We start from the raw sequence: 93609 nt of genomic DNA, 5'->3' as shown, positions 1-93609 counted from the left end.
GTCGCGCGGTTCCCCGCGCCCCTGGGTACCTAGGGGCGCGGGGAACCGCGCGCTCAGCCACGGATCAGCCGCAGTCAAAGGCCGGGCCTAGCCGCGCGCCGCCTTCTTCTCCTGCGCGTCCTCGATGACCGCCTCCGCCACCTGCTGCATCGACAGACGGCGGTCCATCGACGTCTTCTGGATCCAGCGGAACGCGGCCGGCTCGGTCAGCCCGTACTGGGTCTGGAGGATCGACTTCGCGCGGTCGACCAGCTTGCGGGTCTCCAGGCGCTGGGAGAGGTCCGCGACCTCCTGCTCCAGCGCCTTCAGCTCGGTGAACCGGGACACCGCCATCTCGATCGCGGGCACCACGTCGCTCTTGGAGAACGGCTTCACCAGGTACGCCATCGCCCCGGCGTCCCGGGCCCGCTCCACCAGGTCGCGCTGCGAGAACGCGGTGAGCATCAGGACGGGCGCGATGGAGTCCTTGGCGATCTGCTCGGCGGCCGAGATACCGTCCAGGACCGGCATCTTCACATCGAGGATGACCAGGTCGGGCCGGTGCTCCCGGGCCAGCTCGACGGCCTTCTGCCCGTCTCCCGCCTCGCCGACGACCGCGTAGCCCTCTTCTTCGAGCATCTCTTTGAGGTCGAGGCGGATGAGGGCCTCGTCCTCGGCGATGACGACACGGGTCGTCAGCGGCGGGACGTGCGACTGGTCGTCGTCGGCGACGGGCTGGGGCGACTCGGGGGCGGTCACGGGGGCTCCTAGGTGCGGGGCAAGTACTGCTTCCCAAGAGCGTACCCAGCTGCGGTAAGGTGTGGTCACGGCGGGTAGCCGCCTACCTTTGGTTCCAAGGATGCCCCGGTAGCCCAGCGGTAGAGGCAATGGTCTCAAACACCATCCAGCGTCGGTTCGAATCCGACCCGGGGTACTTTTCGTGCGAATCCATGGTCACGCACCGTTGAGGTTCCGGCCCCCGTCGCACGCTCTTCCCCCTTCCTTCCGGTACGACCGGGCCCCCGCCCGTACGACAGGGGCCCGGGGCCTCAGTGCGGGGTGCCGAGGTAGGGGAACTCCGGGAGCAGGTCCGTGTGCGGGCCGATGTGGTCCGTGGGGATCTTCCCGCCGGAGATCATGGCCAGCCGGGCCGAGGTGACGTCGTCCGTGAGGGTGCGCCCGTTGGGGTACGCGACGGGCTTGCTCCGGTCGAGGCGCAAGATGTCGGGCAGCACCGTGCGCAGCGCCTCTTCGGCGAGCTCCTCCGAGTAGCCGCCGGTGTGCCGCAGGACCGCCGTCCAGGGGGCGCGGTAGGTGTCCCAGTCGTCGGCCGGTTCGCCCGCGTTGTACGCGTCCTTGACCTCCTCCGCGTTGAAGTACGCCGTGAGGGAGGGGTGCGCGCCCCGGTCCACCGACGTCAGGGCGCCCTGCTGGTGGACGCTGACGCGGGCCCAGACGCCGATCACCGGGTCGGCGCCGAGTTCGGCGTCGGGCACTTCCAGGACGATGCCGAAGACGTTCTTGTCGGCGCCCCAGTCGACGCCGGTCCACTGGAAGTCCTTGACGATGCCGTCGAGGTCGGCGAAGAAGGGGTCGCTGCGCAGCCCGGCCGAGACCAGGTACTGGCCCGCCTCGGTGACCAGCGGCCGGGGGCCGAAGCTGACGGGCGCGTCGGTGAACAGCGGGGTCCCGGCGGCCTCGTGGGCGCGGGCCTCGGCGCCGGTGGCGCGGTGGACGGTGAGGGTCTGCTCCCCGTCGTCGGCCGGGTCGGAGAAGGTGAAGCTGTAGGCGATGTCGGCCCGGTGGTCGCCGTCGGTGTCGATGTTGAGGCGGTAGACGGCGTCCGGGTGGAAGGCCCGGCCGCCGGTGGGGGCGATCGGGTTGACGTTCATGACGAGGACGGTCCGGCCGCCCGGGACCGTGAACGCGAACACGTCGGTGAGGTCGAGGCGCGCGTCGTCCATGGGTGAGCGCAGATGCGGCCCGCTGAGGTGATGTGACATGGCGTCAGCGTGGCGGCGGGGCCCGGCACGGGGCCCCGAGGCCGGGCCGTCAGGTCATCCCTTCGGCCCGGCCGGGTCCCCGGTGCGGGCGATTCAGCCGGTGGGGCTGTCGTCCTCGCCGATGTGGTGGACGCGGACCAGGTTGGTCGAGCCGGGGACGCCGGGCGGGGAGCCGGCCGTGATGACCACGGTGTCGCCGCGGCGGCAGCGGCCGATCTTCAGAAGTTGTTCGTCGACCTGGGCCACCATCGCGTCCGTGGACTCCACGTGCGGCCCGAGGAAGGTCTCCACGCCCCAGGTGAGGTTGAGCTGGGAGCGGGTGGCCGGGTCGGGGGTGAAGGCGAGCAGCGGGATCGGCGAGCGGTAGCGGGAGAGCCGCTTGACGGTGTCGCCGGACTGGGTGAAGGCCACCAGGTACTTGGCGTTCAGGAAGTCGCCCATCTCGGCCGCCGCGCGGGCCACCGCGCCGCCCTGGGTGCGGGGCTTGCTGCGTTCGGTGAGCGGCGGCAGGCCCTTGGCCAGCACGTCCTCCTCGGCCGCCTCGACGATGCGGCTCATCGTACGGACGGTCTCCACGGGGTACTTGCCCACGCTGGTCTCGCCGGAGAGCATCACCGCGTCCGTGCCGTCGATGACCGCGTTGGCCACGTCGCTCGCCTCGGCCCTGGTGGGGCGGGAGTTGTCGATCATCGAGTCCAGCATCTGGGTGGCGACGATGACCGGCTTGGCGTTCCGCTTGGCGAGCTTGATGGCCCGCTTCTGGACGATCGGGACCTGTTCGAGGGGCATTTCGACGCCCAGGTCGCCGCGCGCCACCATGATTCCGTCGAAGGCCGCGACGATGTCGTCGATCCGGTCGACGGCCTGCGGCTTCTCGATCTTTGCGATCACCGGGACGCGGCGGCCCTCCTCGTCCATGACGCGGTGGACGTCCTCGATGTCCCGGCCGCTGCGGACGAAGGAGAGCGCGACGATGTCGGCGCCGATGCGCAGGGCCCAGCGCAGGTCCTCGACGTCCTTCTCGGAGAGCGCGGGCACGGAGACGGCGACGCCGGGGAGGTTGAGCCCCTTGTGGTCGGAGACCATGCCGCCCTCGACGACGCGGGTGCGCACCCGCGGGCCCTCCACGCCGACGACTTCCAGCGCCACCTTGCCGTCGTCGACGAGGATGCGCTCACCGGTGGTGACGTCGTCGGCGAGGCCGGAGTAGGTGGTGCCGCACAGGTGCCGGTCGCCCTCGACGTTCTCGACCGTGATGGTGAACTCGTCGCCGCGTTCAAGCAGTACGGGTCCCTCGCGGAAACGCCCGAGACGGATCTTCGGGCCTTGAAGGTCCGCGAGCACTCCGACGCTGCGACCCGTCTCGTCGGACGCCTTGCGCACGCGCTGATAGCGCTCCTCGTGGTCGGCGTACGTGCCGTGGCTGAGGTTGAAGCGGGCGACGTCCATTCCGGCCTCGACCAGTGCCTTGATCTGGTCGTACGTGTCGGTGGCGGGCCCCAGGGTACAGACGATCTTTGCTCGACGCATGCTTCGAGCCTAGGCCTTACCGGCCGGTAGAGAATTGGTCCGGCGTGACTACTCAACAACCTTTGCATGAAGGGTTATTGACAACTGTTGAATTGTGCGCCGGGGTGCTCCGATGAGCGGGAAGCGCCCTGTCCGGGACCCGGCGCAAAGCCTTGACATGTTCAGGCAGCGACGCTGGAATATGTTCGTTTTCGTTCGAGCTCGTTGAATTCTGCGCCCCTACCTCGACGGAGCCGCACATGTCATCGCTGCCGAAGTCCAGAACGACGTTAAGAAAACGGGCCGGCGCCGCACTCGCCGCACTCCCCCTGCTCGCCGGCGGCCTGGTCGCGCTGGCCGCCACGGCCGCGCCCCCGGCCGCCGCCGTCGACAACGGCCTGGCCCGGACCCCGCAGATGGGGTTCAACAACTGGAACTCCACGCACTGCCGGGCCGAGTTCAACGAGACGATGGTCAAGGGGATCGCCGACACCTTCGTCTCCCAGGGCCTCAAGGACGCCGGGTACACCTACGTCAACCTCGACGACTGCTGGGCGATGCCGAACCGGGACGCGAGCGGCAACCTCGTCCCCGACCCGGTCCGCTTCCCGCACGGCATCAAGGCCGTGGCCGACTATGTGCACTCCAAGGGGCTGAAGTTCGGCCTCTACTCCAGCGCGGGCACCAAGACCTGCGACGTCCAGGGCTTCCCCGGCGGCCTCGGCCACGAGCAGCAGGACGCCGACCTCTGGGCCTCCTGGGGCGTCGACTACCTCAAGTACGACAACTGCAACAACAACGGCGTCGACGCCAAGCAGCGCTACAAGGCCATGGGCGACGCGCTGGCGGCCGCCACCCGCTCCACCGGCCGGCCGATCCTCTACAGCATCTGCGAGTGGGGCTCCAACCAGCCCTGGACCTGGGCCCCGGCGGTCGGCAACTCCTGGCGGACCACCGGTGACATCAGCGACTCCTGGTCGAGCATGATCTCCATCGCGCACCAGAACCAGTCGCTGGCGCCGTACGCCGGTCCTGGCGCCTGGAACGACCCCGACATGCTGGAGGTCGGCAACGGCGGGATGACCGACACCGAGTACCGCACCCACTTCAGCCTCTGGTCGCAGATGGCCGCGCCGCTGCTGATCGGCAGCGATCTGCGCACCGCGAGCGCCGCCACGCTCGCCATCCTCAAGAACACCGACGTGATCGCGGTGGACCAGGACCCGCTCGGCAAGCAGGGCACGGTCGTCTCCAGCTCCGGCGGTCTTGTCGTGATGTCCAAGCCGCTGGCCGACGGCGGCCGTTCGGTCACCCTGACCAACGAGACCACCTCGACGAGGACGGTGTCCACGACCGTACGGGACATCGGCATCGACGGGGCGTCCTCGTACGCCCTCAAGGACCTGTGGTCCAAGGCCACCAGCACCACCACCAGCGCCATCAGCGCCTCGGTGCCCGCGCACGGCACGGTCATGTTCCGGGTGACCCCGGGCAGTCCGGTGCCGCCGCCGACCGGGGTGAACCAGCTGAGCGATCTGCCGTGGACGTCGGCGGTCGGCGGCTGGGGCCCGGTGGAGCGCGACCGCAGCAACGGCGAGCAGGCGGCGGGTGACGGGCGCGCGCTCACCATCGGCGGTGTGGTGTACGCCAAGGGGCTCGGCACGCACGCCCCCAGCGAGATCGCGTACTACCTGGGCGGCGCCTGCTCCTCGCTCGGGGTCGACGTGGGCGTCGACGACGAGGCGGCGACCACCGGATCCGTACGGTTCCAGATCTGGCGCGACTCCACGCTGGTCGCGGACAGCGGGGTGCGCACGGCCGCCGACCCGGCCAAGCATCTCAGCGCCGACCTCAGGGGCGGCGCCAAGCTGCGGCTGGTCGTCACCGACGGCGGGGACGGCATCCGCTACGACCACGCCGACTGGGCCGACGCGAAGCTGGCCTGCGGCGCGGGCCCCTCGGCCGGTACGCACGAGGTGAGCGATCTGGCCTGGTCGGCCGCCACGAACGGGTGGGGGCCGGTCGAGAAGGACCGGAGCAATGGGGAGCAGGCCGTCGGTGACGGGCGTGCGCTCACCATCGCCGGTGTGGTGTACGCGAAGGGGCTCGGCACGCATGCGGCGAGTTCTGTCACGTACTACCTGGGGGGCAGCTGTTCCTCGCTGAGCACCGCGGTGGGTGTGGATGACGAGGTGACGACCAAGGGGTCCGTCGTCTTTCAGGTGTGGCGGGACGGGGCGCTCGTGGCCGACAGCGGGAAGCTCACGACCGCCGATGCGGCGGAGCGGTTGTCCGTCGATCTGACGGGTGCGCTTGAGGTGCGGCTTGTCGTCACCGACGCGGGGGATGGCGTCGACTATGACCATGCGGACTGGGGTGGGGCGCGGATTGTCTGTGGCTAGTTCTCGTCTGCGGGCCGTGGGGGGCTGGTCGCGCAGTTCCCCGCGCCCCTAAAAGCAAGGGGGTACTGCTGGCCCCGGGTGGCAAGGTCGCTCGGGGCCGTCGGTTTTTCGTGGTCATCCGATCGAAACCTGGCAGGGGTGTTGCGTGGGGGCTGTTCTGCGCCAAAATCCTCTGGACCTTCTACGCGCGTCGAGGACGTCTACGCGCGTAACACACCGTCAGGGAGTACATCACATGCCGCTGAACCGTAGGACGTTCCTGGGCACCACGGCCGCCGCCGGAGCCGGTGCGGCCATAGCCGGGGGTGCCGCCGTCCCCGCCGAGGCCCACGAGCACGGCCGCGGGCGTGCGCCGAAGCGGTACTCGTTCAGCGTCATGGGCACCACCGACCTGCACGGCAACGTCTTCAACTGGGACTACTTCACGGACAAGGAGTTCGACGACAAGGCCCACAACGACGTCGGCCTCGCCAAGATCTCCACGCTCGTCGAGCAGGTCCGCAAGGAGAAGGGCCGCCACAACACCCTGATGATCGACGCGGGTGACACCATCCAGGGCACCCAGCTGTCGTACTACTACGCCAAGGTCGACCCGATCACGGCCAAGCACGGCCCGGTGCACCCGATGGCGCAGGCCATGAACGCCATCGGCTACCACGCCGCCGCCCTCGGCAACCACGAGTTCAACTACGGCATCCCGGTGCTGCGCAAGTTCGAGGAGCAGTGCCGCTTCCCGCTGCTCGGCGCCAACGCGCTGGACGCCAAGACGCTGAAGCCGGCCTTCCAGCCGTACGTCATCAAGCGGCTGTGCACCCCGCACGGGCGGGACGTGCGCGTCGCCGTACTCGGCCTCACCAACCCCGGCATCGCCATCTGGGACAAGGCCAACGTCAGCGGCAAGATGGTCTTCCCGGGCCTTGAGGAGCAGGCCGCGAAGTGGGTGCCCAAGCTGCGCTCGATGGGTGCGGACGTGGTGGTCGTGGCCGCCCACTCGGGTTCCTCCGGCACCTCCTCGTACGGCGACCAGCTGCCCTACATCGAGAACGCGGCCGCGCTGGTGGCCCAGCAGGTGCCGGGGATCGACGCGATCCTGGTCGGGCACGCGCACACGGAGATCCCCGAGTACCGCGTCGCCAACAAGCAGACCGGCAAGGAGGTCGTCCTCTCCGAGCCGCTGAAGTGGGGGCAGCGGCTGACCGTCTTCGACTTCGACCTGGTGTGGGAGAAGGGCCGCTGGACGGTCGAGAAGGCGGGCGCCAAGGTCCTCAACTCCAACACCGCCCCCGAGGACCCCAAGATCGTCCGGCTGCTCTCCGACGAGCACAAGAAGGTCGTGGCGTACGTCAACCAGGTCATCGGCACCTCGAAGGCGGCGATGTCCACCGCCGAGGCGGCCTGGAAGGACGAGCCGATCATCGACCTGATCAACGCGGTCCAGGTGGACACGGTGAAGGCGGCGCTCGCGGGCGGCGCGTACGCGGCCCTGCCGGTGCTGTCGCAAGCGTCCTGCTTCTCGCGCACGGCCGTGATCCCCTCCGGGCAGGTCACCATCAAGGACGCGGCGGGGCTGTACCCGTTCGAGAACACGCTCGAGGCGCGGGTGCTCACGGGTGCGCAGCTCAAGGACTATCTGGAGTTCTCGGCGCGGTACTACGTGCAGACGCCGGCCGGGGCGCCGGTCGACCCGGCGAAGCTGACGAACGCGGACAACACGCCCGACTACAACTACGACGCGGTGTCGGGCCTGGTGTACGACATCGACATCGCGAAGCCGGCCGGCTCCCGGATCGTGAACCTCACCTTCCAGGGCAAGCCGCTGGACCCCGCCGCGCAGTTCGTGCTCGCGGTGAACAACTACCGCGCCAACGGTGGCGGCAACTTCCCGCATGTCGCCAAGGCGAAGCAGGTGTGGGCGAACTCCGAGGAGATCCGCAACACGATCATCGCGTGGGTGAAGGCGAAGGGTGTGGTGGACCCCGCCGCGTTCGCCTCCGTGGACTGGAAGCTGGTCCGGGACGGGGTTCCCGTCTTCTGATCAGCCCTCGAGGGGGATCAGCCCGCCCGGCGCCTTGGGTGCCGGGCGGGTCTGTTCCTGCTGGGCGAGGCCGAACGTCGTGAACGCCGTCCGGGCGGGCAGGGGGTAGGGCTCCTTGCCCGTCAGGGTGTTCAGGATCGTCGCGCTGCGCCAGGCCGCCAGGCCCAGGTCGGGGGCGCCCACGCCGTGGGTGTGCTTCTCGGCGTTCTGGACGTAGACGGCGCCCGTGACCGAGCTGTCCAGGACCAGCCGGAAGTCCTCGTCGACGCGCGGGCGTTCGGAGGAGTCCAGCCGCATATAGGGGTCGAGCCCGGACAGCATGCGGGCCAGCGGGCGCTCCCGGTAGCCGGTGGCGAGGACCACCGCGTCGGTGGTCAGCCGGGAGCGCACGCCCTGCTGGGCGTGTTCCAGGTGCAGCTCGACCTTGGTGGTGGCGACCCGGCCCGCCGTACGGACGCCGACCCCGGGCGTCAGGGTCGCGTCCGGCCAGCCGCCGTGCTGGGTGCGGCGGTAGAGCTCGTCGTGGATGGCGGCCATGGTGTCCGCGTCGATGCCCTTGTGGAGCTGCCACTGGCGGGGCACCAGCTCGTCGCGTACGGGCTCGGCCAGCGCGTGGAAGTAGCGGGTGTAGTCCGGGGTGAAGTGCTCCAGGCCGAGCTTGGAGTACTCCATCGGCGCGAAGGTCTCGGTGCGGGCCAGCCAGGTGATCCGCTCGCGGCCCGGCGGGCGGTTGCGCAGCAGGTCGAGGAAGACCTCGGCGCCGGACTGGCCGGAGCCGACGACGGTGATGTGGTCGGCGGCGAGGAAGCGGTCGCGGTGGTCGAGGTAGTCGGCCGAGTGGATCACCGGCACCGCGGGCGCGTCCGCGAGCGGCCTGAGCGGCTCGGGCACATAGGGTTCGGTGCCCACGCCCAGGACCAGGTTGCGGGCGAAGGCGCGGCCCAGCGCCTCGGCCTGGCCGTGCGCGTCGAGCTGGGTGAAGTCGACCTCGAACACCTCCCGTTCGGGGTTCCAGCGCACCGCGTCCACCTGGTGTCCGAAGTGCATCCCGGGCAGGTTCTCGCTGACCCAGCGGCAGTACGCGTCGTACTCGGTGCGCTGGATGTGGAAGCGCTCGGCGAAGTAGAACGGGTACAGCCGCTCGCGGTGGCGCAGGTAGTTGAGGAACGACCAGGGGCTGGCGGGGTCGGCGAGGGTCACCAGGTCGGCCAGGAACGGCACCTGGAGGGTGGCGCCCTCGATGAGCAGGCCGGGGTGCCAGTGGAAGGCGCGGCGCTGTTCGTAGAAGGCGGTCGAGAGGCCGCCGGGCACACCGTGGGCGAGGGCGGCGAGCGAGAGGTTGAACGGGCCCACTCCGATGCCCACCAGGTCGTGCGGGCGGTCGATGTCTTGGACGGGTGCCGGTGCGGTCATCGCGGGGTGCTGCCTTCCACGGTCTTGAGGAGCTGTGCCAGGTCGCCGGTGGTGGTGTGGGGGTTGAGCAGGGTGGCCTTGAGCCACAGGCGCCCGTCGGCGCGGGCCCTGCCGAGGACGGCCCGGCCCTCGGTGAGCAGGGCGCGGCGGATCCCGGCGACCTCGTCGTCGGTGGCGCCCGTCGGGCGGAACAGGACGGTGGAGAGGGCGGGCTGCTCGTACAGGTCGAGCGCGGGGTGGTCCGCCACGAGGGCGGCGAAGGACCGCGCGAGGGCGAGGGTGCGGTCGACCAGGTCCGCGAGGCCGGTGCGGCCGAGGGCGCGGAGGGTGACGGCGATCTTCAGTACGTCCGGCCTGCGGGTGGTGCGCAGGGAGCGGCCGAGGAGGTCGGGCAGGCCCGCTTCGGTGTCGTCGTCGGCGTTGAGGTAGTCGGCGGTGTGCGCGAGCGGGGCGAGGCGGGCCGGGTCGCGGACCGCGAGCAGCCCGGCGGCGACCGGCTGCCAGCCGAGTTTGTGCAGGTCGAGTGTGACGGAGTGGGCGTGTTCGAGACCGCGCAGCCTGTCGCGGTGGGTGTCGCTGAAGATCAGGGGCCCGCCGTAGGCCGCGTCCACGTGCAGTTCGGCGCCGTGCCGGGCGCACAGCGCGGCGATCTCGGGGAGCGGGTCGACGGCGCCGGTGTCGGTGGTGCCGGCGGTGGCGACGACCAGGCTGGGGCGGTGCAGAGCGGTGAGGGCCTCGTCCAGGGACGCCGGGTCCAGGGTGCCCGCGGGCGCCGGGACGGTGACCGGCTCGGGCAGGCCGAGGAGCCAGGCGGCGCGGGAGAGCGAGTGGTGGGCGTTGGCGCCCTGGACCAGTTGGACGGCGCCGTGGCGTTCGCGGGCCAGCAGCAGGGCGAGCTGGTTGGACTCGGTGCCGCCGCTGGTGACCAGCGCGTCGCCGCCCGGCCAGAACTCGGCGGCCAGCGCCCGGGTGACCAGGGCTTCGAGCTCGGCGGCCGCGGGGGCCTGGTCCCAGGAGTCGAGGGACGGGTTGAGGGCGCAGGCGGCGAGGTCGGCGGCCGCGGCGAGGGCCAGCGGCGGGGTGTGCAGATGGGCGGCGCAGCGCGGGTCGGCGGGGTCGGCGGCGCCCTCCGCCAGCGTCCGGACCAGGGTGCTCAGCGCCTCCTCGGCACCGGTGCCCCGGGACGGGAACACCTCGCCGACCGCGGCCGCGACCCGTACGGCCACCGCCTCGGGTCCGCCGTGCGGCAGCGGGCCGCCCCGGCCCACGGCGCCCTCGCGCAGCGCCGCCAGGACGACGTCGAGGAGGGGGTGCAGGGCACAGGGGCCGGTGGGGCCGCCGGCGAGGGGCGGGGTGTGCATGGGCGGGGGTCCTTCGGGTGCGCGAACGACGGCCCCACCAGCGTGGAGCGTCCCGGCGCGGTGGAGCCGCCCTGCTGGGCGATCTCAACCCGAAAGTGGTACGAACCCCCGGAGGCGGGGCGCCCGGGGATGGCGCGCTGGTATGGACGCGCCACCCCCGGGGCCCGGCGGCCCGGGTCAGGCGTCCCGTACCGCCAGGGCCCGGCGCAGGTCGTCGACCTGGTCGGTCAGCTTGCGGCGCAGGGCCGGCAGGAGGTCGTCGCGGGACAGGCACGCCTCGCCGAGCGCCACCGCCTCCGCGTCGACCGCGAAGTGCGGGAAGGCGTGGCGCCCGGCCGCTTCCGCGATGGCGGGGCCGCGCCGGTCGGCGAGCGGGACCGCGTCCACATAGAAGGCCGCCACGTACTCCCGTACGAGATCGGCCTGTTCGGGCTGCCAGAAGCCCTGGGCGGTGGCCGTGAAGAGGTAGTTGGAGAGCGTGTCGCCCTCGAACATCGCGGTCCACGCGGCGGCCTTCGCGGACGGATCCGGCAGCGCGGCGCGGCAGCGGGCCGCGCCCTCCTCGCCGGTGGCGCTGGGGTCGCGGGCCAGCTCGGCGGCGATCTCCGCCTCGGTGGTCGCGCCCAGCACGGCGAGGCGGTTGAGGATGCGCCAGCGCAGCTCCGGGTCGAGCTCGGGGCCGCCGGGAACGCTGCCGTCGGCCAGCCACTCCTGGATGGTGTGGGGCTGGGCGGCGCAGTCGACGAAGTGGCGCACGGCGGTGAGCCGCAGGCCTGGGTTGTCGCCGTCCTCGGTGCGCCGGATGAGGTCGCGGGTGAGCTCGCCGAGCAGCGCGAGGGCGGCGGGGCGGGCGCCATCGGCGAGGTAGCGGTCGGCGACGTGGGCGGAGGCGAAGCCGAGGACGCCCTGGACGACGGCGAGGTCCGACTCGTACGGGAGGTGGGCGCGGGCCGCCTCCAGATAGGCGGCGGGCGGCAGCTGGCCGTCGCGGACCATGTCGCGGGCCGCGTTCCACACGACGGCGCGGGCGAGCGGGTCGGGCAGTCCTGACAGGGTCCGCAGCGCGGTCTGCCACGACTCGGCGTCCAGGCGCACCTTGGCGTAGGAGAGGTCGCCATCGTTGAGGAGCACGAGCGCGGGGCGGGCGCCGGGGCGGGTCAGGGGCGCGCCCGGCACGTCGATCTCGAAGCGCTCGCGCAGCACCAGCCGGCCGGGGCTGGCCGGCTCGATGTCGTACGCGCCCACCGCGATCCGGTGCGGGCGGTCGCCGTCCTGCTCCACGGCGAGCGTCCAGCCGCCCTCGGCCTCGCCGACCACCGGGGTCAGGGTGTCCACGCCGGTGGTGCGCAGCCACTTGTCGGCCCAGGCGTGCACATCGCGGTCGGTGGCGGAGGCCAGGTTGTCGATGAAGTCGGCGAGGGTGGCGTTGCCGAACTTGTGCCGCTTGAAGTGGGTGTTGATGCCCGCGAGGAAGTCCTTCTCGCCCATCCAGGCCACCAGCTGGCGCAGCGCGGAGGCGCCCTTGGCGTAGGAGATGCCGTCGAAGTTGAGCATCGCGGAGGCGGTGTCGGGCACGGCGTCCGGGTCGGGGGCGACGGGGTGGGTGGAGGGGCGCTGGTCGGCGTCGTAGCCCCAGGCCTTGCGGGCGATGCCGAAGTCCACCCAGGTGTCGGTGAAGCGGGTGGCCTCGGTGAGGGTCTGGTAGCCCATGTACTCGGCGAACGACTCGTTCAGCCAGATGTCGTCCCACCAGCGCAGCGTGACCAGGTCACCGAACCACATGTGCGCCATCTCGTGCGCGACGACCATGGCGCGGGTCTGGCGCTCGGTGTCGGTGACGGCGGAGCGGTAGACGAACTCGTCGCGGAACGTGACCAGGCCCGGGTTCTCCATGGCGCCCGCGTTGAACTCGGGCACGAAGGCCTGGTCGTAGGAGTCGAAGGGGTAGGGCTCGTCGAACTTCTCGTGGTAGCGGTCGAAGCACTGCCGGGTGATCTCGAAGAGCTCGTCGGCGTCGGCGTCCAGGTAGGGGGCGAGCGAGCGGCGGCAGTGCAGGCCGAAGGGCAGGCCGGCGTGCTCGGTGGTGACCGAGTGCCAGGGGCCGGCGGCGAGCGCCACGAAGTAGGTGGAGAGCAGCGGGGTGGTGGCGGCCTTCCAGCGGCCGCCGCCCTGGTGCTCGGTGATGCCGTTGGCGAGCACGGTCCAGTTCTCGGGCGCGGTGACCGTGAGGTCGAAGACGGCCTTGAGGTCGGGCTGGTCGAAGGCGGCGAAGACGCGCTGCACGTCCTCCATGAAGAGCTGGGTGTAGAGGTAGGTCTCGCCGTCGGCGGGGTCGGTGAAGCGGTGCAGCCCCTCGCCGGTGTGCGAGTACGACATCTCCGCCTCGACGCGCAGCTCGTGCGCGCCCTCGCTCAGCCCGGTGAGGGCGAGGCGGTTGCCGGCGAGGGCGGCGGGGTCCAGCGGCTGCCCGTCGAGGCTGACCGAGCGCAGGGTGGCCGGCTTGACCTCGACGAACGTGTCCCCGGCCGCGTGTGCGGTGAAGTGAATGACGGTCTGGGAGTCGAAGGTCTCCTCGCCGGTGGTGAGATCGAGCTCGATCTCGTACCGCTGGACGTCGAGGAGCCGGGCACGGGTCTGCGCTTCGTCGCGCGTCAGTACGGACATGGGGGCCATGCTGCCCGATGCCACCCCGTCCGCACAGCGGGATGGGGTTGCGCTCTCAGCGCACGCGACGGCGGGGCGCGCGGCGGCTCACGAGGACTTGGCGATCGTCTCGTGGTGCCTGATCACCTCCGCGATGATGAAGTTCAGCAGCTTCTCGGCGAAGGCCGGGTCCAGCTTGGCGCTCTCGGCGAGCCGGCGCAGCCGGTCGATCTGCTGGGACTCGCGGGCCGGGTCGGCCGGCGGCAGCTTGTGCTCGGCCTTGAGGTGGCCGACCTGCTGGGTGCATTTGAAGCGCTCGGCGAGCATGTGGACGACGGCCGCGTCGATGTTGTCGATGCTGTCCCGCAGGCGCGCGAGCTCCGCCTGCACGGAGGGGTCGATCGTGGTCATGGTCGTCGAGCTTACGTGGCCGGGCCCGGGATCGTCGGAGGGTGTTCAGGATCCGGGATCCTGCTGCTCCAGCCGCCGGGGACGGCCCGGCCCTGCTGCTCGCGGAAGCGCACCGGGGCGGTGCCGACGCGCCGGGTGAACAGGCGGGAGAAGTAGGCGGGGTCGTCGTAGCCGACCCGGCGGGCCACGGCGGCGACCGGCAGCTCGGTGGCGGCGAGCAGCTCCTTGGCGCGGCCCAGCCGGATGCCGAGCAGATAGTCCTTGGGGCTGCACCCCGCGCCCCGGCGCACCGCCGTGCGCAGCTCGGCGGGGGTCATCCCGTGCCGGGCGGCGTGCTCGGCCACCGACAGCGGCTGGAAGGCGTCGCGGGCCAGCGCCTGGAGGACGGGGTCGCCGTCGGGGGCCAGGTCGGCGCGGGCGCGGCGCAGCGCGACGAGGAGCTCATGGACGGCGGCGCCCGTCTCGACCTCCAGGAGCGGGTTGCCCCGGCGGGCGGCCCGCGCGATGCGGCCGACGGCGGCGCGGGCGCCCGCCGTGTCGGCGAGCGGCACGACCGGCCGCTCGGGCTCGATGTAGCCGAGTTCGGTGTACGTGGCGGTGGCGGGCCCGGTGAAGTCGACGAAGGACTCGTCCCAGCCGGTGACCGGGTCGGGCCCGTAGTGGTGCGGCACGCCCGGGGTGAGCCAGAGCAGCGCGGGCGCGGTGACGGTGATCCGCTCCCCGTCCGCGCCCCGGAACCAGCCGCCGCCCGCGCCGATCACCACGGCGACGTGGTGGTCCAGGGTGCGCGGGCCGACGGTGGGCAGCGTGCCGTACTGCATCCCGACGCCCAGGCAGACCAGACCGAGCCGGTGGTGGAGCTGGCTCGGCGTGAAATAGCGCATCCAGGTGTGGTACATGCCGCTTCCGCCGCCTCCCGTCCCCCCCTTTGCGTCCAATCAGCGCCGATCTTTGTCCATGGACCGGCGCCCGCGCCAGGGGCGAGAGTGGCGGCGGTGGGAGAACGAGAGACGGGCGGGGCCGGTGGCTGACTTCACCGTGGGTGAGAAGGACTTTCTGCTGGACGGACGGCCGGTGCGGCTGCTGTCCGGGGCGCTGCACTACTTCCGGGTGCACGAGTCCCAGTGGGGCCACCGGCTCGCGATGCTGCGGGCGATGGGGCTGAACTGCGTCGAGACGTACGTTCCGTGGAACCTGCACGAGCCCGCGCCCGGGCGGCTCCGGGACGTGGCGGCGCTGGGCCGGTTCCTGGACGCGGCGCACGCGGCCGGGCTGTGGGCGATCGTGCGCCCCGGCCCGTACATCTGCGCCGAGTGGGAGAACGGCGGGCTGCCGCACTGGCTGACGGGGGCGCTCGGGACGCGGGTGCGCACCCGGGACGCGGAGTACCTGGGGCATGTGGAGCGCTGGTTCCGGGCGCTGCTGCCGCAGGTCGTGGAGCGCCAGGTCGACCGGGGCGGCCCGGTGCTCATGGTGCAGGTGGAGAACGAGTACGGCAGCTATGGCTCGGACCAGGTGTATCTGCGGGCGCTCGCGGACCTGCTCGGCGAACTGGGCGTGAGCGTACCCCTGTTCACCTCCGACGGACCCGAGGACCACATGCTCAGCGGCGGCTGTCTGCCGGGGGTGTTGGCCACCGTGAACTTCGGCTCGGGCGCCGCCGAGGGCTTCGAGGTGCTGCGCCGCCACCGGCCCTTTGGGCCGCTGATGTGCATGGAGTTCTGGTGCGGCTGGTTCGAGCACTGGGGCGCGGAGCCGGTGGTGCGGGACGCCGGGGAGGCGGCGGGGGTGCTGCGCGAGATCCTGGAGTGCGGCGCGTCCGTCAACCTCTATATGGCTCACGGCGGCACCAGCTTCGCCGGGTGGGCGGGCGCCAACCGGGACGGCGAGGAGCATCTGGGCACCCTGCGGCCGGACGTCACCTCCTACGACTACGACGCCCCCATCGACGAGTACGGCCGCCCGACGCCGAAGTTCTGGGCGTTCCGTGAGGTGCTCGGGGCGTACGCGCCGGGGCCGCTGCCCGAACTCCCGCCCCCGCCGCCCGTGCTGGGCGCCCCGGTCACCGTGCCGCTGACCCAGTGGGTGGCGGCCGAGGACGTGCTGGCGGCGCTGGGGTCGGCGGAGGAGGTGTACGCGGTGCCGCCGACGTTCGAGGAGCTGGACGTGGACCGGGGCGTGGTGCGCTACCGGTTCGAGGTGCCCGGGCCCCGGCAGCCGTATCCGCTGCGGGTGCGGGGGCTGCGCGACCGGGCGGTCGTATACGTGGACGGGGTGCGGGCCGGGGTGCTCACCGAGGACGACGCGGTGCTGCCGGAGCCGGTGGCGGGGCCCGCCGTGGTCGAGCTGTGGGTGGAGTCGCTGGGGCGCGTCAACTACGGGCCGAGGCTCGCCGAGCCCAAGGGAATCACCGGCGGGGTGCTGCACGAACGGCAGTTCCTGCACGGCGTACGCGCGCGTGGCCTGCGGCTCGACGCGTTCGACGAGGTGCTCGGCGACGCGGAGCGAATCCGGCGGCTGCCGTTCCGTTCAACTGCGGAGGCGGGCAGGGGACTGTTTCGCGGCACCTTCGAAGCCCCCGTTCCGGGTGATGCGCGCCTCGAACTCCACGGCCTGGTCCGAGGTTTCGTCTGGGTGAACGGCTTCAACCTCGGGCGTTATTGGAATACCGGTCCGCAGCGTTTTTTTCACGTCCCCGGAGCGGTACTGCGGGATCAAGCCAACGAAGTATGGGTGTGGGAGCTCGAAGTTGAGAGCGCAACGGGTGCGGAAGTGAGGTTCCACTAACCTCGAAGAGCGCCAAAGAAAGCGCGTTCCATCCTTTCCGACGCACCCTTTTGAGGTTGACATGAAGGATCTCATCACCCGATCCCGCATCGCCAAGTTGGCCGCCTCTGGAGCCGCCGTGGCAGCCACCCTGCTGCTCGCCACTCCCGCGTCCGCCGCGACCGCGATCTCGCTGACCCCGAACACGGGGCTCTCCGACGGGCAGACGGTCTCGGTCACGGCTTCCGGCTACACGCCCGGCGCCGCCGTGAACGTGGGCGAGTGTGCCTCCGCCACCGTCTGTTCCGGCGACGTCAAGTACCTGACCGCCGACGCCAACGGCGCGATAGCCGTGGACCTCCAGGTCAAGAAGGCCTTCACCGCCAAGGACTGGTCCACTGGCCAGGACGTCACCGTGGACTGCGCCGCGGTGCAGTGCAACGTCACGGCCTGGGAGCAGACCACCGGGAACACCGTCCAGACCATCTCCTTCACCTGATCCCACGGCCACCGGGCCCCGAGCCGGAGCCGCCCCGTCCCTTCCTCCGGGGCGGGGCGGCTCCCGTTCATATGGCAGCGCTTACTCCTGGGCCCGGCCTTTGTCTGCGGGTGAGTGGTCGGTTGCTCGCGCAGTTCCCCGCGCCCCTTTGGGGCCCGGTCTTTTGTCTGCGGGTCGTGGCCTCTTCTCGCGCAGTTCCCCGCGCCCCTGAAAATCTGTGGCTGAGCTGAGTTCTCCGGCTGCGGGCTCCTACCTAGGGGCGCGGGGAACTGCGCGACCAGCCCACCACCGGGCCGCAGACGAAGCCCGGGCCACCGCTACAGCGTCGACGCCGCCTTCGCGATGTCCGTCGCGAAGGTCGAGACCTCGCTGTACACGCCCGGATAACCGGGCTCCGCGCAGCCCTGGCCCCAGCTCACGATGCCGACCTGGATCCACGCGTTGTCGTTGTCCTTGCGGAACATGGGCCCACCGGAGTCGCCCTGGCAGGTGTCGACGCCGCCCTGCTCGACGTACCCCGCGCAGATCTCGTCGCTCGGGACGAGGTCACTGCCGTACGCCTGCTGGCACTGGGCGTCGGAGACGAACGGGACCGTCGCCTTGTACAGGTAGCGCTGCTGGCCGCCGCCCTCGCGCCGCGCGCCCCAGCCGGCGACGGTGAAGGTGCCGCTGTTGAACTGGGTGGTCGTGGCGATCTTGAGGGTCGGCTGGCTGACCGGCTGGGCGAGCTTGATCAGCGCCCAGTCCTTGCCCTTGCCGTTGTAGCCGGGCGCCTGGAGCACCTTGGTGGAGCGCACCTTGACGGCGCTGCTGCTCTGGAGGTCGACGACACCCGTGGTCGCGGTGATGGAGGTGTTGGCGCCGGAGCCGTCCACGCAGTGGGCGGCGGTGAGGACGATCTGCTGGGTGTAGAGGGCGCCGCCGCAGCCCATGGAGAGGCGGACCATGAACGGGAACTCGCCCTGGGCGGCGCGGGTTCCGCCGACCACGGGCGTGGGGGACGCCGTGGCGCCGGTGGCGGGCTGGAGGGTGAACGCGGCGACGGTGACCGCCGCGACGGCTATACATCTCTTGAGCGCACGCACGAATGTGTTCTTCAAGGGACTGCCCTTCGTGGGGGGTTGGACGTCCGCACGCCGACACGCCTGGGGATGACATGGGCGCGTCAATGCGCGTGCTGTGGATTATCGGAGCCCCCCGGGCCGCCGACAAGGATTGCATTCCGGCCATGCGCGGGGCGGCGGGGTGCCGTGGACGCCTCGTACAGTGGAGGCCGGTTCACCGTCGTACGGGGGTGACAGCGTGGCCCACGAGAGTGCGGACGGGTCCGGCGCCGGGTCTCGTCCCGGGTCCCGGCCCGGCCGTGTGTCCAGCCCGGTCGTCCATGGCTTTCCGCACCTCGACACCGTACGGGCGGCGATCACCGCGCTGTACCGACGGCTGTCGTACGACGGGATCCAGGGGTACGCGACGAGCGTCCTGCCCGCCGACGTCGCCTTCGCCGACCACGACGACCTCCACCTCGGCGCCCAGCGGGTGGCCCGGGCGCTGGTCCAGCATCTGCATCTGCCGGACGCGCGGATGATCGTCGGGTTCCGCGAGATGCGGCACGCGGCGGCGGTCGAACTCGCGGCGGGGCCGGAGTACTTCATCGAGCTCAACGACCGCTTCCGCGGCCACCGGCGGGACATCGGGGCGGCGCTGGCGCACGAGATCACCCATGTGCTGCTGCACCGGCTGGGCCTGGAGTTCCCCGGGACGCGGGACAACGAGATCCTCACGGACACGGTGACCACGTATCTGGGGGCGGGGTGGCTGCTGCTCGACGCGTTCCGGGAGGACGGGGTGTCGAGCCAGAAGCTCGGGTATCTGACGCCGGAGGAGTTCGGCTACGTCCTGGCGAAGCGCGCGGCCGTCTTCGGCGAGGACCCGTCGCCGTGGTTCACCAGCCCGCAGGCGTACCCCGCGTACCGGGCGGGCCAGGCCCTGGCCCGACGCGACGAGCAGCAGCCGCCGCTGGTGGGGGCGGGGTGGGCGGGGCGGGTCCGGTACGCGCGGGAGCGGCGGGCGGCGCGGGAGGGGGGCGGGGCAGGGGCCGGACTGGGGTCCTCCTCGGCTGGGCCGTACTCCTTCGAGGGGGTGGGGGACGGGTTGCGGGTGTGCTTCTCGTGTCCTACGTGCGGGCAGCGGAACCGGGTGGGGGTTCGGGGGAGGGTGCGGGTTCGGTGTGGGGTGTGTCGGGCGGTGCTGACCTGCGATACGTAGCCCCCACCCCGCCCGTTCCCTAAACCCGCCGGGGGTGGGGACGCCTTGGGCCCGGCCTTCGTCTGCGGGTGAGTGGTGGGTTGCTCGCGCCGTTCCCCGCGCCCCTTCTTGGCCCGGCCTTCGTCTGCGGGTGAGTGGGTGGTTGCTCGCGCAGTTCCCCGCGCCCCTGAAAACCCTCGGTCGTCTGCGGGCCTTGGCCTCTTCCCACGCCGTTCCCCGCGCCCCTTCTTGGCCCGGCCTTCGTCTGCGGGTGAGTGGGTGGTTGCTCGCGCCGTTCCCCGCGCCCCTGAAAACCCTCGGTCGTCTGCGGGTCGTGGTCGCTTCTCGCGCCGTTCCCCGCGCCCCTGGAAGCCTGGGGCTGAGCTGAGTTCTCCGGCTGCCGGGGACTACCTAGGGGCGCGGGGAACTGCGCGAGCAACCCACCACTCAGCCGCAGACAAAGACCGGGCACAAGACGCGCGGTGTCAGCAGGTGAAGTCGACCAGGTCGAAGGTCGCGTAGTGGTCCGAGGTGTAGTAGTCCTCGTGGGACTGGCGGCCGGTGACGATGCGGCGGGCGCCGCGCGTGGAGGAGCCCGGGGTCTTCACCGTGTACTCGTGGTAGTAGCCGCTCGACTGCGACGGCAGCACCTGCTCGCGGTTGGAGAAGACGGTGCCGTCCTGCGCGTACGGGAACGGGCCGCCCGTGTCGATCAGCCGCAGCGTGTCGTACGCCTGCGAGGGCAGCTCGGAACGGCAGATGCTGCCGGCGCTCCGGACGGAAGCGGTCGAGGCGGTCGCGGTCGGGCCGAGCAGCAGGGCGGCGGCGACCGTCGCGATCGCGCCGAGCGTGGTGAAACGTGGGGGGATTCTCATGCGGCCCATGATGACGCGCGTAGATCGGCCGCCGTCAACACCAACTCGATTGAATTTCCTATGAGTTAACCTGCGGCACCGCCCCGTAACCGAGCCGTTCGACGCTCTTTGCCCTCATGGACAGATTTTGGCCATTCTTTCGTTTTGGCGAACTAATGGCCTTGCTACTCTCCCCGCCATGGACCACAGCCTCGCTGCCGACCGCGCCAAGGCGGTCGAAGACCTTCTCCACGTGGCGCGCGAACACAGCGGCGTCACGGTGATGTTCCACACCGCGGTAGCCGAAAGGCAAGGCCTGGGAGCCTCCGAATCGAAGACGCTCGATCTGCTGGAACGGTTCGGTCCGCTCACCGCGGGGGACCTGGCCCAGCACACGGGCCTGGCCCCCGCCTCCGTGACCGGCCTCGTCGACCGCCTGGAGGCCAAGGGGTTCGTCCGGCGCGCCAAGCACCCCACCGACAAGCGGCGCGTCCTCATCGAGATCCGCTGGGAGAACATCGACGGCCTGAAGCGGTTCTTCGTCGACTGGTCCCACGAAGTGGCCGATTTCTGCGAGGAGTTCACCACGGAGGAGCTGAGGACCGTGGTCCGCTTCCTGGCCGGGAACAGCACCCTCCAGCGCGAGGCGGCGGCCCGGCTCGGCCGCTAGCCACCCCCACCCCGGGCGCACGCACCCGCCGCACGTCGTCCCCGCCCCTCACCCCGCCCCGTACACCGCTCCCGGCGCCTCGGCCTCCCCCAGCAGCCGTCGCGCCGCCTCCCCCGCCTCCGCCGGGGTCCACCGGGCCCCCTTGTCCGCCGTCGGGCCCGGGCGCCAGCCCTCCATCACCGTGATGCGGCCGCCCTCCGCCTCGAAGACCCGGCCCGTCACGCCCTCGCTCGCCGCCGACCCCAGCCACACCACCAGCGGCGACACGTCCTCGGGCGCGGCCGCGAGCGAGGTGAAGACCTGCTCGGTCATCCGGGTGCGCGCCGCCGGGGCGATCGCGTTGACCTGGACGCCGTAGCGGGCGAGCTCCGCCGAGGCCACCAGGGTGAGGCCGACGATCCCGGCCTTGGCCGCCGCGTAGTTCCCCTGGCCCACACTGCCGAGCAGACCCGCCCCCGAGGTCGTGTGGACGACCCGGGCGACCGGGCGGCGGCCCGCCTTGGTCTCGGCGCGCCAGTGCGCCGCCGCCTCCCGCAGCGGCAGGAAGTGGCCCTTGAGGTGGACCCGCAGCACCGCGTCCCAGTCGTCCTCGTCGAGGTTGACCAGCATCCGGTCGCGCAGGAAGCCCGCGTTGGCGACCAGTGTGTCGAGCCGGCCGAAGTGGTCGAGGGCGGTCTCCACCAGGGAGGCCGCGCCCTTCGCCGTGGCGATGTCGCCGCCGTGCGCGACCGCCTCGCCGCCCGCCGCGCGGATCTCGGCGACGACCTGCTCGGCCGGGCTGCCGGGGCCCGGCGCCCCGTCGAGGCCCACGCCGAGGTCGTTGACGACGACCTTCGCCCCCTCGGCCGCGAACGCCAGGGCGTGCGCGCGGCCGAGCCCGCGCCCGGCCCCGGTCACCACGACGACCCGCCCCGCACTCATGTCCGTCATCTCAACTCCCCTGCTGTTCCGGTGGTTTGTTGGCGGTGGCCGCGTCCAGGAACGCGGGGCGCTCGCCGCCCCCGTGCACCAGGAGGGACGCGCCGGTGATGTACGCGGCCCGGGCGGAGGCCAGGAAGACGGCCGCCTCCCCCACCTCGTCCGGCTCGGCGAGGCGGCCCAGCGGCACGGTCCTGGCGACGGCCGCGACGCCCTTCTCGTCCCCGTAGTGCAGCCGCGCGAGCTCAGTGCGGACCATGCCGAGGACGAGCGTGTTGACCCGCACTCCGGGCGCCCACTCCACCGCCATCGAGCGGGCCAGGTTCTCCAGACCCGCCTTGGCGGCGCCGTACGCGGCGGTCCCGGGCGAGGCGCGGGTCCCGCTGACACTGCCGATCATCACCACCGAGCCGCCGGACGCGCGCAGATGCGGGTACGCGGCGAGCGAGGCGGTGAGCGGCGCCGTGAGGTTGAGCTCCAGTACGCGCGCGTGGCGCTCGGCGGACGACTCCCCGAGGAGGCGGTAGGGAGTGCCGCCCGCGTTGTTGACGAGTACGTCCAGGCGCCCGTACTCCGCCGCGACCCCGTCGAAGAACTCCCGTACGGCCAGGGGTTCGCGCAGGTCGAGCGGGCGGAACCCGGCCCTGCGGCCCGCCGCCTCGACCGGCTCCGGCGGCGGTCTGCGGGCGCAGACCACCACCTCGGCGCCCGCCGCCAGGAACGCCCGCGCGATGCCCGCGCCGACGCCCCGGGTGCCGCCCGTGACGACCGCCGCCTTCCCGGCCAGCTCCATCCGCGCTACCTTCCTCACCTAACAAATGTTTGGTGGAAAGGTAGCTGATCCGCCCATGGGTGTCTCCACCACCGCCCCCGAGAAGGGGATCCGTCTCGTCACCGTCGACTTCCCGCCCGTCAACGCGCTGCCCGTGCACGGCTGGTACGAGCTGGCCGACGCCGTGCGCACGGCCGGGCGCGACCCCGGCGCCCGGTGCGTCGTCCTGGCCGCCGAGGGGCGCGGCTTCAACGCGGGGGTCGACATCAAGGAGTTGCGGCGCGACCCCGGCCACGACGCGCTCATCGGCGCCAACCGGGGCTGCTACGAGGCCTTCGCGGCGGTGTACGAGTGCGAGGTGCCGGTCGTCGCGGCGGTACAGGGGCACTGTCTGGGCGGCGGGATCGGCCTGGTGGGCAACGCCGATGTGCTGGTCGCCAGCGAGGACGCCGTCTTCGGGCTGCCGGAGCTGGACCGGGGCGCGCTCGGCGCCGCCACCCACTTGGCCCGGCTCGTCCCCCAGCATCTGATGCGCGCGCTCTACTACACCTCGCGTACGGCCACGGCCCGGGAGCTGCTGGCCCACGGCTCGGTGTGGCGGGTGGTGCACAGGAGCGAACTCCTGGACGCCGCGATGGAGTTGGCCCGCGAGATCGCCCGTAAGGACGGCACTCTCATCCGGCTCGCCAAGGCCGCCATCAACGGCATCGACCCCGTCGACGTCCGCCGCAGCTACCGCTTCGAGCAGGGCTTCACCTTCGAGGCGGGCCTGAGCGGAGTGGCCGCCCGGATCCGCGACAGCTTCGGCGAGGAGCCGGGGAAGGGCAGGGAGCGGTCATGACCGACAAGACCATGACGCCCGAGGACGTCGTCGCGCGGCTGCGCAGCGGGATGACCCTGGGCATCGGCGGCTGGGGCTCGCGCCGCAAACCGATGGCGCTGGTGCGGGCGCTGCTGAGATCGCCCGTGACGGATCTGACGGTCGTCTCGTACGGCGGCCCGGACGTCGGGCTGCTCGCCGCCGCCGGGCGCGTCCGCAGACTGGTCGCCCCCTTCGCCACCCTCGACTCCATCCCGCTGGAGCCGCACTTCCGCGCGGCGCGCGAGACGGGGGCGTTCGCCCTCACCGAGATCGACGAGGCGATGTTCATGTGGGGGCTGCACGCGGCCGCCAATCGGCTGCCCTTCCTTCCGGTACGGGCCGGGCTCGGCTCGGACGTGATGCGGGTCAACCCCCAGCTGCGGACGGTGACCTCGCCGTACGAGGACGGGGAGACGTTCGTGGCGGTGCCCGCGCTGCGCATGGACGCGGCCCTGGTCCACCTCAACCGCGCCGACCGGCTGGGCAACGCCCAGTACCTGGGCCCCGACCCGTACTTCGACGACCTGTTCTGCGAGGCCGCCGACAGCGCGTACGTCTCCTGCGAGCGGCTGGTGGAGCCCGGCGGCTTCGCGGACGCCGTCCCGCAGACGCTGCTCGTCCAACGCCACTCGGTCACGGGCGTCGTGGAGGCGCCGAACGGCGCGCACTTCACCTCGTGCGTGCCGGACTACGGGCGCGACGAGCCGTTCCAGAAGCTGTACGCGACGACGCCGTGGGAGGACTTCGCCGTGCGGTTCCTCTCGGGGCCCGACGAGAAGAGCTACCAGTCGGCCGTGCAGGCCTGGCACGAGGAGGTCCGATGAGCGGTCCGGCCGTCAGCCGCGCCGAGTACTGCGTGATCGCCTGCGCCGAGGCGTGGCGGGGCGACGGGGAGGTGCTGGCCAGCCCGATGGGGCTGATCCCGGCGCTGGGCGCGCGGCTGGCCCGGCGCACCTTCGCCCCGGACCTGCTGCTCACCGACGGCGAGGCGACACTGGTGGGCGCCGAGGGGGCGGCGGAGGGCTGGCTGCCGTACCGGCGCCATCTGACCCTGGTCACGGGGGGCCGGCGGCACGTGATGATGGGCGCGAGCCAGCTCGACCGCTTCGGCAACCAGAACATCTCCTGCATCGGCGACTGGGCCGCGCCCGTGCGCCAGCTGCTGGGGGTGCGCGGCGCCCCGGTCAACACCCTGAACAACCCGGTGAGTTACTGGGTTCCGCGCCACTCGCCCCGGGTGTTCGTGCCCGCCGTCGACATGGTGTGCGGCGTCGGCTACGACCGGGCGGCGGCGGCCGGGGCCCGCTACCACCGCATCCCCCGGGTGGTCAGCGACCTCGGCGTCCTGGACTTCGCCACCCCGGACCGCACGATGCGGCTGGCGTCGGTGCACCCCGGGGTGACGGTGGAGCGGGTGCGCGAGGCGACGGGCTTCACGCTGGCGGTGGAGGAGGACGAGGTCCCGTACACACGCGACCCCACACCCGAGGAACTGCGGCTGATCCGCGAGGTCCTGGATCCCGAGGGGCGGCGCGAGGCGGAGGTCCGGAGCTGATGGAGACGGCGCTGACCCGGCTGGTGGGGGTGCGGCACCCGATCGTGCAGACCGGCATGGGGTGGGTGGCCGGGCCCCGGCTGGTGTCGGCCACCGCCGAGGCCGGGGCGCTGGGCATCCTCGCCTCGGCGACGATGACGCCCGAGGTGCTGCGCGCGGCGGTACGGGAGGTCAAGTCCCGTACGGACGCGCCGTTCGGGGTGAATCTGCGGGCGGACGCGGGGGACGCGCGGGAGCGGGTGCGGATCATCGTGGAGGAGGGGGTGCGGGTGGCGTCCTTCGCGCTCGCGCCCTCGCGGGAGCTGATCGCTCAGCTCAAGGACGCGGGCGTGGTGGTCGTGCCGTCCGTCGGGGCGCGGCGGCACGCCGAGAAGGTGGCGGCGTGGGGCGCGGACGCGGTGATCGTGCAGGGCGGGGAGGGCGGCGGGCACACCGGGGAGGTGGCGACGACGGTCCTGCTGCCGCAGGTGGTGGACGCGGTGGACATCCCGGTGGTGGCGGCCGGGGGCTTCCACGACGGGCGCGGTCTGGTGGCGGCGCTGGCGTACGGGGCGGCCGGGGTCGCCATGGGCACCCGGTTCCTGCTCACCTCGGACTCTCCGGTGCCGGACGCGGTGAAGGCGCGGTATCTGGCGGCGGGGGTGTCGGATGTGACGGTGACGCGGGCGGTGGACGGGATGCCGCACCGGATGCTGCGCACGGAGCTGGTGGCGTCGCTGGAGCGCGCCGGGCGGGTACGGGCGCTGGGGCACGCCGTACGGCACGCGTCCGCCTTCCGCTCCCTGTCCGGCCTGTCCTGGCCCCGCCTCGTCCGCGACGGCCTCGCGCTGCGGCACGGCCGGGACGTGACATGGAGTCAGATACTGCTGGCCGCGAACACGCCGATGCTGCTGCGGGCGTCGATGGTGGAGGGGCGGGTGGAGGCGGGGGTGATGGCGTCCGGGCAGGTGGCGGGGGTGATCTCGGATCTGCCGAGTGTGGGGGAGCTGGTGGGGAGGGTGATGGGGGAGGCGGAGGCGACGCTGTCGTCACTGCGGGGTCTTGGCCCCACCCCGCCCCTCCCCGAAACCCTCCGGGGGTGAAGCGTCGCCTGCGGGGCGCCCCCTGAAGGGGCGCGGGGAACTGCGCGAGCAACCCAGCACGGCCCGCGGACAAAGACGGACCCCTTCAGGGGCGGGGGCGCAGCCCCGCCCGGCTGCCCGCCCAGGGCTTACGGGAAGGGGCGGGGTGGGGGATCAAACCTCGGCTACGCCGGGGCGCTGCGGCGGCCGCCCTGCTGGGGGCGGCCACGGCGGGCGCCACCACCCTGGGCGCGGGCACCCTGCGGCTGGGCGGCACCCCGGGCGCCACCCTGGCCGGAGCCCTGGCCCGTCCGGCCGGACCGGGCCGCGCCCGAGCGGGCGCCCCGGCTCCGAGTGCGCGCACCCGACGGCGGCGTAGGCGCCGGCACCTCGATCACCACCGGCACCCCCGACGGCTCCCGCGCCCCCGTGACTCGTACCAGCTCCTCGTCGCTGGACTTCACCGCCGCCGTCCGCGGCCGGATCCCCGCGAAGGTCATCAGGCGGGACATCTCACGCTTCTGCTCGGGCAGGACCAGCGTGACCACACTGCCGGACTCGCCCGCGCGGGCCGTACGGCCGCCCCGGTGGAGGTAGTCCTTGTGGTCCGTCGGCGGGTCGACGTTGACGACCAGGTCGAGGTCGTCGACGTGGATGCCGCGCGCCGCCACGTTCGTCGCGACGAGCGCCGTGACCTGGCCGTTCTTGAACTGCTCCAGGGTGCGGTTGCGCTGCGGCTGGGAGCGCCCGCCGTGCAGGCCCGCCGCCCGTACACCGCTCGCCAGCAGCCGCTTGACCAGCCGGTCCACCGAGCGCTTGGTGTCCAGGAACATGATCACCCGGCCGTCGCGCGCCGCGATCCGCGTGGTGACGGCCTTCTTGTCGGTCTCGTCCTGGAGGTAGAGCACATGGTGCTCCATCGTGGTGACCGCGCCCGCCGACGGGTCGACGGAGTGGACGACCGGGTCGGTGAGGAACATCCGGACCAGACGGTCGATGTTCTTGTCCAGGGTCGCGGAGAACAGCATGCGCTGACCGCCCGGCTCGACCTGCTTCAGCAGCGCCGTGACCTGCGGCATGAAGCCCATGTCGGCCATCTGGTCGGCCTCGTCGAGGACGGTGATCCCGACCTGGCCGAGTACGCAGTCCCCGCGCTCTATGAGGTCCTTGAGGCGGCCGGGCGTGGCCACGAGCACCTCGGCGCCGCGCCGCAGCGCGTTCGCCTGCTTGGTGAGCGAGAGCCCGCCCACGACCGTGGTGAGGCGCAGGTTGACGGCGGTGGCGTACGGCGTGAGCGCGTCCGTGACCTGCTGGGCCAGCTCGCGCGTCGGCACGAGCACCAGGGCCAGCGGCGCCTTCGGCTCGGCGCGCCGGCCGGCCGTACGGGCCAGCAGCGCGAGGCCGAAGGCGAGGGTCTTGCCCGAGCCGGTACGGCCCCGGCCGAGGATGTCGCGCCCCGCGAGGGAGTTCGGCAGCGTCGCGGCCTGGATCGGGAACGGCTCGGTCACCCCCTGCGCGGCCAGCGTCTTGAGCAGCGCCGCGGGCATGTCGAGGTCGGCGAACGCGGCCACCGAGGGCAGCGCGGGCGTGACCGTCTCCGGCAGCGTGAATTCGCCCTGCGGCTGTACGGTCCGGCCGCGCGCGGCCTTCGCGGCGGGCTTGGCGGAGCTTGAGCTGGAGCGCTTGCGGGGGGTCGTACGCGTCATACGGGATTGCCTTCCTGGGCCCGGGGGACGGACAGCACGCAAGCCGGGACCCGCACCTGCGCGGTGCGGGTCCCGGCTCGGGATTCGCCGACGAATCAGGCGGGGATGATGTTCTCCGCCTGCAGGCCCTTCTGGCCCTGGGTGACCTCGAAGGAGACCTTCTGGCCCTCGAGGAGCTCACGGAAGCCGGAGGAGGCGATGTTCGAGTAGTGGGCGAAGACGTCCGGGCCGCCGCCGTCCTGCTCGATGAAGCCGAAGCCCTTTTCCGAGTTGAACCACTTCACGGTGCCAGTAGCCATGTCATTCTCCTGAATAGGTAGGGGCCCCATCCGGAGAAAGCCGGAAAAACAATAATGCGCCTGAGGAACATTCCCGTCAGGCGCACATAAAGTCTATGGGTACCAAAACTGCAACGGGGAAACTGTACCACGTCACCCCCTGGGGGCGAGGGGCGGCGGTGTGCGGCGCGCCACTCCCCCGCCGCGCCCTCACAGCCGCTCGATCACCGTCACATTGGCCTGACCGCCGCCTTCGCACATCGTCTGGAGGCCGTAGCGGCCGCCCGTGCGCTCCAGCTCGTGCAGCAGCGTCGTCATCAGCCGTACACCGGTGGCCCCCAAAGGGTGGCCCAGCGCGATGGCCCCTCCGTTGACGTTGACCCGGTCCGGGTCCGCGCCGGTCTCCTTCAGCCAGGCGAGCACCACCGGCGCGAACGCCTCGTTGATCTCGACCAGGTCGATCGCGTCGATGGTGAGACCGGTCTTCTTCAGCGCGTACGCGGTCGCCGGGATCGGCGCCGAGAGCATCCGGACGGGGTCCTCGCCGCGGACCGAGAGGTGGTGGATCCGGGCGCGCGGGGTGAGCCCGTGCTCCCGTACGGCCCGCTCGCTCGCCAGCAGCATCGCGGCCGCGCCGTCGGAGACCTGCGAGGAGCAGGCGGCGGTGATCGTGCCGCCCTCGACGACCGGCTTCAGCGCGGCCATCTTCGCCGCGCTGGTGTCGCGGCGCGGCCCCTCGTCGACGCGCACCTCCCCGTACGGCACGGTCTCGCGTACGAAACGGCCCTCGTCGATCGCCCGGAGCGCGCGCCGGTGCGAGCGGAGCGCGAACTCCTCCTGGTCCTCGCGGCTGATCCGCCACTTGTCCGCGATGAGCTCGGCGCCGTGGAACTGGTTGACCGGCTGGTCCCCGTACCGCGCCCGCCAGCCGGCCGACCCGGCGAACGGGCCCTCGGTGAGGCCGAGCGGCTCGGCCGCCTGCCGGGAGGCGAAGGCGATCGGGATCATCGACATGTTCTGGGTGCCGCCCGCGACCACCAGGTCCTGGGTGCCGGAGAGCACGCCCTGCGCGGCGAAGTGCACGGCCTGCTGGGAGGAGCCGCACTGGCGGTCGACGGTGACGCCCGGCACCTCCTGCGGCAGCCCGGCCGCCAGCCACGCGGTGCGGGCGATGTCCCCGGCCTGCGGCCCGACCGCGTCGAGGCAGCCGAAGACGACGTCGTCGACGGCGGCCGCGTCGATGCCGGAGCGCTCGACGAGGGCGGTGAGCACATGGGCGCCCAGGTCCGCCGGATGGACGTCGGCGAGCCCGCCCCCGCGCCTGCCCACCGGTGTGCGCACCGCTTCGATCACATAGGCCTCGGCCATGTCCCCACTCCCTCACGCGTCAGTGGTTCACTCTCGTACGGCGATTCCGTCCAGGACCATCGACAGGTACTGGCGGGCGATCTCCTCCGGGCTGTGCTGTCCGCCGGGCCGGTACCAGGACGCGGCCACCCACACCGTGTCCCGGACGAACCGGTAGGTGAGCCGGACGTCGAGGTCCGCCCGGAACGCCTTGGCCGCCACCCCGCGCTCCAGCGTCCCCAGCCACGCCTGCTCGAACTTGCGCTGCGAGTCGGCGAGATAGCCGAACCGAGGCAGCTCGGCGAGGTGCCGGGACTCCTTCTGGTAGATCGCCACGGCGGCCCGGTGCCGGTCGATCTCCCGGAAGGACTCGGTGACCAGGGCCTCGATGGTCTCGCGCGGCCCGAGCCCGGCCGCGAGCACGGCGTCGTACCCCTGCCACAGCTCGGTCAGGAAGGTGGAGAGGATCTCGTCGAGCATCGACTCCTTGGAGTCGAAGTGGTAGTAGAGGCTGCCCGCGAGCATCCCGGCCTCGTCGGCGATCCTGCGGACGGTGGTGGCGTTGTAGCCCTGGGCGGCGAACACCTCGGCCGCGGTGGCGAGGAGTTCTCCGCGCCGCTCGGGCACGGCGGTCACCTGCTGCTTCTTGTTCTTCGGCACGGGTCCATTGTGGTCCCGTCAGGGGTGCTGGCTGCTGACGGCGACGACCTCGCCGGTCATGTACGAGGAGTAGTCGCTGGCCAGGAAGACGACGACGTTGGCCACCTCCCAGGGCTCGGCGTACCGCCCGAAGGCCTCGCGCGCGGCGAGCTCGTCGAGGAGGCCGGCGGAGGTGACCTTGGCGAGGTGGGGGTGCATGGCGAGGGACGGCGAGACCGCGTTGACCCGTACTCCGTAGGCGGCCGCCTCGATCGCCGCGCAGCGCGTGAGCGCCATGACGCCCGCCTTGGCGGCGGCGTAGTGGGCCTGTCCGGCCTGGGCGCGCCAGCCGACGACGGAGGCGTTGTTGACGATCACGCCGCCGCGCCCGGCCGTCCGGTAGGCGCGCAGGGCCGCCCTGGTGCAGCGGAAGGTGCCGTTCAGGGTGACGTCGAGGACGCGGTCCCACTGCTCGTCGCTCATGTCGGCGAGCTCGGCGGTGCCACCGAGGCCCGCGTTGTTGACGACGACGTCGAGGCGGCCGTGCAGCCGTACCGCCTCGGCGAACAGGGCGCGCACCTGTGCGTCGTCGGTGACGTCGCAGGGCAGCGCGGCCACCGCGTCGGCGCCGAACTCGGCGGCGAGGGCTTCCTCGGTCTCCTTGAGCCTGCGCGCGTGCGCGTCGCTGACCAGCACCCGCGCGCCCTCCTCCAGGAACCGGCGGGCACTCGCGCCGCCGATCCCGGCCCCGGCGGCGGCGGTGACGACGGCGGTGCGGCCGTCGAGCAGGCCGTGTCCGGGCACATACGGAACCTTGTTGTCGGTCACGCCCGCAGGCTAACCTACCAAACACTTGTTAGGGAACGATCGCGCGGGCGGTCGGTCGCGAAGGGGCGGGCCCCGCAATGGACTTGGCGCACACGGCCGACGAGGAGGCGTTGCGCGCCGAGGCGCGCGCGTGGCTCGCGGCGCACGTTCCGGCGGCCCCGCTGCCGTCCCTGGAGACGGCGGAGGGCTTCGCCGCGCACCGGGAGTGGGAGGCCGCTCTGTACGCCGGGCGGTGGTCGGCGGTGTCCTGGCCGGAGCGGTACGGGGGCCGGGGCGCGGACATCTTCGGGTGGCTGGCGTTCGAGGAGGAGTACTGGGCTGCGGGCGCGCCCGGCCGGGTCTCCCAGAACGGCATCAGCCTGCTCGCCCCGACGCTCTTCGACCACGGCAGCGAGGAGCAGCGGGCCCGGGTGCTGCCGGACATGGCGAGCGGCGCGGTGGTGTGGGCGCAGGCCTGGTCGGAGCCGGAGGCCGGCTCCGACCTCGCGTCGCTGCGGTCGCGGGCCGTGCGCACGGACGGGGGCTGGCTGCTGTCGGGCCAGAAGACCTGGTCCTCGCGGGCCGCGTTCGCCGACCGCGCCTTCGGCGTCTTCCGTACGGACCCGGCGGCTCCCCGGCCGCACCAGGGCCTCACGTATCTGATGTTCGACCTGCGGGCCCCCGGGGTGACCGTCCGCCCGATCGGGCGGCTCGACGGCAAGCCGGCGTTCGCGGAGCTGTTCCTGGACGAGGTGTTCGTGCCCGACGAGGACGTCATCGGGGAGCCGGGGCAGGGCTGGCGGATCGCGATGTCCACCACCGGCAACGAGCGCGGCCTCACCCTGCGCTCCCCCGGCCGCTTCCTGGCCGCCGCCGACCGGCTGGTGCGGCTGTGGCGCGAGCGCGGAGAGGACCGGGGGCTGCGCGACCGGGTGGCGGACGCGGTGATCGGGGCGCGGGCCTACCAGCTGTTCACGTACGCGGGCGCGTCCCGCTTCGCGGCGGGCGAGGCGATGGGCGCGGAGTCGAGCCTGAACAAGCTGTTCTGGTCGGAGTACGACATCGCGCTGCACGAGGCGGCGCTGGAAGTGCTGGGCGCGGAGGGCGAGTTGGCGGATCTCCCCGGCGGCTGGGCGGAGGGATACGTCTTCGCTCTCGCCGGCCCCATCTACGCCGGTACGAACGAGATCCAGCGCGACATCGTCGCCGAGCGGCTGCTCGGCCTCCCGAAGGGCCGTCCCCGATGAGGTTCCTGCCGACACCCGAGCAGCGCGACTTCGCCCGCTCCCTGGACGCGCTCCTGACCGCCTCGGACACTCCGTCGGCCATACGGTCCTGGGCGGCCGGGGACCACGGGCCCGGCCGGGCGCTGTGGGCGCGGCTCGCCGGGGCCGGGGTGCTCGCGCTGGCGGCGCCGGAGGCACAGGACGGGGCGGGCCGGCTGCCGGTGGAACTCGCCCTGGCCTACCGCGAGTTGGGCCGCCACGCGGTGCCGGGCCCCCTGGTGGAGACGGCGGCGGCCACGGCCCTGCTCTCCCACCTGGCGGACACCGGCGCCCCGGACCCGGCCAAGCGCCTGCTGCCGGCCCTGCTGGCGGGCGAGTCCGTGGTGACGCTGGCGGTGCCGGAGGGCGGGGGCTACGCGCTGGATCCGGATGCGGCGGACGCGGTGCTGGTGGTGACGGGCGAGGCCGCCGGAACCGAGCTCCGCCTGGCTCCGGCCCACGGCCCCCTCCACACCTCCCTGGACCCGGCCCGCCGACTGGCCGTCCCCGCCCCCGGCGGGGAACTCCTGGCAGCGGGACCCGCAGTGGCCGAGGCCGCCGGATGCGCGGTCCGCTGGGCCAGACTGGCAACGTCGGCGCAGTCGGTGGGCCTGGCGGAGGAGCTCCTCCGCAGAACGGTCGCGTACGTGAAACAACGCACCCAGTTCGGGGTCGAGATCGGCTCGTTCCAGGCGGTGAAGCACCGGCTCGCTGACACCCTGCTGGCGGTGGAGTTCGCGCGACCGCTGGTGTACGGGGCGGCCCTCACCCTCGCCCCCGGGGACCTGGCGGCGGCGAAGACGGCGGCGGGCGAGGCGGCGTACACGGCGGCCCGCACCGCCCTCCAACTGCACGGCGCGGTCGGCTACACGGAGGAACTCCCTCTCTCCCTGTGGCTACGCAAGGCCCGCCCCCTACGAGACACCTGGGGCACCCCTGCCCAATGCAGGGCGGAACTGCTGACGGCCTGTTCCTAGGCTTCTCCCCATGCGCCTGGGTCCCGCCGCCGCGCTGGATGGCTGGATCAATTCGTCGCCGCTACTTGCACGATCCCCCGCGCCCGCGCCGCCCGAAGCCAGTGCGGGAACTCGCCGAGGAGGCGGTCGTAGAGCTCCGCGTCCGTCACCCGGAGCGGATCCGCGCCCACGTGGAAGAAGCCCGCGTTGTCGACGGGGCGGAAGTCCGGGACGGCGAGCTCGTCCAGTTTGCGCAGGAAGTCGAACTGGCGGCTTTGGGGATCCCCGAAGCCGATGAACTGCCAGAACAGCGGCAGCCGCGCGGCCTTGCAGACATAGCGCTCGGCAGCGAGCTTGCTGCTGGGCCCGCCGTCGGTCTGGAAGACCACGAGCGCGGGGGCGGTGGCACCGCTCTCCAGATAGTGGTCGATCACCGCGTCCATCGCCCAGTGGTAGTTGGTCCTCCCCATGTGGCCCAGGTTGGCGACGATGCGCTCGATCCGCCCGTGGTGGTTCTCGATGGCTATCTCGGCCTGCGCGTCGATGTCCGTGGAGAAGAAGAAGACCGGGACGCGGCCGTCGTCGTCGAGGTGGGCGGAGAGGCCGAGGACCCGGTCGGCGAGTGCCTGGACGCTGCCGTCCTTGAAGTACCGGCGCATCGAGCCCGAGTAGTCGACGACGAGGTAGACGGCGGCCTCCTCGTCGGCCAGGCCGTGGTGTTCCAGCGAGACGGCAGCGGCTTTGTAGAGGGAGACCAGCCCGGGCGCGGTCCGCTCGACCTTGCGCAGGGAAATCGCTGCCATGCTGCTCGTCTCCGTTCACGGGGCCGGGCGTACGCGGAAGAAGCAGAGCGTACGCCAGGGCCCACGGGCCCCACGTCACCCAGCCCCCTGCTCCCGGAACGACGGCAATCCGTGCTCACACAAACCCCCCGGGGTGCCAGGACGGAGACGGCCGGTCCCGGGAGTGGGGCTGGTTTGACTTTTAGTCAATGGCGGCGTCGCGGGAGTCGCCGGACGACGTCCAGTGCGAGCGCAGCACCTCCTCCGCCGGCTTCCCGTGCGGCGTGTACGCCAGCCTCGCCGGGGTCTCCCCGCTGTCCGGCCAGTCGTCCCACATCCACCAGCACACCCCGGCCCACCAGTCCCGGCCCGTGAAGGCGTCCAGCAGCGCCCGGTACCCGGCGGCCTGTTCGTCGGTGTCCTCGCGCTTGCTCACCGTCCACGAGTACGGCGCCGTGGTCGAGCCGCGCTGGCTCGTGTACCCGGCCTCGGTGAACAGGACCTTGCGGTGCTGCCGGCCGGAGAAGGCCGCCAGCTCGTCGACCACCGGGCGCCAGGCCCGGGCCAGCCTCCCCGCGTCCGCCGTGGGCGCCGAGCCCAGCGGCCAGTACGCGTCGATGCCGATGACGTCGAGCTCCGGCCAGAAGGGGACCTCGGCGTACTCGTCGTAGTTGGCCGCGTACGTCAGCGGCGACCGGTAGCGGGCGCGGACCGCCGCGATCACCCGGCGCCACGGCTCCAGGTCCCCCGACACCCCCGCGAGTTCGGTCCCGACCACGAACCGCTCGGCCCCCGTCTCCTGGGCGAGCGAGGCGTAGTGCGTGATGAACTTCTCGTACGAGCCGAACCAGGCCGCCCGGTCGGCGGGGCGGATCCCCGCCCGGTCGCTGCCGTCCACCAGGTCCACATGCGGCTTCAGCATGACCTTGAGGCCGGCCTTGTGCGCCAGCGCGGTGATCCGCCGCAGACTCGCGTCGCTCGCGGTCTCCTCGGTGGGGTGCTGCTCGCTGTCCCTGGTGGTGCGCTGGTACCAGGTGGGCGTGAAGACGACCCAGCGCGCGCCGGTGTGCGCGATGTCGTGCAGATATGCCTCCGCACGCGGGCTGTCGTAGTCGTCCGCCGCCCACGACGGCAGGGTCATCCCGCGCACCCGCCCGTCGTCGGCCGAGCCGGACCGCGACCCGGACCCGCTCGGCCGCGGCCGGTCGCCCGCATCGCCCGAGCAGCCCGCGAGCACGAGCGCGGCGGCCGCGGCGAGAGCCGCGACCGCCTTCTTTCCGATGCTGCTCACAGGGCCGCGGGGCTGACGAAGGTGTAACCGAGGGCCTTGATGCCGTCGATCGTGTCCTTCAGCGGCTGGAGGGGATAGTAGGGGTGGTAGAAGAAGCTGGCGAAGCCGTCCCGGACCGCCAGGTTGGCCCTGGCCGAGGCGACGAGGTCGGCGGGGAACCGCGCGGGGTGGTTGTTCTGTGCCACGGGTTCATAGTTCCCGATGTTCTCGGGAAGCACCTTCGTTCCGTACACGTCGTTGACGACGTAAGGGAAGAACTGGCCGATGAACCGGTTCGGGTCCGCCGTACCACCGGCGAGCGTCCCGGCGAAGTACAGCGATCGTTCCAGCCGGGCCGAGTAGTTCTGGCCGAAGACGCGGTAGTCGGTGGCGGACCCGGCGTAGTGCGGGGTCGTCCACAGCTGCGGGCGCGGCAGACCGGCTGCGGCGAACGCGGCGAGGCCCGAGGTCACCCGGGACTGCGCCCAGACGGTCGAGTCCTCGGCCACCGGCCCGTCATAGACGACGTTGTTCGCCGCGTCCACGTGCGCCCGGTAGAACTCGAAGTCGTCGCCCGTCACCCCGGTGTACGGGTTGTCGACGTTGCTGTACTGGTGGGTGTAGCCGTGCTCCATCAGCACCGCGCCGCGCGCCAGCATGTACTTCAGCGCCGAGACGACCTGCGGCCGCTGCGCCAGGGTGACGGTCTGCGCGGTGCCGCCGTTGTAGACGCCCTTCGGGTCCGTGTAGACGGGGATGACGTTGATGCCGTACGGGATCTGCTGGCTGTAGAGGTAGTCCGCCATGGCCCGCAGCTCGGCCGGGTCGGAGTCGGGGCTGATGTCCTCCAGGCGGAACATCGCCCGGTGCCGCGCGGCGGTGCCGGGGGCCAGGGCGTCGAACAGCATGTCCTCGTAGGCGATCACCCGGTCGCTTTCGGAAACGTAGCTGAACGGGATCTCCCCGATGTACGTCAGGTTCGCGGACCGCACGGCCCACGGGAAGGTCGTCCCGCTCGCCGAGTCCAGCGCCTCGGCGACCCGGGTGACCGCCGGATACCCGGCTCCGGTGAGGATGTTCGGACGCAGTACGCCGCCGTCCTGGCCGGCCGGGATCTTCCGGGTGAGGGGCTGGCCGCCGTAGGTCACCTGGGTGACGTTGCCGACCGAACCGTTCGCGTCCGAGAAGTAGGACGTGGTCGGGTCCCAGCCGTACTTCTGGGTGAACTGCGCCGCCCCCACCGCGCTGCCCATGTTCCAGATGTTGTCGCCGACCCAGGTCACCGGCTTCGTGCCGGCCAGGACGTCCTGGTAGAAGGCGGGCGGCACCTCGTCGGGGATGCCGCCGCCGTAGTAGGTGGAGCCCAGATAGACGGTCGCCGTGTACTGGCCGAGCAGGCCCGAGGTGTACTGCTCGACGGGCTTGGCCACCACCGTGCCGAAGTGGCCGCTGAGGTTCGCGGCCGCCATGGCGTACAGCTCACCGAGGTAGCCGTAGGGCCCCGCGTCGTCGTAGAGCACCAGCGTGGCGGCCTGCTCGGGCGCCTCGGCCGCCAGCAGCCCGCGTACGGTGTCGGTCACCGCGCCCAGCAGCTTGGGCAGCAGCGGAGGCGGCGTCAGACGGCGCCTGGCGTCCGCGGCGAGCTGGCTCCTGGCCCAGTCGGCGAGGCCGACCCTGCTCAGGCTCGCGGCCGGGCCGAAGGCCTCGGAGCGCGGCGGCTTCTTGTCCGGTACGGCGGCGGAGGCCGCGACGGCGGTGCCCAGCAGGGCGGCGATCAGCAGCATGACCACCGGCAGCCGGCGGCGCCGCCCGGGCGTCTTTCTCACGGATTTCATGATCCGTTTCCCCCCTCTTCTCCCCAGAGGAACGGCCGCGCACCGGCCCGGAGCGTCCCGGGCCGATGAATCTTGGCCGAATTAGGCCCACGATTCTTCTGGCGGACCGCAAAGGCTGTCAATAGGCGCCAGAGATCCCGGAACGCGACCCTCCGGTTCGCTATTGATCCGGGTCCATGAACTTTTAACTTGCGCCCTCGCGACGATGACCGGATCTGCTACGTTCGCCATCTCACGCAGCGACCACGACCTGACTGCGTGAAAAAATGGGGGGGACCCATGTACGGAAAGCCAGCCTGGGGCACAGTGCTGCCCCTGGCCGGGATGGCCGCTGCGCCCGAGGCGATACCCGGCCTTCCTTTGGCCAAAGCTCTGCAGGCCACAGCGGGTGCCGGCTTCGCCCTCTACTGCCTCACCGCCCTCGTCCTCATATCGATCAGGATTCGAATGCGGTGGCGAATCCATTCGAATACAACCGGTGCAGAGCAGCCCCACGAGCACCTGGGACAGAAATGATCCTCGAACTGCTCCTCTGGTCCAGCATTTCCATCATCCTGATGGCGGGCTGCTACAACACCGGCCTCTTTCTGCTCTCCAGACGCCGCGCTCCCCGCAGGAAAGGGCCGCGCAAAGAACGGCTCTATGTATTCCTTCTCGCCTGTCTCAACGAAGAGCAGGTGCTGGCCGAAAGTCTTGCGCGCATCACCGGGCTGCCGGCCGGAAATTTCCTGGCGCTCGTCATCGACGACGCCTCCGACGACCGCACCTCCGCGATCGCCCGCGCGGCCGGCGACCGGGTCCTGCTGCACCGGCGCGAACTGCCGGACGCCCGGCGCGGCAAGGGCGCCGCGCTCAACGACGGCGTACGGTTCCTGACCGGGTCCGGTGTGCTCGACGGGCACGACCCGGCCGACGTCATCGTGTGCGTGGTCGACGCGGACGGGCGCCTCGACGGCCATGTCGTCCAGTCCGTCGACCCGTTCTTCGACGACCCCCGCACTGGAGCCACCCAGATCTGTGTGCGGATGTACAACCGGACCACCGGGCTGCTAGCCCGCCTCCAGGACATGGAGTTCGTGGTCTACGGCGATGTCTTCCAGAGCGCGCGCCGCTTCATCGGCAGCGTCGGGATGGGCGGCAACGGCCAGTTCATGCGGCTCTCCGCGCTCCACACCCTGGGGCCCGGCGGGCCCTGGAGCGACAGCCTCACCGAGGACCTGGACCTCGGCGTACGGCTGATCGCCAAGGGCTGGGTCACCCAGCACTGCACCACGGCCTCGGTCTCCCAGCAGGCCGTCCTGTCCCTGCGGCGCCTGGTACGGCAGCGATCCCGCTGGTTCCAGGGCCACCTCCAGTCGGCCAACCTCGTCCCGCTCATCCTGCGGGAGGTCCCGACCCGCCCGGCGCTCGACCTGCTCTACCACCTCTCCAGCCCGGTGCTGATCCTGCTCACCTCGCTGCTGCCGCTGTCCTTCCTGGTGGCCCTCGGCGGCACGGCGCTGGCCTCCGTCGAGGCGGGCCGGGCCCTGGTGTCACCGATGTGGCTGCTCGGCCCGTATCTGCTCTCCTTCACCGCCGCGTACGCGTACGGCTTCATCTACGCCAAGCGCGAGCGGGACCTCGGGCTCGTGCGGTCGGTCCTGGTCGCGCACGTCTTCGTGTTCTACGGCTACATCTGGTTCGCCGCCGGCTGGTGGGGGCTGTGGCGGATGGCGACCGGCAAGCAGACCTGGCTCAAGACCGCCCGCACCTGAGTCGGCGCCCGGCGTGCGGGGCCCGGCGGCGCCCGGCCCCGTACGCCCGCCTCTCCTCTCCGCCTCTTCTCTCCACCTCTCATCCCGTTCGTCCTTGTCACTGTCACTTGTCATAGGGGGGACCTATGTCCGCGTTCTCTTCCGGCGTGCCCGTGCGCGCCATGCTGGTGCTCGGCACCCGGCCCGAGGCCATCAAGCTGGCGCCGCTGGCCCGGGCGCTCGCCGACGGCACCCAGTTCGAGCCGGTCGTCGTGACCACCGGCCAGCACCGCGAGATGCTCCATCAGATGCTGGGGCTGCTGCGGGTCGACGTCCGCTACGCCCTCGACGTCATGCGCAACCGCCAGCAGCTCTCCGATCTGACCTCCCGCCTGGTGGAGGGGCTCGGCCAGCTGCTGCGCAAGGAGCGGCCCGACCTCGTCGTGGTGCAGGGCGACACGACGACGGCGCTGGCCGGGGCGCTGGCCGCGTTCTACGAGCACATCCCGGTGGCGCACGTCGAGGCGGGGCTGCGCACCGGGGTCCTGGACAACCCCTTCCCCGAGGAGCTCAACCGCTGCCTCATCGGGAGGATCGCGCGCTGGCACTTCGCGCCCACCGAGCGCGCCGCCCGGCATCTGCGCGGCGAGGGCATCCCCGAGGGCCAGATCTTCACCACCGGCAACACCGTCATCGACAACCTGCAGTGGGCGCTCGCCGAGGGGCTCGGGCAGAGCGCGTTCCGCACCGCGCGGCGGCGGATCCTGGTCACCCTGCACCGCCGGGAGAACCAGGGCCCCCGGATGCGCGCGATGGGCCGGGCGCTCGGCCGGCTCGCCGAGCGCGGCGACGTGGAGATCGTGATCCCGCTGCACAAGAGCCCGGCGGTGCGCGAGGCGCTGCTGCCGCTGACGGGGCGGGCCGGCATCAGCCTGGTCGAGCCGCTGGACTACCCGGACTTCACGGCCACGCTCGCGGGCTGCGACCTCGTCCTGACCGACTCCGGCGGCATCCAGGAGGAGGCGCCGAGCCTGGGCAAGCCGGCGCTGGTGCTGCGGACCACCACCGAGCGGCCGGAGGCGGTGGAGGCCGGTGCGGCCCGGCTCGTCGGCACGGATCCGGAGGCCATCGTGGGCGCGGCGGCCGCGCTGCTGGACGACCCGGCCGCGTACCGGCGGATGGCGACGGCGGGCAATCCGTACGGGGACGGCGGCGCCACCGCCCGGATCGTCACCCAGCTCGCCGAGGACTTCGCGGCCGAAGTCCCGTGCGCTCCCGCGCCCTTGCTTCCCGTGCCCCCCACGGGCGGCGGAGCGGGTCCATACTCGACGGCATGACGACAGCCCCGCGTCTGCGGCGCCCGGTCCCCCCGGCCGGGCGCGGAGGCCGCAGACGCGCCACCGCCCTGGTCCTGGCCGCCGCCCTGCTGGCGGCCGGGGCCTTCGGCCTGAGCAGGTGCGCGGGCGGCGGCGGCCCCGCGCCGCGCGCGCCCTGGGGCGACGGCACCGCGCACGGCCGCTGGCAGTCGGTCTTCAACGGCCACGGCGTCAACACGGGGGACGACGACGCCCTGGAGCTGACGCCCAGGGCGGCCACCGAACCCGGCACCACCCACGCCGGGCTCGTGGTGAGCCGGGCCGTGTACGGGGACGTCGAGTACCAGGCAAGGATGCGCACGGTCGAGCAGCTGCGCACCCCGGCGCCGAACACCTGGGAGGTGGCCTGGCTGGTGTGGGCGTACACCGACCCGGAGCACTTCTACTACGTCACCCTCAAGCCCAACGGCTGGGAGCTGGGCAAGCGCGATCCCGCCTACCCCGGCGGCCAGCGCTTCCTGGCGACCGGCGAGCGGGGCTTCCCGGTCGGCAGGTGGTACACGGTCGAGGTCCAGCAGCAGGGCGGCCGGCTGCGGGTGGCGGTGGACTCGGCGGGCCTCGCCGACTTCACGGACACCGAACGCCCCTATCTCCAGGGCGCCCTGGGGGCGTACACGGAGGACGCGAAGGTGGAGTTCCAGAAGCTGCGGGCGCGGAGCCGCCAGGACAGGCCCCAGGGGTGACGCGCCGCGGCGCCCGCCCAGTCGTCCGGTCGGGGACAGTGGGGCAGGCGCCGCGCTGCGGGGGTCCGGGGGCGTCCCCCGATCCGGCGCAGCCCGTACACCGTTGTACGGAACGATTCTGGGTGGAGCGGATCAGACCGCCAGGGCCCGGTCCGTCGGACGGATCGGGGCGGGCAGTGCGCTCCTCCCCGTAAGGTACCGGTCCACACCACGTGCTGCCGAACGGCCCTCCGCGATCGCCCAGACGATCAGGGACTGGCCGCGCCCGGCGTCACCGGCCACGTACACTCCGTCGACATTCGTCGCGAAGTCGGCGTCGCGGGCGATGTTGCCGCGCTCGTCGAGCTCCAGGCCGAACTGCGCCACCAGGCCGTTGGACTGGTCGGTGCCGGTGAAGCCCATGGCGAGGGTGACCAGCTGGGCCGGGATCTTCCGCTCGGTGCCCGGCTTCTGGGTCAGCTTGCCGTCCACGAACTCGACCTCGACCAGGTGCAGGAACTGGACGTTGCCGTCCTCGTCGCCCTCGAAGTGGGTGGTGGAGACGGAGTAGATCCGCTCGCCGCCCTCCTCGTGGGCCGAGGTGACCTTGTAGAGCATGGGGAAGGTCGGCCAGGGCTGGTGCCCGGGGCGGTCCTCGCTGGGCCGGGGCATGATCTCCAGCTGGGTGACCGAGGCCGCGCCCTGGCGGTGGGCGGTGCCCACGCAGTCCGCGCCGGTGTCGCCGCCGCCGATCACCACGACGTGCTTGCCCTCGGCGGTGAGCGGGGGCGCCACGAAGTCGCCCTCCTGCACCTTGTTGGCGAGCGGCAGGTACTCCATCGCGAAGTGGATGCCGTTCAGCTCGCGGCCGGGGACCGGCAGGTCGCGGGAGACCGTGGCGCCGGCCGCGATGACCACCGCGTCGTAGCGGCGGCGCAGCTTGGCCGCGTCGATGTCGACGCCGATCTCCACCTCGGTGCGGAACTTGGTGCCCTCCGCGCGCATCTGCTCGATGCGGCGGTTGATGTGCACCTTCTCCATCTTGAACTCGGGGATGCCGTAGCGCAGCAGCCCGCCGATGCGGTCGGCGCGCTCGTACACCGCGACCGTGTGGCCGGCCCGGGTCAGCTGCTGGGCGGCGGCCAGGCCCGCCGGGCCCGAGCCGATGACCGCGACGGTCTTGCCGGAGAGCCGCTCGGGCGGCTGCGGGGTGACGTCGCCGCTGTCCCACGCCTTGTCGATGATCGAGACTTCGACGTTCTTGATGGTGACGGCGGGCTGGTTGATGCCGAGCACGCACGCCGACTCGCAGGGAGCCGGGCACAGCCGCCCGGTGAACTCCGGGAAGTTGTTGGTGGCGTGCAGCCGCTCGGACGCCGCCGACCAGTCCTCGCGGTAGGCGTAGTCGTTCCACTCGGGGATCAGGTTCCCCAGCGGACAGCCGTTGTGGCAGAACGGGATGCCGCAGTCCATGCAGCGCCCGGCCTGCTTGCTGATGATCGGCAGCAGCGAGCCGGGAACGTAGACCTCGTTCCAGTCCTTGACGCGCTCGGCCACGGGGCGGGTCTTCGCGACCTCGCGACCGGTGGTGAGAAAGCCCTTGGGGTCAGCCATTGGTCGCCGCCTCCATCATCTTCTCAGTGGTCTCCTGCTCGGAGAGACCGGCGAGCTCAGCGGCTTCCTTGGCGGCGAGCACTGCCTTGTACGTGGACGGGATGATCTTGCTGAAGCGCCGGGCCGCGGCGGGCCAGTCGGCGAGCAGCTTCTCGGCGACCGTGGAGCCGGTCTCCTCCTGGTGGCGGCGCACGACGTCGTGCAGCCACTGCTCGTCGGCCTCGGTGAGGGGCTCGACGGCCGCCAGGTTGCCGGCGTTGACGTGGTTCGCGTCGAGGTCGATCACATACGCGACGCCGCCGGACATACCGGCCGCGAAGTTGCGTCCGGTCTCGCCCAGGACCACCGCGTGGCCGCCGGTCATGTACTCGCAGCCGTGGTCGCCCACGCCCTCCGAGACCACCAGGGCGCCGGAGTTGCGGACGCAGAACCGCTCGCCGGTGCGGCCGCGCAGGAACAGCTCGCCGCCGGTCGCGCCGTACGCGATGGTGTTGCCGGCGATGGTCGAGTACTCGGCGAGGTGATCGGCGCCCCGGTCCGGGCGGACGATCACCCGGCCGCCGGAGAGGCCCTTGCCGACGTAGTCGTTGGCGTCGCCCTCCAGGCGCAGGGTGACACCGCGGGGCACGAAGGCGCCGAAGGACTGGCCCGCCGAGCCGGTGAAGGTGATGTCGATGGTGTCGTCGGGCAGTCCCGCGCCGCCGAACTTCTTGGTCACCTCGTGGCCGAGCATGGTGCCGACGGTCCGGTTGATGTTGCGGATCGCGACCTGGGCGCGGACCGGCTGGGCGTCCTCGGCGGTGGCCGCGCCCAGCGCGTCGGCGGCGAGCTCGATGAGCTCGTTGTCGAGCGCCTTCTCCAGCCCGTGGTCCTGGGCGACCACCGCGTGGCGCACCGCGCCCTCGGGCAGCTCCGGCACGTGGAAGAGCGCGTCCAGTTCGAGGCCCTGCGCCTTCCAGTGACGCACCGCGCGGCTGGTGTCGAGGAGCTCGGCGTGGCCGACGGCCTCCTCGATCGTACGGAAGCCCAGCTCGGCGAGGAGCTCGCGGACTTCCTCGGCGATGAACTCGAAGAAGTTGACGACGAACTCGGGCTTGCCGGAGAACCGGTCGCGCAGCACCGGGTTCTGGGTGGCGATGCCGACCGGGCAGGTGTCCAGGTGGCAGACGCGCATCATGACGCAGCCGGAGACGACGAGCGGCGCGGTCGCGAAACCGAACTCCTCGGCGCCCAGCAGCGCGGCGATGACGACGTCGCGGCCGGTCTTGAGCTGGCCGTCCGTCTGGACGACGATGCGGTCGCGCAGCCCGTTGAGCAGCAGGGTCTGCTGGGTCTCGGCGAGGCCGAGCTCCCAGGGGCCGCCCGCGTGCTTGAGGCTGGTCAGCGGGGAGGCGCCGGTGCCGCCGTCGTGGCCGGAGATGAGGACCACGTCCGCGTGCGCCTTGGAGACACCCGCGGCGACCGTGCCCACGCCGACCTCGGAGACCAGCTTCACGTGGATGCGGGCCGCCGGGTTGGCGTTCTTGAGGTCGTGGATCAGCTGGGCCAGGTCCTCGATGGAGTAGATGTCGTGGTGCGGCGGCGGGGAGATCAGTCCGACACCCGGGGTGGAGTGCCGGGTCTTGGCGACCCACGGGTAGACCTTGTGGCCGGGCAGCTGGCCGCCCTCGCCGGGCTTGGCGCCCTGCGCCATCTTGATCTGGATGTCGTCCGCGTTGACCAGGTACTCGCTGGTGACGCCGAAGCGGCCGGAGGCGACCTGCTTGATGGAGGAGCGGCGCGCCGGGTCGTACAGGCGCTCCGGGTCCTCGCCGCCCTCACCGGTGTTGGACTTGCCGCCCAGCTGGTTCATGGCGATGGCCAGCGTCTCGTGCGCCTCGCGCGAGATCGAGCCGTACGACATGGCGCCGGTGGAGAAGCGCTTGACGATCTCGGAGACCGGCTCGACCTCGTCGATGGGGATCGAGGGGCGGTCGGAGGAGAAGCCGAAGAGCCCGCGGAGCGTCATCAGCCGCTCGGACTGCTCGTTCACGCGCTCGGTGTACTTCTTGAAGATGTCGTACCGGCGGCCGCGGGTGGCGTGCTGGAGGCGGAAGACCGTCTCCGGGTCGAACAGGTGCGGCTCGCCCTCGCGGCGCCACTGGTACTCGCCGCCGATCTCCAGCGCGCGGTGGGTGGCGGCGATGCCGGAGGCGGGGTACGCCTTGGCGTGCCGGGCGGCGACCTCCTTGGCGACGACATCGATCCCGGCGCCGCCGATCTTGGTGGCGGTGCCGCTGAAGTACGTGCCGACGAACTCCTCGTCGAGGCCGACGGCCTCGAAGACCTGGGCGCCCCGGTAGGAGGCGACGGTCGAGATGCCCATCTTGGACATCACCTTGAGGACGCCCTTGCCCAGCGCGTAGATCAGGTTGCGGATGGCCTGCTCGGGCTCCAGGCCCTCGATGAAGGTGCCGGCCCGGACCAGGTCCTCGACGGACTCCATGGCCAGGTACGGGTTGACGGCGGCGGCGCCGTAGCCGATCAGCAGGGCGACGTGGTGCACCTCGCGCACATCGCCGGCCTCCACGAGCAGACCCACCTGGGTGCGCTGCTTGGTGCGGATGAGGTGGTGGTGGACGGCGGCGGTGAGCAGCAGCGACGGGATCGGCGCGTGCTCGGCGTCGGAGTGCCGGTCGGACAGCACGATCAGCCGGGCGCCGTTCTCGATGGCGGCGTCGGCCTCGGCGCGGATCGCCTCGATGCGCTCGGCGAGCGCCGCGCCACCGCCGGAGACCCGGTAGAGGCCGGAGAGCGTGGCGGCCTTGAAGCCCGGCATGTCGCCGTCGGCGTTGATGTGTATCAGCTTGGCCAGCTCGTCGTTGTCGATCACCGGGAACGGCAGCGTGACGGAGCGGCAGGACGCGGCGGTCGGGTCGAGCAGATTGCCCTGCGGACCCAGCGAGGAGCGCAGCGAGGTGACCAGCTCCTCGCGGATGGCGTCCAGCGGCGGGTTGGTGACCTGCGCGAACAGCTGGGTGAAGTAGTCGAAGAGCAGCCGGGGGCGCTCGGAGAGCGCGGCGATCGGCGAGTCGGTGCCCATCGAGCCGAGCGGCTCGCCGCCGGTGCGGGCCATCGGGGCGAGGATGACGCGCAGCTCTTCCTCGGTGTAGCCGAAGGTCTGCTGGCGGCGGGTGACGGAGGCGTGGGTGTGCACGATGTGCTCGCGCTCGGGGAGGTCCTCCAGCTCGATCTCACCGGCCTCCAGCCACTCGGCGTACGGGGCCTCGGCGGCCAGCGCCGCCTTGATCTCGTCGTCCTCGATGATGCGGTGCTCGGCGGTGTCGACGAGGAACATCCTGCCGGGCTGGAGGCGGCCCTTGCGCACGACCTTGGCCGGGTCGATGTCGAGGACGCCGACCTCGGAGGAGAGCACGACGAGGCCGTCGTCGGTGACCCAGTAGCGGCCCGGGCGCAGACCGTTGCGGTCGAGGACCGCGCCGACCTGGGTGCCGTCGGTGAAGGTGACGCAGGCCGGGCCGTCCCAGGGCTCCATCATCGTGGAGTGGTACTGGTAGAAGGCGCGCCGGGCCGGGTCCATCGAGTCGTGGTTCTCCCACGCCTCGGGAACCATCATCAGCACCGAGTGCGGCAGTGAGCGGCCGCCGAGGTGGAGGAGTTCGAGCACCTCGTCGAAGGACGCGGAGTCCGAGGCGTCCGGCGTGCAGACCGGGAAGATCCGCGCGAGGTCCTTGCCGTCCCGGCCCCCCAGCAGCTCGGTGGCCAGCTGCGACTCGCGGGCGACCATCCAGTTGCGGTTGCCCTTGACCGTGTTGATCTCGCCGTTGTGGGCGACGAAGCGGTACGGGTGGGCGAGCGGCCAGGAGGGGAAGGTGTTCGTGGAGAAGCGCGAGTGGACCAGCGCGACGGCGGTGGCGAACCGGCGGTCGGAGAGGTCCGGGAAGAACGGCTCCAGCTGCCCGGTGGTGAGCATGCCCTTGTAGACGATCGTGCGGGCGGAGAGCGAGGGGAAGTACACCCCGGCCTCGCGCTCGGCGCGCTTGCGCAGCACGAAGCCCTTGCGGTCCAGCGCGATGCCGGTGCTGGTGCCGTCGGCGACGAAGATCTGCCGGAAGGCGGGCATGGTGGCGCGGGCGCCGTTGCCGAGCAGCTCGGGCGTGACGGGCACCTCGCGCCAGCCGAGGACGTCCAGGCCCTCCTCGGCGGCGATGGCCTCGATCCTCGCCACGGCGGCGGCGCTCTCCTCGACCGGCAGGAAGGCGGTGCCGACGGCGTACGCACCGGACTGGGGCAGCTCGAAGGAGGTGACCTCGCGCAGGAACGCGTCCGGGACCTGGAGCAGGATTCCGGCGCCGTCACCGGAGTCCGGCTCGGAGCCGGTGGCACCCCGGTGTTCGAGATTGCGCAGTACGGTCAGCGCCTGCTCGACCAGCTCATGGCTGGCCTCACCGGTCAGGGTGGCCACGAACCCGACACCGCAGGCGTCGTGTTCGTTACGGGGGTCGTACATCCCCTGCGGGGCAGGTCGACCGTCCATGGGCGACCAGGCGTCGGAACGCATCGGCTCTCCCGTCGTCGTCGTGGCATGTTCAGTGCCGAGGGACGACGTTGGCCCTCTGCGAAATTTCGTGCAGGTTACATGATGGGTCGGATCTCGGGAACCGGATAGACCATTCCAGCATGCGGACACTCGGGCGGTGGACGCCGTGCCGTGGAGGCAGGCTTCATTGCCTGCGCCGGCGGAGTGTGTACGGCCTATGCCCGCCCATCACCGATACGAAACCGTGGAGTAACGATTACTTATGTGGGCCCCTGCATACTCGCGCATAGTACGGGCGCGGAGGCCTTCCCGCGCAGGACGTACGTCACATGGTGGCCCGGGAGCCGGGTGCGCGCACGGCGAAGGCCCGCCACGGACGGGGGAACGTCCGGACGGGCCTTCGGGGGCGCGGGGGTGACGGAAGAGGCCGGGCCGCCGGTTCTCTAGCCGACCGCCGTGCCGAAGAGGCTGCCCAGGCCGAAGGTGAGGGCCGCCGCCGCGCCGCCGAGGGCCAGCTGGCGCACCCCGCTGAACCACCACGAGCGCGCGGTGACCTTGGCGACCACGGCGCCGCAGGCGAAGAGGCCGAGCAGCGCCAGCAGCACGGCGGGCCACAGGACGGTGGCGCCGAGCAGATACGGCAGTACGGGCAGGATCGCGCCCAGCGCGAACGAGCCGAACGAGGAGACGGCGGCCACCAGCGGCGAGGGCAGGTCGTCCGGGTCGATGCCGAGCTCCTCGCGGGCGTGTATCTCCAGCGCCTGCTTGGGGTCGCGGGAGAGCTGCATGGCGACCTCGCGGGCGAGCGCGGGCTCGACGCCGCGCGACACGTACAGCTCGGCCAGCTCCTCCATCTCGTCCACCGGGTGCTTGCGCAACTGCTGGCGCTCCACGTCGAGTTCGGCCTCGACGAGCTCGCGCTGCGAGGCGACCGAGGTGTACTCCCCGGCGGCCATGGAGAAGGCTCCGGCGGCCAGCCCCGCGAGGCCGGTGACGATGATGGTGTGCTGCGAGACGGCGCCGCCCGCGACACCGGTCATCAGGGCCAGGTTGGAGACGAGCCCGTCCATGGCGCCGAAGACGGCCGGACGCAGCCAGCCGCCGTTCACGTCCCGGTGGGTGTGGTTGTCCCGGTGCGCCTCGTGCAGTGTGGCCTGGGTGTCGATGACGGACACAGCTCTCCCCTTGCGTTTCAGCAGCGGACCCGTGCCCGCTCCCCCTCGTCGCTCTCTTCGGTGTCGAAATTACGCTCGATGTAAGCCCCGCGCTAGCAAGGCAGGCCGTACTTACCCAGGTCAGGGGCCTGTTTCGCTCATCCGTAGGCGCGTCTGCACACATGTGGCCATCGGGGTGACAGGTGGACTCCCGGCCCCTTCGGCGTGGCAGAGATCAAGCGAAGGATCAGGCGACGCGAAAGGCCCTCCATGGAGTTGATCGCCAGCGGCCCGGGAACCGCCGAGGCCATCCGCGAGCGGGCCAGGGGCGCGCTGCTGGGCCTGGCGGTGGGGGACGCGCTCGGCGCCCCCGCCGAGAACCTCAAGCCCTCGGAGATCCGGCGCCGCTGGGGCCGTATCGAGGGGTTCGTCCACGACGACCCGGCGGGCACGGACGACACCGAGTACGCCATCTTCTCCGGCCTGCTGCTCGCCCGGCACGGCTCCGCGCTCACCGTCACCCACGTCGAACACGCCTGGCACCACTGGATCGCGGACCGCGACGAAGGCCCGTTCCGGGGCGCGGGGTTCAGCGAGCGCGGCACCCTGGAGAACCTGCGCCGGGGCCTGGCCGCCCCGATCTCCGCCCAGCACCGGCACGCCTGGAGCGACGGCCTGGCCATGCGGGCCGCCCCGTTCGGCGTCTTCGCGGCGGGCGCGCCGAGGGAGGCCGCGCGACTGGTGGCGATCGACGGCTGCGTCAGCCACGAGGGCGAGGGGATCTACGGGGGCCAGGCGGTCGCGGCGGGCGTCGCGGCCGCGATGGCGGGCGCGGGCCTCGCCTCCGTCATCGCCGCGGCCCTGTCGGTGATCCCGATGGACTCCTGGACCGCGCGCTCGCTGCGCCGCGCGGTGGCCGTCGCCGACCAGGGCGAACGCGCGGTCCGCTCGGCGGTGGTGATCGGCGGCTACCCCTGGACGGATCTGGCCCCCGAAGCGGTCGCCCTGGCCTTCGGCGCCTTCGCCACGGCCCGGGGCGACTTCACGGCCTCGGTCCTCACGGCCGTGAACATGGGCCGCGACGCGGACACCACGGCGGCGGTGGCGGGCGCCCTGGCCGGCGCGTACGGCGGCGCCGCGTCGATCCCCACCGCCTGGTCGACCAGGATCGGCCCGGTCCGCGGCAGCTGCCTGCCCGAGATGCGCGGCCACCACGTCCTGGACATCGCGGACCTGCTGACACCGGACCCGGAGGAGGGCGCGTGATGGAGATGTACCGGGACGAGGAGGGGACGGGCGGGGCGGGGGCGCAGCCCAGCCAGACGTCCACGACACAGCCCGCCGCTGCCCGGCCGGGGCCCGGGGCGGGGCCCGGAAGCGGGGGGCGGGGGGTGCAACCCCCGCCCAAGGACGCGGGGGCGGAGCCCGGAAGCGAGGTGCAGGGGGTGCAGCCCCCGCCCAGGGACCCGGGGGCGGGGCCCGGAAGCGGGGTGCAGGGGGCGCAGCCCCCGCCCGAAGGCCCGGGGGCGGAACCCCGAAGCAAGGTGCAGGAGGCGGCGCAGCCCCCGACCGGGGACCCGGGGGCGCAACCCCCGCCCAAAGGCCCGGGGGCGGAACCCCGAAGCAAGGTGCAGAGGGCGCAACCCCCGCCCAAAGACCCGGGGGCGCAGCCCCGAAGCGGGGCGCAGGGGGCGCAGACCCCGCCCGGGGGCCCAGAGGCGGAGCCCCAGGGGGAGCGCCGCCGTCGGCTGCCCGCAGGGCTTTTGGGAAGGGGTGGGGTGGGGGGCCGACCCCCCGGCCCGGCCACCCGCGTCCAAGGCCTTCTCCTCGGTCTCGCCGCTGGTGACGCCGCCGGGTGGCCCGCCGCGCGGCACCGGGCCGCCCGGATGCCCGAGTGGACCCGGCGGCTCACCCGTGAGCTCGACACCTTCGCCGAGCAGAACGCCACCACCACCCTCCCCGTCCCCATCGCCCTCAACCAGCCCCCCGAACCCCTGCGCCTGGGCCCCTCCGACGACGCCGAGTGGGCCGCGTTCGCCGCCGAGACCGTGCTGACCGCCGCCGAGCCGCTGCTCGCCCACCTCAGCCCGGCGAGGCGGGTGCGCGCCGCCGTGGACCGCGCCTGGAACCTGCTCGCCGCCGAGGTCGCCGCGGCCGCCGACCGCGCCCCCGAGGTCGAGTCCGCGGTGCTCCCGCTGCGCGCCCGCATCTCCGTACGCGCGGGCCTCGGCAACCTCGCCACCGGGCTGCGCCCACCCGCCACCGGCCACGACAACCCGCACTACTTCGACGACGCCGCCTGCGTACGCGCCGCCGTGCTCGCCGTGGTCCACCCCGGCGCGCCCCGGGAGGCCGCCGAACTGGCCGAGTTCGACGCCCGCTACACCCAGGACGGCGACGGAGTGCACGGCGCCCGGGCCGTGGCGGCGGCCGTCGCGGCGGCGCTCGGCGGCGCCGACACGGACACCGCCGTCGCCGCCGCCCTCGACGAACTCCCGCCCGACACCGAGATCGGCCGCAACGCCCAGCTCGCCGTCAAGCTCGCGCGCGACTTCGCCGACGACACGGCGGGCGCGTTCGCCCTGGTCCCGCTCCTGGAGCACCAGATCGTGGACCACGTCTACAGCTACGGCATCGCCGCCGCCGAGACCGTCCCCGTCGCCCTCGCCCTGACCCTCGCCTCACGCGGCACCGTGGCCACGGCGGTCCCGGCCGCGGCCTGTCTGTCCCGGGTCGCGGACTCGGCGCCCGCCCTCGCCGGGGCGCTGACCGGCGCGCTGGGCGGCGGCGCCGCGATCCCCGCGCCCTGGCTGGACGCCTGCCGCACCCTGTCCGGCTGCGCCCTGCCGCGCCTGGCCGGCACCGACCTCGTGGAGCTCGCCCGGCTCCTCGCCGACACGCTGCGCCACCACCCGGGCGGCTGAGCTTTTCGCGAATATGCCGCGAACCACCCCGAACTGACCGCCCAGGGTGGACAATTCCGGCATGACGCTCACGACGTCGTACACGACGCTCACTCTTGCGGACCGGATCACCGGCGCCCTGGTCGGCGCGGCCGTCGGGGACGCCCTCGGCGGACCCGTCGAGGGCTACACCCCCGAGCAGATCGTGGAGCGGCACGGCGGCCGCGTCCACGGCGTCGTCGGCCCCTGGCACGGGGCCGACTGGCGCACGGCGCGGCCGATCGCCCCGTACCACAAGGGCGACGGACACGTCACCGACGACACCTTGATGACCCATGCGCTGATCCGGGTGTACGAGAAGGTCCGCGACCACCTCGACGCGTACGCGATCGCCGACCACCTCGTCCCCGACCTCATCTCCCGCCCGCTCTGGATCCCCGAACTCGAAGCCGAGACCATCCCGCTGCACCGGATCTTCCTCGCCGAGAAGTGGCTCGTGGCCCGACTGCACTACGGCCACGTCGACCCCCGCGAGGCGGGCACCGGCAACATCGTCAACTGCGGGGCGGCGATGTACATGGCCCCGGTCGGCCTGGTCAACGCGGCCAACCCGGCGGCGGCGTACGCGGAGGCCCTGGACGTGGCGGCGCCGCACCAGTCCTCGTACGGGAGGGAGGCGGCGGCCGTCTTCGCGGCGGCGGTGGCGGCGGCGTGCACACCGGAGGCGACGGCGACGCACGTGGTGGACGCCTGCCTCGCGCTGGCGAAGGACGGCACCCGCGCGGCGATCGAGGCGGTGGCCGAAACGGCCTGCGGCCACACGGACTTCGAGTCGGCCCTCGCGCCCCTGCGGGCGGCGGTGGCCCCCTTCGACACGGTCGGCCCCGACTACCGGTCCCCGTCCCTGGGCGCCCGCCGCCCGTCCCGTCTGCACGCGATCGAGGAGCTCCCCATCGCCCTGGGCATGCTGCTGGTCGCCGACGGCGACTTCCGTACGGCGGTCCTGGGCGCGGTGAACTACGGCCGCGACTGCGACTCCATCGCGACGATGGCGGGCGCGCTGACGGGCGCGCTGCGGGGCGAGGGCCCGATCCCCGCCGCCTGGGCCAAACAGATCGCCGAGGCCAGCCGCCTGGACCTGCACGCGCCCGCGCGGGCGCTGACGGAGGTGGCCCTGGAGGTGTACGAGAAGGACCGCACCCGCCGCACCGCCCACCAGGCGGCGTTCGAGGCCCTGACCCGATGACTCCCCTGCGCGTGACGTGGGTCCAGCCGGAGGACCTGCTCCCGCACGAACTCCGCCAGGCGGCCGAGGGCGGCCGCGAGGCGGCCGGGATCGCGGCCCGCTGGAAGGCGGCGGGCGGCACCCCGACGCCCCTCCCCGGCGGCGCGTCCCCCCTCCCGGCTCCCCCGCACCTGCGAGCCCTGGCGATCGACCTCCTGGACGAACTGGCGCGGCTGCCCAGCCCGTTGACCCGCCAGGAACCGACAGACCTGGCAGCGATCAGATCAACGACACCGAATTGGCCGAACAGCCCCCGGACCACCCCGCGCACCCCACCCACCCCAGGGAACGAAACCACCCCCACCCCGCCCACCCACCCACGGGGGCGGAGCCTCCGGCACCCCACCGAGGGCCAGGGGGCAGAAATCAACCGCCTGCACGCCGCCTGGCTGGGCCGCGCCGTCGGCTGTCTCCTCGGCAAGCCCGTCGAGAAGCTCCCCCTGGAAGGGATCCGCGCCCTCGCCCGGGCCACCGGCAACTGGCCCCTGCACACCTGGTTCACCGCCCGCGGCCTCCCCGCCGAGCTCACCGCCGCCCACCCCTGGAACCGCCGCTCCGCACCGACCTCCCTCGCCGAGAACATCGACGGCATGCCCGAGGACGACGACCTCAACTACCCCCTCCTCGGGCTGCTCCTCCTCCAGCGCCACGGCCCGGCGTTCACCACCGAGGACGTGGCCCGGCTGTGGCTGGACGAGCTCCCGGCGGGGCGGACGTTCACCGCGGAGCGCGTCGCGTACCGCAACCTCCTCGACGGCATCGAGCCCCCGCACACCGCCACCCACCGCAACCCCTTCCGCGAGTGGATCGGCGCGGCCATCCGCGCCGACGTCCACGGCTGGACCAACCCGGGCGACCCCGCGACCGCCGCCGAGCAGGCGCACCGCGACGCCGTCCTCACCCACACCGCCAACGGCGTGTACAGCGCGATGTTCACGGCCGCGGCGATCTCCCTGGCGGCCACCGGCGCGTACGACGTACACGGCTGTCTGGACGGCGGCCTCACCGTGGTCCCCCCGCGCTCCCGCCTCGCCGAGGCGGTCCGCCTCGGCATCCGGCTCGCCCGCGAAGAAGACGACTTCGACACCGTCGTCGACCGGCTCCACGCGGCCCTCGGCGCGTACCACTGGGTGCACTCCGTCCCCAACGCCGCCCTGCTCGCCGCCGCCCTCACCCACGCCGACGGCGACTTCTCCGGCTCCATCTGCCGCGCGGTGTCCGGCGGCTGGGACACCGACTCCAACGGCGCCACCGCCGGTTCGCTCGCGGGGCTCCTCGCGGGGCGCCCGGACGCGCTGCCCGCCCCCTGGACCGCGCCGCTGAGGAACCGCCTCGCCACGAGCGTCGCCGGCTTCGACGGCACCGGCTTCGACACCCTCGCGGAACTGACCGCACGACTGACCGCACGACTGACCACCCACGTGGCGGCACAGCCCCATCCCACCCCCCAGGAGGTACGGACCGTATGACCCGCATCGCGGTGCTCGGCAGCACCAACATGGACCTGGTCGCCTATGTGGCGACCGCCCCGCGCCGCGGCGAGACCGTCACCGGTCACGAATTCCGTACGATCCCGGGCGGCAAGGGCGCCAACCAGGCCGTCGCCGCGGCCCGCGCCGGCGCCGACGTGGCGCTCATCGGGGCCGTCGGCACGGACGAGTTCGGCACCCGCCTTCGGGCCGCGCTGGACGGCTCGGGCGTCGACACCGACCTCGTGCGCACCACCGAGGGCCCGTCCGGCACCGCCCATATCGTGGTCGACGCGGCCGGCGGCAACGCGATCGTCGTCATCCCCGGCGCCAACGCCTCCGTCACCCACCTCGGCCCCGGCGACGAGGCCCTGATCGCGGGCGCCGAATCGCTGCTGCTCCAACTGGAGCTGCCGATGGACACGGTGGTCGAGGGCGCCAGGGCGGCCCGCCGGCACGGGGTGCGGACGGTCCTCACCCCCTCCCCCGTCCAGCCGCTGCCGCCGGAACTCCTCGCCGCGACCGACCTGTTGGTGGCCAACGAGCACGAGGCCACCTCGCTCACCGGCCTCGACGACGCGAAGGCCGCAGCCCGCGCGCTGCTGGAACTGGTCCCCGAGGTCGTGGTCACGCTCGGCTCCCGGGGCAGTCTGTACGCGGCCCGCGGCCAGGACCCGGTGGCGGTCCCGGCGCCCGAGGTGACCGCGGTCGACACGACGGGCGCGGGCGACACCTTCGTCGGCGCGCTCGCCGTCGCCCTCGGCGAGGGCCGGGCGATGCCCGAGGCACTGGCCTGGGCCTCGCAGGCCGCCGCGCTCTCGGTCCAGCGCCCGGGCGCGGTGGCCGCCATGCCGTACCGCAAGGAGATCGACGAGGCCTCGGCCGGAGCCGAACGGTGACGGCTGCCCCGCCCGCCCCTCCCCTGCGACGGCTGCGGGTGCTCGACCTCGCCACCCTCTTCGCCGGGCCGCTCGCGGCGACCATGCTCGGCGACTTCGGCGCGGAGGTCATCAAGGTCGAGCACCCCCGCCGCCCGGACCCCTCGCGCGGCCACGGCCCCGCCAAGGACGGCGTGGGGCTCTGGTGGAAGCTGCTCGGCCGCAACAAACGGACGATCACCCTCGATCTGTCCACGCCCGGCGGCCGCGACACACTGCTGCGGCTCGCCGCCTCCGCCGACGTGGTCATCGAGAACTTCCGCCCGGGCACCCTGGAGCGCTGGGGCCTGGGCTGGCCCGAACTGGCCGCCGCCAACGACCGATTGGTGCTGGCCCGGGTCACCGGCTTCGGCCAGTACGGGCCGTACGCCCACCGCCCCGGCTTCGGCACCCTCGCCGAGGCGATGAGCGGCTTCGCCGCCGCCACCGGCGAGCCCGACGGCCCGCCGACGCTGCCGCCGTTCGGCCTCGCGGACTCCATCGCCGCGCTGGCCACCGCGTACGCCGTGCTGACCGCCCTCACCGCGCGCGCCGCCACCGGGCGCGGACAGGTGATCGACATGGCGATCATCGAGCCGATCCTGACCGTCCTCGGCCCGCAGCCCCTCTGGTACGACCAGCTCGGTTACGTCCAGCCGCGCACCGGCAACCGCTCCCGCAACAACGCCCCGCGCAACACCTACCGTACGGCGGACGGCAGTTGGGTCGCCGTCTCCACCTCCGCCCAGTCGGTGGCCGAGCGGGTGATACGGCTGGTGGGCCGCCCGGAGCTGATCGAGGAACCGTGGTTCGCGAGCGGGTCGGGGCGGGCCGAGCACGCGGACGTCCTGGACGAGGCGGTGGGCCACTGGATCGGGCGGCGCACCCGGGAGGAGGCGATGACGGCGTTCGAGAAGGCGGAGGCCGCGATCGCGCCGGTCTACGACGTCCGCGAGGTGATGGCGGACCCGCAGTACCGCGCACTGGACACGCTCACCACGGTCGACGACCCGGAGCTCGGCCCGCTCCGGATGCAGAACGTCCTCTTCCGCCTCTCCGAGACCCCGGGCGCGATCCGCTGGGCGGGCCGCCCCCACGGTGCGGACACGGACGAGGTCCTGTCCGAACTGGGCCTGTCGGCCCCGGAGATCAGGGCGCTGCGGCGGGCGGGGGTGCTGTGACGACGATCCCGCTCACCTGGCTGTACGCGCCCGGCGACCGGCCGCAGGTGGTCGAGAAGGCGCTGTCGGCCGGGGCGGACGTGGTGATCGTGGACCTGGAGGACGCGGTGGCGCCGAACCGCAAGGAGTACGCGCGGGCGGCGACGGCCGAGCTGCTCGCCGAGCCGCTGTCCACGCCGGTCCACGTACGGGTGGCCACGGAGGCGGACGTCCTCGCCGTGGCCGGGCTGCCCGGCCTCTCCGGTCTGCGCCTGCCCAAGGTCACCGACGCGCTCCAGGTCCAGCGGGTCGCGGGCCTGGCCCCCGGCGTCGGCCTCCACCCGCTGCTGGAGAGCGCGCTGGGGGTGGAGCACGCGTACGTGATCGCCCGCGCCCACGACGCCGTGCGGGGCATCGCGCTGGGCGAGGCGGATCTCTGCGCGGATCTGGGAGTACGCAACGAGTCGGGGCTGGACTGGGCGCGGAGCCGGGTGGTGGTGGCGGCGCGGGCGGCGGGTCTGGCGCCGCCGGTCCAGTCCGTGTACCGGCACATCAGCGATCTGGCGGGGCTGGCGGCGTCCTGTGCGCACGGGCGCTCGCTGGGGTTCCTCGGGCGGGCGGCGATTCATCCGGCGCAGCTGCCGGTGATCGAGCGGGCGTATCTGCCGCCGGCGGTGGAGGTGGCGGCGGCGGAGGAGGTGCTGTCGGCGTCTCCCACGGAGACGGGGGCGCTGGCGCTGGCGGATGGGCGTTTTGTGGATGCGGCGGTGGTGGAGGCTGCGCGGCGCACGCTGGCCCTGTCCGGGCGGGATGCCCCCACCCCACCCGTCCCCTAAACCCTCCGGGGGCACCCCCACACCCCACTACGCGTTCGTCTGCGGGCCGGTGGCCGCTTCTCGCGCAGTTCCCCGCGCCCCTTGATGTGCCCGGTCTTCGTCTGCGGGCCGGTGGGGGCTGGTCGCGCAGTTCCCCGCGCCCCTTAGGTAGGGGGCCGCAGCCAGAACACCCGGCTCAGCCACAGATCTTTTAGGGGCGCGGGGAACTGCGCGAGCAACCCGCCACACACCCGCAGACGAAGGCCGGGCCCTACGAACCTCAGCTCTTGCTCGGCGTGCCGTTCTCCGACGGCTCGGGCTTCTCGGCCTCGGCCTCGGGCGCCACATCCGACGCCGCGTCGTCAGACGGCGCCTCCGGCGCAGACGGCTCCACGACATCCTCCCGCCCCGGCCGCACCCGCGACGAAATCACGATGTACGTCACGGCGAGCACGAACACCGTGATCGCGGTCCAGTCGTTGAGGCGCAGGCCCAGGACGTGGTGGGCCTCGTCGACCCGCATGTACTCGATCCAGCCGCGCCCCACGCAGTACGCCGCCACGTACAGCGCGAACGCCCGCCCGTGGCCCAGCTTGAAGCGGCGGTCCGCCCAGATCACCAGGAAGCCGACGCCGACGCACCACAGCGACTCGTACAGGAACGTGGGGTGGTACGTGCCCGCGACCCGGTTCGTGCCCTCGGAGATCTTCAGTGCCCACGGCACATCCGTCGGCTTGCCGTACAGCTCCTGGTTGAACCAGTTGCCCCAGCGGCCCACCGCCTGGGCGAAGGCGATGCCGGGGGCCAGCGCGTCGGCCCAGGCCGGCAGCGGGATGCCCCGGCGGCGGCAGCCGATCCACGCGCCCACCGCGCCGAACGCGATCGCGCCCCAGATGCCGAGCCCGCCCTGCCAGATCTTGAAGGCGTCGACCCAGTCCTCACCGTCGCTGAAGTACAGCTGGTAGTCGGTGATGACGTGGTAGAGCCGGCCGCCGACGAGGCCGAAGGGCACCGCCCAGACGGCGATGTCGGCCACGGTGCCGGCTCTGCCGCCCCGGGCGACCCAGCGCTTGTTGCCGTACCAGACGGCGACGAAGACACCGATGATGATGCAGAAGGCATAGCCGCGCAGCGGGATGGGTCCGAGGTGGATCACGCCGGTCGACGGGCTGGGAATGAAGGCGAGGTTCATGGCAGGGTCGACGCTACCCTGCCGGGCGGGCGGTCGGACCACCCACCCGGCAACTTATGAGTAACGAGCGGCGGGCAGGGGCCTAGGGGGCCTCGGGGTCGGCCGGAGCCGCGCCCGCGCCCGCGTGGGCCCCCGGGTGCACCGGGGCCGCCGCCGGGGACTTCTTGGGGGCCGCCCCCGGCACATGCGGCGCCGACTTGGGCCGGGGCGTCCCGGACACCGCGGGCCCGCCCGCCGGCGGCGAGCTCGGGGCCACCGCGGCGCCCGGCCGCGCCGGAGAGGCCGAGCCCGGCTGTTTGCCCTTGTTCGCCTCGGCGACCCACTTCTTCAGGTTCGCCGGGCTGATCTGCTCGCTGCCCTTCTGCGGGAAGACCGACTCCCCGTTCAGCTGGACCGTCGGGGTGCCGCTGAAGCCGCCGTTCTGGAAGGCGTCGTTGGACTTGGTGACCCAGCTGTTGTGCCTGCCCTCCTCCACACAGGAGCGGAAGGTGGCCGTGTCCAGGCCGGGGACCTTCTGGGCGAGCTCGATCAGCTTGCTGTTCTTGGCGAACGCGTCGTCCGTCTCCTGGGGCTGGTTGCTGTAGAGCACGTCGTGGTACGCCGAGAACTTCCCGGCGTCCTGTGCGCAGCCCGCCGCGTTCGCCGCGTGCAGCGAGCCGCTGCCGCCGAGGTTGCGGTCGATCAGGGTGGCGAGGTGGTACTGGACGCGGAGCTGTCCGCTGCCCTCCAGCTCGTGGACCGTCGACCGGAAGCTGTTCTCGAACGCGGCGCAGGCCGGGCAGCGGAAGTCCTCCCAGACCGTGAGCGTGGACGGCGCGTCGGCGGCGCCCACCGGGATGGCCAGGTTGTCCTTGCCCTCTGCCCCGGCGGGCGCGAGCAGCGGGCCCGCCGGGTTCTTCTTGCCGCCGCTCTTGGTGTTGGCGGCGATCACGCCGATCACCGCGGCCAGCCCGAGGACGCACACCACCGCCGCGGCGACGATCATCGTGCGTCTGCGGCGGTCCTGGGACCGCTGCCGCTCGCGCTCCTGGGCCAGCCGCTCGCGGGCCGTTCTCTTGCCTTCTTGGTTCTTCTCGCTCACACCCGCAGAACGAACCGGGGAGGCACCCACGTGCCTCCCCGGTCCCAGATCCACCCGTACGAGCTAACGCGTTCCGGGTCCGCCCGACCCGGGCGGGGTCACGGAGCGTGGCGCGTCCGGCCTACACCCTTACGGCGTACGGCGTACGCCCTGCGCCAGTTCACCCGCGAGGGCGCGCACGGCGGCCAGGCCGCTGTCGTGGTCGGCCGCGTCGAGGAGCCGCTGGACGAACGCCGAGCCGACGATCACGCCGTCCGAGAAGGCGGCGACCTCGCGGGCCTGCTCGGCGTTCGAGACGCCGAGGCCGACGCAGACCGGCAGCTCGGTGGTGGCGCGGGTGCGCCGCACCAGGTCCTCGGCCTGGGCGCCGACGGACGCGCGCGTGCCGGTGACCCCCATCAGGGATGCCGCGTACACGAAGCCGGAGCCGGCCGCCGTGATCTTCGCGAGCCGCTCGTCCTTGCTGCTCGGCGCGACCACGAAGACCGTGCCGAGGCCGTGCTTGTCGGCGTGCTCGCGCCACAGCGCGGACTCCTGGACCGGCAGGTCGGGCAGGATGCACCCGGCGCCGCCCGCCTCGGCCAGCTCGGCGGTGAAGCGCTCCACGCCGTACCGGTCAATGGGGTTCCAGTAGGTCATCACCAGCACCGGCTTGCCGGTGGCGGCGTGCGCCTCGCGGACCGTGCGCAGCACGTCGGCGATCTTCACCCCGCCCTTGAGGGCGATGTCGTCGGCGGTCTGGATGACCGGCCCGTCCAGCACCGGGTCGCTGTGCGGCAGCCCGACCTCGACCACGTCGGCGCCGCCGTCGAACACGGCCTTGATCGCCTCGATGCCACCGTCGACGGTCGGGAACCCGGCCGGCAGATAGGCGATGAGCGCGGCCCGGTCCTCGGCCTTCGCCTTGGCGAGGGTGTCGCTCAGCAGTCGCACGTTCCCGCTCACTTCGCGTCTCCCTCGATCTCGGCGAGGCCTGCGGCGTCGGCGGCCACCTCGGCGTCGGTGCCGTACAGCCCGAAGTAGCGGGCCGCCGTGTCCATGTCCTTGTCGCCGCGCCCGGACAGGTTGACCAGGAGCAGCCCGTCCCTGCCCAGCTCCCGGCCGACTTCGAGGGCGCCCGCGAGGGCGTGCGCCGACTCGATCGCCGGGATGATGCCCTCGGTGCGCGAGAGCAGCCGCAGCGCCTGCATCGCCGCGTCGTCGGTCACCGCGCGGTACTCGCCGCGGCCGGTGTCCTTGAGGTAGGAGTGCTCGGGCCCGATGCCCGGGTAGTCCAGACCGGCCGAGATCGAGTAGGGCTCGGTGATCTGGCCCTCCTCGTCCTGGAGTACGTACGAGCGCGAGCCGTGCAGGATGCCCGGCTCGCCCGCGGTCAGGGTCGCCGCGTGCTCGCCGGTCTCGACGCCGTGCCCGGCCGGCTCGCAGCCGATCAGGCGGACGCCCGCGTCCGGGATGAAGGCGTGGAAGAGCCCGATGGCGTTGGAACCGCCGCCCACGCAGGCGACGGCCGCGTCCGGGAGGCGTCCGGCGCGCTCCAGGATCTGGCGGCGGGCCTCGACGCCGATGACCCGGTGGAAGTCGCGGACCATGGCCGGGAACGGGTGCGGGCCCGCGACCGTGCCGAAGAGGTAGTGGGTGCGGTCCACGTTGGCGACCCAGTCGCGGAACGCCTCGTTGATGGCGTCCTTCAGGGTGCGGCTGCCGGACTTCACGGGGACGACCTCGGCGCCGAGCATCCGCATCCGGGCGACGTTCAGCGCCTGGCGCTGGGTGTCGACCTCGCCCATGTAGATGGTGCACTCCAGGCCGAAGAGGGCGCAGGCGGTCGCGGTGGCGACGCCGTGCTGGCCCGCGCCGGTCTCGGCGATGACGCGGGTCTTGCCCATGCGCTTGGTGAGCAGCGCCTGGCCGAGGACGTTGTTGATCTTGTGCGAGCCGGTGTGGTTGAGGTCCTCGCGCTTGAGGAAGACCCGGGCGCCGCCCGCGTGCTCGGCGAACCGGGGCACCTCGGTGAGCGCGCTCGGCCGGCCCGTGTAGTTGACCATGAGGTCGTTGAGCTCGGCGGCGAAGGCGGGGTCGGCCTTGGCCTTCTCGTACTCCACGGCGACCTCGTCGACCGCGGCGACGAGGGCCTCGGGGATGAACTTGCCGCCGAAGCTGCCGAAGTACCCCTCGGCTGTGGGGACTTGACCCTCCGGGTCCGGGATGAAGAACTCGTGCTCTTGGGACATGGGGATACCTCCCCGGGGCGGCTTCGGCCCCGGTCCTGGGTTGGCGTGTGGTCGCGTACGCCGAGCGCCGTGGTGGGTGCGCGTGGACTGCGTCCGGCCTTGGTCGTCGGCCGGTCGCGCAGTTCCCCGCGCCCCTTGGGGGGCACTCAGCTCAGCGGCGACGCCATCGCATCCCGTTGACCTGGCCCGGCTCATCGCCGATCACATACCGCACGCGTCGCCCGTGCACCCGGCGTGCGGGTGCGCGGCAGCCGCGCGGGCGGCAGCCGGGGGCGAGGCGGGCGGCGATGGGCATCGGCGGTCAGTTCCGCCCGTGCCGCAGGGCCGGGTGGGCGCCGGCGGCGACCAGGTCGGCGACGGCCGCCCGCGGGTCCTTGCCGGTGACCAGGGACTCGCCGACCAGCACGGCGTCCGCGCCGGCGTTGGCGTAGGCGATCAGGTCGTGCGGGCCGCGCACCCCCGACTCGGCGATCTTGACGATGTGCGAGGGGATCTCCGGGGCGACGCGCTCGAAGGTGGTGCGGTCCACCTTGAGGGTCTTCAGGTCACGCGCGTTGACGCCGATGATCTTGGCGCCGGCGTCGACCGCCCGCTCCACCTCCTCCTCGTCGTGCACCTCGACCAGCGGGGTGAGCCCGATGGACTCGGCCCGCTCGATCAGCGAGACCAGGGCCGGCTGCTCCAGCGCGGAGACGATCAGCAGCGCCAGGTCGGCCCCGTACGCCCGGGCCTCCCACAGCTGGTACGCGGTGACGATGAAGTCCTTGCGCAGCACCGGGATGTCGACCTTGGCGCGAACCGCCTCCAGGTCGGCCAGCGAGCCGCCGAAGCGGCGCTGCTCGGTGAGCACGGAGATGACGGCGGCGCCGCCCGCCTCGTAGTCGGCCGCCAGGCCCGCGGGGTCGGCGATGGCCGCCAGCGCGCCCTTGGACGGGCTGGAGCGCTTGACCTCGCAGATGACCTTGACGCCCTCGCCGCGCAGGGCCGCGACGGCGTCCCGGGCCTGGGGCGCCTTGGCGGCACGCTCCTTGAGCTCGTCGAGGCCGACCCGCGCCTGCCGCTCCGCCAGATCGGCGCGCACGCCCTCGATGATCTCGTCGAGCACACTCACGCGAGCGGCCCCCTTCCAGGACGGTGACGTTGACGATCGGCCAGGATCAGCCATGACGATGGTATCCGTACCAGAGCGAAGGGCCCGCATCCGGTTGACGCCCGTCCCACTCCTCGGACAGCCGCGACGTGGGGAGATATACGGAATGTCACGGCGCCAGCACAGACCCGAACGGTAGATTCCGGACAACCGAGAAGATCAGCAGCACCGCGCCGATGCCCCACCAGTGGGCGTCCTTGAGGTCGAAGCGGACCGGTAGCCCGCGCGTGGCGCGGACGGCCCAGACCACCCAGAGCACCGCGAAGAGCACATAACCGGCCACAGCCAGCGCGTTGGCCCCCAGCGCCGCGCCGAAGTCGCCGGTGATGAAGTCATGGGCGCTGCGCAGCCCGCCGCAGCCGGGGCAGTAGATCCCGGTGAGCCGCAGGAGCGGGCAGACGGGGTAGTGGCCGGGCTCGTTCGGGTCGACGGCGCCCACGTACGCGAAGGCGGCGGCGACTCCGGCGAGGGTGCCCAGCGGCACCAGCAGCCGCCGGGCGGCGGCGGGGGCCGAGCGGGCGGGGGTCGGGGTGGCGTCCACGCCGTGATTGTCCCCGTTCACGCCGAGAGGCGCAGCCCCGGGGGGCCGCGCCTCGTCGTCCACGTACAGCGTGCTGAGGAGGGTCAGCGGGCCTCGGCCAGGCGGGCGCGGGCCTTGGCACCGGCGGCCTCGCGTGCCGCGGCCATCTCCGCGGACTCCTTCGGGGTGCCCATGCCGGCCATCTTCATGACGCCGCCGACGACCGCGCCGAGCAGGGTGAGCGCGGTACCGGCCCAGAAGCCGACCGGGTTGGCGGCGACGATGAAGACCGAGGCCGCACAGAAGCCGATGAAGGAGATGATGACACCGGTCCAGGCGGCCGGGGTGTGTCCGTGGCCGCCGCTGCTGCCCGCCATGAGTTGCTCCTCGTTGGTGAATCTCTGGGTCGCGGAGTCGGCCGCGTCCGGGGACGGCGACCGCTCACCGACCATTGTCGCGCACCCGCGCGCGTGCCCCGAGCCTGGGGTGGCCGCCGTGGGGGAGCTCACACTCCGGTCGGGTCCTCGCCCCGGTCCAGCGCCTTCCACAGCTCCTCGGGCCGGTCCGGGTCCCTGACCGGGCGGGCCTTGCGGGGGCGGGGGCTGCCGTCGCGCTCGTAGCGCCCGCCCATCGCGGGCCAGGCGGCGCCGAACCGCAGCGCGAGCAGCCCGGCGACCAGCAGCAGCAGACCGCCCGCGAAGGTGACGTAGGGCCAGGCGGTGTGGGTCAGACCGCCGATGGTCGCGGCGGCGTCGCCGCTGGTCCTGGCGGCCTTCTCGTCGAGCGCGGAGGCGTCGTCGGCGCCGAGGAACGCGGCGAGCGCGGCCCCGGCGCCGCTGAGCGCGAGCATGCCGGAGACCAGCAGCCGGCCGGCCCGGCGGACCGCGAACACCGCGACGAGCGCGGCGAGTCCGACGATCGCGAGGGCGGCGGGCACGCCCGTCACGTTCTGCCCGGTGGCCCGCAGCGGCACCGAGCCGCCCCCGACGGCGGCGTGGCCCTCGGCCCAGGTCTGCCCGGAGGCGAGCAGGACGACGGCGGCCCCGGCGGCGCCGAGGAACAGGGCGGCGGCGAGGGTGCGGCGGCCTCCGGCCCGGGGGGGCGCGGATTCGGCACGCGACTGGGGTTCGGGTACGGCACTCACGTACTCCACTATCGCCTGCGCGGCGGTGATCTTGTCAGCCGGGGTGTGTTATGGCGTGAAATCTCTCGGCGAGAACGTCGGCTGCGGACCGTGGACGGCCGGTCGCGCAGTTCCCCGCGCCCCTGACTGCCCAGGGGCGCGAGCAACCCACCACTCACCCGCAGACAAAGACCGGGCACAAAAAGGAGCGCTAGCCGCCGAGTCGGTTCGCCGTGTGGACGGCGCGCAGCACCGCCGCCGCCTTGTTGCGGCACTCGTTGTCCTCGGCCACCGGGTCGGAGTCCGCCACCACTCCCGCGCCGGCCTGGACGTACGCCGTGCCGTCGCGCAGCAGGGCCGTGCGGATGGCGATGGCGGTGTCGGAGTCGCCCGCGAAGTCGAGATAGCCCACACAGCCGCCGTAGAGGCCGCGCCGGCTCGGCTCCAGCTCCTCGATGATCTGCATCGCGCGCGGCTTGGGCGCGCCGGAGAGCGTCCCGGCCGGGAAGGAGGCGGTGAGGACGTCGAAGGCGGTGCGGCCCGGGGCGACCCGGCCGGTCACCGTCGACACGATGTGCATGACGTGCGAGTACCGCTCGATCGACATGAAGTCGACGACCTCGACGCTGCCCGGCTCGCAGACCCGGCCCAGGTCGTTGCGGCCCAGGTCCACCAGCATCAGGTGCTCGGCCCGCTCCTTGGGGTCGGCGAGCAGCTCCTCGGCGAGGTCGTTGTCCTCCTGCGGGGTGGCGCCGCGGTGCCGGGTGCCGGCGATGGGGTGGACCATGGCCCGCCCGTCCTCGACCTTGACGAGGGCCTCGGGGCTCGATCCCACGACGTCGAAGCCGTCGAAGCGGAAGAGGTACATGTACGGGGACGGGTTGGTGGCCCGCAGCACCCGGTAGACGTCGAGGGCACTGGCGGTGCAGGGCGTCTCGAACCGCTGCGAGGGCACCACCTGGAAGGCCTCGCCCGCGCGGATGCGCTCCTTGATGTCCTCGACGGCGTCCTGGTACGCCTTGCCGCCCCACAGCGCGGTGTACTCCGGCAGCACGGACGGCGGGAGGGCGACCGGCGCGTACTCGACGGGCTTCGCCAGGTCCGCCTCCATGGCGTCCAGGCGGGCCACGGCGTCCGCGTACGCCTCGTCGACGCCGGTGTCCAGGTCGTTGTGGTTGATCGCGTTGGCGATCAGCAGCACCGAGCCGGCCCAGTGGTCCAGGACCGCGAGGTCCGAGGTGAGCAGCATGGTCAGCTCGGGCAGCCGGAGGTCGTCGCCGCCGTGCTCGCCGATCTTCTCCAGCCGGCGCACGATGTCGTAGCCGAGGTAGCCGACCATGCCGCCGGTGAACGGCGGCATTCCGGCGGCCAGGTCGCGCGGGGTGTGCAGTGCCTCCACGGTGGCCCGCAGGGCTTCGAGCGGATCGCCCGAGGTGGGGACGCCGACGGGCGGGGTGCCCAGCCAGTGGGCCTCGCCTTCGCGGGCGGTGAGCGTCGCGGCGGAGCGCACGCCGACGAAGGAGTAGCGCGACCAGGAGCGGCCGTTCTCGGCGGACTCCAGCAGGAAGGTGCCGGGACGCTCGGCGGCGAGCTTGCGGTAGAGCCCGACGGGGGTGTCGCCGTCCGCGAGGAGGCGGCGGCTGACCGGGATGACGCGGCGGTCCACCGCGAGCTTGCGGAAGGTTTCGAGATCCATGGCGCGACCCTACTGAGCGGGGGCGGGCAGCAGGACGTCGGCGTCGAAGCATGTCCGATCACCGGTGTGGCAGGCGGCGCCGACCTGGTCGACCTTGACCAGCAGCGTGTCGCCGTCGCAGTCCAGCGCGACGGACTTCACCTGCTGGAAATGACCGGAAGTGTCCCCCTTCACCCAGTACTCGTTCCGGCTGCGCGACCAGTAGGTGCAGCGGCCGGTGGTCAGGGTGCGGTGCAGGGCCTCGTCGTCCATCCAGCCGAGCATGAGCACCTCGCCGGTGTCGTACTGCTGGGCGATGGCCGGGACCAGTCCATCGGCCGTCCGCTTCAGGCGGGCGGCGACGGCGGGGTCGAGAGTGCTGGTCATGGGCCCATTGTGCCGTGGCGCGGGGGCGCGGCGGCGGTGCGTCCACTGGGCGGACGTGGATACGGGTCGTACGCTGGCCCCCATGTCGACCCATGCCAAGCGTGAACGACTCCTGCTGGCCGACCTGTTGGAGGCGGCGGGCCCCGAGGCCCCGACCCTCTGCGAGGGCTGGACCACGCGCGACCTCGCGGCCCATCTGGTGGTCCGCGAGCGCCGCCTGGACGCGGCGGGCGGGATAGTGCTGGGCGCGCTGAAGTCCCGGCTGGACCGGGTGCAGACGGAGTTCGCCGCGAAGCCGTACGAGGAGCTGGTGCGGCTGTTCCGTACGGGGCCGCCGAAGTACTCGCCGTACAACCTCAAGCAGGTGGACGAGGGGGCGAACGCGATCGAGTTCTACGTCCACGGCGAGGACGTCCGCCGGGCCCAGCCCGACTGGACGCCGCGGCCGGTGGACCCGGTGTTCGCGGACGTGCTCTGGTCCCGGCTGGAGAAGATGGCGCGGCTGATGGGGCGCCGCTCGCCGGTGGGCCTGGTGCTGCGCCGCCCCGACGGGCAGACGGCGGTGGCTCGGCGGGGGGTGCCGGTGGTGACGGTCACGGGGGAGCCGGGGGAGCTGGCCCTGTTCGCGTCGGGACGCCAGAGCGCGGCGGATGTCCGCACCGAGGGCGACAAGGATGCGGCGGCGCGGGCGCTGGAAGCGAAGCTGGGGGTGTGACCCCGGGGTATCCCCCACCCCGCCCCTTCCCGAAAGCCTCCGGCGGTGGGTGCTTCGGCTGCGGACCGTGGGTGGCTGGTCGCGCAGTTCCCCGCGCCCCTAGGTGGTTAGGGGCGCGGGGAACTGCGCGAGCAACCCAGCACGGTCCGCAGCCGAACGAGGGTTTTCAGGGGCGCAGCCCCGCCCAGGGACGGGGGGCCTAACGGACCGGATGGCCCGCCTCGCGCAGCGCCGTCTTCACCTCTGCGATCCGCAGATCCCCGAAGTGGAACACCGACGCCGCCAGCACCGCGTCCGCCCCCGCCGCCACCGCGGGCGGGAAGTCGGCCAGACGGCCCGCGCCGCCCGACGCGATCACCGGGACCGAGACGTGGGCCCGGACCGCCGAGATCATCGGCACGTCGTACCCGTCCTTCGTCCCGTCCGCGTCCATCGAGTTCAGCAGGATCTCCCCCGCCCCCAGCTCCGCCGCCCGGTGCGCCCACTCCACCGCGTCGATGCCGGTGCCCCGGCGCCCGCCGTGGGTGGTCACCTCGAAGGAGCCGGACGGGGTGCGGCGCGCGTCGACCGACAGGACCAGGACCTGGCGGCCGAAGCGCTCCGCGATCTCGCGGATGAGGTCGGGGCGCTCGATCGCCGCCGTGTTGACGCCCACCTTGTCCGCCCCGGCCCGCAGCAGCTTGTCGACGTCCTCGGCCGAGCGGACCCCGCCGCCGACGGTCAGCGGGATGAAGACCTGCTCGGCGGTGCGCCGCACCACGTCGTAGGTGGTCTCCCGGTTGCCCGAGGACGCCGTGATGTCCAGGAACGTCAGCTCGTCCGCGCCCTCGGCGTCGTACAGCTTGGCCATCTCGACCGGGTCGCCCGCGTCGCGCAGGTTCTGGAAGTTGACGCCCTTCACCACCCGCCCGTTGTCGACGTCCAGGCAGGGGATGACTCGGACCGCGAGGGTCATGAGGGTGCTCCTTCGGGGGCGCCGTCCTGGGCGCCGCGATACGCGTCTACTTCCACCTCGACCAGCACGCGCGGGTCCACGAAACCGGTCACGATCACCAGCGTGGCCGCCGGCCGGACCGCGTCGAAGAGCTCCTTGTGGGCCCTGGACACCTCGTCGATGTCGCGCGCGTGGGTGAGGTACATCCGGGTGCGGATCACCGACTCGGCCCCGAGTCCGAACTCCGCGAGCGCGTCGAGGGCGTTGGCGAAGGCCACCTTGGCCTGCTCGTACGGGGCGCCCTCGCCGTACAGCACCGTGCCCTTGAACGGCGTGGTGCCCGAGACGTGCACATGGTCGCCCACCGCGACAGCGCGCGCGAAGCCGATCGTGTCCTCCCAGGGACTGCCACTCTGCACACGCCGTACGTCGCTCATCGGGACACAGCCTCCAGGGCCTCTTCGAGGGTGAACGCCTTCGCGTACAGGGCCTTGCCCACGATGGCGCCCTCCACACCCTGCCCCACGAGCTCCGCGATCGCGCGCAGGTCGTCGAGGGAGGAGACGCCGCCGGAGGCCACCACCGGCTTGTCGGTGGCGGCGCAGACGTTGCGCAGCAGCTCCAGGTTGGGGCCGGTGAGCGTGCCGTCCTTGGCGATGTCGGTCACCACGTACCGCGCGCAGCCCTCGGAGTCCAGGCGCGCCAGCGTCTCGTAGAGGTCGCCGCCGTCGCGGGTCCAGCCACGGCCGCGCAGGGTCGTGCCCCGTACGTCCAGACCGACCGCGATCCTGTCGCCGTACTCGGCGATGACCTTGGCGACCCACTCGGGGGTCTCCAGGGCCGCGGTGCCCAGGTTGACGCGGCGGCAGCCGGTGGCGAGCGCGGCCTCGAGGGACGCGTCGTCGCGGATGCCGCCGGACAGCTCGACCTTGATGTCCATCGCGCCCGCGACCTCGGCGATCAGCGCGCGGTTGTCGCCGGTGCCGAAGGCGGCGTCCAGGTCCACCAGGTGCAGCCACTCGGCGCCGGAGGCCTGCCAGGCGAGCGCCGCCTGGAGCGGGGAGCCGTAGGAGGTCTCCGAGCCGGACTCGCCGTGCACCAGGCGGACGGCCTGGCCGTCCCGGACATCGACGGCGGGCAGGAGTTCGAGCTTCTTGGTGGACATCAGAGCGTGCCAATCCAGTTGGTGAGCAGCTGGGCGCCGGCGTCGCCGGACTTCTCGGGGTGGAACTGGGTGGCCCACAGCGCGCCGTTCTCCACCGCGGCCACGAACGGCTCGCCGTGGGTGGCCCAGGTGACCCGGGGCGCGCGGATCCTGGGGTTGGTGACCTCCAGGCTCCAGTCGTGCACCGCGTACGAGTGCACGAAGTAGAACCGGGCGTCGGCGTCCAGGCCCGCGAAGAGGTCGCTGTCCTCGGAGGCCTTGACCGTGTTCCAGCCCATGTGCGGGACGATCGGCGCCCTCAGCGGCTCGACCGTGCCGGGCCACTCGTCCAGGCCCTCGGTCTCCACGCCGTGCTCGATGCCCTTGGCGAAGAGGATCTGCATCCCGACGCAGATGCCCATCACGGGGCGCCCGCCGGACAGGCGCCGGCCCACCAGCCAGTCGCCGCGCGCCTCGCGCAGCCCCCGCATACAGGCCGAGAAGGCGCCGACGCCGGGGACCAGCAGCCCGTCGGCGTTCATCGCCTTGTCGTAGTCACGGGTGATCTCGACGTCCGCGCCGACGTGGGCGAGGGCGCGCTCGGCGGAGCGCACGTTGCCGAAGCCGTAGTCGAAGACCACGACCTTCTTACGGGGAGTGGCCGTGCTCAATTCCACACCTCCAGACGGAGGATGCCCGCGGCCAGGCACAGCGCCGAGCTGATCGCCAGCAGCGTGACCAGGCTCTTGGACATGTCCTGCTTGATGAAGGAGTAGACGCCGCCCGCGAGGAAGAGGCCGAGGACGATCAGGATGGAGTTGAGGCCGTTCACAGCGCGCCCTTGGTCGAAGGAAGGATGCCCGCGGCACGCGGGTCGTGCTCGGATGCGTAGCGCAGCGCCCGTGCCAGCGCCTTGAACTGGCACTCCACGATGTGGTGCGCGTTGCGCCCGTACGGGACGTGGACGTGCAGGGCGATCTGCGCCTGCGCCACGAAGGACTCCAGGATGTGCCGGGTCATCGTGGTGTCGTACTCGCCGATCATCGGCGCCATGTTCTCGGGCTCGGTGTGCACGAGGTACGGGCGGCCCGAGAGGTCGACGGTGACCTGGGCGAGGGACTCGTCCAGCGGCACGGTGCAGTTGCCGAAGCGGTAGATGCCGACCTTGTCGCCGAGCGCCTGCTTGAAGGCGGCGCCGAGCGCGAGGGCGGTGTCCTCGATGGTGTGGTGCGAGTCGATGTGCAGGTCGCCGTCGGTCTTGACCGTGAGGTCGAAGAGGCCGTGGCGGCCGAGCTGGTCGAGCATGTGGTCGTAGAAGCCGACCCCCGTCGACACGTCGACCTTTCCGGTCCCGTCGAGGTCGATCTCGACGAGGACGGACGTCTCCTTGGTGGTGCGTTCGACACGGCCGACGCGGCTCATGCGCTCTGCTCCTTCTTGAGTTGACGGACCGCGTCCAGGAACGCGTCGTTCTCGGTCGGGGTGCCGGCGGTGACGCGCAGCCACCCGGGCACCCCGTTGTCGCGGACCAGGACCCCGTGGTCGAGGATCCGCCGCCAGGCGGTGTGGGAGTCCTCGAAGCGGCCGAACTGGACGAAGTTGGCGTCCGAGTCGGTGACCTCGTACCCGGCCGTCCGCAGCTCGCCGACCAGCCGGTCCCGCTCCGCCTTGAGCTGCTCGACATAGCCCAGCAGCGTGTCGGTGTGCTCCAGGGCCGCGAGCGCGGTCGCCTGGGTGACGGCGGAGAGGTGGTAGGGCAGCCGGACGAGCTGGACCGCGTCGACGACCGCCGGGTGGGCGGCGAGGTAGCCCAGGCGCAGCCCGGCCGCGCCGAACGCCTTGGACATGGTCCGCGAGACGACCAGGTGCGGGCGGTTCTCGATCAGCGGCAGCAGCGAGGCGCGGTGGCTGAACTCGACGTACGCCTCGTCGACGACCACCAGGGACGGCCTGGCGGCCTGGGCGGCCTCGTAGAGCGCCAGAACCGTCTCGGCCTCGACGGCCGTGCCGGTGGGGTTGTTGGGCGAGGTGATGAAGACGACGTCCGGGCGGTGCTCGGCGATCGCCTTCTCGGCGGCCGCCACGTCGATGGTGAAGTCCTCGTTGCGCGGCCCGGAGATCCAGCCGGTGCCGGTGCCGCGCGCGATGAGGCCGTGCATCGAGTACGAGGGCTCGAAGCCGATGGCGGTGCGGCCGGGGCCGCCGAAGGTCTGGAGCAGCTGCTGGATGACCTCGTTGGAGCCGTTGGCCGCCCAGACGTTCTCGGTGGCGACCGGGTGGCCGCCGGTCCGGGTGAGGTAGCGGGCGAGCTCGGTGCGCAGCTCGACCGCGTCCCGGTCGGGGTAGCGGTTGAGCCCGCGCGCCGCCTCGGCGACCCGCTCCGCGATCCGCTCGACCAGCGGCTCGGGCAGCGGGTACGGGTTCTCGTTGGTGTTGAGCTGGACGGGCACGTCCAGCTGGGGCGCGCCGTACGGGGACTTGCCGCGCAGTTCGTCGCGTACGGGCAGGTCGTCCAGGGTCAGGGGCTTGCTGTCGGTCACTGTCCGGGCACCTTCCATCCGAACCTCGCCTTGAGCGCGGCCCCGTGCGCGGGCAGGTCCTCGGCCTCGGCGAGGGTGACCACGTGGTGGGCGACTTCGGCCAGGGCGTCCCGGCTGTAGTCGACGATGTGGATGCCCTTGAGGAAGGACTGGACCGACAGGCCCGAGGAGTGGCAGGCGCAGCCGCCGGTGGGCAGCACGTGGTTGGAGCCGGCGCAGTAGTCGCCGAGCGAGACCGGCGCCCAGGGGCCGACGAAGATCGCGCCCGCGTTGCGGACCCGGCCCGCGACGGCGGCGGCGTCGGCGGTCTGGATCTCCAGGTGCTCGGCGCCGTACGCGTCGACCACCTTCAGACCCTCCTCCAGGCCGTCGACCAGCACGATCGCGGACTGCTTGCCGGCCAGGGCGGGCTTGATCCGGTCCTCGACGTGCTTGGTGGCCGCGACCTGCGGCTCCAGCTCGCGCTCGACCGCGTCGGCGAGCGCGGCGCAGTCGGTGACCAGGACGGCGGCCGCCATCGGGTCGTGCTCGGCCTGGCTGATCAGGTCGGCGGCGACGTGCGCGGGGTCCGCGGTCTCGTCCGCCAGCACGGCGATCTCGGTCGGGCCGGCCTCGGTGTCGATGCCGATGCGGCCGGCGAAGTAGCGCTTGGCGGCGGCCACCCAGATGTTGCCCGGGCCGGTCACCATGTTCGCGGGCGCACACCCGTCGGGCCCGGAGGTGCCGTACGCGAACATCGCCACGGCCTGGGCGCCGCCCACCGCGTACACCTCGTCGACGCCGAGCAGCGCGCACGCGGCGAGGATCGTCGGGTGCGGCAGTCCGCCGAACTCCTTCTGGGGCGGGGAGGCCAGCGCGATGGACCCGACGCCCGCCTCCTGGGCCGGGACCACGTTCATGACCACCGACGACGGGTACACCGAGCGGCCGCCCGGCGCGTACAGGCCCACGCGCTCGACCGGCACCCACTTCTCGGTGACCGTGCCGCCGGGGACCACCTGGGTGGTGTGCTCGGTGCGGCGCTGGGCGCGGTGCACGATCCTGGCGCGCCGGATGGACTCCTCCAGAGCGGCCCTGACCTGCGGGTCGAGCGTCTTCAGGGCCTCGCTGAGCGCCTCGGCGGGGACCCGGACGCGCTCCAGGGTGACGCCGTCGAACCTCTGCGCGTACTCGATCAGCGCCGCCGTGCCGCGATGATGCACGTCCTCGCAGATGGGCCGCACCTTCTCCAGGGCGGCTTCCACGTCGAACTCGGCACGGGGCAGCAGGTCGCGCAGGGCGCCCCCCTCGGGGAGGGCGTTGCCGCGCAGATCGATTCGAGAGATCACGGAACCAATTCTCTCAGACCACATCGCGCCACCGGTCGCCCGTATCACTGGCTGATACGTATCCCGCCCGTCCCGCATCCGGGCCGTGACCACTAGCGTTCACTCCGTCACACACGCATGTACGTGCGCACACGACCGCGCGGAGCGAGCAGGGAACAGGGGGACGGCCGTGGCCGAGGCGCCGGATGTCGCTGTGGCGCCGGACTGGTTCAGTCCGGTGGAGCTGGGGATGTGGGAGGCCTTCCGCAACGGCAGCACCTACGACCTGCGCACCCGCAACCGGGTGCGGGACGACCCGTTCTCCGGGCGGGTGTGGGGGCCGGAGCGCTATGTGAAGGCACGGGCGGTGGCGCTGCTGCTGCTCAGCGGGCCGCCGGCGCTGCCGGGGCGGGTCACGGCGCTGAAGCTGAACGGGGTGCAGATCACCGGGACGCTCAATCTGTCGGGCGGCACGGTCACGCCGTACGTGGAGCTGAACAACTGCCGCTTCGAGGGCGAGGTGCTGATGCCGGAGTGCCGGGTCACCACCGTGCGGATGGTGAACTGCGCGATTCCCCGGATCGAGGCGGCCCGTCTCCAGACGGAGGGCGATCTGCATCTGCCGCGCTGCCGGATCGCCCGGGGCATCCGGCTCACCGACGCCCACATCGGCACCGATCTGCTGCTCAACGAGGCCGTGATCCGCGCCGACCGCAAGGGCCGCTCGATCGCCGCCGACGGCCTCTCGGTCGCCCAGGACCTCCAGGCCGAGCTGATCGAGTCGTACGGCGAGGTCAGCCTGCGCGCGGCGAACGTCGGGGTGACGCTGAGCCTGCGCGGCAGCCGGCTGGTGAACCCGGAGGGGCGCCGGGCCCTGAACGCGCCGCAGCTGACCGTGGAGCGCACCCTCTACATGACGGCGGCGGCGGTCTCCCCCGGCGCCACCGAGACGACCACACCGCCGTACGGGACGACCTACACGGGCACCCCGGCCCGGGGCACCCGGGTCCAGCCGTTCGTCTGCGAGGGCGGGCTGCGCCTGGACGACGGCCGGTTCGGGGACGCCGTCGACTTCCAGAGCGCGCGCTTCGTGATGCGGGACTACCAGGAGGTGTCGCTGCGCCGGGTGCAGACGCCGGAGCTGCGCTTCCTCGGGGAGCGGCCGGAGCGGGGCCGGGTGGTGCTCTCGGGGGCCCGGGTGGTGAACCTGGTCGACATGTCGACGAGCTGGCCGGGGCCCGGCGGGCTGGCGATGGGCGGCTTCACCTACGACAACCTGATCCCGCGCGGCCTCTTCCCGCTGACCAGACGGCTGGAGTGGGTGGCGGCGGCGACTCCGGAGTACGCGCCGGAGCCGTACGAGCGGCTCGCCGGGGTGCTGCGCGCCAGCGGCGAGGACGCGGACGCGCGCGAGGTGCTGCTCGCCAAGCAGCGCCGCCGCCGCGAGACCCTGCCGCTGGCGGGCAAGGCCTGGGGGGTGCTCCAGGACGTCACCGTGGCCTACGGCTACCGGCCGGGCCGGGCGGCGCTGTGGATGGCGGTGCTGTGGGCGATGGGCGCGCTGGCGTTCTCGCACTACGACCCGCAGCCGATCAAACCGGACGAGCACCCGGACTGGAACGCCTCGCTCTACGCCCTGGACCTGCTCGTCCCGGTGATCAATCTGGGCCAGGACGGCTACTGGAAGCTGCACGGCAGCTGGCAGTGGGTCTCGGCGGTGCTGATCGTGCTCGGCTGGATCCTGGCGACGACCGTGGCGGCGGGTGCCTCACGGCTGCTGCGGCGTGGCTGAAATTTGCCGGTCCTTGACCCGCACCCGTACAACCGTCACGGCCGCCACACACTCTTCACCGCACACCTCTGGCGGAGCTCCCACCTGCGGTTTTCAATGGTTCACACCATGTCATTCGTACGCGCCCTGCTCCGCGCCGTCCGCACGGTCAGGCATACCCCGCACCTCTCCGCCGACCTCCCGGCCGACGAGGATCTGCTGCTCGACGCACCCGACGGGCGCCTCGGCCCCGCGCTCGTGTCCGCCGCCCGGGGCGAGTACGCGGGGGCGGCCGAACTCCTGGCCGCCACCCGGGAGTCGGCCGAGTGGGAGAACCGCGACCGCTACACGATGCGGCTGGCGGCCTTCGCGTTCAGCCGCCCGGACTGGCTCGCCGACTGGCTGGCCGCCGCGCCCCGGGACCCGGACGCGCTGCTGGTCAAGGCGGAGCTGGCGATCGTACGGGCGTGGGGCTCGCCCGCCCGCGCGGAGCTGCTGCGGGAGACCGCGCCGCTGATCGACGCGGCGGCCTCGGCGGAGCCCGCGGACCCGGTGCCGTGGCGCATCGCGCTGGACCACGCGCGCGGCACCCACGCCCCGCACACCGTCTTCGAGGCGCTGTGGGCGGAGGCGGTCGGCCGCTCCTCGCACCACTACGGCTGCCATGTGGCGGCGCTGCAATACCTCTCCGCCCAGTGGTACGGCTCGCACCGGGAGTGCTTCGGCTTCGCCGAGGAGGCCGCGGCGGACGCGCTGCCCGGCTCGCTCGTCCAGGCGCTGCCGGTCCGGGCCGCGTTCGCCTGCCTGGCGGCCGGCACCGGTGGGGCGCCGACCGGCCGGCAGAGCCCGCGGGAGCTGTTCGGCGACCGGATCGACGCGGCGGCCGACCTCGCCATCGCGCTCTCGGCCGCGTACGAGCCGGGCGACCCGTGGCCCGCCGAGGTGCGCAATCTGCTGGCGTACGTCCTGGTCGTACGGGAGCGGTGGGAGGAGGCCCTGGAGCAGTTCCGCCGGATCGGCCCCTACGCCACCGCGTTCCCCTGGGCCCGCCTCGACGACGACCCGCTGGGCCGGTTCACCGAGCTGCGCGACGAGGCGCGACGGCAGGCGGCGGCCCGGGCGCCGGGGCGGGAACGCGGCCCGGTGGGCATCCCGGCCGCGCCCCTGGGGGCGCTGGGGCGGCCGCCCGCGCCCGCGCCCGGCCGACCCGTCGGACCGCCGGGCGCGGGCGCCCTCGGGAAGCCCGGACGCAGCAGGTCCGGCGACCATTACGCTTGAGCGTTGTGACCACCGCTCGCCTCCCCCTCTTTCCGCTCAACTCGGTCCTGTTCCCCGGCCTCGTCCTGCCGCTGAACGTGTTCGAGGAGCGCTATCGCGCCATGATGCGCGATCTGCTGAAGTCCGGCCCGGACTCCGGCGCCGGCTCGGACGACGACGAGCCGCGCCGGTTCGCCGTGGTCGCGATCCGCGACGGCCGGGAGGTCGCGCCGACCGGTCCCGGGATGCCCGACCAGACCACGGTCCCGGAGAAGGGCCCGGCGGCCGGCTTCGGATCCGACCCGATCCAGGCCTTCCACCAGGTCGGCTGCATCGCGGACGCGGCGACGATCCGGGAGCGCGCGGACGGCAGCTTCGAGGTCCTGGCGACCGGGACGACCCGGGTGAAGCTCCTCTCGGTGGACGCGAGCGGCCCGTATCTGACGGCCGAGCTGGAGGAGCTGCCGGAGGAGCCGGGCGAGGAGGCCGGGGCGCTGGCGGAGGGCGTGCTGCGGGCGTTCCGGGCGTACCAGAAGCGGCTCGCGGGGGCCCGGGAGCGGTCGGTGACCGGCTCGGCCGAGCTGCCCGACGAGCCCTCGGTGGTGTCCTATCTGGTGGCGGCGGCCGCCGTGCTCGACGTTCCGGCCAAGCAGCGGCTGCTCCAGGCGCCGGACACGGCGACGCGGCTGCGGGAGGAGCTGAAGCTGCTGCGCGCGGAGACGGCGGTGATCCGCCACCTCCCGTCGCTGCCGGCGGTGGACCTGACCCGGTCCCCCACGAGCCCCAACTGATGTGAGGAACGGTCCGTTGGCGAAGAAGAAGGCGCCCGGGGGCACCCCGGCGACGGTGGCCCTGACGGCTGCGGGCGCGTCGTTCACGGTGCACGCGTACGAGCACGACCCGTCCTCCGCGTCGTACGGGGAGGAGGCGGCCCAGGCCCTCGGCGTCTCCCCCGACCGGGTCTTCAAGACGCTGGTGGCGGACGTGGACGGCGAACTCACCGTGGCGGTGGTGCCCGTGGCCGGCTCCCTCGACCTGAAGGCGCTGGCGGCGGCGGTCGGGGGCAAGCGGGCGGCGATGGCGGATCCGGTGGTGGCGGAGCGCACGACGGGGTACGTGCGGGGCGGGATCTCGCCGCTGGGGCAGCGGCGCCGCCTTCGCACGGTCGTGGACGCGTCGGCGTCCGGGCACGCCACGATCTGTGTCTCGGCGGGGCGGCGGGGGCTGGAGGTCGAGCTGTCACCGGGGGATCTGGTGGCGCTCACGGGAGCGGTGCTGGCGCCGGTGGGCCGCTAGTCGGTTTGTGTCCGGTAACCCCCCTGGACACATCGCCGTCGGGCGAGCAGGTTGCCCCCATGTCGAAGCGAACCCGCAAGCGGAAGTGGCGTATCCGTAAGGGCCGAGCGAACCACGGGCGGCGCCCGGCGTAGTTTTTCCCCACCCCGCCCCTTCCCGAAAGCCCTCCGGCGGGCGGCCTGTCTTTTCGTCTGCGGACCGGTGGGGGCTGGTCGCGCAGTTCCCCGCGCCCCTTAGGTGGGCTCCCGCAGCCGGAGAGGCGAGCTCAGCCACAGGCTTTTGGGGGCGCGGGGAACTGCGCGAGAAGCGGCCACGGCCCGCAGACGAACGAGGGTTTCAGGGGCGCGGGGAACTGCGCGACCAGCCACCGACGGCCCGCAGACAAACGCGCAGCGTAGTGCGGGCCGCAGGCCATGCAGAAGGAGGTCGGGGCCAGCCCCGATTACAGCTCGGCCGCAGGCCATACCTCCGGGTCGCGCGGCGCGAAGAGCGCCGTGAGCGCCAGGTGCGTACCCATCGCCGCGAGAGGCCACGCCAACAACGCCCCCTTCGCGTTCAGCCGCAGCGGCGCGTCGAAGACGACCCCTTTGCCCGCCGCCCGCGCCGCCGCGACCACGTCGTCCGTCGGCCCCAGCCACTCCCCCAGCGTCACCGCCAGCCAGGACCCGAGCAGCGCGCCCGCCGCGAGCCCCACCACCAGCGGGATGCCGCCGCGCTTGCGCAGCAGGAAGACCACGGCCGCGCACACCACCCCGAACGCGAGCGCTAGCAGGATGAACGTTCCGTCCGCCCCGATCGCCTCCTCGCCCTCGGTGTCCTTCAGGAAGACGGCCTTGTCGTCCGAGACGAGCGGCACCCGGGGCGCCAGCCACACCCACAGCAGCCCGAGCAGCACACCCGTCACCGCCACCGCGAACGCCGCGACCACGGCCTCCCGCAGCTCCGTCCTCATCGCGGTCCCCTCCTCGCTCGCCAGGGCGTAGGGGCCCTCGGCACCCGGCCCGGAACGGGGCTGTGCGGAGTCCTGCCAGGCGTCGTCGTCCGGTGGAGGCTGGTGAGGCGGCGTCAGAGGTGCGGTCACCCCGCCATCGTGCCAGGCGCTCCCGCGCGGCGCCTCACCGGGCGACCGCAGCCCGCCGGTACGCCCATGTCGCCACGAGCAGCGACACCACGCCGACGGCCGCGCAGACCGCGAGGTCCAGGCCGATGACGGCCCAGTCGGGGTGCCCGCCGAAGCTGTGCGCGAAGGCCTCCACCCCGTACGTGGAAGGCAGCAGATCACGGGCGTACGCGATCGGTCCGGGCAGCCGGTCGGCCGGCAGGACGCCGAGCAGCAGCGCCGCCGACATGCCCAACTGGCCGAGCAGGGTCGCCAGTTCCTGGCGCGGGGCCAGCAGCCCGAGGGCCGCGCCGAGCCCGGCGAGCGCGGCGCCCGCCAGCGGGACGACCGCCGCGAGCACCCACAGGTGCGCCAGCGGGAGCCCGAACAGGACGCAGCCGGTGACGGCCGTGACGAGGGTCCCCGGCACGGTGAAGGAGGCGTACGCGGCGGCCGCGCCCAGCACCACGGACGCGGGCGGCACCGGCAGCGTCGCGTAGTGGTCGAGCCCGCCGCCCGCCCGCAGCTGCCCGAAGTACTGGGCGAGCAGGTTGAGCGCGACGAAGGCGACCACCAGGACGCTCGACCCGGCGACCACGGCCCGCGCCTCGCTCCCGCCGTCCACCACCCCCCGCATCAGGACCATGATCCCGATCGACTGGAAGGTCGCCACGAACAGCAGCGGGATCCGGGCCACCTTGGCCCGGGAGAGCTGGGCCCGGTAGACGGCCGTCAGCGCGGGCAGCAGCCGCGCCCGGGGCGCCAGCGGCGCGGCGGCCCCGGCCGGGACCGCCGGGGCGGCGACCGCCTCCGGGGGCGCCTCCACGGAAACCTCCAGGGGAATCGCGCTCACGCCTTCACCAGACCTTCCATACGGCCGCCGAGGGCGAGATAGACGTCTTCCAGGCTCGGCGTGGCCAGGGTGAAGTCGTCGAGGGCGGCGAACGCGGGCCCGCCGGTGACCGCCGCGACGGCGGCCCGCGCGGCGTCCGGGGCGAGCCGCAGCACCCAGCGCCGCCCGGACTCCTGCGCGTCCGCGCGCAGCGCCGCGACCTCGGGCAGCTCGATCGGCGCCCGCTCGCGCCACACCAGCTCGACCCGCACCTCGGAGGCGACCCGTTCCTTCAGGCCCGCCGGGGTGTCGCAGGCGATGACCTTGCCGCGGTCGAGGACGGCGACCCGGTCGAGCACGGTCTCGGCTTCGATGACGTTGTGGGTGACCAGCAGCACGGTCGCGCCGCGCTCGGCCCGGCGGCGGTCCACGGCGGCCCAGACGGCCCGCCGGGCCACCGGGTCCATCCCGGTGGTCGGCTCGTCGAGGACCAGCACGGGCCGGTCGCCGACGAGCGTGGCGGCGAAGCAGGCGAGCCGCCGCTGTCCGCCGGAGAGCTTCTTGAGCGGCCGCCCGGCGAGCGCGGTCAGCCCGAGCTCCTCCAGTACGGCGTCGCGCTCGGCCCGGGCCTCGCGGGCGCTGAGCCCGCGCAGCCGGCCGGTGGTCTCGGCGGCGAGCGCCACGGTCAGCTCGTCCAGGGCGGTGGACTCCTGCCCGAGGTAGCCGATCAGCCGGGCGGCCCGCTCGGGGTGGCGCACCAGGTCGTGGCCGAGCACGTCGACGCTGCCGGAGTCCGGCCGCATCAGCCCGGTGAGCTGGCGCACCAGGGTCGACTTGCCCGCACCGTTGGGCCCGAGCAGGCCGAAGATCTCGCCCCGGCCCACGTCGAGGTCGATCCCGTCGGTGGCCCTGATCTCGGGCGTACCGGCGGAGCCGCGCCGTCCGCGCGCGGCGGGGTACGTCTTGGTGAGGCCCCGCACCGCGCATACGGTGCCGGCCCGCGCCGCTGCTGTGCCGGTACTCACGGACAACGAGCCTACGGGGTCCGCCGCGCCACTCCTCCCCCGGACCCCCGGTTGGTTCAGCGAGCCGAAAGGTATCCGGCCCGGACGCGGGTGCCTCAGTCCCCCACCGGGGTGCGCTCGGCCGCCGCCCGGACGTCGATCTCCCGCCAGAACCCGGCCCGGATGGCGTACCGGTCGTGCTCGTCGATCTGGTCGTCCTTGTGGGCGAGCAGCCCGAACCGCGCCGCGTACCGCAGCAGTTCCCCGTCGATGCGGTGCGGGATGCGGGGGTACATCGTGGACAGCTTCTGTACGTGCGCGGTCTCCGGCAGCCGCTCCATCCAGCGGCGCGCGAAGACCTGCCCCACCTCGTACGGGTCGCCGCCGACCGTGGTGATGTCCTCCTCGCGGTCGGCCCAGCGCTGCTCGGCGCTGGTCAGCTGGGCGAGGGTGGGCAGGGACGCGGTCTCCGGGGACTCGCCGAGCGTGGAGCCGGGGCGCTCGACCCAGCCTTTGTCGGAGGACCAGCGCAGGGTCGCGTGGGCGGCGTGCGGCGCGGCGGGGGCCTGGGCGCCGGGCCCGCGCAGGCCCGCCAGGTCCTTGGGCGTGGGCACGCCCTTGACGGCGGTGCCGGGCGCGGGGGTGACCGTCGTGCCGTTGCCGACGGCCGCGGGCGGCTGCGCCGTCCCGTTGCGTACGGCGGCGGCCTGGGCCTCCGCGGCCCGCTCGGCGGAGGCGGCGAGCGCCGACTCGGGCAGCGGGGCGGAGAGGATGGCGGCGATCTCCGGGCGGGGGGCGGCGGCCGGGGCGTACATGGTGCTGAGCTCCTTGACCCGGACCGCCTGGGTGATCCAGGCCCGGTCCAGCACCCGCCGCTCGTCGGCCTCGGCGACCAGGTCCTCGGACTGGTTGTAGTCGCCGTCGGCGGCCTGGACGGCCCACAGGTGCACGGCGACCCCGTGCTCCTTGGCCGACATCAGCCCGGGCAGCAGATCGCCGTCCCCGGTCACCAGGACCACATCCGAGCAGGCGCGATTTCTGGCCAACTCGGTGAGCTCGGCGTGCATCGCCGCGTCGACGCCCTTCTGGGCCCACCGCCCGTCGCTGCGGGTCAGTGCGCCCAGCCGGACCGTCACCCGGGACATCACCCGCAACCTGCGGTGTTCCGGCTGGGGCACCCGGTCCGGGGCGCCGTCGAACCAGTAGATCCGCAGCAGCGGCTGCTCGGTGTCGGCCTCCGCCCGCTCACGCAGCGCCTGGATCAGGGCGGCGTGGTCGACGGTGATCCGTGAACGGGCAGGCTCTCCGGCCAGAAGGCTCGCGGCCGCGCCCAACAAGTAACCCGCATCCACAAGGACGACGCAGCGGTCCACGCGTTCCACCCTCTTTCAGAACCTTGAAAATCAAAAGATCAGAGGCAAAGGAGATCAGGGAGATAAGAGTGCAGGAGATCGGGAGATCAGGGAACGTACTTCGGGTTTCCTTCGAGTCTGCCCGACCCTGCGAGGGTTAACGGCCGGAACTCGATCATCGGCGTGGCGAACCCGTACATCTCTCATCCGTTACGGAGGACTACGCACGGTAATCGTCTGGAATGCGTTCTTTGTCGGGATGTGTGAATCTGACAGCGGCCCTGGCCCCTAGTCCCCACAAGGAGGCATCACCATGGCCAAGAACAAGTCGAGCCGTAAGCCGCAGCAGGCCGCCTCGCAGGCCGAGCGCAGCCAGCAGGAGTCCGTGCAGTCGGCGATGGAGGCCCAGTCGCGCCCCCAGTCGCAGGCGCAGGGCTCTCCGGCGGATGTTGCCCGTAAGCACCAGCGTCGCTTCGGCCACAACTGATAATTCCCCACACATCAGGCACACGAATACGGAAGGGGCGCGCCCTATTGGACGCGCCCCTTCCACATGGAATTAAGAGCCTGGCTTTGAACCCCCGGGTGCTCAGCCCGCCAGACAGGACGGGCCGAGCAGTACCTTCAGATCACCGAAGAGGGCGGGGTCCGGCTGGACCCGGTGCCGGTCGAGCCGGAGCACCGTGGTCTTGCGCGGGCCCTGGAGTTTGATGCGCACCTCGGTGTTGCCCTTGTGGTGGCCGAGAATCTCGCCCAGCCGGCTGATCATCGGCGGGGTCACCTTCACCGTCGGGATGGTCAGCACCACCGGCGCGTTGGTCCCCGCCGAGGACAGGTCCGGGACCATCAGCTCCATCGCGACCAGCCGCGGGATGTCCTCGCGCTTGTCGAGCCGGCCCTTGACGAAGACCACCGCGTCCTCGACGAGCTGGGTGGACACCAGCTGGTAGGTCGCCGGGAAGAACATGCACTCGATGGAGCCGGCCAGGTCCTCGACGGTGGCGATCGCCCAGGCGTTGCCCTGCTTGGTCATCTTGCGCTGGAGGCCCGAGATGATGCCGCCGATCGTCACGACCGCGCCGTCCGCGTGCTCACCGCCGGTGAGCTGCTGGATCGAGGCGTCGCTCTTGTCGGAGAGCACGTGCTCCAGACCGAAGAGCGGGTGGTCCGACACATACAGACCGAGCATCTCCCGCTCCTGGGCGAGCAGATACGCCTTCTCCCACTCGACGTCGGAGAACTCCACGTCCAAGCCGAAGCCGGGCTCGCTGGTGTCGTCGTCGCCCATCCCGCCGAAGAGGTCGAACTGGCCCTCGGCCTCCTTGCGCTTGACCTGCACCACGTTGTCGATCATCGGCTCGAACTGCGCGGTGAGGCCCTTGCGGGTGTGCTTCATCTCGTCGAACGCGCCGGCCTTGATCAGCGACTCGACGGTCCGCTTGTTGCAGACGACCGCCTCGACCTTGTCGAGGAAGTCGGGGAAGGAGGTGTACTTCCCCTTCGCCTTGCGGGACTTGATGATCGAGTCCACCACGTTCTGGCCGACGTTGCGCACGGCGGTCAGCCCGAACAGGATCACGTCGTCGCCCTGCGCCGAGAAGTTGGACTCGGACTCGTTGACGTTGGGCGGCAGCACCTTGATGCCCATGCGGCGGCACTCGTTGAGGTAGACCGCCGACTTGTCCTTGTCGTCCTTGACCGAGGTCAGCAGGGCCGCCATGTACTCGGCGGGGTAGTTCGCCTTGAGGTAGGCGGTCCAGTACGACACCAGGCCGTACGCGGCGGAGTGCGCCTTGTTGAAGGCGTAGCCGGCGAACGGGACCAGCACGTCCCACAGCTTCTGGATGGCCTCGTCGCTGTAGCCGTTCTTGCGGGCGCCGGCCTGGAAGATGGTGAAGTTCTTCGCCAGCTCGTCGGGCTTCTTCTTGCCCATGACGCGGCGCAGGATGTCGGCCTCGCCCAGCGAGTACCCGGCGATGATCTGGGCGGCCTTCTGGACCTGCTCCTGGTAGACGATCAGGCCGTAGGTGACGGCGAGGACCTCTTCCAGCGGAGCCTCCAGCTCCGGGTGGATCGGGGTGATCTCCTGCTGCTTGTTCTTGCGCAGCGCGTAGTTCGTGTGCGAGTTCATGCCCATCGGGCCCGGGCGGTAGAGCGCGGACACGGCGGAGATGTCTTCGAAGTTGTCGGGCTTCATCAGCCGCAGCAGGGACCGCATGGGCCCGCCGTCGAACTGGAAGACGCCGAGGGTCTCGCCGCGCTGGAGCAGCTCGAAGGTCTTCGGGTCGTCGAGCGGCAGGGCCAGCAGGTCGAGCTCGATGCCCTTGTTGGACTTCACCATCTTGACGGCGTCGTCCATGATCGTGAGGTTGCGCAGGCCGAGGAAGTCCATCTTCAGCAGGCCGAGCGACTCGCACTGCGGGTAGTCCCACTGCGTGATGGTCACACCGTCCGTGTGCCGCACCCAGATCGGGGCGTGGTCGACGATGGGCTCACTGGACATGATCACGCCGGCCGCGTGCACACCCATCTGCCGGACCAGGCCCTCGACGCCCTTGGCGGTGTCGATGACCTTCTTGACGTCCGGTTCGTTCTCGTACATCGCACGGATCTCGCCCGCCTCGCTGTAGCGCGGGTGCGAGGGGTCGGTGATGCCGTTGAGATCGATGCCCTTGCCGAGGACGTCGGCGGGCATCGCCTTGGTGAGGCGGTCGCCCATCGCGTACGGGTAGCCCAGCACGCGCGCGGAGTCCTTGATCGCGTTCTTGGCCTTGATCTTGCCGTAGGTGCCGATCATGGCGACCTTGTCGGCGCCGTACTTCTCCGTCACATAGCGGATCACCTCGACGCGCCGGCGCTCGTCGAAGTCGATGTCGACATCGGGCATCGAGACGCGCTCGGGGTTGAGGAACCGCTCGAAGATCAGACCGTGCGGGATCGGGTCGAGGTCGGTGATGCCCATCGCGTACGCCACGATCGAGCCGGCCGCGGAGCCGCGGCCCGGGCCCACCGCGATGCCCTGCTTCTTGGCCCACATGATGAAGTCGGCGACCACCAGGAAGTAGCCCGGGAAGCCCATCGAGATGATGGTGTCCATCTCGTACTCCGCCTGCTTCATGCGGTCCTCCGGGATGCCTCCCGGGAAGCGGCGGTGCATGCCCCGCATGGTCTCCTCGCGGAACCAGGTGACCTCGGTGTAGCCCTCGGGGATGTCGAACTTCGGCATGAGGTTCTTCGCCTCGAACATGCCGCTGACGTCAACCTGCTCGGCCACCAGGGCGGTGTTGGCGCAGCCCTGCTGCCAGGCCTCCGAGGAGTCGATCGCGTACATCTCGTCGGTCGACTTCAGGTAGTAGCCGGTGCCGTCGAACTTGAAGCGGTCGGGGTCCGAGAGGTTCTTGCCGGTCTGGATGCACAGCAGCGCGTCGTGCGCGGCGGCCTCGTGCGCGTACGTGTAGTGCGAGTCGTTGGTGACCAGCGGCGGGATGCCGAGCTCCTTGCCGATCTTCAGGAGGTCGTCGCGGACCCGGCGCTCGATGTCGATGCCGTGGTCCATCAGCTCCAGGAAGTACCGGTCCTTGCCGAAGATGTCCTGGTAGTCGGAGGCGGCCTGGCGGGCCTCCTCGTACTGCCCGAGGCGCAGCCGGGTCTGGAGCTCTCCGGAGGGGCAGCCGGTGGAGGCGATCAGGCCCTCCGACCACTGGGAGATGGTCTCCTTGTCCATCCGGGGCCACTTCTGGAGCCAGCCCTCCGCGTACGCGTCGGAGGAGAGGCGGAAGAGGTTGTGCAGGCCCGTGGCGTTGGCCGCCCAGATCGTCTTATGGGTATAACCACCCGAACCGGACACGTCGTCGCGCTTCTGGTGCGGCTGGCCCCACTGGATCTTGCGCTTGTTGCGGCGGGACTCGGGCGCCACGTACGCCTCGATGCCGATGATCGGCGTGACCCCGGCCTTCTTCGCCGAGTGGAAGAAGTCGTACGCCCCGTGCAGGTTGCCGTGGTCGGACATCGCGATGTGCGTCATGCCCATCTCGTTGCACGCGTCGAACATGTCCTTGAGCCGCGCGGCACCGTCCAGCAGCGAGTACTGGGTGTGTACGTGAAGGTGCGTGAACGGCGGCTTCGACACGGTGGGGGCCTCCATGGCGGGGAGAGGGGGACAGCCCCGAAGTCTACGTCGCCCCGCTGACAGCGGCCGGGCACTCCGGGGTACGGTCACGCGTTGGAAGGGGCGGAATCATCCGTCCCATTTGTTGCGCGTCACCACTCGCGCGTACGCACCAGGAGGCACCCGGCGATGTCGGTCCCGCAGTACACCGCCGAGGAGCGCGGCGAGCAGATCCTCTCCGTCTTCGGCACCGCCTTCGGCGAGCTCCTGGCCGCCGACCCGGCCGCGTTCCGGGTCAAGTTCCGCAAGATGGCGGCCTCCGCGTTCGCCTTCTACCGGGGCACGGCCTGCCTGTTCTACGCCGACCTGGACCGGGAGAACGCCCGGCGCGAGGACGGGAACATACACAGCGGCCCCTACCTGGACGAGCGGACCGGCCGGGTCTGGATCCACGGCGATCTGCACGCCGAGAACTTCGGCACGTACATGGACGCCAACGGCCGGCTGATCTTCAACGTGAACGACTTCGACGAGGCGTACGTGGGCCCCTTCACCTGGGACCTCAAGCGCTTCGCCGCCTCGCTGGCCCTGATCGGCCACGCCAAGGCGCTCAGCGACGAGCAGATCACCGAGCTGGTGCGGACCTACGCCGGCGCCTACCGCGAGCGGATCCACGCGCTGGCCGCGGGCGCCAAGGAGGACGAGGTGCCCTCCTTCACGCTGGACACCGCCGAGGGGCCGCTGCTCGGCGCGCTGCGCTCGGCACGCGCGCGTACGCGCTTCTCGCTGCTCGACTCGATGACCGAGATCCGCGAGTACGAGCGGCGCTTCACCGAGGGCGACGGCTCGATCGAGCTGGACGCGGCCACCCGCTACAAGGTCCTGGCCGCCTTCGACGGCTATCTGGAGACACTGCCGGACTCCAGCCTGCTGCGCCCCGACTCCTACCGGGTCAAGGACGTCGTCGGGCGGCGCGGGATCGGGATCGGCTCGGCCGGTCTGCCCTCGTACAACATCCTCCTGGAGGGCCACAGCGACGCCCTGGAGAACGACGTCGTGATCTACATGAAGCAGGCGCAGACCCCGGCGGTCTCCCGCCATGTCACCGACCCGGCGGTGCGCGGCTACTTCCAGCACGAGGGCCACCGCACGGTGATCTCGCAGCGCGCCCTCCAGGCCGCCGCCGACCCGTGGCTGGGCTGGACCGAGCTGGACGGGGCGGGCCAGCTGGTCGCCGAGGTCTCGCCGTACGCGGTGGACCTGGACTGGTCGGACATCGACGACCCGGAGCAGATCGCGGCGGTCGTCGCGGACCTGGGCCGCGCCACCGCGGCCATGCACGCGGCGGCGGACGACGAGAGCGGCCACTCCGAGCTGGTCCCCTTCTCCACCGAGCGGGCCATAGACGCGGCGATCGCCGCCGACGAGGAGGGCTTCGCGGACCTGCTCGTGGACTTCGCGCACAGCTACGGGGCACGGGCCCGGGCGGACCACCAGATCTTCGTCGACCTCTTCCGTAACGGTCGGATTCCGGGTCTCTAGTCTCACGGAATTCTCAGGCCCCCGTGTCAGCGGGCCGTGGCAGACTTCAGGACCGATGGACGTATCAGGGACCCGGCTCAGAGCGGCACGCGCGGCGCTTTTCACAGCGCTCGTCGTGGCGCTCTCCAGCGCGTCCCACGTCCTGCTCTCCCGCGTCCCGCTGCCGGTGCCGCTGATCGCCGGGGCGGCGGGAACGGTGTTCCTGATCGCATACGCGCTGGCCGGCCGCGAGCGCGGCTTCTGGTCGATCGCGGGGCTGCTCGTCCCCCTGGAGCTGGCCGCCGACACCGTCTTCTCCACCGGCCAGCACGTCTGCTACGGCCCCTCCGGCGGCCCGGTCGCCGGCGCGCTGCGGTCGGTGGGCGTGGACGTGCTGTGCGGCGGGGGCGTGGGCACCGAGCTGCCCGGCGTCGCCGGCTCCCGGGCCGGCGCGGCCGTGCTGCTCGCGGGTCCCGGACCGGCCGTGCCGTGGCTGCTGCTCGCCGCGCATGTGAGCGTCGGGCTGCTGGCCGCGGCCTGGCTGCGGCGCGGCGAGGCCGCCCTCGCGCGGCTGGTGCGCACGGTCGGGGTGCTGGCGTTCCGCCCGCTGCTGCTCGCGGCGGCCCTGGTGGGCGGCGCGGTCCGTCCCGTACGGGCGCGGCCGCGGCTGGTGGGGCGCGCGGCCCCGCCCTCGCGCGCCCGGCTGCTCGTGCACTCCGTGGGACGGCGGGGGCCGCCCCGCCCCGCCCTGCTCACCGCCGTCTGAACGACGGCCCGCCGAGCACCGCGGCCCGCTCCCCCGGGCCCCAGCACCTTCTCACCTGCCCTACCTGCCACACGGAGAAAACGATCATGAGCAAGCGCAACAGCCAGGCCAACAAGGCAGCCGCCCGCGAGCGGCTGCGACTGGAGCGCGAGCGCCAGGCCAAGAAGGACAAGGCCCGCCGCCAGGTGGTCGTGGCCGCCTCGATCGTCGGCGTCCTCGCGATAGCCGGCGGCGTCGGCTACGCGGTCATGCAGGCCAACAAGCCCGGCGCGTGGGACGCGGCCAAGGACAAGACCCTGGTCAAGCCCGCCAACACCACGGGCGAGGACGGCACCACCGTCGTCATCGGCAAGCCCACCGCCAAGAAGACCCTGGAGATGTACGAGGACCCGCGCTGCCCCGTCTGCTCGGTCTTCGAGCAGCAGGTCGGCTCGACGGTCAAGAAGGACGTCGACGCCGGCAAGTACAAGGTCCAGTTCATCGGCGCCACCTTCATCGACAACGGCAGTCCGGGCACCGGCTCCAAGAACGCGCTGAGCGCGCTCGGCGCCGCGCTCAACGTGAGCCCCGAGGCGTTCATGGAGTACAAGGCGCAGCTCTACTCGGCCAAGTGGCACCCGGCCGAGACCAGCGACAAGTTCGCCAAGGACGACTATCTGCTCCAGGTCGCCGACAGCGTCCCGGCCCTCAAGGGCAACGCCAAGTTCCAGAAGGACGTGCAGGACGGCACGTTCGACAAGTGGGCGCTCACCATGTCGAAGAAGTTCGACGACAGCGGGGTGACCGCGACGCCGACCCTGAAGATGGACGGCAAGAAGATCACCGGCGCCAACAGCGACAACGCCCCGCAGGACCCGGCCGCGTTCACCGCCGCCATCGACAAGGCCCTGAAGGGCTGACGCCGCCCGCGAGGCGCGCCACGGCCATCCGACGCTGACGCTGACGCGCGCTCAGGTGGCCGCGAGCGAACGGGCGGACAAACATCTGCCGCGAGTCTGCCCGTTCGCTCTACTCATCAGTAAGGTGTGCGGCTGTGACCAGTCGATTCACCTCAACCCCCACGCGCCGCACGGTCGTCAAGGCCGCTGCCGCCACCGCCGTCGTCGCCGCGCCCCTGGTGGCCGGCGCGACCGCCGCCGCCGCGGACTCCGCGCCGGCCCCCGCCTTCCTGCACGGCGTCGCCTCCGGCGACCCGCTGCCCGACGGCATCCTGCTGTGGACCCGGGTCACCCCCGCTCCCGACGCGGTGCCCGGCTCCGGCAAGGGCCAGGACACCGAAGTCTCCTGGGAGATAGCCGAGGACAAGGGCTTCGCTCGGGTGGTGGCCCAGGGCCGCACCACCGCGACGGCGTCCTCGGACCACACCGTCAAGGCCGATGTGCGCGGGCTGCGCCCGGCGACCGCGTACTGGTACCGGTTCGCCGCGGGCGGCGCCGTCTCCCCCGTCGGCCGTACGCTGACCGCCCCCGCGACGGACGCGGCGGCCGCCAACGTCCGCTTCGGCGTGGTCTCCTGCTCCAACTGGGAGTCGGGCTACTTCTCCGCCTACCGCCACCTCGCCGCCCGCTCCGACCTGGACGCGGTGCTGCACCTGGGCGACTACATCTACGAGTACGCCTCGGGCGCCTACCCGGAGGCGAAGTACGTCGTACGGCAGCACGAGCCGGCCCACGAGATACTGGATCTGGCCGACTACCGCACCCGGCACGGCAAGTACAAGACGGACGCCGACCTCCAGGCCCTGCACCTGGCGCACCCGGTCATCGCGATCTGGGACGACCACGAGTTCGCCAACGACGCCTGGTCGGGCGGCGCCGAGAACCACACGCCCGGCACCGAGGGCGACTGGGCGGCGCGGGTCTCGGCCGCCAAGCAGGCGTACTTCGAGTGGATGCCGGTCCGCCCGTCCATCGCGGGCACCACCTACCGGCGCATCCGCTACGGCAAGCTGGCCGATCTGCACCTGCTCGACCTGCGCTCCTTCCGCTCCCAGCAGGCGAGCGTGGGCAGCGGCAAGGTGGACGACCCCGAGCGCACCATCACCGGCCGCGCCCAGCTGGACTGGCTGAAGTCGGGGCTCTCCGCCTCGGACGCCGCCTGGCAGCTGGTCGGCACCTCCGTGATGATCTCGCCGGTCGCCTTCGGCGCGCTGCCGGCCGAACTGACCGCGCCGCTGGCGGAGTTGCTGGGCCTGCCCAAGGAGGGCATCGCCATCAACGTCGACCAGTGGGACGGCTACACGGACGACCGCCGCGAGCTCCTCGGCCACCTGGTGGACAACGGCATCAAGAACACCGTCTTCCTCACCGGCGACATCCACATGGCGTGGGCCAACGACGTCCCCGTCAAGGCGGGCACCTACCCGCTGTCGAAGTCGGCGGGCACCGAGTTCGTGGTGACGTCGGTGACCTCCGACAACCTGGACGAGATGCTCCACGTCGCCCCGCACACCGTGTCGCTGGTGGCGGCGGCCGCGATCAAGGCCGCCAACCGCCATGTGAAGTGGGTCGACATGGACTCGCACGGCTACGGCGTCCTGGACGTCGACGCCAAGCGCTCCCAGATGGACTACTACTCGGTGTCCGACAAGCGCAAGCAGGACGCCACGTCCTCGTGGACCCGTTCGTACCGGACGCTCAACGGCAGCCAGAAGGCCGAGCGGGTCTACTCGCCGGTGGTCTGACCCTCCTGCCCTAGAGCGAGTCGAGGAAGCCGAGCGCGGTGGTCCAGCTGCGCTCGGCGGCCGACTCGTCGTAGTCCGCCAGGCCGCGGTCGGTGTACAGGTGCCCGGCTCCCGGGTACCGGTACACCTCCGCGTCCGCGCCGATCCGCTCCATGCGCAGGTACCACGTGTTCAGCCAGTCATGCGTCTCGAACGGGTCCGGGTCCGCCACGTGCAGCTGTACGGGCAGCTCGTCCACCGACGCGTCCTCGGCGATGTCGGCGGTGCCGTGGAAGAGCAGCAGGCCGCGGGCCTTCTCGTCGCCGAGCGCCAGGGTCTGGGCGAGCGAGCCGCCGAGCGAGAAACCGGCGTAGACCAGGCCTCCGTCGGAGTGCGGGGCCGCGGCCAGGATCGCCCGCCTGAGCAGTTCGTCGTTGCCGATCCCGTCGCGGATCGTCATGCCCTCCTCCACCGTCTCGGCGGTACGGCCGTCGTAGAGGTCGGGCACGTGCACCACGTGTCCGGCGGCGCGCAGCCGCTCGGCCGCCTCGCGCACGGCGGGCCGCAATCCGTAAGCCGAATGGAAAAGCATGATGTTCATGAGGCCATGGTGCCAGTTACGGTCGGGGGCATGGAGAACGTACTGCGCCCGTTGATCGTCATCGGTGGCTCGGTCGTGCTCACGCTGGCCCTCGTGTGGCTGGCCGACCGACTGCTCCGCCAGACCGACGCCCGGCACAGCGAGACCCCGCTGTGGGGCCTGCTGCGCCGCTGCCGCCTTCCGTTGCAGGTCGTCGTCCTCACCTCACTGCTGAGAGGGACCTACCTCCAGATCAAGTGGGCCCCGATCCAGGAGCACGAGGCGGGCCTGGGCCAGACCCTCTCGCTCGTCCTCATCGGCGCGAGCGCCTGGCTGGTGGTCAGGATCGCGACGGCGGTCGTCGAGGCGTCCTACGCGCGCTACGCGGCCTCCGCGCACGACCCGGCGCGGGTGCGCAGGGTCCGTACGCAGGTCACGCTCATCCAGCGCGTGGTGACCGCCGTCGTGGGCGTCGTCGCGGTCGCGGCGATGCTGCTGACGTTCCCGGCGATGCGGACGGCGGGCACCTCGATCCTCGCCTCCGCGGGCATCATCGGCATCGTGGCCGGTGTGGCCGCCCAGTCGACGCTCGGCAACCTCTTCGCGGGGCTGCAGATCGCCTTCGGCGACATGGTGCGGATCGGGGACACGGTCGTGGTGGACGGCGAGTGGGGCACGGTGGAGGAGATCACCCTGACCTTCCTGGCCGTCCGCACCTGGGACGAGCGCCGACTGACCATGCCGGTCTCGTACTTCACCAGCAAGCCGTTCGAGAACTGGTCGCGCGGCGGCGTACAGATGACCGGCACGGTCTTCTTCCACCTGGACCACTCGGCACCCGTGGCCCTGATGCGCGAGAAGATGGCCGACATCCTGCGCGAGTGCCCGGCCTGGGACGGCCGCGAGAGCGACCTCGCGGTCACCGACACCACCCCGTCGACGATCGTGGTCCGCGCGACGGTCACGGCGAAGGACGCGGGCGACATCTGGACGGTCCGGGTCACGGTCCGCGAGGAGATGATCGCCTGGCTCCACGCCCACCACCCGTACGCCCTGCCCCGCATCACCATGGAACGCGAGGAACCCGAGCCACCGCCGCGGCGGAGCCGCTAGGGGCGCGGGGAACCGCGCGGCCGGCCCGCCACCGGTCCGCGGACGAGAGCGGACCGGTGGCGCAGGCGGTCACCGCAGGCTGCGCACGTCCAGCTGGCGCAGGACCCGGTCCACGATCTCCGGGTCCGCGCCGGGCTCACTGCGCGCCGAGAGCACCTCGTGCCGCGCCGCGGACATCATCTCGCGCTGGATGCGCTGGATGGTCCGCAGCCGCTGCACCCGCTGCGCGTACGCCTCCCGCCGCTCCTCGTCCACCATGTCCGGACTGATCCGCGCCCCCACGTCGTAGGCCCGCCGCAGCAGCTGCTCCATGACCTCCTCGGGCAGCTCCTCCACGTCCTCGATCTCCCGCAGCCGCCGCTTGGCGGCCTTCGCCGCGCGGATCGCGAGCTCCCGCTCCAGCGCCCGCTCGGCGTCGGTGTCGGCCTGGACGCCGAGCCGGCGCACCAGGGACGGCAGGGTCAGCCCCTGGAGCACCAGCGTCACCATGATCACGCAGAAGGCGACGAAGACGATCTCGTCGCGCGCCGGGAACGGCGAGCCGTCGTCGGTCTTGAACGGGATCGCGAGGGCGAGCGCGACCGAGGCGACCCCGCGCATCCCCGCCCACCACATGACGATCGTCTCCCGCCAGGTGGTGGGGATCTCCTCGTCGTAGTCCCGGCGCGTGTGCAGCCGTTTGGCGAGCCAGGTCGCGGGCAGCAGCCACAGCAGCCGTACGCCGACGACGACCCCGACCACCACCGCGCCCCAGCCCGCCATCTCGCCGACGCGCCCGGTCGCGGTGCCGAACACGTTGTGCAGTTCGAGCCCGATGAGCCCGAACGCGATCCCCGTCACCAGGGTGTCGACGATCTGCCAGAACGTGGCCCCGGCGAGCCGCCCCTGGACGTCGTCGGCGTCCACCGCGTGCTCGGCCAGGAACAGCGCGAGGGTGAGCACGGCGAGCACCCCGGAGCCGCCGAACTCCTCCGCCAGCACATAGCCGACGAACGGCACGAGGAGGGTGAGACCGATCTGGAGCGTGGAGTCGTCGAGCAGGCCCATCAGCTTGTTGGCCGTCCAGCCCAGTACGAGACCGACGGCGACGGCCACCACGGCCGAGAGCACCAGCTCGCCCGCCGCGTCCGGCCAGGAGAAGTCACCGCTGACCGCCGCGGCGATCGCCACGTGGTAGAGCACGATCGCGGTGACGTCGTTGAACAGCCCCTCGCCCTCCAGGATCGACACCAGCCGCCGGGGCAGCCCGAGCGAGCCCGCGACGGCGGTGGCGGCGACCGGGTCGGGCGGCGCCACGAGCGCGCCGAGCGCGACGGCGGCGGCGATCGGCAGGCCCGGCACGATGGCGTGGGCGACGGCCGCCACGGCCGCCGTGGTGACGAACACCAGGGCCACCGCGAGCAGCAGGATCGGCCGGACGTTGGCGGCGAACTGCCGCCAGGAGGTGCGCTGCACGGAGGCGTAGAGCAGCGGCGGCAGCACCAGCGGAAGGATGAAGTCCGGCGGTACGGCGACGTTCGGGACGAACGGCAGGAGCGCGAGGACCCCGCCGAGGAGCGTCATCAGCACCGGCGCGGGCAGTCCCAGCCGGTCGCCGACCGGGACGGTGACCACGGCCCCGAGCAGGAGCACGAACAGCAGGGCCAGCTGATCCACAAAAGCCCTCCGGGCGGCGAGGCGATCAAGAACCCCAGCGTGCCACGTGGGTGTGGGCCCGGCCTTCGTCTGCGGCTGTGTGGTGGGTCGCTCGCGCAGTTCCCCGCGCCCCTGGGTATTTAG

At 72.4% G+C, this 93609-nt stretch carries 81 protein-coding genes, 1 tRNA gene and 1 pseudogene; 34 read left to right on the top strand and 49 right to left on the bottom strand.

Features of this window, described 5'->3' with window-relative positions:
• Window positions 1–87 precede the first annotated feature (87 nt).
• Complete coding sequence (locus ABD236_RS30565; protein WP_344079287.1) at window positions 88–738, bottom strand: ANTAR domain-containing response regulator; 651 nt, start codon at window positions 736–738, stop codon at window positions 88–90.
• A 102-nt stretch (window positions 739–840) separates the two neighbouring features.
• Here ABD236_RS30565 and ABD236_RS30560 point away from each other — a divergent pair.
• A tRNA-Leu gene (locus tag ABD236_RS30560) sits at window positions 841–913 on the top strand.
• Between the two features lie 115 nt (window positions 914–1028).
• Here ABD236_RS30560 and ABD236_RS30555 read toward each other — a convergent pair.
• The gene (locus tag ABD236_RS30555; RefSeq protein WP_344079285.1) at window positions 1029–1982 is read right to left on the bottom strand and encodes a DUF4331 family protein; all 954 of its coding nucleotides are present in this window, start codon (window positions 1980–1982) and stop codon (window positions 1029–1031) included.
• Between the two features lie 93 nt (window positions 1983–2075).
• Window positions 2076–3512 carry a pyruvate kinase gene (gene pyk, locus ABD236_RS30550; protein ID WP_344079282.1) on the bottom strand — a complete coding sequence of 479 codons (1437 nt, stop codon included), beginning with the start codon at window positions 3510–3512 and terminating at the stop codon, window positions 2076–2078.
• Window positions 3513–3751: 239 nt separating this feature from the next.
• Between pyk and ABD236_RS30545 the strand changes: the two genes are divergently transcribed.
• Together ABD236_RS30545 and ABD236_RS30540 are read left to right on the top strand one after the other, a co-directional pair.
• Window positions 3752–5893, top strand: coding sequence for an NPCBM/NEW2 domain-containing protein (locus ABD236_RS30545; protein WP_344079280.1), 2142 nt, complete (start codon window positions 3752–3754; stop codon window positions 5891–5893).
• Between the two features lie 235 nt (window positions 5894–6128).
• Window positions 6129–7928 (top strand): bifunctional metallophosphatase/5'-nucleotidase, encoded by a 1800-nt coding sequence (locus ABD236_RS30540; RefSeq protein ID WP_344079278.1) that lies wholly within the window; start codon window positions 6129–6131, stop codon window positions 7926–7928.
• On the opposite strand, the gene ABD236_RS30535 is transcribed toward ABD236_RS30540, so the two are convergent.
• The 5 genes from ABD236_RS30535 to ABD236_RS30515 form a co-directional block, all read right to left on the bottom strand.
• Complete coding sequence (locus ABD236_RS30535; protein ID WP_344079276.1) at window positions 7929–9341, bottom strand: lysine N(6)-hydroxylase/L-ornithine N(5)-oxygenase family protein; 1413 nt, start codon at window positions 9339–9341, stop codon at window positions 7929–7931.
• The gene (locus ABD236_RS30530; RefSeq protein WP_344079274.1) at window positions 9338–10702 is read right to left on the bottom strand and encodes a pyridoxal phosphate-dependent decarboxylase family protein; all 1365 of its coding nucleotides are present in this window, start codon (window positions 10700–10702) and stop codon (window positions 9338–9340) included. Before ABD236_RS30530 ends, ABD236_RS30535 begins: the two co-directional genes overlap by 4 nt.
• A 177-nt stretch (window positions 10703–10879) precedes the next feature.
• Window positions 10880–13366 (bottom strand): aminopeptidase N, encoded by a 2487-nt coding sequence (pepN, locus tag ABD236_RS30525; RefSeq protein ID WP_344079272.1) that lies wholly within the window; start codon window positions 13364–13366, stop codon window positions 10880–10882.
• 87 nt (window positions 13367–13453) lie between these two features.
• A complete protein-coding gene (locus ABD236_RS30520) occupies window positions 13454–13756 on the bottom strand; it encodes a chorismate mutase (RefSeq protein ID WP_344079270.1) in 303 nt (100 codons plus the stop codon).
• Window positions 13757–13767: 11 nt separating this feature from the next.
• The gene (locus ABD236_RS30515; protein WP_344079268.1) at window positions 13768–14655 is read right to left on the bottom strand and encodes a helix-turn-helix domain-containing protein; all 888 of its coding nucleotides are present in this window, start codon (window positions 14653–14655) and stop codon (window positions 13768–13770) included.
• A gap of 124 nt (window positions 14656–14779) precedes the next feature.
• Between ABD236_RS30515 and ABD236_RS30510 the strand changes: the two genes are divergently transcribed.
• Entirely contained in the window at window positions 14780–16543 is a 1764-nt protein-coding gene (locus ABD236_RS30510) for a glycoside hydrolase family 35 protein (RefSeq protein WP_344079266.1), read from the top strand.
• A gap of 61 nt (window positions 16544–16604) precedes the next feature.
• A complete protein-coding gene (locus ABD236_RS30505) occupies window positions 16605–17021 on the top strand; it encodes an enediyne antibiotic chromoprotein (protein ID WP_344079264.1) in 417 nt (138 codons plus the stop codon).
• 317 nt (window positions 17022–17338) lie between these two features.
• On the opposite strand, the gene ABD236_RS30500 is transcribed toward ABD236_RS30505, so the two are convergent.
• Window positions 17339–18121, bottom strand: coding sequence for a S1 family peptidase (locus tag ABD236_RS30500; protein WP_344079262.1), 783 nt, complete (start codon window positions 18119–18121; stop codon window positions 17339–17341).
• A 265-nt stretch (window positions 18122–18386) separates the two neighbouring features.
• On the opposite strand from ABD236_RS30500, the gene ABD236_RS30495 reads away from it, so the two are divergent.
• The gene (locus ABD236_RS30495; protein ID WP_344079299.1) at window positions 18387–19286 is read left to right on the top strand and encodes a hypothetical protein; all 900 of its coding nucleotides are present in this window, start codon (window positions 18387–18389) and stop codon (window positions 19284–19286) included.
• A gap of 464 nt (window positions 19287–19750) precedes the next feature.
• On the opposite strand, the gene ABD236_RS30490 is transcribed toward ABD236_RS30495, so the two are convergent.
• Window positions 19751–20140: a guanyl-specific ribonuclease gene (locus ABD236_RS30490; RefSeq protein WP_344079260.1), complete on the bottom strand. Its 390-nt coding sequence runs from the start codon at window positions 20138–20140 to the stop codon at window positions 19751–19753.
• 178 nt (window positions 20141–20318) lie between these two features.
• On the opposite strand from ABD236_RS30490, the gene ABD236_RS30485 reads away from it, so the two are divergent.
• Window positions 20319–20789 carry a MarR family winged helix-turn-helix transcriptional regulator gene (locus tag ABD236_RS30485; RefSeq protein WP_344079258.1) on the top strand — a complete coding sequence of 157 codons (471 nt, stop codon included), beginning with the start codon at window positions 20319–20321 and terminating at the stop codon, window positions 20787–20789.
• Between the two features lie 48 nt (window positions 20790–20837).
• Here ABD236_RS30485 and ABD236_RS30480 read toward each other — a convergent pair whose 3' ends face one another.
• Together ABD236_RS30480 and ABD236_RS30475 are read right to left on the bottom strand one after the other, a co-directional pair.
• Window positions 20838–21719: an SDR family oxidoreductase gene (locus tag ABD236_RS30480; protein ID WP_344079256.1), complete on the bottom strand. Its 882-nt coding sequence runs from the start codon at window positions 21717–21719 to the stop codon at window positions 20838–20840.
• 1 nt (window position 21720) lies between these two features.
• A complete protein-coding gene (locus tag ABD236_RS30475) occupies window positions 21721–22500 on the bottom strand; it encodes an SDR family oxidoreductase (protein ID WP_344079297.1) in 780 nt (259 codons plus the stop codon).
• 55 nt (window positions 22501–22555) lie between these two features.
• Between ABD236_RS30475 and ABD236_RS30470 the strand changes: the two genes are divergently transcribed.
• The 4 genes from ABD236_RS30470 to ABD236_RS30455 are packed head-to-tail and all read left to right on the top strand — an operon-like array spanning window position 22556 to window position 25978.
• The gene (locus ABD236_RS30470) at window positions 22556–23320 is read left to right on the top strand and encodes an enoyl-CoA hydratase family protein (RefSeq protein WP_344079254.1); all 765 of its coding nucleotides are present in this window, start codon (window positions 22556–22558) and stop codon (window positions 23318–23320) included.
• On the top strand, window positions 23317–24165 hold the full coding sequence (locus tag ABD236_RS30465; protein WP_344079252.1) for a CoA transferase subunit A: 849 nt from the start codon (window positions 23317–23319) through the stop codon (window positions 24163–24165). Before ABD236_RS30470 ends, ABD236_RS30465 begins: the two co-directional genes overlap by 4 nt.
• Window positions 24162–24896, top strand: a complete 735-nt coding sequence (locus ABD236_RS30460) for a CoA-transferase subunit beta (protein WP_344079250.1) — start codon at window positions 24162–24164, stop codon at window positions 24894–24896. Before ABD236_RS30465 ends, ABD236_RS30460 begins: the two co-directional genes overlap by 4 nt.
• Entirely contained in the window at window positions 24896–25978 is a 1083-nt protein-coding gene (locus ABD236_RS30455) for an NAD(P)H-dependent flavin oxidoreductase (RefSeq protein ID WP_344079248.1), read from the top strand. The genes ABD236_RS30460 and ABD236_RS30455 overlap by 1 nt, the downstream gene beginning before the upstream one ends.
• Before the next feature lie 164 nt (window positions 25979–26142).
• On the opposite strand, the gene ABD236_RS30450 is transcribed toward ABD236_RS30455, so the two are convergent.
• The 5 genes from ABD236_RS30450 to ABD236_RS30430 form a co-directional block, all read right to left on the bottom strand.
• Window positions 26143–27663 carry a DEAD/DEAH box helicase gene (locus ABD236_RS30450; RefSeq protein WP_344079246.1) on the bottom strand — a complete coding sequence of 507 codons (1521 nt, stop codon included), beginning with the start codon at window positions 27661–27663 and terminating at the stop codon, window positions 26143–26145.
• Window positions 27664–27758: 95 nt separating this feature from the next.
• Entirely contained in the window at window positions 27759–27962 is a 204-nt protein-coding gene (locus tag ABD236_RS30445) for a cold-shock protein (RefSeq protein ID WP_030794464.1), read from the bottom strand.
• Window positions 27963–28151: 189 nt separating this feature from the next.
• Entirely contained in the window at window positions 28152–29309 is a 1158-nt protein-coding gene (locus ABD236_RS30440) for an acetyl-CoA C-acetyltransferase (RefSeq protein ID WP_344079242.1), read from the bottom strand.
• A 27-nt stretch (window positions 29310–29336) separates the two neighbouring features.
• Entirely contained in the window at window positions 29337–29948 is a 612-nt protein-coding gene (locus tag ABD236_RS30435) for a TetR/AcrR family transcriptional regulator (RefSeq protein WP_344079240.1), read from the bottom strand.
• Window positions 29949–29966: 18 nt separating this feature from the next.
• Complete coding sequence (locus ABD236_RS30430) at window positions 29967–30755, bottom strand: SDR family oxidoreductase (protein WP_344079238.1); 789 nt, start codon at window positions 30753–30755, stop codon at window positions 29967–29969.
• A gap of 77 nt (window positions 30756–30832) precedes the next feature.
• On the opposite strand from ABD236_RS30430, the gene ABD236_RS30425 reads away from it, so the two are divergent.
• Both ABD236_RS30425 and ABD236_RS30420 read left to right on the top strand, forming a co-directional pair.
• Entirely contained in the window at window positions 30833–31981 is a 1149-nt protein-coding gene (locus ABD236_RS30425; protein WP_344079236.1) for an acyl-CoA dehydrogenase family protein, read from the top strand.
• Complete coding sequence (locus ABD236_RS30420; RefSeq protein ID WP_344079234.1) at window positions 31978–32976, top strand: acyl-CoA dehydrogenase family protein; 999 nt, start codon at window positions 31978–31980, stop codon at window positions 32974–32976. The genes ABD236_RS30425 and ABD236_RS30420 overlap by 4 nt, the downstream gene beginning before the upstream one ends.
• 47 nt (window positions 32977–33023) lie before the next feature.
• Here ABD236_RS30420 and ABD236_RS30415 read toward each other — a convergent pair whose 3' ends face one another.
• The 3 genes from ABD236_RS30415 to ABD236_RS30405 form a co-directional block, all read right to left on the bottom strand.
• The gene (locus ABD236_RS30415) at window positions 33024–33758 is read right to left on the bottom strand and encodes a vWA domain-containing protein (RefSeq protein WP_344079232.1); all 735 of its coding nucleotides are present in this window, start codon (window positions 33756–33758) and stop codon (window positions 33024–33026) included.
• Between the two features lie 181 nt (window positions 33759–33939).
• A complete protein-coding gene (locus tag ABD236_RS30410; RefSeq protein WP_344079230.1) occupies window positions 33940–35028 on the bottom strand; it encodes a glycoside hydrolase family 113 in 1089 nt (362 codons plus the stop codon).
• Window positions 35025–36842 (bottom strand): DUF2334 domain-containing protein, encoded by a 1818-nt coding sequence (locus ABD236_RS30405; protein ID WP_344079228.1) that lies wholly within the window; start codon window positions 36840–36842, stop codon window positions 35025–35027. The genes ABD236_RS30410 and ABD236_RS30405 overlap by 4 nt, the downstream gene beginning before the upstream one ends.
• A gap of 512 nt (window positions 36843–37354) precedes the next feature.
• Here ABD236_RS30405 and ABD236_RS30400 point away from each other — a divergent pair.
• From ABD236_RS30400 to ABD236_RS30390, 3 genes are all read left to right on the top strand, one after another.
• Window positions 37355–38596 (top strand): glycosyltransferase family 2 protein, encoded by a 1242-nt coding sequence (locus ABD236_RS30400; RefSeq protein ID WP_344079226.1) that lies wholly within the window; start codon window positions 37355–37357, stop codon window positions 38594–38596.
• Between the two features lie 125 nt (window positions 38597–38721).
• Window positions 38722–39912, top strand: a complete 1191-nt coding sequence (wecB, locus tag ABD236_RS30395; protein WP_344079224.1) for a non-hydrolyzing UDP-N-acetylglucosamine 2-epimerase — start codon at window positions 38722–38724, stop codon at window positions 39910–39912.
• Window positions 39909–40634 (top strand): 3-keto-alpha-glucoside-1,2-lyase-like domain-containing protein, encoded by a 726-nt coding sequence (locus tag ABD236_RS30390; RefSeq protein WP_344079222.1) that lies wholly within the window; start codon window positions 39909–39911, stop codon window positions 40632–40634. Before wecB ends, ABD236_RS30390 begins: the two co-directional genes overlap by 4 nt.
• A 132-nt stretch (window positions 40635–40766) precedes the next feature.
• Here the strand turns inward: ABD236_RS30390 and ABD236_RS30385 are convergent, their stop codons facing one another.
• From ABD236_RS30385 to ABD236_RS30375, 3 genes are all read right to left on the bottom strand, one after another.
• A complete protein-coding gene (locus ABD236_RS30385) occupies window positions 40767–42227 on the bottom strand; it encodes a glutamate synthase subunit beta (protein ID WP_344079221.1) in 1461 nt (486 codons plus the stop codon).
• Complete coding sequence (gene gltB, locus ABD236_RS30380) at window positions 42220–46788, bottom strand: glutamate synthase large subunit (protein WP_344079219.1); 4569 nt, start codon at window positions 46786–46788, stop codon at window positions 42220–42222. Before gltB ends, ABD236_RS30385 begins: the two co-directional genes overlap by 8 nt.
• A gap of 422 nt (window positions 46789–47210) precedes the next feature.
• Window positions 47211–47942 carry a VIT1/CCC1 transporter family protein gene (locus ABD236_RS30375; protein WP_344079217.1) on the bottom strand — a complete coding sequence of 244 codons (732 nt, stop codon included), beginning with the start codon at window positions 47940–47942 and terminating at the stop codon, window positions 47211–47213.
• A gap of 249 nt (window positions 47943–48191) precedes the next feature.
• Between ABD236_RS30375 and ABD236_RS30370 the strand changes: the two genes are divergently transcribed.
• The 7 genes from ABD236_RS30370 (at window position 48192) to ABD236_RS30340 (ending at window position 56491) form a co-directional block, all read left to right on the top strand.
• Complete coding sequence (locus ABD236_RS30370) at window positions 48192–49187, top strand: ADP-ribosylglycohydrolase family protein (protein WP_344079215.1); 996 nt, start codon at window positions 48192–48194, stop codon at window positions 49185–49187.
• 125 nt (window positions 49188–49312) lie between these two features.
• Window positions 49313–50845: an ADP-ribosylglycohydrolase family protein gene (locus tag ABD236_RS30365; protein WP_425543994.1), complete on the top strand. Its 1533-nt coding sequence runs from the start codon at window positions 49313–49315 to the stop codon at window positions 50843–50845.
• 61 nt (window positions 50846–50906) lie between these two features.
• Complete coding sequence (locus tag ABD236_RS30360) at window positions 50907–52070, top strand: ADP-ribosylglycohydrolase family protein (RefSeq protein WP_344079211.1); 1164 nt, start codon at window positions 50907–50909, stop codon at window positions 52068–52070.
• Window positions 52067–53578: an ADP-ribosylglycohydrolase family protein gene (locus ABD236_RS30355; protein WP_344079209.1), complete on the top strand. Its 1512-nt coding sequence runs from the start codon at window positions 52067–52069 to the stop codon at window positions 53576–53578. The genes ABD236_RS30360 and ABD236_RS30355 overlap by 4 nt, the downstream gene beginning before the upstream one ends.
• Complete coding sequence (gene rbsK, locus ABD236_RS30350) at window positions 53575–54477, top strand: ribokinase (RefSeq protein ID WP_344079207.1); 903 nt, start codon at window positions 53575–53577, stop codon at window positions 54475–54477. The genes ABD236_RS30355 and rbsK overlap by 4 nt, the downstream gene beginning before the upstream one ends.
• Window positions 54474–55676 (top strand): CaiB/BaiF CoA transferase family protein, encoded by a 1203-nt coding sequence (locus ABD236_RS30345; protein ID WP_344079205.1) that lies wholly within the window; start codon window positions 54474–54476, stop codon window positions 55674–55676. The genes rbsK and ABD236_RS30345 overlap by 4 nt, the downstream gene beginning before the upstream one ends.
• Window positions 55673–56491 (top strand): HpcH/HpaI aldolase/citrate lyase family protein, encoded by an 819-nt coding sequence (locus ABD236_RS30340; RefSeq protein ID WP_344079203.1) that lies wholly within the window; start codon window positions 55673–55675, stop codon window positions 56489–56491. The genes ABD236_RS30345 and ABD236_RS30340 overlap by 4 nt, the downstream gene beginning before the upstream one ends.
• A 259-nt stretch (window positions 56492–56750) precedes the next feature.
• On the opposite strand, the gene lgt is transcribed toward ABD236_RS30340, so the two are convergent.
• From lgt to hisI, 11 genes and pseudogenes are all read right to left on the bottom strand, one after another.
• A complete protein-coding gene (lgt, locus tag ABD236_RS30335) occupies window positions 56751–57662 on the bottom strand; it encodes a prolipoprotein diacylglyceryl transferase (protein ID WP_344079200.1) in 912 nt (303 codons plus the stop codon).
• Window positions 57663–57933: 271 nt separating this feature from the next.
• Window positions 57934–58743 (bottom strand): annotated as a pseudogene (locus ABD236_RS30330) (DsbA family protein); the annotation flags it as partial.
• A gap of 129 nt (window positions 58744–58872) precedes the next feature.
• Entirely contained in the window at window positions 58873–59688 is an 816-nt protein-coding gene (gene trpA / locus ABD236_RS30325; protein ID WP_344079198.1) for a tryptophan synthase subunit alpha, read from the bottom strand.
• On the bottom strand, window positions 59685–60974 hold the full coding sequence (trpB, locus tag ABD236_RS30320) for a tryptophan synthase subunit beta (RefSeq protein ID WP_344079196.1): 1290 nt from the start codon (window positions 60972–60974) through the stop codon (window positions 59685–59687). The genes trpA and trpB overlap by 4 nt, the downstream gene beginning before the upstream one ends.
• 151 nt (window positions 60975–61125) lie before the next feature.
• Window positions 61126–61269 carry a tryptophan biosynthesis modulator TrpM gene (trpM, locus tag ABD236_RS35110; RefSeq protein WP_283143871.1) on the bottom strand — a complete coding sequence of 48 codons (144 nt, stop codon included), beginning with the start codon at window positions 61267–61269 and terminating at the stop codon, window positions 61126–61128.
• Window positions 61270–61275: 6 nt separating this feature from the next.
• Window positions 61276–62085, bottom strand: coding sequence for an indole-3-glycerol phosphate synthase TrpC (trpC, locus tag ABD236_RS30315; RefSeq protein WP_344079194.1), 810 nt, complete (start codon window positions 62083–62085; stop codon window positions 61276–61278).
• A 148-nt stretch (window positions 62086–62233) separates the two neighbouring features.
• Window positions 62234–62665, bottom strand: a complete 432-nt coding sequence (locus tag ABD236_RS30310; protein ID WP_344079192.1) for a DUF2752 domain-containing protein — start codon at window positions 62663–62665, stop codon at window positions 62234–62236.
• An 83-nt stretch (window positions 62666–62748) separates the two neighbouring features.
• Window positions 62749–63021, bottom strand: a complete 273-nt coding sequence (locus tag ABD236_RS30305; RefSeq protein ID WP_344079190.1) for an HGxxPAAW family protein — start codon at window positions 63019–63021, stop codon at window positions 62749–62751.
• A 128-nt stretch (window positions 63022–63149) separates the two neighbouring features.
• The gene (locus ABD236_RS30300; RefSeq protein ID WP_344079188.1) at window positions 63150–63797 is read right to left on the bottom strand and encodes a TIGR02234 family membrane protein; all 648 of its coding nucleotides are present in this window, start codon (window positions 63795–63797) and stop codon (window positions 63150–63152) included.
• 181 nt (window positions 63798–63978) lie between these two features.
• Window positions 63979–65463, bottom strand: coding sequence for an anthranilate synthase component I (locus ABD236_RS30295; RefSeq protein ID WP_344079186.1), 1485 nt, complete (start codon window positions 65461–65463; stop codon window positions 63979–63981).
• Between the two features lie 9 nt (window positions 65464–65472).
• Window positions 65473–65829 carry a phosphoribosyl-AMP cyclohydrolase gene (gene hisI / locus ABD236_RS30290; RefSeq protein ID WP_344079184.1) on the bottom strand — a complete coding sequence of 119 codons (357 nt, stop codon included), beginning with the start codon at window positions 65827–65829 and terminating at the stop codon, window positions 65473–65475.
• Window positions 65830–65911: 82 nt separating this feature from the next.
• Here hisI and ABD236_RS30285 point away from each other — a divergent pair, with 82 nt between their 5' ends.
• The gene (locus ABD236_RS30285) at window positions 65912–66544 is read left to right on the top strand and encodes a TIGR03085 family metal-binding protein (protein WP_344079182.1); all 633 of its coding nucleotides are present in this window, start codon (window positions 65912–65914) and stop codon (window positions 66542–66544) included.
• Window positions 66545–66743: 199 nt separating this feature from the next.
• Here the strand turns inward: ABD236_RS30285 and hisF are convergent, their stop codons facing one another.
• From hisF to hisD, 8 genes are read right to left on the bottom strand one after another with little or no spacing between them, the layout of a single operon-like run.
• A complete protein-coding gene (hisF, locus tag ABD236_RS30280; RefSeq protein WP_344079179.1) occupies window positions 66744–67499 on the bottom strand; it encodes an imidazole glycerol phosphate synthase subunit HisF in 756 nt (251 codons plus the stop codon).
• Complete coding sequence (locus ABD236_RS30275; RefSeq protein WP_344079177.1) at window positions 67496–67915, bottom strand: RidA family protein; 420 nt, start codon at window positions 67913–67915, stop codon at window positions 67496–67498. Before ABD236_RS30275 ends, hisF begins: the two co-directional genes overlap by 4 nt.
• Window positions 67912–68643 (bottom strand): bifunctional 1-(5-phosphoribosyl)-5-((5-phosphoribosylamino)methylideneamino)imidazole-4-carboxamide isomerase/phosphoribosylanthranilate isomerase PriA, encoded by a 732-nt coding sequence (gene priA, locus ABD236_RS30270; RefSeq protein WP_344079175.1) that lies wholly within the window; start codon window positions 68641–68643, stop codon window positions 67912–67914. Before priA ends, ABD236_RS30275 begins: the two co-directional genes overlap by 4 nt.
• On the bottom strand, window positions 68643–69293 hold the full coding sequence (hisH, locus tag ABD236_RS30265; protein ID WP_344079173.1) for an imidazole glycerol phosphate synthase subunit HisH: 651 nt from the start codon (window positions 69291–69293) through the stop codon (window positions 68643–68645). The genes priA and hisH overlap by 1 nt, the downstream gene beginning before the upstream one ends.
• Complete coding sequence (locus tag ABD236_RS30260; protein WP_199831698.1) at window positions 69290–69454, bottom strand: hypothetical protein; 165 nt, start codon at window positions 69452–69454, stop codon at window positions 69290–69292. The genes hisH and ABD236_RS30260 overlap by 4 nt, the downstream gene beginning before the upstream one ends.
• Window positions 69451–70044 (bottom strand): imidazoleglycerol-phosphate dehydratase HisB, encoded by a 594-nt coding sequence (gene hisB, locus ABD236_RS30255; protein WP_067158063.1) that lies wholly within the window; start codon window positions 70042–70044, stop codon window positions 69451–69453. The genes ABD236_RS30260 and hisB overlap by 4 nt, the downstream gene beginning before the upstream one ends.
• Entirely contained in the window at window positions 70041–71162 is a 1122-nt protein-coding gene (locus tag ABD236_RS30250) for a histidinol-phosphate transaminase (RefSeq protein ID WP_425543992.1), read from the bottom strand. Before ABD236_RS30250 ends, hisB begins: the two co-directional genes overlap by 4 nt.
• Complete coding sequence (hisD, locus tag ABD236_RS30245; RefSeq protein WP_344079168.1) at window positions 71159–72490, bottom strand: histidinol dehydrogenase; 1332 nt, start codon at window positions 72488–72490, stop codon at window positions 71159–71161. Before hisD ends, ABD236_RS30250 begins: the two co-directional genes overlap by 4 nt.
• A gap of 229 nt (window positions 72491–72719) precedes the next feature.
• On the opposite strand from hisD, the gene ABD236_RS30240 reads away from it, so the two are divergent.
• From ABD236_RS30240 to ybaK, 4 genes are all read left to right on the top strand, one after another.
• Entirely contained in the window at window positions 72720–74261 is a 1542-nt protein-coding gene (locus ABD236_RS30240) for an oxidoreductase (protein ID WP_344079292.1), read from the top strand.
• A gap of 96 nt (window positions 74262–74357) precedes the next feature.
• The gene (locus ABD236_RS30235) at window positions 74358–75518 is read left to right on the top strand and encodes a hypothetical protein (RefSeq protein WP_344079165.1); all 1161 of its coding nucleotides are present in this window, start codon (window positions 74358–74360) and stop codon (window positions 75516–75518) included.
• Between the two features lie 5 nt (window positions 75519–75523).
• The gene (locus ABD236_RS30230) at window positions 75524–76288 is read left to right on the top strand and encodes an LON peptidase substrate-binding domain-containing protein (protein ID WP_344079163.1); all 765 of its coding nucleotides are present in this window, start codon (window positions 75524–75526) and stop codon (window positions 76286–76288) included.
• A 16-nt stretch (window positions 76289–76304) separates the two neighbouring features.
• Window positions 76305–76793 carry a Cys-tRNA(Pro) deacylase gene (gene ybaK / locus ABD236_RS30225; RefSeq protein WP_344079161.1) on the top strand — a complete coding sequence of 163 codons (489 nt, stop codon included), beginning with the start codon at window positions 76305–76307 and terminating at the stop codon, window positions 76791–76793.
• A 442-nt stretch (window positions 76794–77235) separates the two neighbouring features.
• Here ybaK and ABD236_RS30220 read toward each other — a convergent pair whose 3' ends face one another.
• The 4 genes from ABD236_RS30220 to ABD236_RS30205 all read right to left on the bottom strand — a co-directional run bounded on the left by ABD236_RS30220 (window position 77236) and on the right by ABD236_RS30205 (window position 81110).
• Entirely contained in the window at window positions 77236–77874 is a 639-nt protein-coding gene (locus ABD236_RS30220; RefSeq protein ID WP_344079159.1) for a DUF2567 domain-containing protein, read from the bottom strand.
• Between the two features lie 34 nt (window positions 77875–77908).
• Window positions 77909–78730 carry an ABC transporter permease gene (locus tag ABD236_RS30215; protein ID WP_425543993.1) on the bottom strand — a complete coding sequence of 274 codons (822 nt, stop codon included), beginning with the start codon at window positions 78728–78730 and terminating at the stop codon, window positions 77909–77911.
• A gap of 11 nt (window positions 78731–78741) precedes the next feature.
• Window positions 78742–79749, bottom strand: coding sequence for an ABC transporter ATP-binding protein (locus ABD236_RS30210; RefSeq protein ID WP_344079157.1), 1008 nt, complete (start codon window positions 79747–79749; stop codon window positions 78742–78744).
• A 95-nt stretch (window positions 79750–79844) separates the two neighbouring features.
• On the bottom strand, window positions 79845–81110 hold the full coding sequence (locus tag ABD236_RS30205) for an NYN domain-containing protein (protein ID WP_344079155.1): 1266 nt from the start codon (window positions 81108–81110) through the stop codon (window positions 79845–79847).
• A 283-nt stretch (window positions 81111–81393) separates the two neighbouring features.
• Here ABD236_RS30205 and ABD236_RS30200 point away from each other — a divergent pair, with 283 nt between their 5' ends.
• Window positions 81394–81567, top strand: coding sequence for a hypothetical protein (locus tag ABD236_RS30200; protein ID WP_344079153.1), 174 nt, complete (start codon window positions 81394–81396; stop codon window positions 81565–81567).
• Window positions 81568–81669: 102 nt separating this feature from the next.
• Here ABD236_RS30200 and dnaE read toward each other — a convergent pair whose 3' ends face one another.
• A complete protein-coding gene (gene dnaE, locus ABD236_RS30195) occupies window positions 81670–85209 on the bottom strand; it encodes a DNA polymerase III subunit alpha (RefSeq protein ID WP_344079151.1) in 3540 nt (1179 codons plus the stop codon).
• Between the two features lie 168 nt (window positions 85210–85377).
• On the opposite strand from dnaE, the gene ABD236_RS30190 reads away from it, so the two are divergent.
• From ABD236_RS30190 to ABD236_RS30175, 4 genes are all read left to right on the top strand, one after another.
• On the top strand, window positions 85378–86730 hold the full coding sequence (locus tag ABD236_RS30190) for a DUF2252 domain-containing protein (protein WP_344079149.1): 1353 nt from the start codon (window positions 85378–85380) through the stop codon (window positions 86728–86730).
• 55 nt (window positions 86731–86785) lie between these two features.
• Window positions 86786–87475 (top strand): hypothetical protein, encoded by a 690-nt coding sequence (locus ABD236_RS30185; RefSeq protein ID WP_344079147.1) that lies wholly within the window; start codon window positions 86786–86788, stop codon window positions 87473–87475.
• An 86-nt stretch (window positions 87476–87561) separates the two neighbouring features.
• Window positions 87562–88374, top strand: coding sequence for a DsbA family protein (locus ABD236_RS30180; RefSeq protein ID WP_344079145.1), 813 nt, complete (start codon window positions 87562–87564; stop codon window positions 88372–88374).
• Window positions 88375–88508: 134 nt separating this feature from the next.
• Window positions 88509–90158 carry an alkaline phosphatase D family protein gene (locus ABD236_RS30175; protein WP_344079142.1) on the top strand — a complete coding sequence of 550 codons (1650 nt, stop codon included), beginning with the start codon at window positions 88509–88511 and terminating at the stop codon, window positions 90156–90158.
• Window positions 90159–90168: 10 nt separating this feature from the next.
• Here the strand turns inward: ABD236_RS30175 and ABD236_RS30170 are convergent, their stop codons facing one another.
• Window positions 90169–90738: a dienelactone hydrolase family protein gene (locus ABD236_RS30170; RefSeq protein ID WP_344079140.1), complete on the bottom strand. Its 570-nt coding sequence runs from the start codon at window positions 90736–90738 to the stop codon at window positions 90169–90171.
• A gap of 30 nt (window positions 90739–90768) precedes the next feature.
• Here ABD236_RS30170 and ABD236_RS30165 point away from each other — a divergent pair, with 30 nt between their 5' ends.
• Window positions 90769–91830, top strand: a complete 1062-nt coding sequence (locus tag ABD236_RS30165; RefSeq protein WP_344079137.1) for a mechanosensitive ion channel family protein — start codon at window positions 90769–90771, stop codon at window positions 91828–91830.
• Window positions 91831–91899: 69 nt separating this feature from the next.
• Here ABD236_RS30165 and ABD236_RS30160 read toward each other — a convergent pair whose 3' ends face one another.
• Window positions 91900–93486 carry a Na+/H+ antiporter gene (locus ABD236_RS30160; RefSeq protein WP_344079135.1) on the bottom strand — a complete coding sequence of 529 codons (1587 nt, stop codon included), beginning with the start codon at window positions 93484–93486 and terminating at the stop codon, window positions 91900–91902.
• Between the last annotated feature and the right edge of the window lie 123 nt (window positions 93487–93609).

Origin of the sequence: Streptomyces crystallinus, assembly GCF_039521265.1 — a bacterium.
GTDB classification, from domain to species: domain Bacteria; phylum Actinomycetota; class Actinomycetes; order Streptomycetales; family Streptomycetaceae; genus Streptomyces; species Streptomyces crystallinus.
The sequence above is the reverse complement of the archived record's forward strand: the minus strand, read 5'-3'. Positions and strand labels throughout refer to the sequence as shown.

Coding starts and splice junctions, on each gene's coding strand:
- ABD236_RS30555 (WP_344079285.1), bottom strand. CDS start 1,982: ATGTCACATCACCTCAGCGGGCCGCATCTGCGCTCACCCATGGACGAC.
- pyk (WP_344079282.1), bottom strand. CDS start 3,512: ATGCGTCGAGCAAAGATCGTCTGTACCCTGGGGCCCGCCACCGACACG.
- ABD236_RS30545 (WP_344079280.1), top strand. CDS start 3,752: ATGTCATCGCTGCCGAAGTCCAGAACGACGTTAAGAAAACGGGCCGGC.
- ABD236_RS30540 (WP_344079278.1), top strand. CDS start 6,129: ATGCCGCTGAACCGTAGGACGTTCCTGGGCACCACGGCCGCCGCCGGA.
- ABD236_RS30535 (WP_344079276.1), bottom strand. CDS start 9,341: ATGACCGCACCGGCACCCGTCCAAGACATCGACCGCCCGCACGACCTG.
- ABD236_RS30530 (WP_344079274.1), bottom strand. CDS start 10,702: ATGCACACCCCGCCCCTCGCCGGCGGCCCCACCGGCCCCTGTGCCCTG.
- pepN (WP_344079272.1), bottom strand. CDS start 13,366: ATGTCCGTACTGACGCGCGACGAAGCGCAGACCCGTGCCCGGCTCCTC.
- ABD236_RS30520 (WP_344079270.1), bottom strand. CDS start 13,756: ATGACCACGATCGACCCCTCCGTGCAGGCGGAGCTCGCGCGCCTGCGG.
- ABD236_RS30515 (WP_344079268.1), bottom strand. CDS start 14,655: ATGTACCACACCTGGATGCGCTATTTCACGCCGAGCCAGCTCCACCAC.
- ABD236_RS30505 (WP_344079264.1), top strand. CDS start 16,605: ATGAAGGATCTCATCACCCGATCCCGCATCGCCAAGTTGGCCGCCTCT.
- ABD236_RS30490 (WP_344079260.1), bottom strand. CDS start 20,140: ATGAGAATCCCCCCACGTTTCACCACGCTCGGCGCGATCGCGACGGTC.
- ABD236_RS30485 (WP_344079258.1), top strand. CDS start 20,319: ATGGACCACAGCCTCGCTGCCGACCGCGCCAAGGCGGTCGAAGACCTT.
- ABD236_RS30480 (WP_344079256.1), bottom strand. CDS start 21,719: ATGACGGACATGAGTGCGGGGCGGGTCGTCGTGGTGACCGGGGCCGGG.
- ABD236_RS30475 (WP_344079297.1), bottom strand. CDS start 22,500: ATGGAGCTGGCCGGGAAGGCGGCGGTCGTCACGGGCGGCACCCGGGGC.
- ABD236_RS30470 (WP_344079254.1), top strand. CDS start 22,556: ATGGGTGTCTCCACCACCGCCCCCGAGAAGGGGATCCGTCTCGTCACC.
- ABD236_RS30465 (WP_344079252.1), top strand. CDS start 23,317: ATGACCGACAAGACCATGACGCCCGAGGACGTCGTCGCGCGGCTGCGC.
- ABD236_RS30460 (WP_344079250.1), top strand. CDS start 24,162: ATGAGCGGTCCGGCCGTCAGCCGCGCCGAGTACTGCGTGATCGCCTGC.
- ABD236_RS30455 (WP_344079248.1), top strand. CDS start 24,896: ATGGAGACGGCGCTGACCCGGCTGGTGGGGGTGCGGCACCCGATCGTG.
- ABD236_RS30450 (WP_344079246.1), bottom strand. CDS start 27,663: ATGACGCGTACGACCCCCCGCAAGCGCTCCAGCTCAAGCTCCGCCAAG.
- ABD236_RS30445 (WP_030794464.1), bottom strand. CDS start 27,962: ATGGCTACTGGCACCGTGAAGTGGTTCAACTCGGAAAAGGGCTTCGGC.
- ABD236_RS30440 (WP_344079242.1), bottom strand. CDS start 29,309: ATGGCCGAGGCCTATGTGATCGAAGCGGTGCGCACACCGGTGGGCAGG.
- ABD236_RS30425 (WP_344079236.1), top strand. CDS start 30,833: ATGGACTTGGCGCACACGGCCGACGAGGAGGCGTTGCGCGCCGAGGCG.
- ABD236_RS30420 (WP_344079234.1), top strand. CDS start 31,978: ATGAGGTTCCTGCCGACACCCGAGCAGCGCGACTTCGCCCGCTCCCTG.
- ABD236_RS30415 (WP_344079232.1), bottom strand. CDS start 33,758: ATGGCAGCGATTTCCCTGCGCAAGGTCGAGCGGACCGCGCCCGGGCTG.
- ABD236_RS30405 (WP_344079228.1), bottom strand. CDS start 36,842: ATGAAATCCGTGAGAAAGACGCCCGGGCGGCGCCGCCGGCTGCCGGTG.
- ABD236_RS30400 (WP_344079226.1), top strand. CDS start 37,355: ATGATCCTCGAACTGCTCCTCTGGTCCAGCATTTCCATCATCCTGATG.
- wecB (WP_344079224.1), top strand. CDS start 38,722: ATGTCCGCGTTCTCTTCCGGCGTGCCCGTGCGCGCCATGCTGGTGCTC.
- ABD236_RS30390 (WP_344079222.1), top strand. CDS start 39,909: ATGACGACAGCCCCGCGTCTGCGGCGCCCGGTCCCCCCGGCCGGGCGC.
- ABD236_RS30385 (WP_344079221.1), bottom strand. CDS start 42,227: ATGGCTGACCCCAAGGGCTTTCTCACCACCGGTCGCGAGGTCGCGAAG.
- gltB (WP_344079219.1), bottom strand. CDS start 46,788: ATGCGTTCCGACGCCTGGTCGCCCATGGACGGTCGACCTGCCCCGCAG.
- ABD236_RS30370 (WP_344079215.1), top strand. CDS start 48,192: ATGGAGTTGATCGCCAGCGGCCCGGGAACCGCCGAGGCCATCCGCGAG.
- ABD236_RS30360 (WP_344079211.1), top strand. CDS start 50,907: ATGACGCTCACGACGTCGTACACGACGCTCACTCTTGCGGACCGGATC.
- ABD236_RS30355 (WP_344079209.1), top strand. CDS start 52,067: ATGACTCCCCTGCGCGTGACGTGGGTCCAGCCGGAGGACCTGCTCCCG.
- rbsK (WP_344079207.1), top strand. CDS start 53,575: ATGACCCGCATCGCGGTGCTCGGCAGCACCAACATGGACCTGGTCGCC.
- lgt (WP_344079200.1), bottom strand. CDS start 57,662: ATGAACCTCGCCTTCATTCCCAGCCCGTCGACCGGCGTGATCCACCTC.
- trpB (WP_344079196.1), bottom strand. CDS start 60,974: ATGTCCCAAGAGCACGAGTTCTTCATCCCGGACCCGGAGGGTCAAGTC.
- trpM (WP_283143871.1), bottom strand. CDS start 61,269: ATGCCCATCGCCGCCCGCCTCGCCCCCGGCTGCCGCCCGCGCGGCTGC.
- ABD236_RS30305 (WP_344079190.1), bottom strand. CDS start 63,021: ATGGCGGGCAGCAGCGGCGGCCACGGACACACCCCGGCCGCCTGGACC.
- ABD236_RS30295 (WP_344079186.1), bottom strand. CDS start 65,463: ATGGATCTCGAAACCTTCCGCAAGCTCGCGGTGGACCGCCGCGTCATC.
- hisI (WP_344079184.1), bottom strand. CDS start 65,829: ATGACCAGCACTCTCGACCCCGCCGTCGCCGCCCGCCTGAAGCGGACG.
- ABD236_RS30285 (WP_344079182.1), top strand. CDS start 65,912: ATGTCGACCCATGCCAAGCGTGAACGACTCCTGCTGGCCGACCTGTTG.
- hisF (WP_344079179.1), bottom strand. CDS start 67,499: ATGACCCTCGCGGTCCGAGTCATCCCCTGCCTGGACGTCGACAACGGG.
- ABD236_RS30275 (WP_344079177.1), bottom strand. CDS start 67,915: ATGAGCGACGTACGGCGTGTGCAGAGTGGCAGTCCCTGGGAGGACACG.
- priA (WP_344079175.1), bottom strand. CDS start 68,643: ATGTCCACCAAGAAGCTCGAACTCCTGCCCGCCGTCGATGTCCGGGAC.
- hisB (WP_067158063.1), bottom strand. CDS start 70,044: ATGAGCCGCGTCGGCCGTGTCGAACGCACCACCAAGGAGACGTCCGTC.
- ABD236_RS30240 (WP_344079292.1), top strand. CDS start 72,720: ATGTGGGAGGCCTTCCGCAACGGCAGCACCTACGACCTGCGCACCCGC.
- ABD236_RS30235 (WP_344079165.1), top strand. CDS start 74,358: ATGGTTCACACCATGTCATTCGTACGCGCCCTGCTCCGCGCCGTCCGC.
- ABD236_RS30200 (WP_344079153.1), top strand. CDS start 81,394: ATGGCCAAGAACAAGTCGAGCCGTAAGCCGCAGCAGGCCGCCTCGCAG.
- ABD236_RS30190 (WP_344079149.1), top strand. CDS start 85,378: ATGTCGGTCCCGCAGTACACCGCCGAGGAGCGCGGCGAGCAGATCCTC.
- ABD236_RS30185 (WP_344079147.1), top strand. CDS start 86,786: ATGGACGTATCAGGGACCCGGCTCAGAGCGGCACGCGCGGCGCTTTTC.
- ABD236_RS30180 (WP_344079145.1), top strand. CDS start 87,562: ATGAGCAAGCGCAACAGCCAGGCCAACAAGGCAGCCGCCCGCGAGCGG.
- ABD236_RS30170 (WP_344079140.1), bottom strand. CDS start 90,738: ATGAACATCATGCTTTTCCATTCGGCTTACGGATTGCGGCCCGCCGTG.
- ABD236_RS30165 (WP_344079137.1), top strand. CDS start 90,769: ATGGAGAACGTACTGCGCCCGTTGATCGTCATCGGTGGCTCGGTCGTG.